Below are 111,715 nucleotides of genomic sequence, written 5' to 3'. Positions count from 1 at the left end.
GCGGTGATGCCGATTTTGGCGAATGTCTGCACGAACGGGGACCCAATGGCACTGAGCTGGTTCCACGGGTAGATGGCGACGATGACGAAGATTGCGCCGACGTAGAAAATCAGGATGCGGCCGACGGTGTCCTTGACCGCTTTCACGATGGTTGGCTGCGGATTTTCCGCCTCGCCCGCGGTGATGCCGAGCAGTTCGACCCCCTGGTAGGAGCCGACGACAATTGAGAGTGCAAAGCAAAAGCCCGAGATGCCGTGGGTGAAGAAGCCGCCGTGGGTCCACAGGTTACTGATGCCGACGGGGTGGCCACCGTTACCGAAACCGAAGATGATGACCCCGAGACCAGCCACAATCATGAGGATGATGGTCACCACTTTAACCAGGGCGAACCAGAATTCCATTTCGCCAAACATGCGCACGGAAATCAGGTTGGCGAGGACCAATGTGGTGATGGCGACTAAGCCGGGCAGCCAGCCAGGCAGGTGTGGCCACCAGAACTGGAAGTACTCACCAATGGCAATCATTTCGGACATCCCCACGACTACGAACTGGAAGATGTTACTCCAGGCGGTCAGGTAGCCGAAGAGGGGGTGCATGTATTCGGTGGCGAACTTGGCGAACGACCCGGTTGCCGGATCGACGTACAGCATTTCCCCTAGCGCCCGCATGATGAGGTACAGAAACAGTCCGGCGATGGTGTACGCCAATAGGACTGAGGGGCCGGTCCACTTAATGGTGGCCGTGGCGCCCATGAACAGGCCAACACCAATCGTGCCGCCTAGAGCAATCATCTGCATGTGTCGTGCGCTAAGTTTTCGCTTCATTCGCCGTCTTTGCCCCGCGGGTGCCCGTGCGGGGTTCCTTTCTGATTCGTAGACATGTGTCACGAATTGCGACACAACAATGGTAGTTATGTTACACTTTTTGTCTCAAAAGCGCAAACAGAAGGCTACGAAAGCTGAACAAACGCCGCATTAGTCTTGGCGCTTGACCTTGGTCAGGTGGGTCTTGGTGTCCGAGGCGGTGACGATGAGGTCGTAGTCCGGGTCATTTTCGATGGCGCCGAAGTTGAAGCAACTGATGCCGTCTTCGTCGATTTCGGCGCTCTTGAGCTGCTCGTGCATGATGAGGCGCAACCGGTCGGCGGTGTGCTGCCGTGCGCGGACGGTTTCCGCCGCCTTGGCCAGGGTGTAGCCGTCGTCTAGCATCTGCTTAATGGCCGTCATCGCGATGATATTCTGAATGGAATACCGCTTGTTGCGGCCGTCAGAATGATGAAAAGAGGTCAGCAGTCCTTTCTTCTCCCAATACCGAATCTGGGTCAAGGTCGCGCCAGACACGCGGCTAGCCTCCCCGATGCCGATTGATAGGTCTAATTTTTTCAGTAAATGTGTCGTATCTAAGCCCACAATTTTCACTCCTGTCCATTGACTTATTTAAAATATAGTTGTAATGTTTAGTCTTGTCAATATCACATTATGTAATAAAGCAACAACGTAATGTGGTTAGAACGGGACATCAGCAAGCAGTGCTGGTGCCATAGTTACTATAGATAAGTTAAGGGGCGATACTTTTGGACGTACGCGATACCAAGGGCCGCAAGATTAATGTGGCGCTGCTGGTGGTCACCCTGATTACAGGGGTGTTCATCACTGTTTTGAACCAAACCATCCTCGCAACGGCGTTCCCGACGCTGATGGATGAATTTAACATCGATACCGGGACCGTGCAGTGGCTGACGACCGGGTTCATGCTGGTTAACGGGATTATGATCCCGGTCTCCGCGTTCCTGGCGGCCAAGGTGCCCACACGCTGGCTCTACATCGGCGCGATGGCCATCTTCGGCGTGGGGACGACGGTGGCGTTTGTCGCGAGCGACTTCGCGCTACTGCTGACTGGGCGGCTGATTCAGGCCGTTGGGGTCGGGGTCACGATGCCGCTGCTGCAAAACATCATGCTCAGTATCTTCCCACCCGAAAAGCGGGGGAGTGCCATGGGCCTGTCCGGACTCGCCATTGGGGTGGCACCGGCGATTGGGCCGACGCTGTCTGGCTGGGTCATCGATAACTTCGGCTGGCGGACGCTGTTCGGAATGCTGCTGCCAATCATCGTGATTGTGCTGATTATGGCGCTGTTTTTCATGCGCGACGTACTGCCTAACAGCAACCCGAAGCTCGATTTTCTGTCTTTAGTTGAATCCTCAATCGGATTTGGCCTGCTGCTGTACGGCTTCTCCGAGGTCTCCAGCAATGGCTGGCTCGACCCAGTTGTTATCGGCACTATCGCCGGCGGGATTGTCTTCATCGGCCTGTTCGTGTTCCGGCAGCTGCACATGGATGATCCGTTCCTGCAGCTGCGGGTGTTCAGCAGCAAGATTTTCACCCTTTCCACCATTCTTGGGTCCATCGCGAACATGGCGATGGTCGGGGTCGAAATGATTCTGCCAATGTACCTGCAGATTATCCACGGCAAGACGGCGCTGCAATCCGGGCTGACCTTACTGCCTGGGGCCCTGATGATGGGGGTAATGAGCCCTATCACCGGGATTGTCTTCGATAAAATCGGGGCAAAGCGTTTGGCCCAGCTCGGTCTGTTCATCTTGACGGTTGGCACACTGCCATACGCATTCGTGACCGAAACCACACCGTCGATTTTCATCACCATTATCTACGCCGTGCGGATGTTCGGGGTCTCCATGGTGATGATGCCGCTGACGACCAACGGGATGAACGCCCTGTCCGGGGACTTGATTCGCCACGGGACCGCCGTGAACAACACGGTGCGGCAGGTGGCAACGTCCATGACCACCGCGATTCTCGTGTCCGTGCTGTCGAACGTGACGAACGCGGCTGCGCCAGCCAAGCACATGCTGACGACCAACCCCTTGGGTTACAAGCACGCATTCTTTAGCGCGACGCTGAGTGGGTACCACGCATCATTCTGGTTTGCCATCGGCTTCTCCGCGCTCGGCTGGTTGCTCACGTTCTTCCTGAACAAGAAGGTAACGGCAACTAAGGACGTTAATCCCAAGCAAGTTGCGGCAAAGGAGGGGACGAACTAATGATTGTTGCATTAATTATTATTAGCACCATCGCGCTGTACCTCGCGTTCATTATGATGCGCACCTCCGTTTTGCGCAGCGTCCTGGTCGTGATTTTCGGCGCCGGACTGATGGGCTCGATGTTCATGGTTTACGCCAACGACCACAGCCATTTCGGGATGGAAAAGGTGACGACGACGCAAACCAGCACGATTTACAGTGCATCACCAAGCAAGGCCCTACCCCTGTTGCTGCGGCAGGACGTCGGGACCGACGGCAAGCACCAGGTGTACATCTACAAGCTGAACCCGAAGCACAAGGCGACCCACACCAAGGCCGACTACGATGTACACAACAAGGTGGTTGCGACTAACGCTAAGTCGGCGACCCTTACCAGCAAGAAGACGGTGTGGCGCTACAAGAACGGCTTCTTCAAGACGCTGTTCATGAACCAGAACAACAACCACCTGGTGAAGCAGGTCAACACCATCGAACTGCCGAAGACGTGGACGGAACTCAGCACCAAGCAGGCCAAAGCGCTGAGCAAGCGCTTGGCGAGCCTGAAGAATCCAAGCGCAAAGCAGAAGGCCCAGATGGCAGCGGCCGTGCAGCAAGCGGTCATTGCGGCCAAGATGAAGAATCCGCACTTGACGGCAGCCCAGCAGAAGCAAGTAATTGCGCAGGCACAGGCTAAGCTGCAGGCCGCAGCGATTCAGGCGGCCATTAAGCAGGTTAAGGCATCAGTTAAGTAACCAAAAAAGTTGCGTCCACTCGTAGTGGGCGCAACTTTTTTATTTACCGTTAATCTAGATACCCGTTTTGCATCATTGCCTTACCGCGGGTGGTGAAAATCGGGGTGATGACGTTTAGAATGTCGCTTAGCTGGACGAAGAACTTCTCGGCTGCCGGCGTTAACCCGGTCTTCAGCGCTTCCAGCCGCAGACTAGCCATGGTGCGGTTCACCACGGCGACGGAGTAATGGTTCTGCTCCAGTTCGGCCTTGGCGAGCAACCCAATTTTCCGCTCGCGGTCGGTTAACCCTTCCGTCAGTACGTAGTCGTAATACAGATTGAGAATCTCTTCGTCTGTCGGTTTTTTGCCGAACATTGTTACTCCTCCTTGTGGCTACTTGGCCCCGAGCAGCTGTTCCTTCACGTGCACCATCTGGGTCAGCAGCGTGCAGTATGGCGTCGCAATTCCGTACTTTTGCCCCTTACGCGCCACTGCCCCGTTGATGAAGCCAATCTCGGTGCGCCGGTGGTGCTGCACCAGGTCTTGGTGCATGGATGGGTAGTGATCCGCGATGTCGGCGGTGAAGGTTGCCGCCACGTGCTGGTAGACTTCCTCGGTATCCAGCTTGATGCCCTCTTTAACCGCCACGGCCGCGAATTCCGCGATGATGGTGTGCAGCAAAGCTGGTGCCTCGGCTGTCTTGCCGAGTTCACCGATGTTGCAGTCAAGCAGGGCACACAGGCAGTTCAGCGTGCCGTTGACGCAGGCCTTGCGCCAGATGGAGTACTTAACGTTTTCGCTGTAGTGCGGGTTCAAGCCGGCACCTTGGAAAATATCGACGACCTGCTGGGCAAAATCCTTGCCGGCAGGTTCGAAGTTCTGCAGTTCGACTTCGCCATCACCGAGGAGTTCAACCTGCCCGGGGCCGGTCATGCCGGCGGTCCACATGGTAATCCCCAAGATGAGGTGGTCCTTGGCAACAAATTCCTCGAGCACGTCTTCATGGCCGATGCCGTTGAGCAGGCACAGCACGTAGGTATCCTTGCCGATGAGGGCACGGACCTGGCTGAAGGTCGCAGTCAGCTGGTTGGACTTCAAGAAGACCACAATCAGGTCTGCCTGTAGCCCGGCCTGTGCGACTTCTGCTGGCGTGTAGATTGGCATTTTGGCTGCAACCTGCTTGCCGTTAAAGTTCGCCTGAATCCCGTTTTGGCGGATTGCGTCGACGTTTGCCTGCCAGCCATCAACCAGCGTCACGTCGTTACCTGCTTGGTGCAACATCAAGGCGAAGCGGCTACCCATGCCGCCAACACCTAATACAGTAATTTTCAAAGTGAACATCTCCTTGCCTTCATCATAGCGCGGGGAGATGGTGGGCAAAAGGTTGTAACTAATTTACACAGTTAACGTGGTGTGCTGATGTGGCGAAAATGGGCTGCAAATAGCGGCACATAGCGTTTTCCGTGGTGCGGCGGGGTCTTACAATGCCGTGAAGTTAATTACAAAAGCACAAATTTTTGGTGATATTTCCCGGGAAATAAATCAGTTTTGCAGCGTGTGCGTGCGCCGCCACATGCCGCGCAGCACCAGAATCAGCCCAACATTCACCGCCAAACCGACAGTCAGGGCGATATAAAACGGTCCTAGTGGCCGCGATAGACCGATTAGTGGGTCGAACACGCCGAGCCCGGGAGCGATGCGTTCAATGTGTAGCGTCATCGTTAGGGCCCCAGTCAGGGCCCCAGTCGTAACGTTGGCGATAATCATCGGTACTGGCGCCGTCAGCAGATACGGAATTGCGGGTTCACTGGCGACGGTCATGCCGACAAGTAGCGTGCTTAGGCGACTGGTCCGTTCAGTGGGGGTGAATAGTTGCGGTTGCAGCCACCCAGCAATGGCGGCACTCATGGGTGCAAGCAGCGGCACGACGCCGGCGATACCGAACCAAGTGTAGACGTGGCTGCTAAGGAGGGTGAAGGCAAATAGCCAAGCCGTTTTATTGAGCGGGCCCCCCAGATCTGCCGCTAACATGCCGCCGACGATTGCACCGCCTAGTGCCGTGTATGCAGGCGGAATGACACGCAGAAGGTGGAGCAGGCCGGACATGACTGCGGCGAGCACGGGGCCGATGATGAAGTAGGTGCTGCTGGTCAGTAGTAGTAACAATATGAACGGCCACAGCAGGGTGTCGACAGTTGCCCGCATTGATTTGGGTAGGGGCACCTGGTTGCGCAGCAGACGCATGGCGTAACCGCCCTCTAGGCCAATGAGGACGGCACCCAAAAAGCCTGCACCGCCCCTGGTTCCCAGCAGTGCCGGGGTATTGGCGAGATAGCTGGCTAGAAACGCGGGGGCGACGGCGGGATTGCCCCCAAGATGTCGGGCAATGGCCCCGCCGAGCACCGGAATCATCAACGTGAAACCCAAACCGCCCACACTGTTCAGCAGCCAAACGATGTTGCCGGGGTGTCCTGCGTGCGCGGCCACTGCGGTCAGCCCAAGGTTAGCGAGGACGTTGCCCAAGGCGAGCAGCAGGCCACCGCCAATAATGAAGGGCAGAGCGGCATTCACCCCGGCCATGATTGCGGTCATGGGCGTTTGTTTAGTTGCAGAAGTACTGGTGATTGATTTTGGTGTTTCTGAAGCCATGTTAGTCCTCGCACTTTAAATTCGCGGGCAAAACCCGTTTGATTTTGAGTTTATAGTGCATGTTTTTGTGCCTTTGCGCAATAGTTGGTCTGGAAGTTTTGCGTACGATGTTAAAAATACATTCAGTGTGGGTAGCAGCAATGATACGGTTATGCGGTGTAATTGATGTTTGATTAGGTTACGCGCAAAATGCGGACTATGGGAGTGATACGCCATTTTTAATTGATTAATTTCTAAGTTCTTTTTTTATAGTTGGGTAATAATGTTTGTGATTAGTGAAAATGCAAATGTGCATAAATTGAGTGTGTCATTGTGATAATTGCCGTTAATAATATTGACTGACTGAAATCATTTAGTGTGCCTTTAATACCACTACTTTGATAAATGTGAATTGGATGTTATATAAAGTGTTATGCTTTAAATTAACAAGAAAGCGCTTTACAATGTGGGTGTTGGAACAAATATATATATTAATTTGTTTTGCAGAGATTTATAAAAATGGAACGGGGGGTTGGTTGTATGGTTAAGTTCATCGTGAACTACTCGGCCATGAATGACCGAGCTTCTGGGAACACCGCTGACTTACATATCCAGCACTGAGCTTTCTATGCAGAGGTTACGGCTATTGACCAAGGCACGTCCCGTGCCAGTAGACCCTTTTTTTAAGGCTATGCTGCCAGAATGTTCTTGGCGGCGTTAATATCACGATCGTGGTGCGTGTGACACTGAGGGCACGTCCATTCACGCACGTTCAACTCGTGTTTGCCGTCATCGTAGCCACATTCAGAACAGCGTTGCGATGTTTTATACGGTGAAACTGCCGTCACCTCTTTACCATACCAAGCTGCTTTGTACTCAAGCATCAGGCGGAGTTCACGCCACGATTGATTGGCAATTGCCCGTGCCAGGTTGTGGTTACGCAGAAGACCCTTGGTTTTCAGGTCTTCAAGCTTAATCACGTCATACAGAGCGATGAGCTCTGTACTGATTTTCTGGAGGTAATCACGACGTTGATTAGCTACCTTCTCGCTATACTTGGCCACCATCATTTTAGCTTTCACATAGTTTTTGAAATCACTCAACTGTCGTGGCGCAGCTACCTTTAGATGTTTATCCCAAGCAATCTCTTTTTCAGCCAAACGGCGGCGCCGGGCCAGACGACGTTCCCAATAATGCTTTTTCTTGGCGAGTGTTTTGTCGAAACGCTTGGTGCGATACTTTTTTCCGTTACTCGTAATTACTAGGTCAACAACGCCAACATCGATGCCAACGGAATTACCTGTTTTCGCCCATTGTGCTAGTTCGACTTCAGCGACAACGAACGCGTAATACTTTCCGGTGTGGCTACGGACCACCGTGGCTGTTTTTATTTTCCCGGTTGGTAATTTGGTGGCACGCAAAGAAACGGCTCCAAGTTTAGGCAAGCGAATGTGGTGCTCATCGAGTATCGTGATGTTCCCATTAACTGCATTAGAACGATACGCGTGGCGCGCGTATCGCCTGGACTTGAACTTCGGATAACCAGCATGTTCTTTGAAAAGTTTCTGGAAAGCCAAATGAAGATTGTGGCTTACCGCAAGCAGGCTGGTCGCATCAGCTTCCTTTAACCATGGGTACTCTGCCTTGAGTGGCTTAAACAAGTAGTTCATCCCGTACTCGTTGACGTACTTACCGCCATTATCGTGTCGCTTAATTTGCATGTTGAGTAGCTCATTCCAAACAAAGCGGCACGAGCCAAAGTTGCGTTCTATCTGGGCCCGTTGATTGGCATTGGGGTAAATGCGCAGCTTATACGTCTTCTTGATCATCAATCTTCACCTCCTTCATTCTCTGCTCATCAATGTACTTAGCTACTGCGGATTCGTTCGTCATGCCTATGCTTTCCACATAGTAGCTTGGTGACCATAGATGTCGCCCGGACTTTTTCCAGTAGCTTCGCTGTGGTTCTGGACACTGAACGAAGAGTTGACGGGCTGAGATACCCTTGAGCCATCGAACGATGTTGGCCACTGACAGCTTAGGCGGTGCACTTACCAGTAAGTGAATATGATCATCTTTACCAATTTCCATGTGGTCGATACTAAATCCATATTGCTCAGCTACTTCGTACAATATTCGCTTGAGCACAACCTCAACGTTTCCTTTCAAAACCCGATTGCGGTATTTAGTTCCCCAAATGATATGGTAATTCAAATTGTATACTGAAGTTCTACCATACGTAAGCCGGTTAATGTCTTTCATACCATCTATTATAGCGTTTTCATTAATTGCTATGTGCAACTTGTTTACGGCATAAAAACAGGGAAATTCATCACGTCCTTAAAAGACCGTGTTTCCTTGCCCTCATTCAAAAAATTTTGGCTATCAATTGTTATCTGGATTGTGGTGATCTATCAAATGTTGTCGATGTACGATTTTAATCTCAAAGACTTGACTGGCGGTTCGATTTTGCTAACTGTCGCTGCCTTGATTGTTGTTGTGGTTGTTAATTTATTCTGGATTAAACTGGACTACAAAATTAACGGTAAACGCTGATTTGCTTACAAGGGATTATTCACATTGCGGGAACAGTGCCGATTGCGCTGTAGTAAATGCTGGAATCGAAAATTGCAGTTTGAAAAAAGTGACACCTGCAATGTTTTGTTGAAATCTGTTCGATTTTGTTGTTTTACCCCTTTTGTGAACGTTTACTTCGCGTTATAATGGAAAAGTAGAAATTGATAAAACGTTTCCGAAAGAAGGGGCACCATGGCTAAGAAGACGGCAGAAAAAATTGACAAGCACGATCCGGCATTGCGCAAGCGCCACTACACCTACCTGTTCTGGGCAACAGTAGTGATTGTGGTGGCTGTGCTCCGTAAAATGTTCGATAGTTACATCTTGACGGTAGCACTGTTCGGCATCAGCGTGTTGGCATTGTTCATGCTGCTACGGATGGATGGTCGGTTCATGCGGATCCACAAGGCATTCCGGACGGCTAGTTCCATTAAGACCGCACAGATTAAGCACGTACAGGAACACAACGAAAGTGTTGTTGCGACTACCGTTGATCCAGAATTCAACAACCGCAACATGAACCGTAAGCACAATAACCGCAGTTCTGTCAGTGATGACTAAGTTTTAACCGTACCCGCAGTGGGGTGCGGTTTTATTTTGCCTAGATACACAAAGAGGCCGGGACCATCGTCAAGTTGATGATGGTCCCGGCCTTTTTGGCTAGTTGACTGAAGGTGAGATAGATTCTGCGCTCTTCACGTCGTCGGTTTCAATTGCTGTGCGTTTAGCGTCTGCGTTGCGGACCGCTTGGTGAATATCTACCTTGTGCCCGGCCTTCATCAGGTCGTGGTACTCGGCCGTTGCTGTGAACAGCAGGTCGGAAGCGGAGTTTACTGCGGTTTCAACGGAATCCTGGATAACCCCGATGATGAACCCGATGGCGACCACCTGCATTGCGATGTCGTTGCTAATTCCGAAGAGGCTTGCAGCCATTGGAATCAGCAGCAGGGAACCCCCAGCGATACCGGCCGAACCGGTAGCGGAGACGGCACTCAGGATGCAGAGCATGAGTGCGAGGGGGAAGGAAACGTGAATGCCCAGCGTGTTGGCGGCAGCCAGAGTCATGATGGAGACGGTGATGGCTGCCCCCCCAGAGTTGGCGGTGCCTCCGAGTGCGATGGAGACGGCGTAAGATTTTTCATTCAGCCCCAAATCCGCACAGGCCTGCAGGTTAACGGGAATGTTAACGGCGGAAGAACGGGTGAAGAAGGCCGGAATGGCGGAAACCTTGAGCGTCCAGAACACGAGTGGGAAGGGGTTCTGGTGCGTCATGAGCCACACCATGAGTGAGTAGATGACCAGGTAGGTGAATGCCATCGTGGCGACGAGCAGCAAGACGAGCTGGCCGTAACGGGCAATCCCGGAGAACCCGGTGGTGGCGATGGAGTTATGCAGCAGACCGACAATCCCGAATGGTGCGAATTCGATGATGAACTGCGCGGTGCGTTCAATCGTGCCGGCGAAGTCTGCAATCACCGTCTTGGTGCCCTGGTTCGCATGCCGGAGACCGAAGCCAATAATCAGGCCCCAGAACAAGATGGTCAGGTAGTTCGCCTGGACGAGCGCTTGCACGGGGTTACCGACCGCACCGGTGAGCAGGTTGCTGATGACACTACCGAGTTCCTTCGGCGCAGCAGCTGCAGATTCGGTGGCTTGCGGGAATAGCAGGTGAATTTTCACCAGGTAGGAAGCCGCCACGGCTGCGAGGGCCGCAGAAAGGGTTGCCACGATGTAGAGCATCACCACGGAGCCGAAGTGGTTCTTGCTGCCGGATTTGTACTGGCTAATGGCGGAAAGAATGAGCATGAACACCAGCAGCGGCGCAATGGCCTTCAGTGCGCCGACGAACAGATCACCCAGAATGTTGATTGCTGACCATGAAGGCACCGTCAGTCCAAGAATGGCACCAATCACAATCCCAATCATGATGCGTACAATCAATGAAATGCTCTTATACTTCTTAAACATAACTTACCTCCGTCCGGGTTCGCTGTTGCTGGTTCAGTGCTGTGAATCCGAACCGACCCGTTTTCCTGTCGTTAATCTATAGACATGTGTTTTTAATATGTGACCAATATACACGGAATATGGGGGTGTGTCTAGGCTTTTTTTAATATTTTCTTCATTTTCGTCGATAAACCGCATACACTTGTCTGCACACGGTGCACGTTAGCGGGTAGCCAGCTAATTTACGCAAAAAAAAGAACCCGCACGAGGCGGATTCTTTAGGTGATACTAGTGACTACTTGGTCTTCAGCATAACGTCTGGGTTAACCTTGAAGCCCTGCTTAGCGTATTCAGTGTTACGCTTGAGCATTTCGTGACGGTACCACAGGAAGATACCAACGTATGCAACCATTGCAAGGAAGAAGAACAGGAGCATCTTCATGTCGCCGCCCTGACCTTTACCAAGCAGGTAAGCGAGGAATTGTTCGATAGGACCTTCCTTGGTGGAGGAAGAAATCATAGCGCCCTTAGCAACACCGTTCAGCATGTTAGGAGCAATCTTAGCAGCGGTCTGGGTAACGAATGGTGCGGAGAGGGAACCTGCCCACAGGAAGAGTGGCAGTTCGATAGCACCAATAACGATCATCCGAATCATACGACCACGGGTAACAACGAGCAGTGCGGGTGCAACACCCATCCCGATGATCCCACCAAGTGGAAGGATGGTGTTACCAGGCAGAACCAGAGCTTCGAGAAGCATGATAGGTGCCATAACGTTGCAGGCTGCCCAGATTTCAGCACGGCCGGCAATGAAAGGCCAGTCAAGACCGATGTTGAAGATACGGCCGTTCAGGTGCTTAGTAGCGAAGTTGGTGATACCTTGTGACAGAGGTTCAACAGAAGCAATGAACCAAGAACCGATCAGAGAGAAGAGCTCCAAGCAGGTTGCGGCTGTGAATGCCAGTGTGAAGATGTTACCGATAGACTGGTGACCAAGGAGACCGATGAAGATCCCAAGGTAAACACCAATGGCGAAACGAGAACCCCAGAAACCAATCTTTTCGTTCAACTTGGCAGCGTCAAAGTCGAACTTGTCGAGCCATGGGAACAGTACGTCAAAGATCTTGTTGAAGACCATGAGGATAGGGTTCATCATGTAGTTCAAGTGAGTAGTGGTCATTGGGTTGTCCCAGTTACCAAGCAAGTCGTTGAAGGTAGGCTTCATCAGGTCAGAGTTGAAGATCTTCATGATCCCGATGAAGATAACGAGCAACGTACCGGTGAGGAGGTTAGCACCGAAGTACATAGCCAGCAAACCGGTGAAGGACATGTGCCAAACGTCGAAGATATCGACGTCCAGTGTGTCAGTTAACTTGAGGGTCAGCATGATGATGTTGACGATAACCAAGATTAACAGGAAGAACAGGGTGTATGGAGAACCCCAAGTGATAGTAGCCAGTGGTGCCCAACCAAGGTCAGTAGTACCAAGGTGGAGCCCAGTAGCCTTAACGAAAGCATTAACAGCTGGTTGGAACGCGTTGGTCAGCAGGTTGATGATACTGGAGATAGCAGTCAGAGCGATCGCCAGTTTGATACCACCTTCCAAGGCGTGGAAGAAGTTAACGCCGACAGCGAAGGCAATCAACGTCAAAACAATCAGCATAATTGGTGCGGCACCTAGGTCAATAATTGGCTTAAAGACCTTGTTGGAGATGTCAATAATAGTGTTTAACATAAGACTTTCTCACCCCTTAACAGAGAGAACAATAGCAACAAAACAACAATGAATGAATGAAATGATGGAACTATGGAACTGTGGAGCTTTTAGTGAAACATGGAACCCTGAATTTATTTCTGGCGGGACGGGCCCGCCACGTCACTTAAGGGTCTGTTTGATTAGCTCAAACCCTTTTCCTTGATGATCTTCTCGACGTTGTCGTAAACAGGCTTTGCCATTGCGGGCATCCGGTAGAGAATTGCACCGGCATCAACGATAGGAATCTTTGGTGTGAAGGACATGTCGGTCTTCGCAATCTGTGCGTAGATGTCGTAGTGGCTGAGCATTTCTTCGTTGACATCCTTAACCATAACGGCGTCGCAAGATACGTTGTAGCCGCGGCTCTTCAATTCCTTTTCCAAAGCGTCCTTGATTTGGTGGCTGGAGTTAACACCGGCACCACATGCTGCAAGAATACGTACTGTCATAATTATTTCCTCCTAAATGTGTGTTTTTAGTTTTAGTCGAACCGCTTACAAGAATCTGTAAGCAAATTCGGTTATTACTCTTGAGTGAAGAATGTGTTCAGGAACGAGTAAATCGCTGCCCGATTCGTCTCGCCGAAGAAGTTCTCGAGGTCTTCAGCTGGCGTTGTGGTTAAGAAGCCCATGATTTCTGCGAGCACGTTGGCCTGACCGTCGGGATCATTGTTCAGAATCATGAACAAGAATGAAACGTCGAACTTGTCGGTTGGGTCAATCATGTTGTGGAATTCTACTGGGTGTACCAACTTAATAGGAACAACCAGGCGGACATTGACGAATTCGCCCTCCGTGTGGGGAATTGCGACATTCGGATAATCCGGGTTCACCACTGACATATCGATGCCAGTTGGGTAGTTCTTCTCGCGTTCCGAAAGGTTGACCAGGAATTCTGGTTTTACGTACTGTTTCTCTACAAGCTTGTCGGCAACCTCTTGGAAAATCGCCGCCTGCGTAGTTTGCTCTGTTACGAACACCGCTGTTGGGTCGAACAGGGTTTTACTTACTGTGTCGGGCATGCGGCATCACCTCCGTTAATTTTTGTTCGTTTGTGTTCACCGGATTACAAGTCTTATTATATACAACCGCTTTCACACGTCAACCCCTATCTGGCAACTTTTTTAAAGCGGTTTCGAAATTTCTTTCAAACGGTTGACAAGGCTTTCAACCAATGGTAATTTAGTGGCGTACCATTTAAGTGAACATTTTAGAACAAAAGCGAACCACCTCGGAGGTGATGCAAATAGTGTTAAAACGACAACGACTCCTGACAATTCGTAATTTAGTTGATCGTAAGGGAATCGTCACCGTCAACGAGATTGGCGCGGAACTGAACGTTTCGACCATGACCGTCCGGCGCGATTTAGCCGAACTTGCCGAGAACCACGCAGTTATCCGGGTTCACGGCGGGGCGCAGAGTCCCAAGCTTGCCCAGAAGCAAGACCAGGAACTCTCCCGATTAGAGAAGCGCGACTTACGGGTTGAGGAAAAGCGGCAAATTGCCAGCCAAGCAGCGCAGTTAATAGAAGCAGGCGACACAATCTTCATTGGTCCCGGCACAACAAACGAGTTCATTGCGGACTACTTAACGTTGCCCGAGCTGCGGGTTGTGACCAACAGCCTGCCCGTCTTTGACAGTTTCAAGAGTAAAGCCGACCGCTATGAGCTGTGCCTCGTTGGCGGAACGTATCGTGAGCGTAGTGGTGCCTTTATAGGAAACCTCGCAAACGAGATGCTTGAACACTTGCGGACCACCAAGGCGTTCGTTTCGGCTAACGGCGTGTGTGATAGCATCGTCAGTAATGCGAACGCGGATGAAGGCCAGATTCAGCGTCTGGCGCTCAACAATTCGCGCAAACGTTACATTCTGGCGGACCACACGAAGCTGGATACCGAAGACTTCTATGGATTCTACAGCTTAGATGATGTCGATGGTTTAATCACCGACAAGGGTATTGATGAAGATCAGCGCAACGACTACCAGAAGTTGACGCGGATCATAACTAATGAGTAACCACTATATATTTAAAGGAGATCACAATCATGGATGTTGTTATTGGCGCAGATAAAAATGGATTTGAACTGAAGGAAAAGGTTAAGGCATACCTGAACGCCGGCGGCTACAACGTCATCGACGTAACCGAGCAGCCTGCAGAAGACTTCGTTGAATCCTCCCTGGCAGTTACCAAGCAGGTGCTTGAAAACGGCGTGAAGAAGGCAATCATGTTTGACGAATACGGTGTTGGTTCCGCAATGGCCAGCAACAAGGTTAAGGGCATGGTTACCGCGGACGTTAACGAAGAACGGACCGCACACATGACCGCAATGCACAACGGCGCTAAGGCCATCTCCCTTGGCTCCGGTATCGTCGGCGAAAAGCTCGCATACTCCATCGTTCAGCAGTACCTGGACACGGACTACGCTGGCGGCCGGCACCAGGTACGCTTGGACATGCTCGAAAAGATGATCTAAACCAGCCTCTGACTGAGTTTAGTAATCAGATACAAAACCTTGAATTAGCACATTATATGGAGGAACTTTAAAATGCCAGAACTTGATAATGATTTTCCACAGCCAGAATTCGTTGACCCAAAGATTGACAAGCACACTGTAATCGCCCTGGGTAACGACCACATCGTTACGGCCACCAAGATGCTCGTGTCCGACCACCTGAAGGACCTGGGTTACCAGGTTATCGATGAAGGGACTCACGACAACACCCGGACGCACTACCCAATCTACGGCAAGCGCGTTGCTGAAGACGTTGCTGACGGCCGTGCAGACCTCGGGATTGTCCTTTGCGGTACCGGGATTGGTGTTTCCACCGCTGCCGACAAGAACGAAGGCATCCGTGCCGCAATGGTTGGGGACGCAACCCAGGCTAAGTACGCACGTGAAGAACTGAACGCTAACGTCCTTGGCTTTGGTGGGATCGTGCTTGGCCGCGACTTCATCTTCGACATCGTTGACTCCTTCCTCGCAGCTTCATACAAGCCAAGCGACGAGAACAAGAAGCTCATCGACAAGATTGACAACATCGCAACACCAAACCCAGACCAGAAAGACAACCCACACTTCTTCGACGAAGAAAACAAGAAGTGGGCTGAAGGCGTCTACCACGACTAATGTGGCCTAAGCGTCAATAGTTAATAGTGGCCCTGAACCCGGCAGCGGGTCCGGGGCCATTGTTATGTACACAGGGCGCCAGATGCGCCCGGTAATTCAGAACGGAGGAATCATTCCATGACCATTTTAGCTGTAACCATGAACCCATCCATCGACGTGCAATACCCCTTGGATCACCTCAAGCTTGACGATGTGAACCGTGTGACCACGGTGCGCAAGACCGCCGGCGGGAAGGGCCTGAACGTGGCCCGCGTGCTGCACTGCCTGGACCACCCACTCATTGCCACCGGGGTGCTCGGCGGCTTCTTCGGCCAGTACCTGAGTAGCCAGCTGGAACAAGACGGCATTCGCGGCGACTTCGCCCAGATTGACGGCGAAACCCGCTCGTGCATCGCGATTTTGCACGATGACGGCGACCAGACGGAAGTACTCGAAAAGGGACCAACCTTGAGTGCTGATGATGCGGCCAACTTCCTGCAGCACTACGAAGCGTTGCTCAAGCAGGTTGACCTCGTGACGATTTCCGGGAGCCTGCCTGGCGGTCTGCCCGTTGATTTTTACGCCCAGATGGTTGCCCTTGGCCACAAGGCGGGCGTGAAGGTGTTCCTCGACGCGTCCGGCGCCGCACTGGAAGCAGCACTTAAGGCGGACGAAAAGCCCGACCTGATTAAGCCCAACGATTCCGAACTGGGTGCTTTGATTGGTGAAGAAGTCGACCGCAAGAACCTGCCCCAACTGGCTAAGCAGCTGGCCCACCCAATCTTTGACGGGGTCAGCTGGGTCGTGGTTTCACTCGGTGCTGCTGGCGCCTTCGCTAAGCACAACGCGGACTACTACCAGGCAGCCATCCCGAAGATCAATGTGGTTAACCCCGTTGGTTCCGGGGACTCCACGCTGGCCGGTTTGGCCTACGCGACGGACAAGGGTGAATCCGTTGAAGACACCCTGCGCAGCGCGATGACGACCGGGATGCTCAACACGATGGAAGCTAAGACCGGATTCGTGGACAAGAGCAAGTTCGACGAATACTTCACCAAGGTCACGGTTACCAAGCAGTAATTGGGGATTATAAAAGCAGCACTTGTGCAGTGCTGCTTTTATTGTGCCCTAAATTGATATTATTCCCGCGTCAAAAAGTCTGAGTGCAGTCCGTGCTTCCCCGTTGCTTTCCCAATCGCGAGCCGCAGCGCCGTGGCGCCCACGTCCTTGTAGTGGTGGTCGATGGTGGGGATGCCGAGTAGTTCGCCCGACAACTGGCGGTCTTGGCCCATAAGTCCGGGTGTAAGGAGGTGGTGGTCCTTGTAGTACTGGGCCACGCCGGTTGCGATGTCGTCGCCGTTGGCAAAGATGAAGTCAGGGTGCAGGCCGTTCGTGACGTAGTATTCTGCGGCCGCGTAACCATCGGCATAGGTCATCGAGCCTAGGCGCGTGAGGCTGCCCAGCGGGTCTGCACCGAAAACCTGCTTGTACGCCGTGACGGTTTCGGCCGCCGTGGCACTCAATGCGGGATCACGTGGGAGCAAGAGCGCCACCTTCTTGAAGTTGTGGCGGTGAATCCAGGTAAAGGCCTGGATGTACGACGGGCCGCGCTGACTGAAGGCGGCATCGATGTCCACGTCGCCGGGATCGTGGCAGACGACCACCGGCCCGTATTTGCGGTACGGCAGCATTTCTTCAATGGGGATGTTGTGGGTGGTGAAAATCAAACCGTCAAAGGCTTTGCGCCGCAGCTGTTCCAGGTAGGCGCGCTCCTGGTCGTCATCGTATTTACTCTGCAGCAGCACCACGTTGTAGCCAGCGGCGAAGGCTGCGGCCATGATGCCCGCGTTGATGTCGGTGTAGTAGGGGTGCGGGAGGTTGAGCAGGACGACGCCGATGTTCATGGTCTTGCCCCGGCTGAGGTCGCGGGCGACGGCGTTCGGCACGTAATCCAGTTCGTCAATCACGGACTGGATGTGGGCGCGCACGCTTGGTGACACGTATTTTTTATGGTTCAGTACGCGCGAAACCGTCGCCACGGAATGGCCACTGATGCGGGCAATATCGCGGATAGTCGTCATCTGATTTTCCCCCTAAACAATATGTACTCAAATTTAGTATACGCCAGCACACCAAAAAACGGTCGTCACGGTCCGACCGTTTTTTGGTGTAATTCGGTTTTGATTGGCTTCAACATTAATCTATGCGGCGATTTCATTCTTGACGGTCTTGATCAGCTTGTCGAGTGCGCCAGTGTCAGACTTGAGGACGGCGAGTTCCTTACCGGCCAGCTGCTGGTGAATCAGGTCCGCAACTTTGGCCACTTGGGATTCGTCTGTGCCATCTGGGGTCAGAATCACGAACGCGAAGTCGATGTCGGAACCATTCCAGTTGATGTTCTTAGCGAAAGTAACGGCCACAATGTGGATGTGGTGGGCTTCAGTGATGGTGGCCGTGGTGGTGAGAACCCGGCCGTCGACGGTTGCGGCGCCCTGAGCGACACTCGCGAGCAGACCACTCTTAACCAGCTGTTCGTCCTGGTTGCTCTTCTTGGCGGCGATGCGGGCGAGTTCCTTGATGGCATCGAGTTCGTTGTAGTTGTTAAGTTCAACGTTGGTGGTGGCGTACTTCTTGAATAGACTGAGCATAGTTTTTCCTCCTGGCGCCGGTGTTTGCCAAGCCGGCGCAATCAATCGTTTACCGTCTAATTAGCTGGTGAGCAAAGCCTGATGAACAATTGGACATTGGTGGATCAGGTAACAGTGTTTCATCTTTGCGTACCAGTGTAGATTGTTGCCACCCCGCGGTTAGTAGCTGTTTCAACCTTACAAATGCATCTTAAAGTATCGAACGCGTTTCATAGCAAGCGTTTTCGACAACTTTTTTTAAATATTTTTTGATAAATGGGGCTCAGGGTCACTGAAGCCCGGTAAATCGGCGTTTTTGGCAGAATTACTAAATTTAAGTAAGCGAAATTGATGGTATCTCCGGGGGTGTCCTGCTATACTAAGGTCAACAAAGCAAAGTACGGCCATTAGGGACGTACTTAGTAGGAGGTTGCTATGCGGCGGGAACGCAAGAAGAAGAACGGGAAGGTTTGGCTGTGGCGCGTATTGCTCGTGCTCTTGCTGATTGTCAGCATCGGCCTGATTTTCAACGAACAAATTAAATTATTCGTCGTGGATCACATTTCGCAAAACTCGCTGAACACCGCGCAGCAATTGACCGCGGACGACGTGGCGAAGAATAAGAAGAGCACTAAGGCTAACTATACCTTCAAGACGGTTGAGTCGCTCGACCTGTCCGTGGTGTCCAAGGCGGCCTTAAACCGCAACCTCAAGCCAATCGGCCTCATGGCGGTACCGTCCGTGAACATTCACTTGCCGATTCTAAACGGTATTGCCAACACGAACCTGGCTGTCGGGGCCGGCACGATGAAGGCGGACCAGGAGATGGGCAAGCGCAACTACGCGCTGGCGGGGCACCACATCCCGAAGACCAAGGTGCTGTTCACGCCGCTGGAGAACGTCAAGGTGGGCGCGAAGGTTTACCTGACCGATATGAAGCAGATTTACACCTACACCATTTCGCTGGACAAGGTGGTCGACAAGAGTCAGGTGCAGTACATCAACGATATTCCGGGTAAGAACATCGTCACGCTCATCACGTGTGCGTCCCAGCAGGAAGGCCAGCCAGAACGGCGCGTGATTCAGGCTGATTTGACCAAGACCGCAAAGGCAAACACCAAGCAGCTCACGAAGATTTTCGGGGCGAAGATTACGAAGAAAGTTAAAAACTAAGCAAAATAAATACGACGCACTTCCCCAACCGGAAGTGCGTCGTATTTATTTTTTTCATACTACGGCGGTGACCGCAATACCGAGGTGGCCTGCCATAACATTCACTCCTCCAGTAAATGCGCCTTAGTACGCAAAAACGGCGGCACCATTGATTGGTGTCGCCGTTTACGCTAGCGCCCTTGATAAGGTTGGACGCTGATATTTCGGGGACTATTTATTAATCAAATTATGCTTCTTTAGGCTTATCCTTGAGTCCCAGCGTGATAATCAGTGCTGCAACAATCAGGATAATTGTGAAGTAAATTCCATAGTGGACACCATTCGTGAAGGCGGCCGCCTGGTTGTGTGTGGCTGCAGCTGCGGTCCCGAGCCCGAGCAGGCTGGTCGCAACCGCCGTGGCGATGGCGCCGACGATTTGCTGCATGGTGTTCATGATGGTACTGCCGTCCGCAGATTCACGGCCAGACAGCGCGCTCAAGGCGTGGGTCTGGGCGGGGGACATGGCCAGTGGGGCCCCAATCATCAAGATGATGTGGGCCGCGATAACGTAGGCCACGCTACTGGTGCTGCTGGACAGAGCGAGCATGATGGCCCCGATGAGGGCGATGATGAACCCGGTCATTGCAGGACCCTTGGCGCCAAGACGGTCGAACAAGCGGCCAGCGATGGCGGAAACGATGGCGTTAATCGCACCACCGGGCAGCATGATGATCCCGGTCAAAGCGACGGGCAGCAGCAGTCCCTTTTGCAGGTACATTGGCAGCAGGTACATCGCGGACAGGATAATCCCGAAGTCGAGCATCACGAGCAGTGCCCCGGTGCGGAACGCGGGGATGGCGAAGATGCGCAAGTTCAAGACGGGGTTTTCCAGGTGCAGTTGCCGGTGCACGTACAAGGCGAGCACAATCACGGCAACGACCAGCAAACCAATGACAGCTGGTGACGTCCAGCCAAAGTCAGAAGCCAAGCTGACCCCGGAAACAAGACTGGCAAACCCGATAACGGATCCGGCAACGGACAGGAAGTCAACGCGTGGCCTGGTGATGTTGCCGACGTTTTCCAAACTGGTGATGGCAAAAACCAGGGCAATCAGCAGCACGGGAATGAAGAGCCAGAACAACCAGTGCCAGTTGAGCTTGGCCAGAATGAGTCCGGTGATGGTTGGGCCAACAGCTGGTGCGAACATAATGACGAGGGCACACATCCCCATGGCGGCCCCGAGCTTACTTGGCTTGAAGACCTGCATGGCGACGGTGAACATCAGGGGCAGAATAATCCCGGTCGCAATCCCTTGCACCATCCGGCCAAACAGCAGGACGGGGAAAGTTCCGGCAGTTGCGGCAATCGCAGCGCCGAGGATGAAGGCAATCAGGCCCGTGATGATGAGTTGCCGGGTAGTGAACCAGCGTGTGAGCAGACTGGAGAACGGCAAGACAATCCCAATGACGAGCATGTAGCCGGTCACGAGCCAGGAAAGCGTGCTGGTGGGCACGTTCAGGCTGGTTGCGAGGCTAGGCAGGGCGATATTCAGCGCAGTTTCACTGAACATCCCCATAAATGCACCGATGAGCATGCTGACCATGGCCAGGCCGGGGTGTTTAACCTCAACCCGGGCGCGGTCAGCGGGCATGGCGGTGGTGATACTTGAATCCATGATTAAATTAATCCTCCCAATATACGGCCGAGCGCATTACGAGCACCTAGATGGAGTTTCCCCACCCAAACGTCCGAACGAGAGCTGCACGGGATGTGCAGTCGCTGCCGCGGACCGTCACACACGGTAAAACGCGGTGACTGGGCCAATTGGTTATACTAGCAGACTTTTTCAGTTTTCGTAAGGAAAAATTTGCAAGTTTCTGAAAAACGGGCGAATAGCAGAAAAAAACCTGGCCTCCGCCGATGATCGACGGAGGCCAGGAATCAAAGTTAATCCAGTTCAGCTGCGGCGCTATTCCGCTGCACCATGCCCAGAACCCCGCGGGCGATGGGCCCGACGATGAGCAGCTGCAGTGGCAGAGCCATCAACACGTTGAATGCCCACGTGTGCAGGTAGGTGAGGACGATGTTGCCACCGAAGTTATGGGTGACAATCATGCCGAACGCAGACATCAGGGTGACCATGCCGGCAACCATCAGAACGGAGATGCAGATGCCGATGATTGCAGGCTTTGCTTCCATCTCGGGCTTGAAGATGTGGTTGAAGAAGATCTTCTTGGCGGTAGGGCCGACAATCAGCATGTCGAGGGCGATGGCCACGATGAGCGCCAGTGGGTAACCCATCAGGACTTCGAGGATGTAGCCGGACGTGAAGCCGTCAGTCAGGGCGACGTTGTAGCCGGCCATGACCAGGACCATCAGCCCCGCCATGATGAGGGTGAAAATAACTTCTTCTTTGAAATTCTTTGGCAAAATAAACTCCTTATAATGTGGACTTGAGTTTTTGACGGTTACATTGACACGCAATCGCGCAAATGCCCGTGAAATCCACAACAGTTATTCACGTTACCAGATTTTTTCATTCTTCGTAAGCAAAAGTTTCAGAAAATTATTTTTACTGAGCGTCCATCGCCGTTTGTTTCACGTGAAACCGCGTCCGGCTGAGTATTACATGCTGAAGGAATTGGCGCCGGGGGCCCTTACTGGTGTGCACGGGGTGGTTCAGTATCAGCCAGCGTTTGGGATTTAGATGAATGGCAAAGCAAGGCCCGCACGAATTGTGCGGGCCTTGCTTGCGCTATTTAGCTTTTTTACGGTTGGTAACCCGCAGCCAGATGCCCACGACGATGATGAGCAACGCAACGACACCGATGGTAAACAGTGGCTTTTTCGTCAGTAACTGCCACAACCAATTGATTAACTCTGTTCACATGACGTGAACCGCTAAATAAGTGGCTGGTAAATCAGTTCGACGACTTGTTTCTTGGCGGCGAAGTTAATCCCCGCGATGTCTTGTTCCAGAATCTTCTGGTATTCGTCCAACACCTCGTCCCGGAGCGGGGTGAACATCCGCAGCTGGTCGATGACGCCCTCCGCACTGCTGGCCGCGGCCAGGTTGCCGAAGATGGCGATTTTGCCGAGCACGTCGTCCAGTAGTTCACTCAAAATCGCGTCGGGCTTGCCCTCGGCGTCCGTAATGATGACGTTGGTGTGGTTCAGGGGTGCGTGATCAACCTGCAGGAATTGCAGCGCGGTAAAGACATTCATGGTTTGGCCTCCGCTAACTGGCTGCGCGGCAGTCGGTTAAGAATTTGTTATGTTGCCTCTATCTTAGCAGATAACGCGGCCGGCGGTAGTTTTTTCTTCTGCGATATGATATACTTTAGTAAGTGAATGAGTGAATTAACAGAGAGAACCAGTTTAGGTACGCGCGGGGATTACGGCCGATTACCGTTTCGCTGCGCAAGGAGGAACATATGACTGAATTACGGATAACTCCAGATGCAGCGGCAAAGATTCAGGCTGCCGGTAGTGATTACGCAATGGTACTTGACTATGACGACGGTGTTGGGCCATTCAGTGCAGTCGGTGTATGTAGCCTGAACCTGAGTTTCAACCTGATTCTCACCCCGAAGGAAAACGTCACCGCTGACTTCAACACGGTGATTGACAGTACGCTCGGCCCCGTTTACGTGAAGGACTACTCCGCGGAATACTTCGAGGGCAACCCCGTGCTGAAGCTCGGTTTCGGGAGTGTGCTGGCACTGGCTAACGACTCCGGCCTGATTGACGGCGCGGTTGAGATGCGTGTGGTCAATGAAGTTGCGGCCAAGGCCACGGTTGATGGACCAGCTAGCTGCTAAGTAGCAACAAAATAGTAATGCCCCCCAGTCTGCGTGATTGGGGGGCATTTTTTAGTATCCGGCCTGCAAATTAACCTGGTTGCGGGCCAACGTGCCGTCCTGGCTGAATTGCGCCAGGTTGGCGGCAAAAATCGTGAACACTTCTTGCCGCAAGTGTGGCACGTTCCCCGAAATGTGCGGGGTGACCAGTACGCGGGGGTCCGTGTATAGCGGCGAGTTCGCGGGCAGCGGCTCTTCCTCAAAGACGTCCAGCGCCGCGCCGCGGACCTGACCGGCATCCAGTGCTGCCAGCAGGGCCGTTGTATCCAGCGATGGCCCTCGACCAACATTCACAACGAGGGGCTGTTTGTGCATCTGGGCAAAGCGGTCGGCGTTTAAGAAGTGGTGTGTTGCCGGGGTGAGGGGCATGACGTTCACGACAAAGTCCGCCTGGGCGAGGTAGCCTGCCGTCTGGGCGTCGGTGCCGACCGCGTCGAAGTGCGCTGCAGGGCGGCCGTGGGCGGAAATGCCCAGCGTGTGCACCCCGAATGCGTGCAGCAACCGCGCGATTTCTTGCCCAATGTGGCCGGTGCCGAGGATAACGGCGGTCTTGTTGTCGGCGAGGGTGAACATGCCCGCCATGACGTTGCTGCGGGGCCAAAAGTTCGCTGGTTTGCGGTCCCGCACGTTCATGAAGCCGCGGCCAAAGGCGAGCAGGCTGGCAAGGACGGATTCGGCAATTGGTTCGGCGTGGATCCCGGACGTGTTGCTGACGACGATGTCCGCAGCGGCCAAGTCGGTTAGCGGCAGGTAGTCCACACCCGCTGAGGCGGTCTGAATCCAGCGCACGTGGTTGTGCCCAGCGATGAGGGCCTGGGCGTTTTGGTCCCAGCCAAGAATAGCGTCAACGGTTTTGGCGGCGGCGTCAAGGTTGAAGTCAGCGGGCAAGATAAGCTTGTGCCCCGCCTTTTTGAGTGCGGCGAGATGTTCTGGTTTGAGCTTGAATGCAGCGTAAATAATCATGGCGATGCTCTCTTTCTGCACGGTATAGTTGCGTTAATTCTAGTTTTCCAGAGAGCACTTTTCAAGCAGCACCACGCAAAAACAGCACTGGCCACATTGACCAGTGCTGCATGTGTAAACTATGCGCGGTTCAGGTAGCGCTTCAGGAAGTCTTGAGTGACCGCCTGTTGCGGGTCGCCGAAGATTTGTTCCGGTGTGCCCTGTTCGGCCACGACCCCTTCGTTCATGAAGAGGACGGTGTCGGACACGTCGCGGGCGAACTGCATTTCGTGGGTCACCACAATCATGGTCAGCCCGGTCTTGGCCAAATCGGTCATGGCGTTCAGCACGTCATCGACCATTTCGGGATCCAAGGCGCTGGTTGGTTCGTCAAAGAGCAGGACTTCGGGATCCATCGCGACGGAACGGGCAATGGCGACCCGCTGCTTCTGACCCCCAGACAGTTGGGCGGGCTTAGCGTTCACGAATGGGTCCATGCCCAGCTGCTTGAGCACGGCGATGGCTTTGGCCTTAGCCTCAGCTTTGTCGCGCTTGAGGACGGTCACCTGGGGTACCACCACGTTTTCGAGGACGGTCAAGTTGTTGAAGAGGTTGAAACTCTGGAACACCATGCCGACCTTGGCGCGGTACTGGGTGAGGTTGAAGCCGTCTGCCAACACGTTTTCCCCATGGAACAGGATGGTGCCGGACGTTGGTGGTTCGAGCAGGTTGAGCCCCCGCAGCAGGGTGGACTTCCCGGAACCGGAGCGACCGATGATGGAGAGCACTTCGCCCTTGGTGACGGTCAAGTTAATGTCGCGCAAAACCTCGTGCTGCCCGAATTTTTTCTGGAGGTTTTGTACTTCTAAAATTGTGTCAGTCATTGCGTATCCTCCATTAATTATTCTTTGGCGTTTCGACTTGCATCTGGTTGTTCATCACGTTGTAGTTCTTGGGCCCGTCGAGGTGCTTTTCAATCAGCCGGAACAGACGGGAAATAGTGAACGTCAGAATCAGGTAAATCAGGCAGACAACCAGGTAGGTGTGGAAGAACTGGAAGTTTTGCCCAGCAATGGTTTCGGACGTGAAGAACAGTTCGGACACGCTGATAATCGACAGTACGGATGTGTCCTTGATGTTCACGATGAACTCGTTGGTGACGGCCGGCAGACTGTTACGGACAGCTTGGGGCAAAATGACCTTGATCATCGTCTGCCAGTGCGTCATCCCGAGGGCATTAGCAGCTTCGAACTGACCAGCGTCGACGGAGATAATCCCCCCACGGATGATTTCGGAGATGTAGGCCCCGGTGTTAATTGAAACAATAATGAGAGCGGCGACGGTGCGATCCATGTTGATGCCGAATGCTTGGGCGGCGCCGTAGTAGAAGACGGCGGCTTGCACAATCATTGGCGTGCCCCGGAAGACTTCGATGTAGACGGAGAGAAGCCACTTGCATAGCCCCAGCAGACCGCGCCGGCCAGCCTTCTTGGGCGCGGGGATGGTGCGGATGATCCCGACGAGCATCCCAATGATGAACCCAACGATGGTCCCAATCAGGGAGATCAGGAGGGTCATCCCGGTCCCGCTCAGCAGCATTGGTCCGTAATCCTTCAAGATATTAATGAACCAGTTACCCTTAGCGGCGGTACTTGGCTGGTTGGCAACGGCGTCGTCCATGCGGGCGTCGCGCTGTTTGCTGCTCATGCCGGCAAGAATGCTGTTAATCTTGTTGGTTTCTGCATAACCCTTGCGCACCCCAATGGCGAGGTCAGTGTCAGACGCACTGGTCTTGAAGCCCTGCCCCTTCTTGAAGTGGATCATCTTGAGGTCGGGATTAGCAGCTTCGGCGGTGATGCCTTCAGGAATTTCGGATACGTATCCGTCAATCGTATTGGATTCGAGGGCAACACGCATTGCGGGGAAGTCGTCCATCGCGGGCTGGCGGAGGACACCCTTAATCTGCTTGATGGCGTCGTAGTGGTAAGTGGAAAGCTGGGCGGTCAGCTTGGCCCCCTTGAAGTCCTTGAGGCTATTGGCGTTAGCGTACTTACTGTTGCGGTTCACAACGACAGTGAGCTTGGACTTGTAGTAGACGTTGGTGAAATCAATACTCTTGCGGCGGTCAGGGGTTGGTGACATCCCGGCAATAATGGCGTCAATCTTACCGGACGTGAGGGAAGGCAGTAGTCCGTCCCACTTGGTCTTGACCACCACCAGCTTCTTACCGAGCTTCTTAGCAATAATCTTCGCGGTTTGGACGTCGTAACCATTGGCCCAGAGCTTAGTCCCCTGGATGCGCACGGCGCCGTGCGCGTTAGTTTGCTGGGTCCAGTTGAATGGCGCGTAACCACACTCCATCCCGACCTTGAACGTGCCGTCATCAGTAGCCGCGCTGACGGGATTGTTGCCGGCGCTTAGTCCGAGCAGCAATCCGGCCGCAATCAGTAGACTGGTGATGGCCAAATAAAACTTCTTCATCGTATTTCCTCCTATATATGCGCATGCGTCTTTGCATGTGTAGTTGATATTGGAGAAATAGAGCAGCAGGTAAAAAAGGCCCCGGACGTTAATCCGAGGCCCCAATTAATCAATTCTACGTACGTAAAACCAACCATATAGCGCTCCTCAGTAGCCTGGTAGCTACCGAGACAGTCCAGAAGGTTTCCCCATCTGGCCCAACGTGCAACATGTACGGCATGTTACCGTTTCGGCGGGTTTGCTTAAAGGCTGAGTCAAAGTGTCCGCCACTCGTCAGCTGTTGTCGCACCCGCGACCTCTATTTCTTGTATTCATCTATGGTTACAGATAATACCCCAAAAGGTGGGGTGGTGCAAGTGAATGTGCAAATACGCAACAATCGGTGCCGATAATTATTGTTGAATATTACTCAGGCAAAGTGCAAGCATGCCTTGGGGCCAAGGACGGAATCGGGTAAAGACCCAACGCAAAATAACAACGGGCAAAAAACTGCGACTTTTGTTATTTTGTATACCGGACAGGCCTTATTCTGGCTGGTATACCGGCAATGAAAACCAAATGCTATAAATTCATTGATGTATTGAAAATGAATAATTCAATCTTTACACATTGGTCTAGCCTAAAATCATCGTCGGTGTGTTCATAACGAACAACCACAACATATTGTATATACGAATATTTTCGGCGTAAATAACCGTGGCTAAGCGCATTAGACTGCGCACATGGTTGATTTTTAGCCGTGCCTAAAACTAATTTAAGGGTACGCCTAAACTTTTTGGGAACGAACAACTTAAAACAGCCCAATAAATGCAAATGTGAAAAAAAGTTGAAATTTTTTTAAGACTGGTTAGCCCCGTTAGTTCAAACCTTTCATGAAAACCCAAAAAAATGTCGCAAGAAAGGGCTTGCAAAAATATGGCTGGCTAGGCATACTTATCCATGTTAAGAAAACCCCTTCCATTTCCTCCGCCGAACGAACGCATTGCGTTGAACCGGTTCAAACGGAAGTAGCGGGGGAATTTCTAAAATAATTTAGGAGGCGACATAATGGTCGGAATCATTCTTGCCAGTCACGGCGAATTTGCTGCAGGCATCAAGCAGTCCGGTCAGATGATCTTCGGTGAGCAGGACAAGGTTGAAGCAGTAACCTTCATGCCAAACGAAGGTCCAGATGACCTGAAGGCACACTTGGAAGCAGCAATTGCCAAGTTTGATCCTGATGATGAAGTTCTCTTCCTGGTTGACCTTTGGGGAGGCTCCCCATTCAACCAGTCGAACAACATCTTCGAGGAACACAAGGACAAGTGGGCCATTGTTACTGGTCTGAACTTGCCAATGCTCATTGAAGCATACGGCGCACGGCTTTCTACTGAATCTGCTCACGAACTGGCTGCTCACATTGTTGAAGCTGGACGTGACGGCGTTAAGATTAAGCCTGAATCTCTGGAACCCGCTCCAAAGGCTGCTGCAGCTCCTGCAGAAGCATCAAGTACGGGTACCAAGCCTGGGAAACTCGAATACGTCCTTGCACGTATCGACTCCCGTCTGCTGCACGGTCAGGTTGCTACTGCCTGGAGTAAGAGCGTTAACCCTACGCGTATCATCGTTGTTTCTGACAACGTTGCGAAGGACAACATGCGTTCTACCCTCATCAAGGAAGCTGCTCCTGCCGGTGTCAAGGCTCACGTTATCCCTATCGATCAGATGATTAAGATCGCTAAGGACGACAAACACTTCGGTGGCGAACGCGCACTGCTATTATTCGAAACACCACAAGATGCCAAGCGCGCTATCGATGGTGGGGTTCCTATCAAGACCCTGAACGTTGGTTCAATGGCTCACTCTGCTGGTAAAGCTCAGCCTAACAAGGTTTTGGCTTTTGACCAGAACGACATTGACACTTACCGTGCTCTTGAAAAAGAGGGCGTTGAGATGGACGTTCGTAAGGTTCCTGCTGACTCCAAGGACAACCTGGACAACATCATGGCCAAGGCTGAAGCAGAACTTAAGAACAAGTAACTTGTAATTTTTCTCTCGGAATGGAGGATACGTAATGTCTTTAAACGCTATTCAAATCATTCTGGTCATTGTAGTTGCATTCCTCGCTGGTATTGAAGGGATTCTGGACGAATTCGAATTCCACCAGCCACTGGTTGCATGTACATTGATTGGTTTGGTCACCGGCCAGCTTGGCCCTTGCATCATTCTCGGTGGTAGCTTGCAGATGATTGCTCTTGGTTGGGCAAACATCGGTGCCGCTGTTGCTCCTGACGCCGCTCTTGCATCTGTTGCTTCTGCAATTATTCTTGTCCTGGGTGGTCAGGGTAAGGACGGTATCAACGCCGCTATCGCACTGGCAGTTCCACTGGCTATCGCTGGTTTGCTGCTGACGACCATTGTTCGTACTCTTGCTACCGCTATCGTTCACATCATGGACGGTGCTGCTGCAAAGGGTAACTTCCGTGCAATTGATTTCTGGCAGATTGTTGCTATCTGCATGCAGGGTGTACGTATTGCTATCCCTGCAGGCCTGATCCTTGCAATCGGTGCTGACCCAGTGAAGGCTCTGCTTGAACAGATGCCTGCATGGCTCACCGATGGTCTTGGTATCGGTGGTGGTATGGTTGTGGCCGTTGGTTACGCCATGGTTATCAACATGATGGCAACTCGTGAAATGTGGCCATTCTTCGCTCTTGGTTTCGTGCTCGCTACTATCAGTCAGCTGACCCTGATTGCCCTTGGGACAATTGGTATCGCTCTGGCTCTTATCTACCTGACACTTTCCAAGTCCGGTGCATCCACAGGTGCTGTTGCTAACGCGGGCGACCCCGTCGGCGACATCATTGATCAATATTAGGAAGGAGGGTGAAAACTATGGCTGAAAATATTCGTTTGACAAAGAGTGACCGTATTCACGTATGGTGGCGTTCACAATTCCTGCAGGGTTCTTGGAACTACGAACGTATGCAGAACGGTGGCTGGTGCTACTCCCTGATTCCAGCAATCAAGAAGCTTTACACCAACAAGGATGACCAGATTGCTGCTTTGAAGCGGCACATGGAATTCTACAACACTCACCCTTACGTTTCCTCACCAGTTACTGGTGTTGTGCTCGCTCTTGAAGAAGAACGTGCAAATGGTGCCCCAATCGACGACGTTGCGATTCAGGGTGTTAAGGTTGGTATGATGGGCCCTCTGGCCGGTGTTGGTGACCCTGTCTTCTGGTTCACTGTACGTCCTATCCTTGGTGCTCTTGGTGCTTCCCTGGCTTTGACCGGTAGCATCCTTGGCCCAATCATCTTCTTCGTAGCATGGAACATCATCCGTATGGCCTTCATGTGGTACACACAGGAATTCGGCTACAAGGCTGGTTCCAAGATTACCGAAGACCTCTCCGGTGGTTTGCTCCAGAGCGTAACAAAGGGTGCTTCCATTCTTGGTATGTTCATCCTTGGTTCCCTGGTTAACCGTTGGGTATCTGTTAAGTTCACGCCAGTCGTATCATCCATCAAGCAGTCTGCTGGTGCTTACATCGACTGGGACAAGCTGCCAAAGGGTGCTGCCGGCATCAAGGAAGCTCTGTCCGAACAGGCTTCTGGTATGTCCCTTGACCAGACCAAGGTTACTACTCTTCAGCAGAACTTGGACTCTCTGATTCCTGGTCTTGCTGCTCTGCTTCTTACCTTGTTCTGCATGTGGCTCCTTAAGAAGAAGGTTTCCCCAATCGTTGTTATCCTGGGCCTCTTCGTAGTCGGTGTTGTATTCCACGTTATTCACCTTATGTAATTCGTGGTTTAACATTAGATTAAACATGACGAATGAAAGTCCAGACACCAGTTGTCTGGGCTTTTGTTTTCGACACGCGTATACTCAGAGCATTAAGATTTGCAGGAGGTTGCAGTAATGGTTGAATCACTCAACACGAAGGTAGATTTCACGGAGAAAGCCACGTCATTCATGGGCCTGGGTTCGTACGGTCACATTATGATTGGTGATCACGCATTCGAGTTCTATGACGATCGTGACGTTAACCGGAACATTCAAATTCCATGGGAAGCTGTCGATTACGTCATTGCTTCTAAGTTGTTCAAGGGGCGGAAGATTCCGCGTTTTGCGATTCGGACGACGAAGGGCGTGGATTACTCGTTTGCGACCAAGGAGCCACACCGGGCGCTGCGGGCAATCCGTGAGTACATCCCAGCCGACCATATCCTCTGGTCGTTGAGTTTCTTCCAGGTGCTCTCCCGTGGGGTGCAGAGCTTGTGGCGTAAGATTACGCACAAGAAGTAGCGTGCAAAAGCGTGTAGCAGTCGGCATTGCCGGCGCTGCACGCTTTTTATTTGCCCACGTTAACGGTCGTGTTATACTGATGCCAATTGGAGGGGTAAGGATGGCAAAAACTAAGGGGAAAAAGAGTGCGCCGTTGCCTACACAAGCGCAACTGTTGCAGCTGCTGGGTGCGGTGCTCAATGACCAGAAAGTCGTTTTGGAACCGGCATTTCGCACGGAGCTCATGGACGTGGCCCGGCAGTTGTGGAACAAGCAGGATGTTGATGTGGCCGCAGTGTGTGCCCACCTGGACGAGCTGTTGCGGTTTCAGATATTGGCTGGCGGAATTGGGTTGCCCGCGTACCTCAAGCCGCTGTATTTAGCGGTGCACCGTGCGCCAACGATGCGGGACAATATCAATCGGGGCGCGGGGACGGCGGCGTTCATGCTGCCGATTTGGTTTGGCCGGTAGCTCATATACAATATCTTGGTTAGTAACGAGCATATCTAGTATGTTGACGGTCAGCTGATGAGCGTTATAATACGAGTAAGAAGTCAATCCCCTCGTTTCCGCATCTGCGGCAGGTACGTCCTGAAGAACGAGGGTTTTTTTAACTCTAAGTGATGTGGGTGGTAATTATGGTTCCAAAGCAACTAACGCCTGAGCAACAACGAGCTCGTTTTGCGGAACGAGGAATTACGTTTCCGCGCGACACTAAAGTTAGAGACGCGAATAAAATTCAAGAAATTGGATACTACAAGCTTAAAGAGTTTGCGTATCCTTTTTTTGATTCTGAATCGGAAACTTATAAAAATCTCTCGTTCAAAGCACTATTAAATCGCTACTACCAGGACAAAAACTTCCGTATTTTTATGCTTCATGCGATTGAAGATGTTGAAGTGCGATTGAACAATGCTGTTGCTTCACAGCTGGGTCAAAAATACGGTGCATTTGGCTATCTAGAGTTTAACAACTGGGTTAATCGGGAGATTCCGAAGTTTCAGGTTGAAAAGAATCAGTATTTTTTCAAAAGTAATTTGTTGAAGAAGATAAAACGGAGTAATCTGCCAGATTTGCGCCAACGACAAAACTTGAATAATGATGGATTTCCAACTGTATGGACAATGGTCGATTCTCTGACATTCGGCGATACGGTGCACCTTGTGGAAGCAATGGCACCTGCGAATTTAAAACGGCTAGCAAATAGTTTTGCTTGCAGTCCTACTGAATTGGTTTCTTGGATTAAATGTATGAATTTCATTCGTAATGTTTGTGTCCACAATAGTGACTTAATTGACATTCGGCTGATAACCAAGCCATTACCACCATCCGAGTATCGCACGTGCATTTTACCAGTTCAGGGTGGCTATGCTAATGGTGTGGCAATTGCAGTTTTGATTTTAAAACACCTTATGAATCACGTTAACTCAAGGTATAAGTTTGGTAATATTGAGGATTCACTCAAGAAAATTATTGGCGATGACGATGGAATTGCGCACATGCTAGGTTTTGCGAATAAAGCAGCGATTAGTGTTCTAATCAAAAGAGAATATTACGACACGGAAGAAGTTTGTGACTAAATCATCCGTCACAATGCCCCAGTTTAAGCCAATGTAAACCATTTCTTTGCTAGTCGTCGCGTTAACAAGTATAATAGTCCATGGAACCCCACGACATGGAGGGAAAAGTATGGCTAAGAAGATACTCGTTGTTGACGATGAGAAACCTATTTCAGATATCGTCAAATTTAACCTCGATAAAGAAGGCTACACCGTTGTCACCGCATTTGATGGTGAAGAAGCGCTGAGCCAGTATAACGAAGAGCACCCCGATTTGGTGTTGCTCGATTTGATGTTGCCAAAAATTGACGGGCTTGAAGTTGCGCGGCGGATTCGTAAGGAAAACGACACGCCGATCATCATGCTGACGGCCAAAGATAGCGAAATTGACAAGGTGCTGGGCCTGGAGCTGGGCGCTGACGACTACGTAACCAAGCCGTTCTCAAACCGCGAATTGGTTGCCCGCGTGAAGGCCAACCTGCGTCGGAGTGACACCGAGAAGGTCGCCGAAGCAACGACGCCGAGTCAGGACCTCACGATTGGCGATCTGGTTATTCACCCAGATGCCTACACCGTCACCAAGCGCGGTGTGAACATTGAACTGACCCACCGTGAGTTCGAACTGCTCCACTACCTTGCGCGCCACCTGACCCAAGTAATGACCCGTGAACACCTATTGCAGACGGTTTGGGGTTATGACTACTTCGGTGATGTGCGGACCGTCGACGTCACGGTGCGCCGGCTGCGTGAGAAGATTGAAGACAGCCCATCGACACCAGAATGGCTGATTACCCGCCGTGGTGTGGGCTATTACCTGCGCAACCCCGAAACAGATCAGAAGTAAACAGTGGCCCGGACAACAATTCCCCAGGTTCGGGGGAGTGTTAGCCGGGTTTTTGTTAATGTTATCGGCGTTTGCGATGCGCGACGCCACGTAATTTGTGCGGTCAAAATGCTCAACGGATGAGGTACACGATTGAATAAGAAAATTCGGTTCTTCCAATCTATCAACTTCAAAATTGCGATTGTTTTCGTCCTGTTAGTTCTCATTACCGTGGAACTGATTGGGGCTTATTTCGTCAAGCAATTGGAACAACAGAACATCGATAGCTTTAAGAGCCGTATCACCATTGAAAACTACATTCAGGACCAGTTAGCCGTCGATTTGGCGAAGAAGGACACGAGCAGCGCTAATAGCGATATTCGTAACCTGCTGAGTGAATCCAGCATCGCCAACTCGGCCGACATCCAGGTGGTTGACGTGAAGGGCGCCGTGCGCGGGGACAGTAACGTCAACGCCCAGGACGCCGTGGGTCAGAAGAGTACCGTGAGTCAGGTCAAGAACACCCTGTACACGGGGCAGACGTACGAAGGCTTCACGTACGATGGCACCTCGGGCAGCTCGAATTACACCAAGGTGATTCCGCTCAAGAGCACGAACTCGACCGGGGACGACAGCAACGTCATCGGGGCCATCTACATCAAGGCCAGCATGGATTCCGTGTACGATAACCTGAACAGCATCATCCGGATTTTCCTGATTGCCTCGGTGCTCGCGGGCTTTTTGAGCATGATTATTTCCATCGTTATTTCCCGGGCAATAACGCAGCCCATCGACGCCATGAAGCAACAGGCGATTCGGATGGCGCGCGGCGATTACTCCGGGCAGGTTAAGATCTACGGGCAGGACGAACTGGGCCAACTGGCTGTGGCCGTGAACAACCTCTCCGTTCGCGTGGAAGAGGCGCAAGAAGCCAGTGAAGCCGAACGCCGGCGACTGGATTCCGTGATGGCGCACATGACCGACGGGGTGATTGCCACCGACCGGCGCGGGAACGTCATCATCATCAACGAAACGGCGATGGACTTCCTCAACATTCGCGACGAGGATGCCATTGGGATGTCCATCCTGAAGCTGCTCAAGATTAGTAACGACTACAACCTGCGCGACCTGCTGGAGAACCAGAAGGAACTGCTGCTGACCTTCGAAACCGAAGAGCACCACGAAATGATTCTGCGCGCGGACTTCTCCTTGATTCAGCGGGAAACCGGCTTTATCAGTGGGATTGTCGCCGTGCTGCATGACGTTACCGAACAGCAGCGGAGTGAACGGGAACAGCGCCAATTTGTTTCTAACGTTTCCCACGAACTGCGGACGCCACTGACGTCGGTGCGCTCCTACATTGAAGCACTGAATGACGGCGCGTGGAAAGATCCGGAATTGGCACCGCGGTTCCTCAACGTGACGGCGGAAGAAACCGACCGCATGATTCGGATGATTAACGACCTGCTGGCACTGTCGCGCCTGGACTCGGGGACCACGAAGATTGACATGGAAACCGTCAATATGAATGAGTTCTTCAGCTACATTCTGGACCGCTTCGACATGATGCTGAAGACCGATAACGAGCATACGGGGGAAACCAAGCACCTGCGCGAAGAGGAGAAGAAGCACTACACCATTCGCCGGGAAATCACGCGGCGGGATCTCTGGGTCGAGATTGACCAGGATAAGTTCCTCCAGGTGGTCGACAACATCATGAACAACGCCATCAAGTACTCGCCAGATGGTGGGGTCATCACGGCTCGCCTGCTGGAAACGCACAATCACGTCATTCTGTCGATTACGGACCAGGGGCTCGGGATTCCGGCCAAGGATATTAGCCACGTGTTCGACCGGTTCTACCGGGTAGACAAGGCTCGTAGCCGCAAGCAAGGTGGGACCGGTCTGGGACTGGCGATTTCTAAGGAAGTTGTCGAAGCTCTGGGCGGCCGCATCTGGGTCGACTCGCAGGAAGGCAAGGGGAGTACGTTCTACATTTCCCTGCCATATGAACAGATGGATTCGGAGGATGAATGGGATGAAGGCTAAAGACGTCATGCTCCGAATTGCGCTGATTGCCCTGGTGGCCATCAGCCTGATCTTCACCTGGATTATCTGGTTTAATCCCGCCCACTTGGAGCACCGGGCGACCAGTAACGTGAGTGTGAAGACCGCAACCCAAAGCACCACGAAGAAGAGCAAGGACACGGTGTACTTGCCCGTGGCCATTTACCAACAAAAAGACGGCAGTAAACACCGCCTGATTAACGACACCCACAGCATGTCGGGCCTCATGCGCAAGGCGATGAAGGCGGCCCGCGTGAACAAGGCGAAGACCGTCAAGACGCTGGATGCGGATCAGTACGCGGCGCTGCTTAAGCAGGACAACACCGTCCAGATGGTGTATTCCGATAAGATGAGCTGGCACCTGTTTAACAAGACGTTCTTCACCAAGGGCGCCAAGCATCTCGGCGGCGAGTTCGAATTCACCCGCATCGTGGTCAACATGCGCCACGAAACCGTGACGCTGGTCAACGACAGCACGCGGGCGACGCGCAGACTGACGTTTACGACCGGGCCTGATTACGGCAAGATTGCCAAGGCGGTGAAGTCCGCCAACCACAAGTACTTGGTTGAAGAAACGCGGATGCACGGGCGTGAAGTTGCGCTGTATCCGGACGGCCTGGAAGTACAGCCGTTTGCCTACCTCGTTGACTCCCAGGGGGCTAACCATTTCGTCGCCCTGCTGATGGGCAACAAATCGACCAGCACGGTGGATTCGAAGCAAAATGGTGACCAGACGATTTACACCGTTAACAACAATAATCAGCGGCTGACCGCGGACAAGAACGACGGCCAGATGCGTTTTGATAACTTCACCACGGACGGTCCGAAGAAGACACGTCAGGGCGTGCTGACCGATGCGTACAACCAAATGATGACACTGCAGCCGGCGGGGATGGAAGGCGTGCGGTTCACGCACTACGACACCGATGAGATGACCGTGACGTTCCGGACGTACGTCGCGGGTCTGGCGCTGTTCAACCAGACGATGAGCGGCACGGTGGCGGTCACGCGGACCAACAGCAGCCTGAGCATTGAGTTCTCAGGGGCTAATCTGTCGGTACCTGTACCAACGCGCGAAACGCCGGTGAAGTTGCCGTCGACTTCGACCGTGCTCGCCAACGTGCGGGCCAAGGGCTTCACGAACAGTCAGATTGAGGACGTCCAGGCGGGTTACCGGTGGGAGAAAGACGATGACAGCACCCTGGTAATCGACCTGGTCCCAACGTATTACGTCTGCATCGCGGGCAGTTATTACGATTACAGCGACATCATGTCGGGCGATGTGACCACGACGACGGTGGCCGCGAAGACCAGCACCGGGGTCAATTCCGGCAAGGTCAACAGTAGCGGCGCGTTAACGACCCCGTAGCCACACTGACGTTAGACTGCAGCTCTAAAAGTGTACTTTTAGACTACACGTAGGAGGAAAAGGATGGATTTTCGCCGAATTGAATGGATCTTCGTGGTGGTGTTCGTCGCCCTGGATATTTTCCTCGGCTGGAGCATGGCCCAGAATCAGCGCGTCTATCTCAGCACCGGGACGACTGGCGGCACGCACCAAGTCATGCGGGATATTAGTGACGACGATATTGCGCTCCCGCAGCTGTCCACCAAAACGAGCACCGGGGCGTACCTCGCTAGCCGCGGCAATAACGCGCTGGAGAAGAATTACCAGCGGGTGGCCAAGTCTGGCGACCAGTCCATTAACGTGAACAAGGGCGACTACGCAACCTTGGATGCCACGCTGAACAGCACGTACGCGCTCCGTAAGCACGATGTCGCTGCCCAACTGAGTGATTGGGTGCACAACCCGAAGAACGTGCTGTACGGCCGCAAATACGTCTATCAGGCTGACCTCAGTAGCAATTCCAGCTATGTTTTTGCGGAAAAAGTGAACGGCAACCTGATTTTGGATGATCGCGGCCAGCTGATTCTGACGGTGCACGACGGCCAGCTGACTGGCTATACGCAAACCTACGTCGACAAACTGCTGACGATGCGCAACGACGAGGAGCTCATTAGTGAGCACGACGCCGTCACTACGCTGTACCAGAGCAATGAAATCGTCGCCAACTCGCGCGTGATTTGGATCCACAAGGGTTACACGTACCTGCTGGATGCTAAGGGCAGCACGGTTTACATCCCGGCATGGTTCGTGGGGATTGAGAGTAAGAACTCCAAGAACGTGTCGATTAAGAAGTTGAACGCTATCACTAAGGCGGTCATCAAGTCGCACTAATTTTGCGCGGCACAGGAGATTTTTTAGGAAGCAAGAAGGCAAACTATGGAAGATTTTGGTATGCGGGTTAGTGTTCTTGCTAGCTCCAGTACGGGGAACGCGACGTACATTGAGACGCCCAAACACAAGGTGCTCGTGGACGCGGGTTTTTCGGGTAAAAAAATGGCGGCGCTGCTCGGCAGCATTGGCCGCTCACTCGATGATATCGACAGCCTCTTCATCACGCACGAGCACAGTGACCACGTGGCGGGGATGGGCGTGCTGGCGCGGCGGTACCACAACCTGAACATCTACGCGAACGAGGGCACCTTCGCCCACTTGCCCAGCAGTGTGGGTAAGTTGCCTTATGACCAGCTGCGCATCTTTAAGCGCGGCACCACGCTGACGCTCGATGACCTCGACGTGGAGAGCTTTGCGGTCTCCCATGACGCCGCTGAGCCGCAGTTCTACCAGTTTCACCATGATGATCGGGCGTTCACCATCTTGACCGATACCGGCTATGTGTCCGACCGGCTCGCTGGCACCATTCGCGACTCGGACGCGTACATCATGGAGGCCAATCACGACCTGGAAATGCTGCGGGAGGGCCCATACCCATGGAGTCTGAAGCAGCGCATCCTGTCTGATTACGGGCACCTGTCCAACGCGGACGGCGCCGAGGCCTTGCTCGATGTGATTGGGCCGCGGACTAAGCGGGTGTACCTCGGCCACCGGTCGGCCCACAATAACACCAAGCCGCTGGCACACACCACCGTGGCGGACATGCTCATGCGTGAGGGTCTGGGGGTCGGTCACGACTTTGACGTTCTGGATACCGAGCGCGAACACGCCCAGCCGTTATTCACCGTCTAAAAAACGGCCGTTCGGATAACAAAAAAACGCGGAATTGCCGCTGCTTGTGCATAATGTTCAGCTAAACAATGGGGACAAGACAGTCTGCGGGCGAATTACGTCCAAGTGGGCACAGTCTTGTCCTTATTTAATGCAATGTTTTAGTTGGTCTGCTATAATGGTATTGAATAATTTATAAAAGGCCACGAATTAAATAACGATGTGTAAGGAGCGATTTTCATGGCAGGGTTGCTAAAATATTCTGATTTCGAAAACTGGCGCGAAGTTGATAACGTCGTGCAGGCGGCACAGAAAGATGTAATTAAGGACGTCCGGCGGCTCAGCCACGTGACGTACTGGGGCAACCGGGACAAGCTGAATGTCTTCAAGGAAGCCCACCCGAAGTTCTTCGAAACGAATTTCCGCACCCTCAGCTATGAAGATGCGTGCCGGTTCTACGAGGAACACAACGAAAGTGCCGTCAGTGAGTACCTCGATCTGGACCTCATGCTGCGGGTGACCAAGCTCATGTACCGGCGTGGTCAGTTCGAACAGCTGCTTGATCGGGTCTTCTACGCGGTCAGTTTCCTGCAGTCGTGGGGTTACGAGATTACGAGTGTGTACCTCTCCGCGATTTCTGAAGCTGTCTTCCTCGGCATTGACGGGACGCAGTACGACCGTTTTGCTAAGCAGTTCGCAGATGAAGGTGAGTTCGACAATGTTGAGGGGCTGACCTTCGACGCAGACAACCCCTTCACCGTCCGCATTAGCACCAGCCGGGACATCGGCATGCCAATCACCAGCCCGCTGTACTCCAAGGCCTTCAACGTCGACCTGGACGTAACGCGCTGGATTCCGGTACCCCAGGAACTGCTGCTTTTCCACGACCGCGACGGCAAGGAGATTCGCTCAGCTAGCCCAACCGCAGCCAAGACGGCACGGCAGGCCCGTGACGCGAAGAACACGATGCTGCGCTGGAAGCTTGGACTTACACAATAAAATAAGCACGAAGATGGCGGGTTAGGCGCATGCGGCTAACCCGCCTTTTTTGCGCCCGGAGGTGGTACCAGGCGCCAGGTTCAATATGTTATGCTTGAAATAGAGGGTGGGAATATTTCCCGGGAAATAGTTCACCAATCGTGACCAAATCCTTACAGTTCTCATCACAATTTGGTCACATTCCCCCGGTAAGGTTAAATTATCGAGGGTGGCAAGCAACCACCCATCAAATCTGCGGCGATGGATCCGCGAAAAGGGGTTGAACGGTATGGATAACGAAGCACACAACTTTACTGAAGAGCCAACGGGCGGCAATCAGCAGCCACCGCGTAAGCAGGGCGGTTTCGGCAAAATGTTAACTGTTGCTGTAGTTGCGGCAGTTGTCGGCGGTGGTGTCGGTGGCGGCGCGGCGTACTATGCTATTTCCCGGAACAATACGTCTAACGGGCTGACCACGACGAACACGAACACGAGCGGCACGACGAAAACCTCGAACGTCTCCGTGACGCAAAGCGATGCGTCGCAAACCGCGTTCAAGAAGGTAAAAAACGCGGTTGTCTCCGTGATTAATTATCAGAATCAGAGCAGCAACAGCGATGATGCCTGGGGTGACTTGTTCGGAACCGACAGTGGTAATGGCAGTAGCTCCAGCAACAGTTCGAGCTCACTGACTGAGTACTCAGAAGGTTCTGGGGTGATTTACAAGAAGGCTGACGGCTACGCATACGTGGTCACGAATAACCACGTAATCTCGGGCGCCGACAAGCTGGAAATCATCCTGAGTGACGGGATCAAGCTCACGGCCACCAAGGTGGGGGCGGATTCCGTGACCGACCTGGCCGTGCTCAAGATTAAGTCCGACAAAGTGACGGCAACCGCCAGCTTTGGGGACTCATCGAAGATTTCTGCCGGCCAAACCGTGCTGGCGATTGGATCGCCACTCGGGACGGACTACGCAACCAGTGTGACCCAGGGGATTATTTCTGCTAAGTCCCGGACCGTGGACACCACGGACGAAACTACGGGCCAGACAACCGGGCAGGCGACCGTTATCCAGACGGACGCCGCCATCAACAACGGGAACTCTGGGGGGCCACTGATTAACCTAGCCGGCCAAATCATCGGGATTAACTCGATGAAACTGTCCGGCTCCTCATCTAGCAGCAGTGATTCGGCCACGATTGAAGGGATGGGCTTCGCAATTCCAAGTAACGAAGTCGTATCCATCATCAACCAGCTGGTTACGAACGGGAAGGTTGTCCGGCCAGCACTTGGGATCTCCGCACTCGATTTGGATCAGGTATCCTCTGACCAGCAGGCCGACACGCTGAAGCTGCCAAGTTCCGTAACTAGCGGGGTGGTTATCGCCAGCTTCACGAACAAGAGTATCGCGCGGGCTGCCGGGCTGAAGAAGTACGATGTCATCACGGCCATCGATGGGACGGCGATTGGCAACATGGCGGATCTGCACACTGAGCTGTACAAGCACAGTGTTGGCGACACCGTGAAGGTCACCTACTACCGCGGCAGCAGTAAGAAGACCGTCAGCATCAAGCTGAGCCAGACGACTTCCCAGCTGCAGACGTCAGATTCCAGTGATAGTTCAAACTAACTAGGCGCAAATTGAAAGGACGCGTAAGTGCACATGCACTTACGCGTCCTTTTTGTTTCTGACAAGCAGGTGCGTAGGCGGCTAAAAACGCACAATTGGCGGGATAATGGCTAAAATCGGAACCATTAACGGTCCAATTTCGGATAAATCCGAATAATAGCCAACAAAAATTGCTAATTACAGTATAAAGTTCGGCTTTTACTTTTAGGGGTGGGGATTACTGCTGAGGACAATTCACAGTGCTGCCTGTGGATAAGTCTGTGGATTGTGTTTATAAGTGGGTTTTGAGGACTTTTCCACCGCTGGGGATGAACTGTGGACAAAAACTTTTTTTGCGCGCGCATGCCGCAACAAAACGCGGTGCTGTCGGCTTTTGCGCCCGCTTGCATTGTGCTTACGAATGATTTTTATCTGTGGACAAACGGTACTTTTAAGATTTGGGGTTGATTTTTTTGCACGCAAAATAGTGTTACGAACGTACGCTTTACCCCAACATTTAGGGACGCTGGCGCCGGACGTGTGTATAACTTGTGTTGATAACAGGTGCACCGCGGTGTATGGGGGTGGAAAAGTGGTGGGGGGTGAAAATTTTGGCGGCACGTGGGGCTTAGGCGGCAGCAAAATAAACTGCGGATGTGCAACCGCTGGGTAAACCGCCGACTTATTTTGGCAATTGGTATACATGATTACTCAGCAAAATGGGTAAATTATTGATGCATAAAGTGGAGCTAAACCGGCTTAATGCAACCTTAACGGGCAAAAAGTGCATATATGCATGTGTGAATGGTATACTTAAGGTGTCGATAGGAACGCTTTGAACGAAAGGATGAGTGTGATGACGAACGATTTGATGCAAAGAGACGCGAACTGGCTCGACGACCCGTTCTTTAACCAGATTGGCCGCCGCTTCTTCGGTGACATGATGCCCCGGCACACGCTGAAGACTGACATCAAGGAGCACGACAAGAAGTACGTGGTGAAGGTTGACGTACCGGGCCTCAAGAAGGACGACATCACGATGAACTACCGTGATGACATCCTGACCGTCGGCGTTAAGCGCGACACCTTCAACGACCACACCGACGACAAGGGCAACCTGCTGATGAGTGAGCGCCAGTACGGCGAAACCAGCCGCAGCTTCCGCCTGCCCGACGTTGACCGCGAGCACATTGCCGCGAAGATGACGGACGGGGTCCTCACCGTGACCCTGCCGAAGCTGGAAGCTAGCGACCGCGACGACACCATTGCCATTGACTAGTGTGCTTGCCAATTGACACTTAATTTTGAATGAACTAATCCCGTAAGCGCGCTGCTTACGGGATTTTTTGTGCAAAAAAAGACTGCGGATCACGGATCCACAGTCTTTGCTTACTTAATCGATGAGGTTGCTGGGCATGTCGGCTGCTACCTGCAACAGTTCGGGTTTACCAGTGTAGTAACCCTGAATCACGTCGCATGGGTAGTACTGCTTGATGGTGTCGTAATCGGACTCGTTCTCAAGGCCCTCAATGGCGAGCATCTTGCCGCGGTCGGCGGCCATCTTGTACCAGAAGTTAATGGTGGCGGTGATTTCACTAATGCGGTTGAAGGGGCGGAAGTTCTGCAGCGCGAATTTGTATTCGTCGATGTATTCATCCAGGGCAACCACCATGTCGGGCGTGTTGTCGCCGGTACCGACGTCATCGATGCAGACGAGCAAGTTAGCCGCGTGGAACTTAGCCGCTGCAGCCCGCAGCTGGGCGGTCGACACGTTCGGTGAGGTCCGTTCGGTGAGCTCGGTGAAAATCTTAATCGCGGTTGTTGCTTGAACGCGCTTGACCATTTCGATGAAGCGGTCGTCGATGAATTGGCTCTGTTCCAGGTTGAACGAAATGAGTTCAATACCTGCGGGCAGGGCCGCAATGGTTTGCATGAGCAGCTGCTCCAACTGATCTGGAGTGCAGGCAGTAAAATCAGCAGGCAAGACCCAGCGGTTATCTTGCAGTTCACGGATGAACAGCTCGTAACCCACCCTGGTCATGCCATCATTCATAATTTTAAACTTTGGTTGTCCATAAAATCTAAGCATAACGGCCGCCTCCATTCGGCGAGGTTCCCCTCTAAGCCTCACCGTTTCAGGTTCTTTCCTGATTTTTCGTTATTGTAACTCCAATCTGTATTCTACTACGCAAGACGTCGCTTGCATAGTGGAATCGTCATCATTCCATAAGAAAAATATCGAACGTTCTAAAATTTGTTATTTTTACGTGCAAACATCCGGGTTGCATAAACGGCAGCAGTCCATCCAGAGTATAGCTGGTCACGCTGACCCGCTGTTATCTGCGGGTCGAAGTGACCATTGGTTTGGGTGAGATTTTGTAGTTCGTCGAAGTTCTGCCAGTAGCCGACCGCCACCCCGGCGAGGAAGGCAACCCCGCGCGCCGTGGTTTCCAGCACCGCCGCCCGTTCAACGGGAACGCCGAGGATATCCGCCTGGAATTGCAGCAGGTAATCGTTGCGCGCGGCCCCACCGTCGACACGCAACGTTGGGATTGGCGTTTCTGTGTCCGCGACCATGGTGTCCACCACGTCGCGGGTCTGGTACGCCAGCGACTGCAGCGTTGCCTTGATTAGGTCGTTGTCGGTTGTCCCGCGGGTGATGCCGAAGATGGATCCGCGTGCATCGGGATCCCAGTAAGGCGCCCCGAGACCGGTGAAGGCGGGCACGACGTAAACCTCGTTGTCGTTCTGGCTGGCGTTCGCTGCAGCTTCTGAGTCCGCGGCGTTTTTGACCAGGTGCATCGAGTCGCGCAGCCACTGAATGGCGGAACCGGAGACGAACACGGACCCTTCGAGCGCATAGGTGATTTCGTCGCCGATACCGTACGCGATTGTCGTCAGCAGGTTGTTCTTGGAATCGACGGGGGTGGTCCCGGTGTTCATCACGATGAAACTCCCGGTGCCGTACGTGTTTTTCACGTCGCCAGGGTGCAAAGCCAGCTGGCCAATGAGCGCGGCTTGCTGGTCCCCCGCGATACCGGCGATTGGTGCTTGGGCGCCGTAAAAGTGGTAGCTGGCGGTGCGTCCGTAGACCTTGTCGTTTGGCCGAACTGCGGGCAACATGAGGCGCGGAATGTTCAGGACGCGCAGAATTTCGTCGTCCCAATCCAGGGTGTGAATGTTAAACAGCGCGGTGCGACTGGCGTTCGTGTAGTCGGTGACGTGAATCGCACCCCCGGACAGTTTCCAGGTGAGCCAAGTGTCGATGGTGCCAAAGAGCAGTTCGCCGCGTTCGGCCCGTTCCTGGGCGCCAGGTACGCGGTCGAGAATCCAGCGCACCTTGGTGGCGGAGAAGTACGGGTCAATCAGCAGGCCGGTGTGCGTGCGGAAAAGGTCGCCGTAGCCATCTTTTTGCAGCTGCTCGGCCAAGCTCGTCGTCTGCCGCGACTGCCAAACGATGGCGTGGTAGATCGGCAAGCCGGTTTGCTTGTCCCAGATGATGGTCGTTTCGCGCTGGTTGGTGATGCCGATGCCCGCGATGTCGACGGGGCGGATGTCCTGGTGGTTAATGAAGACTTCGGCGATGGTGGCCTGCACGGCGGACCAAATTTCGTTGGCGTCGTGTTCCACCCAACCGGATTCGGGGAAGTACTGGGTGAATTCCTTCTGCGCGCTCGCAACCGTGTTGCCGTCGTGATCGAAGACAATTGCGCGGGTGCTAGTGGTCCCTTCGTCGATTGCCATGATGTATTTCGTCATTGTGTGTATTCCTTTCACCGCGAATTTAGTTTATCCGTAAAACGTTTTCATAAGCATATTTTACCGCAAAAAATTCGGCACTACTACCGCACAAAAAGTTTAGGTCCTGATTTAATCAATACGTAATATCGGTGCACCCGAACGTTCGGAAACCGGTGATTAAACACGAACTATATTTGGATTAAAGTTAATTAATGTTCTTAAAACGGTTGAAACTGGTTTGCGTTCTATGATAGGCTGAGGCCAACAAAATGAAAGCGAAGTGATTGGTTTGTTGGTTGCAGTTGTGATGGGTAGCACCTCTGACTGGCCGGTGATGAAATTGGCCGCAAACGTGTTGACAGAACTTGATATTCCGCATAAGAACACGGTTATCTCGGCACACCGCATGCCGGATGAGTTGGCGCAGTTCGGCAAAACGGCACGCAGTCAGGGCTATTCGGTGATCATCGCGGGGGCTGGTGGTGCGGCCCATTTGCCGGGTATGCTGGCGGCAAACACGACGGTCCCAGTGATTGGCGTTCCGGTTAAAACCCGAACATTGTCCGGAATCGATTCTTTGCTATCAATCGTCCAAATGCCGGCTGGTGTTCCGGTGGGGACCACGGCTATTGGTGATGCGGGCGCGACGAACGCGGCGCTGTACGCGGCGGAAATGCTGGCCATTACGGACGCGACCGTTGCCGCCAAGCTGGATACTTACCGCGCGGCCCAAACGCAGAAGGCGCGGGAAAGCGGGGCCAGCCTCCATGAGTAAACCGATTTTGCCACCCGCCACGATTGGCATCATCGGTGGCGGCCAACTAGGGCGGATGCTCGCACTGGCAGCCCGCGCGATGGGGTATCGCATCGGGGTGCTCGAGCCGACGCCAGATTCGCCAACCGGACAGGTAGCCGATTTTCAAATCACGGCGGAGTACAACGACCGGGCGGCACTGAGCGAACTTGCCCAGCGCAGCGACGTACTCACGTATGAATTCGAGAACGTGGACCTCGACGCCCTAGCAGCAGTCGCAGACATCGTGGCCGTGCCGCAGGGAACCGTATTGCTTCACATCACGGACGACCGCGTGCGGGAAAAAACGTTCTTGAAACAACACGGGCTGCCCGTGACGCCCTTTGCGCCAGTTAGTGATGGTGCCGACCTGGCGGGTGCAGTTGGTGCCATCGGTTACCCGAGCATTTTGAAGACGACCAGTGGCGGCTACGATGGGCATGGCCAGGTGGACCTGAATTCGTCCGCGGATTTAGCCGCCGCGGCGCACTTGTTGCAGCAGGCGCCGTGCATTTTGGAGGCACGGCAGCAATTTGACCGGGAACTATCCGTCATGGTTACGCGTGATGGGCGCGACCAAGTGCGGATTTTCCCGATTGTGCAAAATCAGCACGCCCACCACATTCTGCACACAACGATTGCCCCAGCCCCCGACTTGACGCCGGCGCTGCAGAAAACGGTGCAGCACGTAGCAACGGTGATCGCCCGCGAACTGAATTTACGCGGGGTACTGGGCATCGAACTATTTGCCCGTGGCGATCAAATCATGGTGAACGAATTGGCACCGCGGCCGCACAACTCCGGACATTACTCCATCGAGGCGTGCAACGTGTCCCAATTTGCCGCCCACATCCTGAGTATTTGCGGTTTGCCGATTCCGCCCATCACCCAATATGCACCGGCCGTGATGCGCAACCTGCTCGGTTCGGACCTGCCCGCGGCCTTGCAGCAATGGTCCCAGCACCCTGAGTGGCACCTGCACGATTACGGGAAGGCGGCGGTCCGGCCGGGACGGAAGATGGGGCACATCACCGTGGTGGGCACCGATGTCGAGAAACTTTTAACCAGCATTCAATTGGAGGCAAACATTGACGACTAAAAAAGCAGTACTGCTGACGGGCAAAGCGAAGCGGGTTTCAACCACAGATGATCCTGAACTGCTGTGGGTTGAGTATTTGGACCAGGCGACCGCACTTAACGGGAAACGCAAGGAAGCCATCGCAGGGAAGGGCAAACTCAACCTGCAGATTTCGGCGCTACTGTTCGCGGAACTCAAAGCAGCGGGAATCCCCACCCATTTCGTCAGTGCCCCTGACGATGACAGTATGATTGTGAAGCGGGCGCAGATGTTGCCGCTGGAGGTGGTGCTGCGTAATTACGCGTCCGGACACTTCGAGACTAAGTTTCACGTGGAACACATGCGGCCGTTTACCCCGGCGATTCACGAATACTACTTCAAATCGGACGCGCTGGATGACCCGTTCATTAACAATGACCAGATTTTGGCCCTGGGCATTACGGATGCCGACACACTGGCGACGGTGCGGCATCTAACTGACCGGGTCAACGAGTTGCTCACGGCGCGCTTTGCCGGCATCGGCATTACCCTGGTGGATTTCAAATTGGAATTCGGCACGCTGGCGGATGGCAGTTTGGTACTGGCCGACGAGTTGTCCCCCGACAATTTCCGCTTGGTGGATAAGGACACCGGTGCATCGCTGGATAAGGATGTGTTCCGCAAGCACGAAGGCGACTTGCAGCCGGTCTACGCAGAGGTGCTGCGGCGGTTGCAGGCAAGTAAGTAACCAAATATTGGCAGGCAAAGGTAACGGAAAGGAAGAAGCACATGTTTAAAGCAGCAATTTACGTCAACTACAAGCCGTCAGTTCTGGATCCCAAGGCGGAAGCAATCAAGACCGCGCTCACCCGCATGGATTACCACAACGTCACGGACGTCGTGTTTGGTAAGTACTTCGAAATCGTTCTGGACGCTGCCGATGCCGAAACCGCGCGGACGCAGGTGGACCACATTTGCGATGAGTTGCTGGCCAACGTCAACATGGAAACTTACCGCTTCGACCTCACGGAAGTCAGTGGGGTGCACGCATGAAGGCGGCCGTAATCAGCTTCCCCGGTTCGAATTGCGACCAAGATTTAGTCTGGGCCTTCCAGGAAATCGCGGGCATTGAAACCGAACTGGTGCGGGCAGACGCCACCAGTCTTGCTGGCTTTGACATCGTCGGCGTGCCAGGCGGATTCTCGTACGGAGATTACTTGCGCAGCGGTGCCATTGCCCGCTTCAGCCCCATCATGACGGCGCTGCAAGATTTTGCCGCAGCGGGCGGGTTGGTCATCGGCATTTGTAACGGCTTTCAAATATTGTGTGAAGCGCACTTGTTGCCGGGGACTTTGCAATGGAACCAGTCCCTCAGCTTCATCTGTGCACCCGAAGAGTTGACCGTGGTGAACACACAGACGCCCTTTAGCAACGCGTACCACCAGGACCAGACCATCACGTTGCCGATTGCCCACGGGGAAGGAAACTACTACGCGGACCCCGCGACGCTGGCAACACTGGAAGCAAACGGACAGGTGGTGTTCCGGTACCGCGACAACCCGAACGGCAGCCTGAACGATATTGCCGGCGTGACGAACGCAGCGGGCAACGTGCTCGGGATGATGCCGCACCCGGAACGTGCGTTGGAGGCGCTACTCGGGGGTACTGATGGACTCGGCGTTTTTGCATCACTTAAGCAGGAGGTAGCACATGCAGCGCGTTGAACTAGCACCAGAAGCAATTCGGGACGAGAAACCATACCTCGGCTGGGGGCTGACCGAAGCTGAATATGACCGCTTCACCAGCAAGTTGGGGCGGCTGCCGAACTATACCGAGATTGGGCTGGCCAGCGGCATGTGGAGTGAACACTGTGCGTACAAGTACAGTAAGCCCGTTTTGAAATCATTCTGGACGAAGAATGACCGGGTACTGATGGGCCCCGGTGAAGGCGCTGGGGTCATCGATATCGGCGCGGGTAAGGCGGTCGTGTTCAAGGCGGAAAGTCACAACCACCCGAGTGCGGTTGAACCTTACGAGGGTGCGGCAACGGGGGTTGGCGGCATTATCCGCGACATTTTCTCCATCGGTGCCGAACCGATTGCACTGCTGGATTCGCTGAGCTTCGGCGAACTGGATGATCCGCACGTGCGGCACTTGGTCGATCAGGTAGTAGCGGGGATTGGTGGCTACGGGAATTCGATTGGGATTCCGACGATTGGCGGCGAAACCAATTTTGATGCCACCTACGCACGCAACCCACTGGTGAACGCAATGTGCGTCGGGATCATGGACAAGGAACAGATTCAGCGGGGCCGCGCAGCCGGGGTCGGCAACGCGATTATCTACGTCGGTGCGAAGACCGGCCGGGACGGGATTAACGGGGCCAGCTTTGCGTCCAGTGAGTTCGCCGACGACAAGCAGGCGGACCGGGCGGCGGTGCAAGTTGGCGATCCATTTATGGAAAAGTTGCTGACGGATGCGTGCCTCGAAGTGACGCGTCAGCACCGCGATGCACTCGTGGGCATGCAGGACATGGGCGCGGCCGGACTGATTAGCTCCAGCGTCGAAATGGCCGACAAGGCGGGGGCGGGAATGACCCTGAACCTCGACCTGATTCCCCAACGTGAGCCGGGGATGATTCCGTTTGAAATCATGTTGTCCGAATCGCAAGAACGAATGCTCCTGTGTGTGCGCGCTGGTAGTGAACAGGAAATCATCGACGTCTTCACCAAGTACGGCCTCGATGCGGTTGTTTGCGGCCACGTGACGGCAGAGCTGCGCTACAAGTTAACACACCACGGCCACCTGGTTTGTGACGTGCCCGTGAGTCTGCTAGCTTCTGACGCGCCGGTTTACCACCAGCAAGGGGTGCGGCCAGCTCGCCTGGACGCGCCGCAGCCCGCTTTCGTGCCCGAGATTACGGATGCACGGGCAACCTGGCTCACGCTTTTGGGCCAGTCCACGATTGCCGATAAGTCCAGCCTGTACCGTCGTTACGACGCACAGGTGAAGACGAATACCGTCGTGCTGCCGGGCAGTGACGCCGGGGTGGTGCGGATTCGCGGAACCCGCAAAGCGCTGGCCGTGACCACCGACAGCAACGGCCGCTACCTCTACCTGCATCCGGAACGCGGCGGGGCAATGGTTGTGGCTGAGGCGGCCCGCAACCTCGTGGCAAGCGGCGCGGAGCCGATTGGGATTACCGACTGTCTGAACTACGGTGACCCTACCAAGCCAGAACACTTTTACGAGCTTGCCGAATCCGCGAAGGGCATCACGGCGGCGTGCAAAGCCCTGAACACGCCGGTAATCTCCGGGAACGTCTCGCTGTACAACGAAACTAACGGCGAGGCGATTTACCCAACGCCGATGATTGGCATGGTGGGCCTCATTAACGACCTGCAGCACGTGACCACCAGTGCGTTCAAGCGCGCGGGCGAGGCAATTTTCCTCGTTGGCCAAACTGGCGACGACTACAACGGCACCGAACTACAGAAGTTGCTGACGGGCGCAATCAGCGGCGAACTGTTCCCGTTTGATTTGGCGGCCGAAAAGGCGAACCAGGATCTGGTATTGCACGCAATTCAGGCCGGACTCGTGACCGCGGCCCACGATTTGAGCATCGGTGGGTTCGCGGTGGCGTTAACCGAAATGGCGCTCCAGGGCAACCTGGGCGTCGACGTGCAGTGGCCGAATAGTGCCGCCCAGTTGTTCGCGGAAACTCAAGGCCGGTTCCTGTTGACGGTCCCCGCCGACAAGGTTGCCGCATTCACGAACATGGCGCAAAACCGTGCAACCCAGATCGGGGTGGTCACGAACACTGGCAGCATTAATGTGGCGCTGACCCATGGCACCGTCCAGTTTGATCTGGATACCGCGCGGCAAGTGTATGAGGAGGCGATTCCATGCCGCATGAAATAAAGGGGTTGAACGAGGAATGTGGCGTCTTCGGCATCTGGGGCAATGCCAGTGCCGCAGAGCTCACGCACCTGGGCTTGCACACCCTGCAGCACCGCGGCCAGGAAGGGGCCGGGATTGTGGGGCTGACCGAGCACGGACTGGTGCGCCACCACGGACTGGGTTTGTTAAGTGAAGTGTTTACCAAACCAGTGCAACTTGCAGCTTTGCATGGGGATGCGGCGTTAGGCCACGTCCGGTACTCCACTGCGGGTGGTCGGGTGCTGGAAAACATTCAGCCGTTGTTGTTTCGGTTCAGCGATGAAGCAATTGCGCTGGCCCACAACGGCAACCTGACTAACGCGATTAGTTTGCGGCGGCAACTGGAAGACGACGGGGCGATTTTTCAATCCACTTCCGATACCGAAGTGCTCATGCACCTCATTCGCCGCAGCAAGCAGCCGACCTTTACGTTGCAGCTGCGGGCGGCGCTGAACATGGTGCACGGCGGGTTCGCGTTCATGCTGCTGACCGAGCACGCACTGTATGCGGCGACTGACCCCCACGGATTTCGGCCCCTCGTGATTGGCACATTGCCGGACGGCGGGACGGTCATCTGCAGTGAAACGGCGGCACTGACGGCGGTTGGCGCGACCTTTGTCCGCGACGTGCAGCCGGGTGAAATGCTGACGGTGGATGCAACTGGACTGCATACTGAGCAGTACACGACGCAGACCCAGCTGGCGGTGTGCTCCATGGAGTTTATCTACTTTGCCCGGCCCGATTCGAACATTTTTGGCGTGAACGTCCACCAGGCCCGCGTGCGTCTAGGGGAGCAGCTCGCGCGGGAACAACCCGTTGCCGCCGACATTGTTTGCGGGGTGCCGAACTCCTCGCTGTCCGCGGCCATTGGGTACGCCCGGGAGAGTGGCATACCGTATGAAATGGGGCTGGTGAAGAGCCAGTACGTTGCCCGGACGTTCATTCAGCCGACCCAAGAATTGCGCGAACGGAGCGTGCGCATGAAACTCTCCGCCATTTCCGACGTGGTGGCGGGGAAGCGCGTGGTGTTAGTTGACGATTCGATTGTGCGTGGCACCACATCGCTGCAGATTGTGAAATTGCTGCGGAATGCGGGGGCGAAGGAAGTCCACCTGCGCATCAGTAGTCCGCCATTACGCTTTCCGTGCTTCTACGGCATCGATATTCAGTCCATGAATGAATTAATGGCCGCTAACCATACCGTTGCGGAAATGCGGCGATTGCTCGATGTGGATTCGCTGGCGTTCTTATCAACGCAGGGCCTGGAAGACAGCGTGGGCCTGGCGACGGACGCACCTCACGGCGGATTGTGCACGGCGTACTTTACCGGCGACTACCCGACTGACTTAGATGATTATGCGGCGGGTTTTGCCAGTGAGCTGGCGCAGCGCCAGATTGATATTAACGAGGTGAGTGCCCCATGACGATTGATTACAAACAGGCTGGTGTCGACGTGACGGCCGGTAATGCGGCGGCCAAAGCGTACGCACCGCTGGCCAAGGCGACCCAGGACGCCAACGTGCTGGCGGGGCTCGGCGGGTTTGCCGCGGCGTACCGGATGCCGGCCACCGCGAATCCTGTGCTACTGGCAGCCACGGATGGCGTGGGTACGAAGCTGTTACTGGCCAAAGAGCTCGGTGTGCACGACACGATTGGCATCGATCTGGTGGCGATGGTGGCGAACGACTTGCTTGCGGACGGGGCGACCCCGATGTTTTTCCTGGATTACATGGCGACCGACAAGCTGGACGTTGATCTGGCCAGCGCGGTGGTTGCGGGGATTGCCCGCGGCTGTCAGTTGGCCCATCTAGCGCTGATTGGTGGCGAAACGGCGGAAATGCCGGGGATGTATCCGGCCGGGCATTACGATTTGGCCGGCTTTGCGGTTGGTTATGCCGATGCAGAGCGGGTGCTGCCCCGCAGCGTTGCGGCGGGTGATGTGCTGCTGGGGTTGCCGAGTTCCGGCGTCCACAGCAATGGCTTCTCGCTGGTACGGAAGCTGCTTGCGGAGACTGACCTTGGGCAAACGCCACTTGCGGATGGTCGCGACGTGGCCGCAGCCTTACTGACGCCAACACGGATTTATGCGGATGAAATGGGCGCGTTGCTGCAGGCAAACTTGCTGCACGGCGCGGCGCACATCACGGGTGGCGGGTTCACGGATAACGTGCCGCGCATGTTGCCGGACGATTTGGCTGCCCGCATTGATGCGCGCAGCTGGCAGTGGCCGGAATTATTCCGGCGCCTGCAAGCAGCCGGCGATATTTCGCTGCCTGACATGCGCCAGACATTCAATCTGGGTATGGGGATGGTACTGTCTGTGGCGGCCGGCGACGTTGACCGAGTGCGCGCACTAGTTCCTGATGCGGTGCAGATTGGCGTTGTGGCTCTGCGCGAACAGGGCGCCGCGGTGGTCTGGGAGGACGAATGATGAAAACAATCGCAGTTTTTGCATCGGGGACCGGGAGCAATTTTGCGGCCCTGACGGAGTTCTTCGGCGATGAACGGCGCGGTGTGCGCATTGCCATGCTGGTGTGTGACCACAAAGACGCGCCGGTGGTGGCCAAGGCGCACGCGGCTAACGTGCCCGTCTTCACCCTGAACTATCGGGATTACGCAAACAAGGCTGCGGCGGAGGCGGCGATTGTTGCCGCGCTCCCGCCGGTTGATCTGGTTGTGCTGGCCGGATTTATGCGCATCCTGGGGCCAACCATGCTCGCGGCCTTTCCCCAGCGGATTGTGAACCTGCACCCCGCACTGCTGCCGAGCTTTCCTGGCCGCACCGGCATTGAGGACGCCCTAGCGTATGGTGTGCGGGTGACCGGCGTGACGGTGCACTACGTTGATGCGGGCGTGGATTCGGGCACCATCATCGCCCAGGAACCAGTGCGGGTGCTGCCGACGGATTCGTTTGCAACCCTGGCCCCGCGGATTCACCAAGTGGAGCACATATTGCTGCCAACAACGGTAGCGGCATTATTAGCAGATTAGATATTGGTAGACGCTGAACACACAAACGGAGGCTTTTGCACGATGAACAAACGGGCATTAATTAGTGTATATGACAAAACTGGTGTGGCTGACTTCGCCCGCGGTTTAGTTGCGCGCGGTTTTGAGGTGATTTCAACTGGCGGCACGCAGCGAGCATTGGCGGCAGCCGGCGTGCCGGTGACGGGAGTTGAAACGGTCACTGGGTTCCCTGAAATGCTGGACGGCCGAGTCAAAACCCTGCACCCACGGATTCATGCGGGCATTCTGGCACGGCGCGATGATCCAGCCCACATGGCCGCACTTACGGACCACGACATTACGCCCGTTGACGTGGTGGCGGTGAACCTCTACCCATTTGCGGCGACTATTCATACCCCCGGTGTCACCGATAGTGAGGCCATTGAGCAGATTGATATTGGGGGCCCGTCAGCGTTGCGCGCCGCGGCCAAGAATAGCGCCAGTGTGTGGGCGGTCGTCGACGCGGCTGACTACGACGCGGTGCTTGCCGGAATTGACGCGGACGATGCCCAACTGCGCCGGCAGCTGGCAGCAAAAGTGTTCCGCACCACCGCCGCCTACGATGCCCAAATCGCGGCGTACCTCACTACGGACGAATTCCCTGCAACCTTCACGCCTACCTACGCGAAGAAGCAAGACCTGCGTTACGGGGAAAATAGTCACCAGGCCGCAGCATTCTACACGGAACCGTATCCCGCAGCTGGCTCCATTGCGGCGGCGCAGCAACTGCACGGGAAGGAGCTATCCTTTAACAACATCAAGGATGCCGACGCGGCGCTGCTGACGCTTGCGGACTTTGACGGGCCCACCGTGGTGGCGATGAAGCACATGAACCCGTGTGGCATTGGTCAAGCTGCGACCATCGAAGGCGCATGGGACAAGGCGTTTGCGGCCGACCCCGTCTCGATTTTTGGTGGAATCATCGCCCTGAACCGCGAAGTCGACGCGGCCACGGCTACCAAGATGCACAAGCTGTTCCTGGAAATCATCATCGCCCCCAGCTTTAGTCCTGAAGCCCTGACGATTCTGACGACCAAGAAGAAAAATCTCCGGCTCATGACCGTCGACATGGCGGCAAACACTGACGCGAAGGAGTACGAAACCATCGCGGTTCATGGCGGTCTGCTCATCCAGGAACGCGACAAGACGGTGGAGGAAGGCACGGACCTGACCGTGGTCACTGTGGCTAAGCCGACGCCAGCACAAATTGACGCGTTGGTGTTCGCCCAGAAGGTGGTTAAACACGTCAAGAGTAACGCCATCGTGGTGGCCAAGGCGGGCCAGACGCTTGGCATTGGTGCCGGGCAGATGAATCGTGTCGGTTCGGTTGAGATTGCGTTGGCCCAGGCCCAGCAGAACGCGAACTTCGCGGGTGCGGTCCTGGCCAGCGATGCGTTCTTCCCCATGGGTGATTCGGTGGACTACGCGGCCAAGCACGGGATTCGCGCCATCATTCAGCCTGGGGGCAGTATTCGCGATCAGGAATCGATTGATAAGGCCAACGAGTACGGAATTACGATGGTAACAACCGGCGTGCGGCATTTCCGTCACTAACCGGTAATTTTTTCCCGGGAAATAACGGGTAGGAGGAAGCGGGTTTATGGCTAAGGTACTAATTGTCGGTAGTGGGGCACGGGAGAGTGCGCTGGGCGTGAAGTTTCTCGCTTCTCCGCAGGTCGAACGGGTCTTCGTGGCGCCGGGGAATCCGGGGATGCGGCTTTTGGGCCTTGAACCGGTGGCAATTGACGTGTTGGCATTTGCTGCGCTGGCCGATTTTGCGGAGGCCAACGTTGATTTGACCTTCGTGGGGCCAGAAGTGCCGCTGGTGGCAGGCATCACGGATTATTTCCGCAGCCGTGGCCTGACCATCTTCGGCGTCACCAAACGCGTGGCGCAACTGGAGGGCTCCAAGGAGTACGCGAAGGAATTCATGTTGCGGCACAACTTGCCGACCGCGAAGGCGCGCATGGCGGAAAACCTGGGGGCGGCGCAGGTATTGCTCAAGGCGCTGGGCACGCCGATTGTCATTAAGGTGGACGGACTTGCTGGGGGCAAGGGCGTGACGGTCGCGCTGACCCAGGATCAGGCCGAAACGGCACTGGCCAACATTTACCTAGCGACTCCAGACGCCAAGGTGCTGCTGGAAGAGTGCCTTACGGGGCAAGAGGCGTCCGTGATGGCGCTCTATAGCCAGAAACAGTGCGTTATCCTGCCATTGTCCCAGGACCACAAGCGACGGTTTAACGGCGATGCGGGCCCGAATACGGGCGGTATGGGGGCAATCAGCCCTGCTGGTCAGTTCAATCAGCACCAGGTCGCGGCGGCCAGAGAACTCATGGAACGCACGGTTGCGGGCCTGAACCTGGATGGCGACCCCGGCAACGGCGTGATATACATGGGTCTCATGTTCACCCCCAATGGGCCGCAGATTCTGGAGTACAACATGCGCTTTGGTGATCCGGAAACACAGGTGTTGCTGCCCCAGGTGCAAAATGATTTTTACGCGCTCATTATGGACCTGGTCACGGGGCACCAGCCGGAACTGCAGCTAGACGGGCGGACGTACGTTGACGTGGTGCTGACCCATCCGGCGTACCCAGCAAGTGCCCACCCCAGCTTGCCGGTGGTGCGGCCTTCTGCAACGCAACTGGCCCGTGGCGCTTGGCTGCCCGCGGCTGTTGCCGTCGATGCTGACGGTGAATTGCACAGTACTGGTGGGCGCGTTGTGAGCGTCGTGGCGTCGGGCGTGGATGCGTATGCGGCGCGGTGTCTGGCCTACCGGGAAGTCGCAGAATTACGCGGCGAGCTGGCTTACCGCGAGGACATTGGTGTGCGTGCACTTTAAAGTTTAACCGACAAGAAATCCCCCAGCAGGCACGGGTTCGACGTGCACGCTGGGGGATTGTTTTGGTTGATTTAGTTAACTGAAGTAGAGTACGGCCAGGTAGCAGACGCCCCCGATGACCGCGAGTCCAATGAAGTTCATGACCGCGAACGGCACAAAGAACTTCTTGCGGACGTCCTTGCTGGCGTGCAGTGAGAACTGCTTGAAAGCGAGGAGGTTGCACAGGCTGGCAATCATGGTCCCCAGACCACCGATGTTCGTCCCGTAGAACAGGGCGGCAACGTGGTTGGTGAAGTTGGCGACCAGCACCGTCGCGGGTACGTTAGACATAACCTGCGAGGTGGCAATACTGGTGAAGTAAACGGACGTTGGGCTCTTCTCGAGGGCACTCAGGACGGCAACCACGGCGGGCACCTGCTGAATGTCACTAACGATGATGAAGAAGGCCGTGAAGGTGAAGATAATCCCGTAGTCGACGTGGGCCAGAATCTTGATGTCCAAGACGGCGGCGTAAAGCACGGTAATCACAGCGGCAACCCAAGGTGGAATCACACCGAACACGGAGATGAAGACCAGCAGTGCCACGAGGCAGGTGATGGTGGTCAGCCGGGTGTTAACGCGCAAATCCTGCACCGGAACAACGGGCACTTCTTTAGGCTTGATGAACAGCATCATTGCCGCGAGGAAGATGACCGCGATGACGAACAAGGGAATGATCCACATCCCGAAGTCCAGGAGTGAAATCTTGAACTTCGACATCAAGAAGATGTTGTGGGGGTTCCCGAATGGCGTCATGAAACTCCCGAGGTTGGCGGCCATCGCAATCGCGGTGGCGGGCACAATCTGGGGCAGGTCCAATTTTTTTGCGACCCGCAAGTACAGTGGCATGAAGGTCAAAACGGACATGTCGTTCGTGAGGAACATCGCCGCCACGAATGACAGCATCACGAAAAACCAGGTTAATTGACGTGCAGTGTGCGCTCCGGCGGTTAAACGGTACGCAAGATAGTCGAGCACGTGAAGATATTCAAATATTTGGATTATGGTCATCATTCCAAGCAGAGACCATAAAGTTGTGAAGTTAATGTCTGCAAGCCGCGGGCGAGCCAGGAAGAGGCTTAATATTGCAACAATCGCTGCAATTTGGAACACGCGGTCTTTGACTATGGTTTTGACTACAGTCATAGATGAGTCCTTTCGAAGGCTTAACGAATACAATTTTGCACTTAATTTCTACGGTAAACAACTTGTTTTTGGAAAAAATCTTTTTCACTCTAAAAAAAGGGGTTAAAGCCAGTTGTCATGCAAATGGAACCACGAATGAAATCGGAGTCTAAATTAGATAAAGTTCGTTAGATTCGGAAGGATAAACGAAATATAATAACAAAGTTGCAAATGCTGCGGAGCAATGGTGGCTTTAAATTAAGGCCGAATTACACACTCTAATTTTTGTGACAAAATTCTACGACCGTTGTCAGACTAAAATATAGCGGCAATTGGCATTAAAGTATTGACACAAATTTGCCAAACTTTTATGATAAAGGTACTCATGAACTGCTAATTGTTTTTCAAGGGAAGGGGCGAGCAATTATTATTATCGGATATAGTTGGAGCAAATCCAGTCAAAAGTATAAAGATGCCGATTTGGCGACCCTCGAGAAGGCGGGTGTGCGCAAGGTTTTCACCGACGCAACTGATCTGCCGACTGTGCAGCGGCCTGGTTTTAGTGACATGCTGGCCTACATACATACCGGGGACGAAATTGTCATCACTAGTTTGACCAACTTGGGGACAGACAATAGTGAGCTCAGTGCGGCCCTGGACGCAATTTGTGCCCGCAACACGAGTTTGAACATATTGAACTTTCCTAGTTTTGCCGCAGTGCACGATGCAAGTGAGCGCTGGCAGTTAACCTGCGCAATCCGCGACTTGGCGGACTTCGCCAAGCACCGCAACGGCGCGGGGACGGGGCTCATTACGGTGGTGGAACCCACCCACGGCGATCGAGGCCGCAAGCGCGAGTACGCACCAGATTCACCGAACCCAGCCAAACGTGCGATTTACCGCGAAGTCTTGGAGATGCTGACGGCACGGTTGCCGGTAACCCAGATTGCGAAGACTGTGGGGATTAACCGCAAACAGATTTACCGCATCAAGGAATACGCCCAAGAAAGTGGCGACCTCGTCTCAAGTGTGCGGTAACTAAAAAAGAGTGCTGACGTCAAGGTCGGCACTCTTTTTTGATGCGTTAAATGATGGCGGCTTCTCATTTTCGGTGTTAACGCCAATTAATTACAAAGGTGCAGACGAAAAGCCGAACGAAGGGCTAATCTGGCCCTTCTTGAAAATAATTTAATCTTGGCACAAAAGTCACCTGAACAGAGGTTTGGCGTTCAGGTAGTGTTCATTAAAAAGAATGGTTGTGCACCCCAAAAACAGGGCAAAATCGCGAGATTTGCCGCTGAAGTACGGGCTACCCCAACATGTTGGGGTAAATCGGTGCGTTTAAACCTGAATTTGGCGGATACGTGAACAGTTTGGGCGCTAAATGACGCGCGTGGACGGCTGGATTACTGGGAACGCCAACCCACAAACGCCGGTATCACGGGGTTTGTCCGGATATTTTTCTGATTAATTTTACGAAAGCGCTATCTACAATAATCGTAGTTGCCGAAAGAAACTAGTCTCCACTTAGAAGAGGTAGACGACCGCCAATAACCCCGCGCCCCCGATGATGAACAGGGCAATGAAGTTGATCGTGGTGAAGTGGAGCAGGAACCGGCTGTGGGATTGCTGACTGTAGATGGTGTACTGCTTGAACGCCACCAGGTTACACATGCTGGCAACCAGGGTACCCAGGCCCCCAATGTTGGAGCCGAAGAACAGAGCATCGAGGTGGTGGGTGAAGTTGGCAATCAGAACGGTTGAAGGAACGTTGGAGATGAACTGTGACGTCAGGATACTCGTCAAGTATACGGACACGGGACCGCCGACGACACTGGAAACCAGCTTGGCGACCGCGGGAATTTGGTTAATGTTACTGATGATGACGAAGAATCCGGCGAAGGTCAGGACAATGGCGTAGTCAACCTGGCCCATAATCTTGTAGTTGATGAGAATTGCCACCGCAATGGCAACAACGGCGGCTACCCAAGCGGGGATAATGTCGAAGATGGAACTGAACACTAGCAGCGCGACGATGCAGGTGAGGGTGATGAGCCGGGGATTGGTGCGGATGTCTTTGACCGGCACGTTAGGAATTTCGATTTTCGGGACGAACATGATGAGAATGGCGAGGAACACAATCGCTACGGAAATCATCGGCACCACCCATTCACCGAATTGGGCGATAGGAATGTGAAACTTGGCCATCAAGAAGATGTTGTGCGTGTTCCCGAACGGTGTCATCGCACTCCCCTGGTTAGCCGCGATGGTGATGGCGGTCACGGGCAGTATCTCCGGCAGCTTCCGGTGCCGCGCAATCCGCAGGTACAAGGGGATAAAGGTGAGGACTGCCATGTCGTTGGTGAGGAACATGGCGGAAATGAAGGAGAGGGCTACGAACAATGCGGTTAGCTGCCGCGCAGTGTGTGCCCGCGCCGTAATCTTGTAGGCGATGAAGTCGAGCACGTGCAGATAGTCGAAAATCTGAATCGTGGTCATCATCGCAAGCAGTGACCAGAGTGTCGTGAAGTTGATGTCGGCCACGCGTGGTCGTGCGAGGAACGAAGTGATAATGGCGATAGCTAATGTGATTTGAAAGACGCGATCTTTAATGATTGTTTTGAAGACTGTCACTTATTCGTCCCACCTTTTTGCATGATACGTTAAGTGTGCAACAGAAAATTGATGTAAACAACGAAACTTTGAAAAAACAATTTTGCACTCTAAAAAAGGGGTATTATGATGGCTGCTTTCAAAAATATTTAGCGAATGATTTTCTTATTATGACATGAGTAAGTGGGTAAAACACGAAATTGCTGAATGCTGATGGTGGTTAAACTGGCCGATACGAGGCCGATAATGTGCCTTTTCAGAACAATCAAACTTATTTTTCGAAATCCGAAATCCTTTAATTTTCACGGGGGTATATTTGAAAACACGTCCAGCGGCAAGCTGAGTGTGATTCAAAAAAGACAGCTAAATTTTGACCGGTTTCATAAAATAAATATCATGTTATGAATAGCGATGATTAATGCTGACGGGTCAATGTTTGAACCGATTTTGTGCTTAATCAATTTATTGATGTTTTCCTGTACTATTTGTGGTGCTTCTGCTTACATTTTTATGTATTGACTTAATGTACGACGGCTAATGCCGGTGCGACGGCCTTTCACCACTTTGTTTTAGCAGCGAAAAATTTACAAACGTTTCCAAATTTCGATAAGGTTGCTTTAGGAAACTATAGTGCAAGATTAGCCCCAATTCAAATCCACGCTGACCATTGCTATAATTAACCCGAGGTGAAACACGTGAACATTAAGATAATTGGCGTCGGTAAGTTGAAGGAAAAGTACTTCAAGGCCGGCATTGCAGAATATAAGAAGCGCCTCGGCGCATTCGCGAAGGTCGAGATTGTTGAAGTTGCTGACGAGAAGGCACCCGAAAGCCTGTCCGAATCCGAAATGGCAGAGGTCAAGGCCAAGGAGGGTGAACGGATTCTCGGCAAGATCAAGGATAAGGAACACGTCATCGCCCTCGCCATCGAAGGCAAGCAGCGCGCCAGTGAGGTCTTCGCCAAAGAAATCGCGGACCTCGGGACGTACGGCCACCCCGACATTACCTTCGTGATTGGGGGCTCCCTGGGGCTGTCTCCGGAAGTGATGCACCGGGCGAACGACACGCTCAGTTTCGGGAAGTTGACGTTGCCCCACCAGCTGATGCGGTTGGTGCTGATTGAGCAGATTTACCGGGCGTTTATGATTAACGCGGGGCGGCCGTATCACAAGTGATGCGTTGAATTAACCGCCATTGGGTAATACAGCTAACCTTGCGCATACCAGGCCGTACCACTGAAAAGCGTGATAATCTGATAGTTAAACGAACAAAACCGGCAAACTTCGTGTGTTTAAGAAGTTTGCCGGTTTTGTTTTGCATAAAGCGGACTCAGTATTGCGGTTGTTCTTGCACCTTTTAATGTTATTTGAGCAGGTTTGCTTTTTGCAGATATTTCTTTGTTACCCGCTCATCATTTGCCCGAAAGCCTTTTTCTAAGATTACATCAGTTCCGGCAGCCATTTTCGTCAAAAATGGTGTGCTTTCGCTTATGGAACTACTCATTGAAGTGGTAAAGGGGATGACGGTCTGTCCCTTCAAATCTTCTTGCTCAAAGAATGTGTTGATGAACATTGGTGGTTGATGATACCAAGTTGGGAAACCAAGCAGGATAGTTTGATACTTTTTCAACGAGGGTAGATTAGTGATAGCCGGGTGAACATCTTGATCAATTTGTTCCTTTGAAACCTGAGTCAGTGTTTGGTAATCATCGGGGTAACTGGGCGCTAGTTTGAACTCTAGTAGATCACCGCCAACCAGCTGATGAATTTGGTTGGCTGCCGTAGCCGTTGTGCCTGAATTTGAGTAGTAAACTGTCAGTGTGTGCGTTGCAGTTTTGGAACTTGATAGTTGATTGCTGGTTTTTGTTTGATTGGATTTCATTACTTCTCCTTTTCCACATGCGAGCAAAACGAATATACCCATTAGAAATAGGACATTTAATGAATGGCTAGACTTCAATTTGTCCGTCCTTCAAATCGGGATAAACCTATCATAAACGTTGGTCTGAACTTCAAGGCAACTAAATAAATTAAAAAATTTGGTTGCCTTCGTCTTAACACCAAGGTTTAGACTGATGTCATGTTAATTGATTAGACAATCAGAAGCGAGGTAAACACATGCAAACTGTAACACTTAATAATGGAATTGAAATGCCGCAAATCGGGTTCGGCGTATTCCAAATTGCTGATCCAGCAATCGCAGAGCAGGCCGTAGTTGATGCAATCCAATCTGGATACCGTTTGATTGATACGGCGGCTTCCTATGGGAATGAAGAAGCGGTGGGTCGCGGGATTGCTCGTAGCGGGGTTGCCCGGGAAGATTTGTTCATTACGACCAAGTTGTGGGTCACGGATACAGGTTATGAAGCGACCAAAAAGGCTGTTGAGACGTCATTGCGGAAGCTTGGTTTAGATTACCTAGATTTATACCTAATTCACCAGCCATATGGTGATGTGTTTGGTTCTTGGCGGGCAATGATAGAACTCAACAAAGCTGGTAAATTACGTGCCATCGGAGTTTCAAATTTTGAATCGGACCGCTTGATTGACCTTTCACTATTCAGCGGGGTGACGCCAGCAGTTAACCAAATTGAGACAAATCCCTGGATGCAACAAAAGGATGCTGTTGCTTACATGCAGTCAAAAGGTGTTCAACCAGAAGCATGGGCCCCGTTTGCGGAGGGCAAACACGCAATCTTTAGTAATGCTGAAATTGCGGCCATTGGTGCCCACTACGGCAAGTCAAACGGCCAAGTAATCTTACGCTGGCTTTTGCAGCGCGGAATCGTCGTGATTCCAAAGTCCGTGCATAAAGAACGCATGGCTGAGAACATTGATGTTTTTGACTTTGAATTGACTACGGATGAAATGGTGACAATTTTCACGTTAGATAAAAAGAAAAGTCAGTTTTTTGATCATCGTGACCCGGCTGCTGTTGAACGTATTGCCGGGCTCTCACGGAACACCAAATAAGAGGACTAAGCGAATGAATATCGATGCAGTGGCAAAGAAATTTAACCTGACTAAAGATACGTTGCGGTATTGGGAGCGGGTGGGTTTGCTTCCCGAAATTAAGCGCAATGCAAGTGGTTATCGTGATTACACACCGCACGATTTAAACTGGGTCTTTTACATTCAGGTTTTGCGTAAAGCCGGAATGACAGTTGAAGAATTGATTGAGTTTGTTAAGCTGTATCGCCAAGGCGACGCAACAGTTCAGGCCAGAAAACAACTGCTGATAGATCAACAGGCAGATCTGAAAGAGCAAGTGGCTGAAATTCAAAAGACGCTTAACTACCTGAGTTACAAGATTGATCATTTTGAAGACCACACATTGAATTACGAAAAGGAAAAGCTTGCATATGAACATGGTGGCGAGGTAGACGGTTAGATTGGAGCACAAGATGAAGCTATTAATATTAGCAGCGAACGGCCAGATTGCCCGGATTGTTGAACAGCGGGTGTTGACGGAAGATGCGTTCAAGGATGTTCAGTTAACGTTAGGCTTGCGTAATTCGCAGCGGCTGGCCCAATTAGCTGACAATCCGCGGGTACGCTTAGTTGACGTTGACTTAACTAGTGCTAAGGATGTGGCTGACGCCATGGTTGGCCAAGATATCGTTTTTGTGGCGGTGGTGGATCATGGCAGTGATAATGCGATGACCAAAAATGTTGTGAGCGCTGCTAGAACCAATGGTACGCGGGTTATCGCCACCAATATTTTGGGAATTTACAATGAGGTGCCCGGTGAATTTGGCCGTTGGAACTTGGAAATGGTCAAGAGTGGGCTGCAGGCAGCCGTTGCTGCGGATGAACTGCTCGCTAACTCAGGACTTGATTTTACGACCCTGCGTTTGCCGTGGCTAAATGATCGTGACGATGTGAAATATACCATTACCAGCCGCGATGAACCGTTTGTCGGTGTGTCAGGCTCACGGCAGAGTGTGGCTGATGTAGTGTTACGCATCGTTGCTGACCCAACGTTTGCTATTAATGACAGTATCGGTTTGGCCGACCCTGACACTGAGGACTTGGCACGGCCAGTTTATTGATGTAATCTGCGGGTGCTTTTTTACCTGCGCCAGAAGTAACAAAAGACCCAACAGCCGAGAAATGACGTTGGGTCTTTAATTATAATGAAATGTCTAAAATAGAGTCGAAAACATCTTGCGATAGCTTGATGTTGCTCTTTTCTGCCTGACGTTTATTCATACTTTGACGGCGTAACAACGCCTGCTTTTTAGAGATACTCCTTTTCTCTCCGTTCACTGCTGCGTTTTTGCGCAATGGCGGGATATCGACACGAGCAATCGATTTGCCTTCAACAATGGCTTGTGCTGGCATTGGGTATAGGTGTCGTGGAATCGTGTGCTTTAATTTTTTTACTAATTGTTGCGTCATTGCCGGGGCATCCTCGCGGTGGACGATAAACGACAGTGCGTCTACTACTGAATAGTTGATGGCCACTTCAACTTTAACCACATCGGCAGGCTCGTAGTCGGCAAATTCTGTCTCTAGGGTTGCATAGCCGTGCGAGATGGATTTCAAAGCATTGAAAAAATCATACGCGATTTCGGCAGTGGGAATCCGATAGTGCAATACAATTAATTCTGCTTGATTGCCCATATCGGTTAACTGTCCTTTATGCGCGTCGGCGAGTTTCATCACGTCGCCCAAGACCGCATTATCGGTTGTGATTCTGATGTTAGAGAATGGCTCCTCAACATAATCAATCTTGGCAAATCCTGGGAATGCGATGGGGTTATTGACGATTTGCACTTCATTAGTGTCTTTTAGGTGCACTCTGTACGTGACGTTAGGTGCCGTGGTTAATACGTTTAGACCGTATTCATCTTTAAGCCGTTCACGAATGATTTGTAAATGAAAGATGCCCAAAAATGAGCAACGAAATCCCTGCCCCAGTGCCTCTGATGTTTCGCGGACGTATTGGAAAGATGAATCATTCAGACTTAACTTTTCAATTGCTAGTTCTAAATCGCGATAGGCGTCATCTTTAGGATAAAAGCCAGCGTATACCATGGGCTGAGCGGGTTTATAGCCAGGAAATGCTTCTGCTGTCGGCTGATTTGCATCAGTCAGAGTATCACCAACCCGCAATGATGTTGGATCTTTGAGACCGGTGATGATGTAGCCAACATCGCCGACTGTGAGTTCGTCGGTTGCAGTTCGTGACGGTGTGAAGACCCCAATCTCTTTGTTTTGAATGGCGGTATTAGCTGCCATCAATTTAACTTGCTGTCCCAGTTTGAGATTACCATTGACAATTCGGATATAGGCAATGACGCCTTTGAAACTGTCATAGAATGAATCAAAAACTAAGGCTTTCAGAGGGGCTTGCGTCTGGCCGCTTGGAGCAGGGAATACCTGATGAATTGCCTCCAGCACTTCATGGACGCCTTTCCCGGTTTTGGCTGAGATGCGGTAGATTTTGGCTTCATACAATTTTGGACTAAGTGCGCGGATCTCCCGTTCAGTTTTATCAACCTCGGCAGCGGCATTATCGATTTTGTTAATTACGGGTAAGATAGTGAGATGGTTTTCTTGTGCTAAACGGAGATTGGCAACTGTTTGGGCCTGCACGCCCTGCGTCGCATCAACTAAGAGAATTGCGCCATCACTGGCAGCAAGGCTTTTCGATACTTCATACGTAAAATCGACGTGGCCGGGTGTGTCAATTAAATTGTATTCATATTCGACGCCATTATCTGCTTGATAGAAGTTGCGCACCGTTCGTGATTTGACGGTTATTCCGTGTGCCTGTTCCACCTGCATATCATCGAGTAGTTGTGCCTTACTTTCACGGGCGCTTATTGTCTGTGTTTGTTCCATGATTCGATCAGCAAGTGTGGATTTGCCATGATCGATATGAGCGATGATGGCAAAGTTGCGAATTAGATTTTGTTTCATACGTATTACCTCGTGAATGTTTCTGGATACTTACCGGTTAAATAGTTGCGAAATACGCTAACGGCATCCTCAACTAGATTGATTTGGAAGTTTTCGAAGTTAATTTTGGCTATTGGGTGACGATTGAATGAATTCAAGCTGGACATATTCATTAACCCGCTAATAATGGCACTTTGAACGAGCATTAATTGGCTTACGTCCTTGATTGTTAATGACGGAATACGTGTAGCAACAATCTCGCCGAGCTCTTGGTTTTTAGCGTACAATTTTTCACGGTAGGAAACGGTTTGCGCCATGTTTGCTCCCTGTTCAAGCACTGGTCCGCGTAACGCATTTAAGCGCACCAGCGTCGGCTTAGTCTCAATTAACACCTTGGTTTGGTTTAGAAGCAGATCCATAAAATCATTTTTGGTCAGCGTTTCCTTAGCCCTAATTAATTTGATGACTTCATCGAAGTATTGCTGATAACCGGTTAGTAACAGGGTCATAAAGAGACTTTCTTTGCAATCGAAATAGTTGAAGAGCGTACCCTTTGATACATCGGCAGTTTTCGCAATTTCAGACATTGTAATTTTGGCAAAGGGGCGAGTTTCAAAAAGGCGCCAAGCTGCTTCGGCGATTTTGTTGGCGCGGGTTGCTTTTTGTTTTTCAGTTAATATATTCATGATTCCTCCAAAAATGACTCACGGTCAGTATTCTGACAAATAAAAAATGACCCGCGGTCACTTATTAATTTAGGCCTACAGAAATAGAATGTCAACCTATACGGCCGTCGTGGACATTTTGGTTGGATTGCACATCACACTTTATACGAGGTATGTTTTTAAAGCATCTGGGTTCAACACGCGAATGCCATTTCCAGAAATTGAAATTAATTCTGCATCTTTGAGTTTTTTGATATTCCTTGACATGTTAGTTGGATTAACGGCAATCAGCGTCGCAATGTTCTTTTGCCGGATTGGAATTAAATTATCAACGGGGTGATGTTCGTTCAGATAGTAAACAAGAAAGGAGATTAGACGCTGAATTCCTGATTCGGTGAGTAACTGGCTAATATCATTCAGATAGTAGTTGATGTGGTTCAGGTAACTCTGATTTAGTTGCTTACCAAATGCAGGCTGCATCTGAGCACGGTTGAATAAAGCCGTGTTGTCGTAACACCACAATGTAGTGGGTTGGATGGTGCGACACAGTAACTCGTCTTTTGATTGCATTGGTTCTGAGAATAGCGGTGGAAAGATTGTTTCTGGCCCATAGGCAACCAGAGCGTGCTCCCGTCCGTCTTCGAGTAGAAGTAATTCAATGACGCGCCCCGCCACGACAAAGTAACTTTTATTCGTTAATGGAACTTCTGTATTTGGCGGGAACGTCCTCTGAACATGGGGCAGTCCTTGCAAATCTTTCTTGAATTGCTGATAGTCGTTTTGAATTAAATATTCCATTATTGAAAATAAAGCCTCCAAAAGTTGTCTTGAGATAATTCTTTATGTATACCCTCAGGTTAAACTATGTTCTGTAAATTGAATAGGAGGAATTAATATGACTGAAAAATTCACCCAAAACATCCCTGCCGACGCAAGCAGCCTTCCATATTATAAATACTATTTGCAAGATATGGCCAAAGTCGACCCCACGGCGCAAAAGAAAATGGCGGAATTTCCCATTGATCCGCAAGATGCGACGCCCGTGCAGGACCGGAATGACCTATTAAAGCCAGGATACCTCAAGACGGAAATCGGCTATTGCCAGATGCCTGACGGGACGGCATTCATGGCCAATTACCTCAAGATGCCTGGCGTGACGGCAGAAATGTTCCACTGGTGGTTCGCTTGGCACGGTCTGAACCCGATGCGCTACGTTATTTGGAACAAGGATGACCATTATGACGTTGTGGTCAAGAACGGAACGGAAGCACAACTAAAGGACAGCTCGCTATCAATGGCGGAACGTATCTACGGTGTGACCCACACTGTCACCGAGGACACCGGCTTTGGTCCGGGCACCATTGATATCAGTTTCGAAAATCCAGTCGATTTGGGCTATGATCCGCAGTTGCTGGCTGCGAGCGATACGGATATTGTTGCCGCCGCTAACGGGGAGACGGCCTTGATGTTGCACACTGTGCGGCCAATCGAAGGCGGCATTGAGTTGCGTAGCCGCTTCTGGTTTGGCTGGAACGTTGATCTTAACACGCACGAACCAGTTCGCGTAATCCCCGATGACGTTAAAATTGATGGCGAAATCGCCAAGCGCTTGGGCATTCACAGTATCAAGGAAATGACCAATTTGGCCAAAATTCTGCCAAGCCTTTACCGCGAAAACAAGGACAAGTTCTAAATTGTAGGTTAGTTGATGACAAATAAACATTCAACGGTGACTACGGCCGCCTTTATCGCGATTGTCCCGCCATTGTGGGCGGTGCTTAGTCCACAATTTGGCGTGGAAACCGGGGCAGTTGCTTTGGTTTGCGCGGGTCTCTTCACAGCTGAAGGTAATGATCCGCGGCGTGCCCGCCGAATTATTCTGGGCCTATTACTTGGGATTCCGTGGGGCATTTTGGCGCTCCGCTTCACTGCATTACCGGGCAATCAGGCGGTTAACCAGTTCGTTGCATTAGCCGTTTTGGGTGCCGGAACCGTGCTAGTCTGTGGACTGACCGGTGTTGGCCGCTACGTTGATGCCACAGCCTGGTTATCTGGTTGGGCCATTGCGATTTTGATTTTGGGTCACGTACCACTAACACAGTGGCACTGGTTGCCGGCGCAGCTAGCGGTGTCGATGTTTGCCGGCGTTTATCTAATCGGTGTTGGCAGCGTGGTGGTTAACCGGTGGCTAAAGGCGCGGATGCATTGATGTGGTAATCCTGGTATATCGGGCAAAGAAGGACCCAACGGCAGAAAGTTGTCGTTGGGTCCTTTTATTCTTACTCTTCACTGCCAAAATTCTGCAAGGCCGTCGTGTCAGAGTGCGTTCGCTCCATGTAGACGTGGGCTTTCATGACCTCGCGTTTGCTCAAGCGGTAATCAGTCTTGGCTGTGAGCGCCTTGCACATGGGGGACTTGAACGCCATCCAATAGTTGAAAGCAATCCATAGTACCGCCAGTAACAAGTCACGCCAATTGAACTGAGCAGTTGGCAGTGTGCAGAGTAGGTACCAAATCGAAATGGGCATCAGACCAAACAGTGCCGAAACTAGGCCCGGATTGTACCAACTGCGCAAGCCAATGTTGAAAATCACGACATGCATCAGCACCTCCGCAAAGGCGAAGATGACCGCTGCCAAGACGAGCCAGTGATATTGGGGTAAGAATAATGGTAGGGTGTAGACAGCCAGGGCGAACCATTCGTTCCCCCACCAAGCGCTTAACATGTTCAGCGGCCACTTGCCGACGTCTGGATTGACTCGGCCTTGCTCTACTTTGAGCCCACCCCAGACGAAGCCGCCCGGGAACCCGAATTCTTCAAAGAAGTGTACGTGCAGGACACACAGGCTTAGCAGTAAGATGCGCTGCTCAAATGACCACTCACCGAGGGCCAGCACCATGGCCACGCCCGCGGCAATATAAACGGCTAGTTCGTACCAGTGTGCAATAATTCTGTTCATCATCTCAGTCCTACCTTTTCATACGTGCCCAGTGTGTCACTTGCGCAAAGCGCCGGACTTGCCAACTGTCAATCGAATATGGAGTGTTACGATTCTTCAGCCCCTGCACGGGTAAGATAATTGTCAAAACGATGCATGCTAGTAACATGAAAATTGCCGCCAACCAGCCAGCTGGACCTAAAAGGTGTTGGGCCAGAACATACGCGATGTAATGCCAACCAAGGGGCAGAAACAGAAGCAAGGTTGTCGCCATACCAGGGTTGTACCAAGTTTTGAGCTTGAGGTTCATCTCCAAGCAGTGGCCGAGAATCTGAAAGAGACTAAAGAGCATCACGCCCATGCCCAGCCAGGTCACCTGCGGGAGGGCAATGGCCACAACATAAATTACCCAAGCACTGACATTCACAATCATGATTGACAGTTCGTTACCGGGGAAACGATCCGGCTGTTTTACTTCATTATAAACGACGCGATTAATCACCATCGGCGCGCCGCCTGGAAATTGATACTCTTCCAATTGGTGGGTGAATAGCGCCATTAGGTTCAAAATCGTCATCAAGCGCAGCGCGCCCAACTGGGGCCGAAAGAGTAAAAGCCAGCCACATAACAACAGCAGAGCAATACCACCAAGCTGATACCAATGTTTCCTCATTAATTGCATTTGTTTTCCTCCCTGTCTCACTTGTGACATTTAACAATCCGTATTATACTGTGGCGGACAACGGATGCCAGTGATGTGGCACAGTGGAGGATTAATTGTGACAGATAAACCAATCGTCAGAGTCCAGCAAGTCGACCAGACACACGAGTGGTTCCAAGAAGCATTGGCGCAGCTGTTGCAGCAGACGCCGTATCAACAGATTACCGTTAGTGCATTAGCAAACCGTGCGGGACTATCGCGGCGTACTTTTTATCGGCACTACGTCAGCATTGACCAGCTGTTGGAAGAACTGCTAGGTGCTGAAGTCGCGCAGTTGTTCAAAGCCATTCAAAAAGCGCACCCCAAACATTTTCAAGAGGTGGTCTATGCCTATTTTGACTATTGGCAGGCACGCTTAAGCTTCTTGCAGAGTTTAGCGGTCAATCGCTTATTGCCTAGGTTACTGACAGTGCTGACGCAAGCGACTAATGATAGTTTACTTGCGCGAATGTTCCCCCAGACTGAGCCATACATCTATGCATTCGCCGCTGGCGGGATCTGGAATCTGATGGTCGCGTGGCTGCAAGCGGGGGCGGTCGATGCGCCTGCTGTCATGGCGCAAAAAGCCCGGCTGGTAGCCAAACATTTGGTGGCGATCATGTAGCGAATTAGCAACGAAGATTAAACAACTGGATTTTATCCAAGCAAGCAAAAAGTGGCCGAAACATAATTCGGCCACTTTTTGAGTTCGTTTTTAACGTTCATCTTGTTGTAGCGTCTGGTCGTACTGCCGCGCGGCCGGAATCAACCAGTTCAGCAACCAACACAGCAATGCCCCGGCACCGGCAATCACGAACAACGTGGCGACGCCAATGAGTAAATACGCCATTAATATCGGCTTCACGCGGTCACGCCATGTTCCGAGTATGCTGATCAGCACACTGCCAGCCAGCATTCCGGTGATTAAGCGGTTATGCTCGGGACGGTTATACAAGACGTTTTCGTGCGCAAAGTCTGCATCTGGGGTGCCGTCATAAAAATTGTGCCGGCCAACTACAATATTAGCGGTTAAAGGCTGTTTTTCGATTCACATCTAAGCCACTTCCTTGCGTAAGACGAAACGCCGCATTGCGTAAGTAACGACGAAGCTGAGGACGATTCCGCCCACTAATGTTGGGAGAACATCGACTCCTAGCAGGTGGGGGCCATAATTAACCAGATAAGTCCCAGAGTAGCTGCCCAATGCACCAATGACGAGGTCTAAGCCCAAGATGATTAGGCTTTTGCCGTGCAGTAGGTAATCAAGCCCATAAACTAAGGCCCCCATAAGCAAACCGACGATAACTGAAGTGATAATTGATAACATTTTTGATTTCTCCTTAATTTGAGTGACGAGCAGGCATTTTGACGGTGTGGCATAGGTGGTTACGCCCATACCAGTAAGCGCCGATGCCGCCGATGGTTAAAATCATTAAGACCAGCTTCAACGAATTCATTGCTGCCTCCTTAGTGCATCAGCTCGAAGGCTTGTTTGCAATCTTCGGCGGCAGCGTCGTAGGTTTGGGTTAACGCTGGCGCAAGTTTTTGGATGCGGCGGTTTTTGGCCAGATTGAAGCTAAAGTAGGCCAGCCCCCAGCCGATAAAACCCGGCACGGCCAAGATAATCGACAGTAGCAGCAACCCGCCGATGTAAGCAAACACGGAGCCAGCCATAAAGACGGTGCCGAGTAATCCAATGCCCAATGCAATCATTGTTGGCACTTACGTCTTGCTACTTTCCATGGCGGCCGCGGCGGCCATTTCTTGTTCGAATTGTTTTTGCAGGCGATTGAGTGCCGCTTTTTCTGGGATGCTGCGATCACGCTTGAGTTTCAAGGTCACAGTATTTTTGCCGATGTCTGGCGTCCGGTCGGTGATTGTCCAGCCGAAGTTGGCATAGCCGTCGAGGTAGGCATTTTGCATGGCTTTGGGGATGCGCTGTTCGAGGTATTCGTACGCGATAAAATCGTTGTCTGTCATATTTAATAATCTCCCTTGATTGATTTAACAAGATCAGTATATAAAGCGGGTGTTGGCGAATTGTTCACGAGATGTTGCTGAGATGTTAAACCCAATTTTTAGGCAAAAAAATACTGGCAATTTGCCAGTAAGTTTTAGCGCGGAAGGCGGATGGTGAAGGTGCTCCCCTGATTGACGGCACTTGTGACGGTAATTTGACCGTGGACGAGCTTTAAAATTTGAGCGACCATTGCCAAGCCCAAACCATTGCCCATGGCTTTGTGGGACGAATCGCCTTGGAAGAACTTTTGGAACATGTGCGCTTGAGTTTGTTGATCCATGCCCGCGCCGGAATCGGTGATACTGACGGTGACGTGGTTCACTTGTTCGCTGACGCTGAGTTTGATTTGACCGTAATCCGGGGTGAACTTAATGGCATTAGCCAACAGGTTGTTCCACACAACTTTGAGCAGCTCGGGATCCCCAATCATGGCTAACCGCTCGGGCATCTCTACGTCTAGGTTCAACGCGTGGGCTTCCAGCATGGGATCACTGGCAAAAATTACCTGCGTCAGCTGTTCGACTAAATCAAACGCGACCCGTTTTGGTTCACTGACCTGTGTTTCCAGTTTGTTCAGCCGCAAAATATTGGCGACCAGTTCCGCGAGGTCGGTGGCGGCGGTATTAATGGTTTGGAGATATTCGGCGTGAGTCGCGTCGTCCAAATCGCCTTGCTGGAGCACCTCAGTATAACTTTTGATCACGGCAAGTGGCCGTTTGAACTCGTGCGAGACATTGGCGACGAAATCACTACGTAAGGTTTCAATTGAGTTAAGTTCTGCGACCATCGTGTTGAAATTGGCAAACATTGCGTCGAGATAGTCGTATTTCTCGGGACGGTGAACTGGTTGTAGATAGACCGAATAGTCACCACCGGCTACTTTTTCGGCGGCGGCGCTCAGTTCGCGTAACGGTTTATCAAACTGGCGGTATTTTTGCCACGCCGTCAATGTTGCCAAAAGCAGCGCAACGATTAGGCAATAGAGCAAATACCAACCAGCATAAGGGGAGAAGACATCACGCCAATCGCCGCTGTAAGCAATCCCGGGCACTGCGGCGAGCACGCCGAAGCCAAGGAACAGGCCAGTCATTGCCAGCCAGGAAAAGCGACTCGTCTGGGTAATGAAGTTCGTCTTGTGCTTAGCCATTAATCAAAACTCCTTTGTAGCCCAAGCCATGAACTGTTTTGATTGCAAAGCCATCCGCCTTGGCAAATTTATCACGCAATTTAGTGATGTAAACATCAACCGACCGTAAACTGGTGTCGCTATCCAAATCCCAAAATTCATTGATTAACTCCGCCCGCGAGAAGGCGTGGTTTGGATAGGTGAGAAATTTCGTCAGCAAATCAAATTCACGCACCGTTAAGGCGACTTCTTCACCATTTAGGGTGGCGACGCGACTGTCAGCATCAAGTGTCACATTACCCGCGGCTAACTGATTGGTTTTGCCGATGTTGGCGCGGCGCAACAAGGCCCGGACGCGTAACTTCACTTCATCGAGTTGCACCGGCTTAATCATATAGTCGTCGATACCGACATTGAAGCCTTTTTCCTTAGAGGCAATGTCGTCGCGCGCGGTGATAAATAAAATCGGGATTGCAGGATCGGTCCGGCGCACGTTTGCGGCGAAAGTGTAACCGTCGATGTCAGGCATCATGATATCGGACAGAATCAGATCAAAATTCTGGTCATACATGAAATTGTAAGCAGCACTGGCACTCGTTGCCCCTTGGGTTTGGTAGCCCGCTTGACTAAGGGTGCGCGTGAGAATCGCGTTGAATTGTTCATCATCTTCAACAACCAAGATTTTTTGCATCATTTCTCTTTCTCCTGTAATGCCAAGTCTCGATGCGCAGCAAAAATTGTAATCCACAGGCCGACTAAGACCACGACGGCGCTGATGGCCATGCCAAACACCCCGGTGGCCGAGCTTGCTTGCGGACTGTGTTGATAGGTCAATAACGCGTATTGGGTCAAAACAATTGCGGTCATACCGTCAGCGACACTGTATGCCTTTAACAAGGTAATGAGCGGGCTCAGCAAATTCCTTGAACGGACCAACCCGACGATGGCTGAAATCAGTTTGGTGAAGCCAATCATCGCCACGATTAACGCGGCATTGAGGTTGAATTGCTGATTATAACCGTGTGCATACATGACGTAACAGAAACTACCAAAGGTGATGCCAATCAAACAATAGCCAATCCCGCCTAGTGTCAGGAACGTCTGCTCAGCGTGAATCTTTGAATTGGTTGAGGCGTCATTGACGCGAATACGTTGATAGCGCCAGAGCGTGATGATTTTAAACACAATCAAGACAATGTAGTAAATCCCGAAAATCAGTAGCCAACTTGAAAAGAACATTAACCCCATGACCAGTTTGGTGAGCGCCATGATCAAGCCAAGCGGGATACTGAGTGCGGCGTACATGGCGATGCGGTCGCGCCGGTGGTTGAGCTGAAACGGTAGGTGTAGGCGTTTGATGATTGCATTTAGCATGCGGCCCCTCCAGTGGATGAAGATTTTGAGTTCAGTATAGCTTAATTGAAGCGGATATAGTGTAGTTAATCTGCGTTGGCAAAATGTTGCTGAGATGTTGCCAAAATGTTAAATGGCGGGTCTTGGCTTCAGCGCTGCAGCAATAAACGCAATCACCACAAGAATCGCAGCAACTACACTTAAGGCGATGAATGCTGCATTGATTCCGGCATAGGTGGTCGCACCGTGGCCGAATTGGCTCATTAGGCTAGTTGCCCCAACCATACTGATGGCACCCGCAATCGTGCGTAGCGTGGTGATAATCGCCGAACCGTCTGCTGATAAGCGTTCAGACAGAGCTGCCAGCCCCCATGATACTAGGGGCATCATTAAAGTTGCGACTGCAAGCATGCGTGCCATGTACATAAACACGATGTACCAAACCGCGGTCGTTGCCGATACCGCGGCCAAGCCGGCGCAGCTTAAAGTCAAGGCAACACTGCCGATGATTAGTAATGGCTTCATACCGATACGATCATACAGCTTGCCGGCAATCGGCGACCATAGCAACATGACCAGCGATCCGGGCAGGGTAATCAGACCACTCGCGGTTGCGGTCATTCCTCGTAAACTTTGTAAGTAGATTGGCAGCAGCAACGAACCAGCCATCATCACGGCATATAGTAGCATGCTGGCAAGCAAAGCGAGGACAAATGGCCGATTTGATAACGGACGTAAACTCAAAAACGGGCTCTGGGCCTTGAGCTGTCGGTGCACAAACAGGATCAGACTGATTGCTGCGACAATGAGCAAACCGGTCGCAAACCTTGGGGCGGTCGTGAGTTGATCTAGGCCCAAGGTGAGACCGCCGAAGCCAATTGCGGATAGGCCAAACGAATACCAGTCCAAGCGGGTTGCTTCAGTGGCGGAAATATTCTTGGCGAGAAGCACAGCTAAAACCAGTGTGAATAAGGTCAGTACGGCTCCACCGAAGAAAATCGCGCGGTAACCGAACATATCGGATACGTAGCCGGCCAGCGTTGGGGCGATGATGGGCACGCCGCCAACCGTTAAACCGTAGATACCCATGTAGGTTCCGGTTTGGGTGTGCGGGAATAATTGTAGAATCGCGACTTGCGTGATGGAAACAAAAATCCCTGAGGCTAACGCTTGGAGCACGCGGCCAACAAGCATTATCGTTAAGCTATTCGCCAGACCAGAGATTACCAACCCGATAGTGAATAATCCGAGGCCGCTGATAATAACTTGGCGGGTCGAAAAACGGCGTAGCAAAAATGGGGTGACCGGAATCATGATGCCCATTGCTAGGGTGAAGGCACTAGTGAGCCACTGGCCGGCAACCGCGTTGACTTGTAAACTCGTCATGATTGCGGGTAAAACGGTGGTCATGGCTGTTTGCATCAGCGAACTGGCAACGCAGCTTAGTAATAAAATGATAAATAGGTGATTTGCTTGGGTTTTAGAAAGTTTAGACATGTTAGCTCCTAATTCATTAATTAAACATTTGTTGAGATTATGATAAACTAGAGTCAAATCCAGTACCACCATCATTATTTGAACAAACGTCTTATTAATCGGAGTAATCATGGCTAACACGAAAAATAATCAGCGTTATCAAGATACAGACACGAAAATTAAACAGGCATATTTGGACTTGATCACGAAAGAACCAAATCGCCGCGTCAAGGTAATTGATTTGTGTCAAACGGCGGCAATCAACCGAGCGACGTTTTATGCCCATTATTATGATGTCGATGCGGTTGCTGAAAACATTCAGCAAACCATGATGGGAGAATTAGTCGATGCTTTGCAAGCTGCGGACTTACAGCAAGTGTTTACTGAAGTGCTGAAGCTAATCAAGGCACAGCGCACGTTCTTCTATCATGTTTTTGTGACGGAGCGCTCCGCCAAGAGTATCGACGTGCTTCAGGAACTAGCGCCGCGGATTGATGCCGCGCGCACCATGAGTGGTTCGCGACTGTTCAACTATCAACTTGCTTTCTTTAATGGGGGCATGGCGTCTTTGTTCCAAGCGTGGCTCCAAGAGAATTGCCAGACGCCAATTCCGGTGCTGGTGGAATTGTTGATGAGTAAGGTGAACGGTTTTGATGCATGATATATAAAGCTCGTTGTCTTGAATACAGTAATTCGAGGCCGCTAATTTGTGGTGCTTTTACCCAGAATGACCACGACTGAAAAACCGTCGAATCGAGTTGCGTGGATTTAATCAGCATTGCAATAGTAAACGAAGCCTGACCGCTGGGGGTCAGGCTTCGTTTACGTGTTTGTGTTTCCGCTGAAATGTATTATTCGCCGTATAGACGCCGCAGATAATAATCATGGCCCCCAGCATTTGGGGGAGACTGAATGCCTCATTTAGCCACAAAACGCCGGCAACGATTGAGACGACAGTGGAGACGCCGATGAAGGAGGCGGTCTTGTTGACCCCAATTTGCGCAATCGCGTAGTTCGATAGGAACAGGGCGAAAACAGAACTACCGATGCCTTGGTAGAGGACGGCAACCGTGAAGCTTAGGTTTTTAACGGGCAGTCTGATTAGATTTGACATTGTCCCGTGAAGGCCAGCTTCAATTAGCGCCATGATGACAAAGGCAATCGCCCCGGCCGCTAACATGATATAGGTGATTTCAATGCCAGTGTAGGCTGCAGCTTTTTCAACGTAGACGCTGTACAGAGCGTAGGTGACGACGGCTAACAGCAAAAACAGGTACCCAATCATGGAGAGGCTCGCGCTCGCGCCGGCGGCCAGCACGGTTACTAGCACGCCAACGAGGGTAATTAGAATGCCCAGTACTTGCATGCGCGTTGGATATTTGTGCAAAATCAAGGCGGAGGCAATTAGGGCCGCAACCGGAATGCAGGCCAGGAAGACGCCACTTTCTGACGCCGTGGTGTTGCTGATGCCAAAGGTTTCGCCGATAAAGTAGAGGACTGGATCGAAAATGGCGACGAGTAGCAGTGGCTTTAATTTTTTCCCTTTGAAATTGACGTGGACGATGCCGAGTGCAATCAGAACGGTCAAGGCAAGAAAGGCAATCAAGAAGCGCCACCCCAGTAATGCTAACGGACTGGCAGCGTCGGTTGCTTGTTTGGTAAAAATGTAGCTCAATCCGTACAGTGCTTCACAGCCTAACGCGGCCAGGCTCCCTAAAATTACGCTAGTTGTTTTTCGTGTGTTCATTCAATTATACCGCCGTTTAATCATCATTTATGTTTATTTATGCAAGCACAAAGTTCATTATATCCTAAATGATGCCGGTTATGGGTGGTGGCAGTGAATTCAGTGGCGTAAATTTTTAGTTATATGCTGAATGCTTTCGGACGTTCATCGACGACCCGTAGCATAACTGAAAGCCGGATTGCGTTGACATTGTACATCAAGTGTACTATTTTAAAATGGTACATCAGATATACTAAACGAGGCGATGAATTTGAATGAAATGGCGAGTGCTTCAGAACAGATATCGTTGTTCTGCCGCCTGAATGTGAATGCAAGGGTTGATTTACCCATCCGCTCCAGTGAAATGGGTATGTTGATCTACCTGTGTCAAGATGATATCCAAGCCACACCCATGGCGGTTGCCGCATACTTCCAAGTCACTAAAGCGATGGCGACGAACATGGCAACTGCGCTCGTCCGGCAAGGTTACCTGCAGAAAATACCATCAACAACTGATCACCGGCAAAAATATTTGGTGCCGACGGTGAAGGCCCGCACGTTGGTTGATTCGACGTACCAAAAATATTTTCAATCGGTGCAATTAATTAAAGATAAACTCGGACCGGAACAATTTGCCCAGCTAATTCACAACTTAACGCTCGCTAATCAAGTGCTATTGGAGGCCAGACGTGATGAGTAAAATCCTAATTACTGGTGCTTCGGGTAATGTTGGCAGTTACGTGGCCCAGTACGCGCTGCAACAGGGCGCACAAGTTAAACTGGCGGGACGCAATGTCGACCGTTTGCACGCCCAGTTTGGCCAAGACGCAGACTGCGTGAATTTTGATTTCACGGACGCCAGCACATTTGCCGCGGCACTGGCGGATGTTGACCGGGTGTTTTTAATGCGACCGCCGTATCTCGGTAAACCTCAAGACCTTAAACCATTTATTGAAGCAATGGCGGCAACAGGTTCGATGAAACTCGTCAGTTTTTTGTCGCTCATTGGTGTCGAGCACAATCCGGTGCCACCACATCACAAGATTGAAAAGTATATCGAACAGGCCGGTTTGCCGTATTGTCATATTCGCCCGAGCTTTTTCATGCAAAATCTCAGTGGTGTGCACGCATTTGAAATCAAGTATTTCAATCGGATTGTAGTTCCGGTCAAAGAAGCACGCACCAGTTTCATTGACGCTGAGGATATTGGTGAACTCACCGCTAACGTGCTGGTGCATCCGGAAAGACACACCAACCAGGCATATGCAATCACTGGCAGCGAGGCACTTAATTACGAGCAGGTTGCCCGGATTCTCAGTGACGTCCTTGGTCGCCAGATTACTTACGCGAATCCGGCGCCGCGCCTTTCCAAACAGTATTGGATTAATGTGCGCGGATTAGACCCTGAGTATTCTAAGGTCATGGGAATGTTGTACATGATGACGCGGATGGGTACAGCCAAAGGAACCACAGATGTGTTCGCACGGGTGATGGGCAAGGCGACGCAGACTTTCCGGCAGTTTGCCGAGAAGAACCGTGATGCCTGGCTGTAGATAACGTAACTGGACGCAGAAAAGCCTGACTTTAGTTGGTCAGGCTTTTTTGCATAAATGGATTATTAGTTGCGTAATGGTGGATGGCTTTGGGCTATACTGAGAACGAAGCTGCACAATAGAGCACGAGCATGATAATGGAGGAACTGGTGATGACTGATTTACGTAAATTCAAGACCAAGCGCGATATCCAGGCCGGCCTCATCGCCAAGCTGCAGACCAAACGTTTTACCGAGGTCACAGTGAATGACATCTGCACCGCGGCGTTAGTTGGGCGCAGCACGTTTTATCACCACTACGTCGACAAGTATGCGTTGCTCACGGAAATGGTGAGCGAACGCGCGGCTGAGTTCGACCGCCTACTTGATGAGCGGGTGGCGGTGGTAACTGATGATGAACCGCTGCTGGCGCTGTATGAGCAGCTTGAAGGGGATGCTGCGACCATCACGTGCTTGCTGCAGGTGCATGAACACGACGGCGACCTTAGTGCACGTTATCTGTATAGCTTGGCGCGGCACGCAGAAACGTTGCTGCCACGGGTAACTCTGCCAGTTCCACAAGATTTTGTGCTCGAGCTCTACTCGACCACGGCGCTCACGGCCATCAGTTGGTCACTGCGCCACGGTGAACCAGAGGCGATTTCGCACTTCATGAATCAGGTGGTCAAAACGATGCTTAGTACGGAAGCGTGATGACGTGCGGATCTGTGTGAGTATCATGGTTGGCTAGGGCCTCGATGCAATTGGGGTTGTGGGCCATGTCCCGGACCCAACCTAGACTGGTGATGGCGGCTTTGCGACTCGTGCAAATGCCGGGGGTCAGCATGTCTTCCCAAGAGCGATTGGCGTAACCGACATCCGCGGCCAGCAGCACGTATTTGCCGTCGCTGCCCCGAACCAAGGTGGCGGACATTCCGGTCGCGTGGCCAGCCGTGTGTACCTGAAGTACGCTGCCGTCGCCGAAGACATCGAATGTTTCGCCGGTGGGACCGACGCCTGTGTTTTCGTACTGGTAGGTTTGCACGTTGACGCCGCGCCATTCACTGGGCAGATATACGAGCGGGAGGTGGTTAGCCACGCGCCACTCTGGTGCGGACACCAAGATCTTTTTGGCGGCGGCCACATGTTTGAGCCCGCTGACGTGATCACAGTGCAGGTGGCTTAACAGCACATAATCCAGGTCTGCAGGCGTGTAGCCGAGTGCCTTCAACTGTTCATCAATGGCCCAACCGGCAGGCAGGTAGCCGGTGTTAATCTGCACTTGCATGCCCAGTTCCTTCCAGTTACTGGTGCGCACTTGCTTGTTCCAGCCAGTGTCGATGAGCACTAGGCCCTTGGGGTGTTCAATTAGGTAACTTGAAACTGGCAAAGTTACTTGGTTTTTCTCTGACCGGAACAGTCCGGTGAATGCTAACGGGTTGCGGTATAGGCCGTGGAACGGTAATGCCTTGTCGACCTTGACTAAGCCTGTGTGCAGTACGTGAATTTTAATTTCTTCTGTCATAATGTGCCTCCGATTAGTTGATGGACTTAGCATATTGCAGCGGCACGCCGGTTGGTAGAATTGATTTGGGGCGAAGTGTGCCAAAGGAGACAGATGGACGGGGTAGTGTCTCGTAAACGACACTATTGTTAATTCAAACCAATTGATTAGCGAGTCGATGGGTGTCAGTAAGGCGATTCGACAAGCTTGATACTTAGTTGTTATTGAATTTTTAATATCGATGTTTCTCCGTATGGCTTATATTTATGGTGGTCGCCAAGAGCCTGCTTGTTTTATTCTGCGAGTGTGTGTAGAATATAAGTATCGAAGTCGATCATTTATAGCACCGAAAAAGCTACCCCGGCTGCCAACTATGGGTAGCTTTTTTTGTGCAAAAAAACACCCCGAGGCTGCCACAGTCATGGGGTGTTTCGCGAATTTGACGATAATCGTTACTTACGGTCGTGTGGGTCGTCAAGTACGTACTTCAGCAAAGCGAGAAGCACGCCCACGACGATCGGGGCGACAACGAATTTTTCGAAGTCGGTCAATGTTAGCACCTCCCTTCAGGGTAACCCGAGGGAACGTAACGACTTCTAGAGTATATCTTGACATGGTTAATTTTGGTTATTAAATTGTGGTTACAGACACGCAACGGCATGGTTAATTGCAAAACAAAGGTTGCATGATTAAGGTTGCTGCTGTATAACGTGTATGTACACGAAAGGAGATGTGGCACATGGCCCATCATTTTCAAGAGTCCTGCGCGTACTTCACCGCGGCGAAGTACATGCGCGCAGTCGAACGCCACGCTGACGCGGCGTTTGCCCCAACCGGGATGAAGCCGGCATACAGTTACATCATGCTCACACTGGAGGACGCACATCCCCAAAGCGTGACCGACTTGGCCGATGTTCTTGGTTACGAACGTTCAAGTATGTCGCGAATGGTTAAGACTTTGGCCGGCAAAGGGCTGGTTGAATTAACGTCGCAGGGACGGACCACACAGGTTGATTTTGGGGCCCAGGCCGCTGACTTGTTGCCGATTGCTGATGAGTGTCTGGCACAGTGGGGACGAACAACCGATGCACTTCTTGGACAGGAGAAAAAAGTAATGGTTGACGCATTAGTCGCAAACACACGAAAGCTGGAAGATTGATGGCAACATATCATAAAATTTTGGTCGATGGGTTGCACATTTTTTATCGCGAAGCAGGTGATGAGAATTCTCCAGTGATGCTCTTGCTTCATGGTTTTCCAAGTGCCAGCCACATGTTTCGCGACTTGATTCCGCTTTTGGAAGATAAATACCACATTATCGCACCCGATTTTGTCGGCTTTGGGCAGTCTGACGCGCCAGCAGGTTTTGACTACACATTTGCGCAACTGACAGCAGTTACAGCGGACCTGTTGACTGAACTTAAAATCACCAGCTACTACATGTATGTGTTCGATTACGGTGCGCCAATCGGTTTCCGCCTAGCCATGGCCGATCCGCACGCTATTTTGGGCATCGTTAGTCAAAATGGGAACGTGTATGCGCAGGGGTTAGGGCCGAAGTGGGCAGAGCGCGCCAAATACTGGGCACACCCGACACCAGAATTACGCAGCAAGTATGAGTCTGCGTTTGCACCTGAAACAATTCGCGGACAGTATTTGGACGGAACGAGGCCGGGTAGTGTTTCGCCGGATGGGTACACTTTGGATATTGCGTACACGCATACTGAGGGGTACGCCAAGCGCCAATCAGATTTGATTTTTGATTATCAAACTAATGTGGCGTTGTACCCGCAGTTTCAAAAATATTTACGGCAGTATCAGCCCAAACTGCTCGCTGTTTGGGGTAAAAATGATTCGTCCTTTATTCCAGCTGGGGCGTTAGCATTTAAAAATGACCTGCCCAGTGCACATGTCGAACTTCTGGATACGGGGCACTTTGCGCTGGAAACACACGCCAAAGAAATTGCCGCGTTAATTCGCGAAGAGTTTTGAGAACAATCGCTTGTTACGCACAACGAAGCGTTTGAATGTATTCAACGCAAAAAAGTGCCGCCAGCAATGTCATTTCGGCACTGCTGGCGGCATTTTTCATTGTTAAACTATTCTGGATCCGTTGCGACCAGCGCCCCGGCAAGATTGTTCATGTCGGGTTTGTCGGCGGTCACAATCAGCTGCTCATTGACGAACGCATTCTGCCCCAGCGCGCTCATCTCGCGGCCGTAACCGGACTTCTTGATGCCGCCGAACGGCAACTCGGGCAGCGTCACCATGAAGTTGTTAACGAAGACCATTCCGGTTTCAATCTGCGCGGCGACTTGCTTGCCGCGGTTGGCATCACCGGCGAAGACAATGCCGCCAAGCCCAAGGTCGGAATCATTGGCCAGGTCGATGGCTTCCTGGTCGCTGTTCACCTTGTAAACCTGGGCAACAGGGCCGAACATCTCCTGCGAGTAGGCGGGGTTATCTGGTTTGATGTCGGTCAGAATTGTTGGCTGGAAAAATTGGCCAGGCAGATTAATTGGCTCGTTGCCGTAAACCAGCGTGGCGCCGTGGGCAATGGCGTCATCGACCTGCTTTTGCAGCTTGTCCTTGGCCCGCTTGGAGTTCATCGGTGCGAGTGTCGTGTCCTTGGCCATTGGGTCACCCGGCTTAACCTTGCTGAAGTTCTCCTTCAACTTGGCAACGAACTGGTCGTAAAGGTTGGCCGCCACGATGAACCGCTTGGATGACGTGCAGACCTGACCGGCGTTGTACAGGCGGGTGCGCCAAGCAATGTCCGTGACGGTGTCGATGTCGGCATCATCCAGGACGATGAAGGCGTCGGTGCCGCCGAGTTCCATCGTGTTCTTCTTCAGGTTGGCGCCGGCTTCCCGCGCAACGCTAACCCCACCGCGTTCGGAACCGGTGAGCGCCACGGCCTGCACGCGCTTGTCGGCAATGATGTCAGACACTTGGTCATAGCTCAAATAGAGGTTGGCGAGACTGGCATCTGGTGCGGTCGATTCGTGCACGATTTGCTCGAAAGCGTGGGCGGAACCAGGCGTGATGGATGCGTGTTTTAGAATCATCGGGTTGCCGACCATGAAGTTGGGAGCAAAGACCCGCATGATTTGGTAGTAAGGGAAGTTCCAAGGTTCAACCATCATCAAGATACCGAGCGGGTGCTTGCGGATTTCCGCTGTGCCGTTCGCCCGCGAATCGAGCTGGACTGGCCGCAAGAGGTCGGCGCCGTGGTCGGCAAAGTAGTCGGCGATGAGCGCGCACAGTTCCACTTCGCCGAGTGCTTCCCGGTACAGCTTGCCCATGTCGGTGACCATGGTGGTGGCCAGGTCCTTGGCGTGGAGGCGCATTAAACGCGCAATGTCGCGCAGCTGGTCAGCCCGGGTTGCGGGCGCTTCGTGTTCCCACTCCTTGAATAATTTTTGGCCGTGAACTAGTGCCGTTTCAATGTCCGCGGACGTTGCGTTGGGGTATTCTTTTACCACTTCATTGGTGTATGGATTCACAGTTCTGTAAGCCATGATTAATTCCTCCTAACCTTAATTCGGTCACTTACTATAATTCTGTATACATGTTCAGTTTAAGCCTGAGGTGGTTGCGATTGGGCGAAAAAGCGAAAAAAGTTGCGCGACAATCTGTCGGTTTTGCCGGTTGTTGTGGCATTAATTGCTGACCCTGGATTTTCTATGCAGCACTTTGCTTGTTTTGTCTAGGTGGCGGCGATTCGGTATAATGAAATCGGTACCACAAAGGAGGAATTGCTAATGCCAATTAATTTGAAAGATGTTCAAGATGTCTACAAGGATGCTGGGGATAACATCATCTTTGCGACCATGGACCTGCTCAGGCAAGACCATTCTGCGGATTTAGCGATGATTCAGGACCTCGCCGAACACTTGCCGGCGTTCGAGTCGTCGCTAAACGTGCGCTACCCGGACGCCGGGTTGGCCGTGGCTTTTGGGTTGTCACGGCGGGCGTGGGATTACCTGTTCCCAGATGCACCACGGCCGGCAGAGCTCGAGGAGTTCCAGCCGGTGGTGGGGCCAAAATACACGGCGCCGGCGACCCCGGCGGACCTGTTCTTCCACATTCGCGCGAAGAACTCGGCGGTGCCGTTTGAACTGATGAGTCAGGTGATGGACCGAATCAAGACGCAGGTGAAGGTTATCGACGAGACGCATGGGTTCCGCTACTTTGAAGGGCGGGCCATCATCGGGTTTGTCGACGGCACCGAGAATCCGAGCGCTTTGGATACGCCGGACTACGCGGTGATTGGTGACGAGGATCCACGTTTCATTAACGGGTCCTACGCGTTCGCCCAGATGTACCACCACGATATGGACGCGTGGAACCGGCTGAAGACGGAACAACAGGAAGCCGCGATTGGCCGCAAGAAGTTCAATGACGTTGAACTCGAAGATGAGGATAAAGCAGAGAACGCGCACAACGTGGTTTCGCAGGACAATGAAGGCGGCGTTGAGCACAAGATTGTGCGCATGAATGTGCCGTTCAGTAATCCCACTGAAGGGCTCAACGGGACGTATTTCATCGGCTACGCGCGCCACTGGACCGTCACCAAGCGGATGCTCGAGGGGATGTTCTCTAAGTCCGACCGCCTGCTCGACTTCTCTACGCCAGTCAGTGGGGAGTTGTTCTTCATTCCGTCACTGAGCGTGCTGGGGAAGATTGCGGACGGGGAAGAATTCTAAATTGCACCAAGTAAAAGAGACATGCGGCTGCATGTCTCTTTTTGCTGGAGTTATTAATTACGCATCAAGAACAGGTCGGTTAATTCGGCAACTATCTGCTCCCTTGTCAACATTCGCACGTTTCGTTGGTATGTATACGAAGCGTTTTTCAGCGCTGCTAGCAACATATCGGCGCGGAACTCACATGTCTCTATGCTTAATGTGGGAATTGCGGCATGCAAAATTTGGCTGAAGACCGTCATGATTGACTGGTAGATATCGCTTGTGTAGAAATTTTTGCCGTTAGTTGCCTCGATACCGGCATCAACGTTCTGTAGCAGATCGATGTTGGTTTCACGAAACTGTAGATACCATGTTAGGACGGTTTGAAATTGGATGATTGGGGTTTCATCGGTGTCTGCAAAATAGCTGTGACTCTTGTCCGCAAATACGGCCAGATTATCATACACTAATGCCATACAAAGGGCTGACTTGCTGGCATAATGTCGGTATAGCGTGCCGGCACCAATTCCCAGAGTTTTCGCAATTCGGTTCATACTGACATCAGCAACACCGTATTTGGTAAATAGTTGTTGGGCACAACGGATGATTTCTTGTTGATTTGCTAGAGCATCGCTACGCATATTGATTCCTCCACGTTGACAAACGGACATCTCTCCGCTTATTATACATCTGTATTCATCTGGAGGCGATGTTTTGGTCAATATTTTGTTAGGTTTGTTAATTGGCATCTTTGTGAGTCTTGTCGGTGGTGGTGGGGCATCGTTGTATCTGGGCGTACTTAGCAGTCAGTTGCCCACTGGAACTGCAGTTTCGACATCGTTGATTGTGGCATTACCCGCGCTGTTCTTTGGCACGCTGGTGCAGATGCGACTGCACAACGTTCACTTCAAAATGGGGAATCAGCTCATCATCGCGGCAATTCCAAGCATTCTGATCGGCACGGTTTTAAGCAGGTTCATTCCATCCAAGCTGTACACAATTGTTATTGGGCTGCTATTAACCGTCATGGGCATTATTGTGTTGCGCAAGAATTTACGACATGCTAATTCGACAGGTCAAGCCCCCAAGGAGCGACCACTTGTGGCGTATGCGCTTGGTGCGCTGAGCGGACTCATGGTCGGAATGGGCGGGCTCAGTGGCGGGGCTACCACGGTTGCTGGGTTGTCGATGATGGGGCTGACGACATTCGAAGCTGCCGGGACGACGACCTACGTGCTCTGCGCCATGTCCTTGGTTGGTTTTCTGAGTCACCTATTAACCAGCACGATTGCGTGGTCCGCTGGGATTACGTTAATGATTGGTGCCATTATCGGCTCGATTTTGACCCCCATAGTATTATCGAGATTGGACTTGCGTAAGCTGGATCACCCGCTGGGCATTTTCTTAGGAGTTGTGATTGTGTATTTCGGGGTTAAAATGCTAGTGACGGCGTGATTTTGCACCCACTGGGAGGAAATCTGAAAATGATTAAATATCGGACTAACGCACACCTTGATATTGATACGTTTAAGGACCTGATTAAGCGGACAACGCTGAACCGGGACCTTGGCGATGATGCGAAGGTGCAGCGGATGCTGGATAATGCGGATTTCCTGTACACAGCGTGGGATGGCGACCGCGTTGTGGGCTTCATTCGCGGGCTGACCGATTACGGGGATGTCGTTTACGTCGCTGATTTGGGAATCGACCAGGAATATTGGCGGCAAGGAATTGGTAAGAGCCTGCTGAACCTAATTGATCAGGAGCTGGGGACGAAGATGCATGTCGTGTTGCTGGCTTCTGAATTGGCCGCTGATTATTATGCCAAAGTTGGGTTTGCTAAGCATCCGCGGGGGTATATTAAAAGCCCGAAGTAATGGAAAATGATACGGAGCGGTGTGCATGGGTCTTATCGGCCTGTGCACATCGTTTTTTTAGCATAACCCGCACAGTTTTTAGTCCGCTTTGCCCCTAGGTATATAATTAATCCAGATATTTAACGTGAAAGAGGTCAACCAATGCAAGCATCACAGTCCGACAAGAATCCCTGGCGTCGCAATCTATACATACTCTGGGGTTGCACGTTCATCTCCGGCACGGCGTCGTCCGAAATCATGCCGTTCATGTCGCTGTACGTGACGGAACTCGGGAACTTCACCAAGGCTCAGGTGTCTTTCTACGCTGGACTAATTTTTGCCGCGACCTTCCTCGTCACGGCCTTAGTGTCCCCGCTGTGGGGTGCGTTGGCGGATAAAAAAGGGCGCAAGGTGATGCTGATTCGCGCGGCCTTCGGAATGGGACTGGCAATGCTGCTGATGGGATTCGCTCAGACCGTGTGGCAGATGATTGCGTTGCGGGCGTTGCAGGGCCTGTTCGCCGGGTTCGTCTCGAACTCGCAAGCGTTGATTGCCTCGCAGGCGCCACGCAAGGATAGCGGGCGAGCACTCGGCACACTAGTCACGGGCCAGACGTCGGGGACGCTCATGGGCCCGATTCTCGGTGGGGTACTGGCGCAGGTCTTCTCAATTCGCGTGACGTTCTTCATCACGGCCGGATTGCTGTTCCTTGCGGGCACCATTTCACTCATTTGGGTCAAAGAGCATTTCGTTCCGCAGCCACCATTGCCGAAGACGGGACGGCGCGGGCTGGCGGGACTGCTCACCAACTTTCAGAATCCGAAGCTGATCGTCGTGCTCCTCACTTCAACGATGATTGTGCAGCTGGGGAACACCTCGATTGCGCCAATTATCAGCTTCTATATTAAAGAGCTCATGCACGGTCAGGGACCGGTGGCGATGGTCGCGGGTATCATTGCGGCACTGCCGGGGATGTCCAACATCATCGCGGCTCCCCGTCTTGGGGCGTACGGCGACCGGCACGGTTCGGGCAGGATCCTGCTGGCGGGATATCTGTTTGCCATTCTGGTCTACTTGCCGCAGGGATTCGTCGGTAGCGTCATTTTACTTGGTGTGTTGCGGTTCTTCGTCGGCATTTCAGACGGGGCCTTGTTCCCAACCATCCAGACGCTGCTGAACAAGAACTCACCGAAACAGATGACAAGCCTGATTTTCTCGTGGAATCAATCGTTTCAGGCACTTGGCAACATGTTTGGTGCCCTGCTCGGTGGGGCCATCTCGGGCTTATTCGATTACAACGTTGTGTTCATCGGGACGGCGGCGCTCATGCTGATCAATCTGATGATGCTGTGGTTCACGGAGCCGAGTTTGCGACGCTCACAGCAGCTATAGCTTTTTGGCGCGAAATGTCATGGGTTATGCTGCCGCTTGTCGAGATTGCCTATTTGCTTGGATATAGCGAACCCAGTGCCTTTTCCAGGGCATTCCGGCAGTGGACGGGGGAGAGTTTTTCGAGTTATAGCGGAGCACAAGTTAACTGAATATGGCCGCTGATCGTCAACCTTGTTGCGGAATGCTTCGTGGTTGGCGATTTTTGTTGTTCATTTTTTTGCAGTTGGTTGTTGACACATTAATAGTTAAGCCCTAAACTGTAAACAACTTAACTAAGGGGTAAATTCAAATGAACGAACATACGATTATTGTCACTGGTGGGAACTCTGGTCTTGGTTACGAAACGGCCAAGAACATTGCGCACGCGCGGCAGAACGACACGATTATTATCGCCAGCCGGAATCAGAAGAAAGCCGCAGCGGCACGGCAGAAGATGGAAGCTGCGACTGGCAACCACAATATTGTCATTCGGCCGCTGGATCTTGGGTCGTTGCAATCGGTTCGTGATTTCGCCCGCGACTTCAAGAATGAGAACTTCCCGCCGCTTTATGGACTAGTCTGCAATGCTGGGCTGAATCCAACCAACTTGAGTTATACTAAGGAAGGCTTCGAGACGACATTCGGGGTGAATTATCTAGGACATTTCTTGCTCGTTAACTTGTTGCTGTCGTCAGTTGAAGAACATGGGCGGATTGTGTTTGTCTCCAGCGACACACACAATCCACCGAAGTTATTTCCATTCCCGGCGCCAAGCTTCACGGATATTGAACCACTCGCGCACCCGACTGCTGATAGCAACGCCCTGTTACGCTATCCAACTTCGAAGCTGCTGGACTTGATGGCGGCATATATCTTCGCGGAGAAGATTGCGACGCAGACGGATAAGCACATTACGGTGAATGCATTCAATCCGGGGCTCATGACCGGCACCAATTTGAATGGTGATTCTGGGGCTAATCGCGTAATGAAGTTCACGATGAACGCCTTCTCTTACCTGATTGGTCGTCACGGAAGCGCAGAGACTTCCGGTCAGGCGCTGGCGGCGATGGTGACCGACAGTCGTTATAATGACGTTAATGGTAAGTATATCGACCGCGGAAAGGATACCAAGTCCTCGCCGGCATCGTATGATCTAACAGCTCAGGCGAAGCTGTGGCAGCAGAGTTTGGCACTAGCACAAGTTCAGAATGATGAAACGATTCTCAAGTAGGAGCTACCAATGGCAGAAGACCTTAAAACAATGTATTTGAAGACAATCTTTCAGTTCAAAAACCTGATTAATACTGAATTCGGTCGCGGAAAGCAGCGGGTGCTGAGCCTGACCGATCTATTGATTATGCAAGGCATCGCCGACCGGCAGAGTTCAGCGGCCATTGCGGCAGATTTGCGACTGACGAAAGCGGCGGTATCACAATGCACGTCCGCGCTGGCCAAGAAGGGTTACATTACCCGGACAATTGATCCTGATAATCGGCGCAATTTAACACTGACGTTGACGGATGTGGGGCAGGAACAATTGGCGACAACGAATGCAGAGTTCGATACTGCGTTCACTGATTTCGTCAAGGATATGGGTGAATCGGACCTGCAGCAGATGCTAGCGTTAATGAAGAGAATGAGTACGATAATTGGCTAAAAAACAGACCCATCTCAGTATCAGCACTGAGGCGGGCCTGTTTTTGCTTGTTATTACAGATTCTCGCTAAAGAAACTACTTAGCTTGCCAAACGGAATCAGCTCCGTGCGGTCGTACAAATCGACGTGGCCAGCACCCGCAACTTTGTACAATTCCTTTGGTTCAGCCGCCTTGGCGTAAGCTTCCTCGCTGAAGTTCAGAGACATTGCGTGGTCGCCGGCAATAAAGAGTAGTGGCCGTGGCGCGATGGTTTCAATGTCACTGAGCGAGTAGAAGTTCAGCAGCTTCGCGAAGGTGGTTAGGGTCGGGTGTGTCGTGGTGTCAGCGGCGCCACGCTGGGTGCGGTAGAAGTCGTAGAACTCAGTGGCAAAGGCATCGGAATGCGCGTCGATGGTTTCGGGTGTCCCCGAAGTGTAGGCAATCGCGCCACCAGCGGCTTCAACGTTGCGCTGCGTGGATGCCTGATCGACCATCGCGTGTGTCCCCAGCATGTCACGCATGCCGCGAGCCACGGCACCCATGTCGGTCAGACTGACGGTGGCGATGGCCTTCAGCCGCGTGTCGATTTTAGCCTCGTTGATGGCGAAACTGCCGGATGCGCAGATGCCGAGCACGCCGATACGTTCGGCGTCAACGAATGCCAATTGACCGAGGTAATCGGCGCCGGCGGAAAAACTTTCGGAGTACAGGTCTGGTGCCATAGCGTTCCGTAGTCGGCCGTCGCTAGCGCCCCAGAAGACCTGGTCGAAGGCGAGGGTGACAAAGCCCGCTTCGGCAAGTTTGGTGGCGTACAGGTTAGCTGACTGTTCCTTGACCGCACCATTGGGAGCCCCGACAATTAGTGCGGCGTGTGTAATGTTCTTGTCGAGATTCTTGGGCGTGAACAGATTCCCGGCCAGTTGCATGCCGTACACGTTCGGGAAAGATACGGCCTGTTTAACAACCACCGTGCTGGTGTACCAGTTGTCGGCGCCGTGGCTCGTATCGCCGGTCGTCAGTTCTGGGTTGCGGTTCGCAACGTTCGCGCGTCCGGCGAGATATTCGGGGTTGTTCAAAGGTTTGGTCATAGCAATTCTCCATTCTACTGTTTGTGTGTATTTATTGAAGAAAGATACTAAAATTCACGTGTGATTGAGTTACATCCAGCGTGGCTTATCCCCGTCAGTGTTGGGTTTGTTCAGACCAACGCTGGTGTGCGCGTACTGGGCTGGATTCTGAATGAGGTGCACGATGAAGTCCGCGACACTCTGACGCGAAACCTCGGTGCCTTTGAATGGCTCGGTGGCGCTGGTGAGTTCGTAATCAACTTCCGGTGCGTCGGTGAGCCAAGCCGGACGAATCTGGGTGGCATTGATACCGGCCTGCGCTTTAATCAGGCGGTCGGATTCGCGGAAACCGGGCAGGAATGCGGCGATAGCCTGTTCATTCCACTGGCCGAACTTGCCAGGGACTTCGTGCAGGGCACCGAGAGCGGAATAGAAAATCAGCCGGGTGACGTCGGCAGCGCTCATCGCGGTCAGCACCGCTTTGGTTGATTGCGCGAGGTCGACACCACCGAGGTTCGAATAGACAATGTCCACGTCAGCCATTGCGGCAGTTAAAGCGGCAACGTCTTGGGCATCGCCATCAATGAGCGTGACGCGGGAATTGCCAGCATAACGGTTCAGGCGCGCCGCATTGCGAAGATACAGAGCAAGGGTCACGTCGGTTTCTGCCAGCAGACGGTCAATCACAATCTGCGCCGTGGCGCCGTGAGCACCAAGAATCAAAATTTTCGTCATAATATTTCTCCCCGTTTACCATGGCTGGTCGGTTGGTCCGACCGTGAATTCGTTAACGTTCGTGTCGGCAGGCATGTCGATGGCGAAGGAAACAACCTTGGCGATGCGGTCCGCACTGATTTCGTAGGTGTCATAGGTGTGCTGCATGTCGGCGGCCGCACCCTTGTCGGTGATGGTGTTCAGGAGTTCAGTTTTGATGGCAGCGGGGTAAATCGTGGCGGTGCGGATGTGGCTGCCCTCTTGAGCGGCTTCCATGCGCAGTACTTCCATCAGGTCGCGGACAGCCCACTTGGTGGCACCGTAAACCGCGCCGCCAGGGTAGGCCTTGAGCCCAGCAACGGAACTGGTGGCAATAAAATGTCCTGATTTCTGGCCCTTGAACGTTGGCAGAGCCGCAGCAATCCCGTTCAGCACGCCCTTGATGTTGACGTCAATCATCCGGTTCCATTCGTCAACGTGCAGTTCAGACATGGGGGCAACGGGCATGAGACCGGCATTCAGGAACATCACGTCGATGCCACCGAACGTGTCCTTGGCGAGTTGCACGAGGTTCTCGTTGTCTTCGGGCCGGACGACATCGGTGACTCGATAAATGGCCTGACCACCAGCAGCGATGATTTCATCGGTCAACGCCTTGAGCTTGTCTTCGCGGCGCGCACCGAGCACGACTTTCGCACCCTGGCTGGCGAGCAGCTTGGCGGTTGCGGCGCCAATTCCGCTTGAGGCACCAGTAATAACAACAACTTTATCTTTAATCATGAGTAGATCTCCTTATTAGTTAGTATGAATATTGCGAATGAACTTGGTGGGTACGCCACCGACCATGGTGTTGTCGGGGACGTCCTTGGTGACGACCGCGCCCGCAGCGACGATGGCATTCTCCCCAATCGTGACACCGGGGACGACGGTAACGTTGGCACCGAGCCAAGCGCCGCGCTTGATGTGCACGGATTTGAGCACGAGATCGCGGCGGTGTGCGGGAACTTCATTGTGGTTGACTGAAATCAGGGTGACCCGGGGACCAAGGAGCACGTTATCTTCAAGGGTGATACCCCCGAGATCAACGAAGAAGCAATCGCGGTTGATGAAGACGTTCTTGCCTAGCTGAGTGTGGCGCCCAAAGTCGGTTTGAAATGGCGGGTTCAGGCTCGTGCCTTCAGGGAGTGGATATCCCAGAATGGCTGCAAGCTGAATGCGCCGCTCGTCATCGGTCTGTGCTTGATTCAGCTGCACCAAGTGATTGGTGGTAGTTGACACGATTGCGTCTACCGCCTTGGCCGTTTCACCAGACCAACTGATTGGTCCAGCGTTAATGAGTTTGTCCAAATTCATGACGTGTCCTCCTTGTGATGATTTCATGATAGGGCCGACATAAATATATGTCTAATGCCTAGTTTTGATGTTAAACTATGCTTGTAATGAATAGGAGGAGCGCAGATGGAACTACGCGTTTTACGTTATTTTCTGATGGTGGTCAATGAGCGAAACATTTCGCGGGCAGCGGAGAAACTGCACGTGTCGCAGCCAACGATTTCCCGTCAGCTCAAAGACTTAGAGGACGAGCTCGGCGTGACGTTATTCGTTCGGGGCAGTCGCAGCATTGATCTGACCGAAGCCGGTGAATACTTTGCCACGCAGGCTCGGCAGATTGTGGTGCTGGCGGATAAAGCGGTCGCTAACGTTAACCAGACGCAGGAACTGACGGGCAGCATCATGATTGGTAGCGCCGAGGCCCCGATGATGACGACCGTCGCGCAAGCAATTGCCCGGCTGGCAGTGTCCGCGCCGCAAGTTCACGTCGGGATTTACAGTACCGACGCCAACGAAGTTCACTCACGTTTGAATGCTGGGGTTTTTGACTTCGGCGTGGTGATGGAGCCTATTGCCAAAGACGACATGGACTTCATCAACCTCCCCGGCACAACGGCGTGGGGGTTGCTGGTGCGTCAGGATTCACCGCTGGCGCAAAAGCACGCGATTAGCGCTGATGATTTGGTTGATCAGCGGATTGTGATGCCCCAGCAGCATGGCAGTATTGACTATCTGGCCAACTGGCTGGGTGCCAGCGACCGCGAGCTGAACGTGGTGGCTACGTACAATCTGCTCTACAACGCGTCGATTATGGTGGACGCGGGGGTCGGTGCGACGCTATGTCTTGATGGCATCATCAATACGGCGAGTTCCGACCTGCGTTTTATTCCGCTGGCACCACGGCTGGAGGCCAAATCCAGTTTAATTTGGCCCAAACACACGCCGTTATCCCCCGCTGCGACGGCGTTCTTGCGTGCGTTGCGGTCACTACTGCCCAGTAATCACTGAACAAAGCTGATGTTATGCAGGCGGTATGCTTCTTTGCACGTGGCTACGTCCAGAATTAATGGCTTACCAGTATCGAGCGTTGCAATCCGGTCCATGTCTGACTGGGTAAGAGCAAAGTCATCGATAGCGAAGTTCTGCCGAATACGGGCGAGGTGGACTGACTTCGGAATGGCCACGATGTCTGATTGCTGAAGCCAGCGCAAGGTGACCTGTGCCGCCGTCTTGCCGTACTGGGCACCGATATCCGTGAGTGTCGGATCACTGAACAGGTTGTGCTGCCCCTCGGCAAAAGGGGCCCAGGCCATTGGTGTGATGCGGTATTTTGCCATCAGTTCACGTAATTCGTGGCGCTGACTGAAAGGATGCAGCTCAATCTGGTTGATGGCGGGCACGATGTCGAAGGACTCAATCAGGTCCACCAGCCGATCGGGCAGGAAGTTGCAGACGCCAATTGCCCGGATTTTGCCCGCCTTGTACAGGTCCTGCATTGCGCGCCAGCTGCCGTAATAATCACCGTATGGCATGTGAATCAGGTACAGGTCGAGGTAATCGGTCTGCAGATTATCCAGCGTCTTCTGGAATGACGCCATCGTGCGCTCGTAGCCGGAGTCTTGAATCCAGACTTTGCTGGAGATAAAAATATCGTGGCGATCCACGCCCGACTTGGCGATGGCCCGGCCAACTGCCGCTTCGTTGCCGTAACAAGCTGCCGTATCGATTAAACGGTAACCGGTCTGCAGCGCGTCGAGCACGCCTTGTTCGCATTGCGCCTGGTCATCGATTTGAAACACGCCATAACCTAGACGAGGCATGGTGATACCGTTATTGAGTTGGATTTGTTTCATGTGGAACCTCCGTAAACTTATTCGTGATTAGCTTACGGGTGGAATTGATTGATGTCTAATGCTTATGTTGGGTGAAAATGTATACGTACTGGTTATACCGGCATTGTTCATATTTTGCGCGGACTTCACGGATAAGAGCCAGTTCTATGGGTTCATGGAGAACTATCCGCAGCATTAATGGCTAACGATGAAAGGGGATTGCGAATGACTATGCCAGATGTTGATAGTAAAACGACAAAGTTAATCCAGAATCTGGCGGCTGTGGCCAAAACAGTCTTCGGGGCAAATTTGATTGGTGTCTATATTCACGGATCACTGGCATTGGGTTCATATAATCGGCGCGTCAGTGACTTAGATTATCTGATTGTGGTCGAAGGTCACCCTAGCCAAGCAACCAAGCTCGAGTTGATGCATGCAACCTTTGCGCAACTGATGCGAGATGCACCGCAAAAAGGATTAGAATTCCACGTGATTACGCAAGATGAACTGGAACACGGTCAGCACCCGTTCCGATTTGAGCTACATTATTCACCCATGCACCACGATGCCTATCTGACCGACCCAGAAGGCTATGTTGCCACGATGAACGGTACAGACCCCGATCTTGCTGTGCACTTGGCCGTGGTGTGGCAAAACGGAATTGTGGCATGTGGTCGGCCAATCAAAGAGGTGTTCTTTCCCGTCGGTGCCACGGATTACTTTGACAGCGCGTGGCGCGACGTCCGTGATGCTGTCAGCGAGATTGGCGACAATCCGGTGTACACGGTGCTGAACCTGTGTCGGATGCGGGCGTTTCAGTATGACGGCGTTATTCGGTCCAAAGCCGGTGGCGGACGCTGGGGATTGCAACATCTTGAACCAAGGGATAACGCCCTCATTGAGTGGGCGTTGACAGAGTATGCGGGTAGCGATGCGCCGGCACCCGCGTCCGCGGAACTGATTCGTTTTGCGCAGTCAATGCTCGCGCAAATCAGTGCAGCTTCAAGGAAATTGTAAAAAATGGCATTCAAATATTTCCTGGGAAATACTGCTGTGGCAGATTTCTTAACCAAAAACCCCAGCCACTAAAGCAGTGACTGGGGTTCGTTTATTTGCGCACAATCAACTTGATTGCCTGATCGATTTTCTCTTCTCGTTGCGCTTCATCCTCGGTCAGGAGGCAGTCCTTCAGGTTCTCGGCGACAATCACGCCGATGAGTTTGTCGAGGCTGGAACGGGCGGCGGTGAGCTGGGTCACGACGTCACGACATTCGGCGCCGTCGGCCATCATGCGCAGGACGCCCTGGAGCTGGCCGTCCGCGCGCTTCAGGCGGTTGGCCATGGATTTGTCATATTGCAGGGTCATACGGTTACCTCCGTTGTAATCAGTTCAGGAATCACGGGCGCCGCTAAGCCGATTGCGCCGTCGAGATTCTGGACGTTGAAGCCATGGCCGCGCAATAGACGTTCAGCGTTATAGCTGCGCAGGCCGGACTGGCAGCTGACGATGTAGTCGGCACGTTTGTCCAGCTCGCTGATGCGGCTGCGCAACTGGTCCAGAGGGATGTTGATGGCACCCTTGAAGTGGCCCGTTGCGAACTCATCCGGTTCCCGCACGTCCAGCAGCTTTTTGCCGGCCGCTAGTTCACCAGCCAGTTCGTGCCACTGAATAGTGTGCGTCAAGCCCTGCACGACGTTGGCCGCCGCATACCCCAGCATGTTCACGGGATCCTTGGCCACGCCGAATGGGGGTGCATAACTGAGCTCGAGTTCTTCGAGGTCAAAGACGGTCATCTGCGCTTTAATGGCGGTGGCCAAAACGTCGATGCGCTTGTCCACACCGCGGGGACCAACGGCCTGGGCACCGAGCACTTTGCCAGTGGTGGCGTCGAAAACGAGCTTCAGGCTCATGCCGACCGCGTCGGGGTAGTAGGCAGCGTGGTCTTTGCCGTTCAGATGTACCATTCTGTAGTTCAGGGCAGCTGCCTGTGCTTGCCGTTCGTTAAGCCCAGTAGTTGCGGCGACTTGGTCGAAAACGCGGACGATGGCGGTGCCGATGCCGCCCTTGTTGATTGTCTGAACGCCGGAGAGCACGTCGGCAACATGGCGTCCCTGCCGGTTGGCGGGGCTGGCCAGCGAAATTAATGCGGGTTGGCCAGTGAGCTGGTTGGTGACGGCAATCGCGTCACCGACGGCATAGATATCGGCAACTGAAGTTTGGTACTGATCGTTAACGGCGATACCCCCGGTGGTTTCCTCAAGCGCAACGCCAGCGGTCTGCGCTAAGGTAGTTTCTGGACGCACACCAACGCTTAACAAGATGAGGTCGGCGGCTAACGGTTGCCCATCACTTAATGTTACTGCGTGGTCGCCAATTGCGGTGACCGCGGCGCCGAGGTGAAGCTGGACGCCGTGGTTTTGCAGGGCAGTGTGCAGTGCCGGGGCCATTTCCACGTCGAGCGCGGGGAGAACATGGCTAGTCGCGTCAACGAGACTGACGTGTAAGCCTTGGCGTACCAGGCTTTCGGTCATTTCCAGGCCAATGGCACCAGCACCCACGACAACCGCAGTGCGTGGTTTGTGTGCCTGAATGAAACTGTCGATTTGGTCCATGTCTGCAATGTTGCGTAGGGTGAAGACGTTGTGAGCATCAGCCAGCCCAGAAATCGGTGGCACAACCGGTTTGGCGCCAGGTGCGAGAATTAATTTATCATACGATTCGGTGTAGGCGGCACCTGTTGTCGGTTCTACGCGCACCGTTTTTGCGGTCGCGTCAATTGCGGTGACGGCCGCATTCTCGCGGACGTCGAGGTTAAAGCGCGCCTTGAGCTTAGCCGGTGTCTGCACCAGTAAGGCGTCACGGTCGGTGATTTCGCCGCCCAGGTAGTAGGGCAGGCCACAGTTCGCAAACGACACGTGGGCTCCGCGCTCGAACACGATAATCTCGGCATCCTCTTGCAGTCGCCGCAAGCGGGTGGCTGCGGACATGCCGGCGGCGACCCCGCCGATGATCAAGTATTTCGCCATTATCTCAATCCTCCGTTTTAGCGCACCAGTTCTTCTGGCCAGGAAGTAACCCCGCCCAAAACGTTGGTGACATTGCGGCCAATGCTGTTCAGGAATTCGGTGGCCAGCGCGGAACGGGACCCCGTGCGGCAGATGATGAATGCGCCAGCTGGGACTTCACCCTCACGCTTGGTTAGCTGACTAAGCGGCACGTTGACTGATTTATCAACGTGACCAGCCGCGAATTCGTCTGGTTCACGAACGTCGATGATGTTGGTGAAGGCGTTGCGCTGAGCGATTAGCGTTTTAGGTTCGATTGATGGCATGGTGTGTGCTCCTTTACTTGATGATAAAATATAATACCCCTGCAGGTATATTGTAGCATATACCTGCAGGGGTATTAAGTCAATCTGGCGCTCGTGCTAGGTGGTTGCACAAACGGGGAATATTTGTTAGTGCATCTGGGGCACAATCCCCAGATCAATCATGGACTGAGCCGTGGCAATAATGGCTTCCTTAGCCGAGCGCGGGTGCCAGTCCAGCATGGCAACAGCCTTGGCGTTGCTAGTTTCGGCATACTTGTCGGCGACCTGTGCAACCATCCGCAACATGGGGTTGGCCTTGGCTGCAAGCTTAAGCAGCGGGGTCGGAACGGTTTTTGTTGGTAGGTTGGCGGCGTAAGCGGGAAATGCAGTACGGAGAATGTTGGCAACATCCAGCATTGAGTAAGTTTCACCAGTGGTAGCAAGGAAACGCTGGCCTGCAGCGGCGGGCTTGGTCATGGCTAAGATGTGCAGGGCAGCAACGTCGCGGACATCAACGTAACCCGAATCGACGCGCGGGACGGCCTTGGTTTTGCCATTCAGCAAATCCTGAATCTGGATGTTGGAGTGGGAGAAGTCGGCAGAGAGCACCGGTCCCATCACCGCAACCGGGTTGACGGCTGCGAGCTCCATACCGGTCGTGTCATTTGCGATGAAGTCCCACGCCGCACGTTCGGCCATGGTTTTGGATTTCTGGTAGGGGTGAATGTTGGGCTGACTGAGGTCAGACCAGACCTCCTCGGTAAATGGTGTGGTCTGATTAGGATGACCGGCAAAAATGGCGCCGTATGCAGACGTGAGCACGACCCGTTTAACGTGGTTACGGCTGGCAGCGCGCAGAACGTACAGAACCCCGTTGATCGCCGGGCGAATCATTTCGTCCTCATTCTTGAAATTTAATGTGGGGGTTGGGGAAGCAACGTGGATGGCGTAGTCGGCGGCGGCCATAACGGAATTCCACGGCTCTTCATGAGTGAGATCGGCAGCGACGACCTCCAGTTGGCTGAGGTCGGATAGACCGCCATTGTGGAGCATTTTGTTAATCAGTGCCCGTTTGTCCAAGTTGCGGACGGTGGTGCGCACCGCATAGCCTTGCTGCAATAGTTGCAAGATGATGTGGCTGGCGATGAAGCCACTGCCGCCGGTTACGACGACTAATTGTTTATTGGTCATAGTTGAATATCCTCCTGATGTTGGTAGCACCGATACATTTGTAACGGCAGTGACATTAATGTACACTGATACCAACGCGACAACAAGCGGAAAACGGGCATCTGTGACGGAAGGGGCAAATTGTAATGGCAGCAACTAAGCACGCACAAAAGATTCGGGAGGATTCAACCGCCTATTTAACGACGGCCTTGTTGCAGCTGCTGGAGAAGAAGCCTCTGGCCGAAATCAAGGTGACGGAACTGGTGACCCGCGCCGGAGTTAGCCGCATGGCGTTTTACCGCAACTTTGATACGCTGGCGGATGTGCTCCGGGCATACTTTGCCCCCCGGATGACGCGGTTGTTTGATGATGTCATCACGCAGGTACCGTCACCGGCCAAGCTAGGCGACATGCAGCAGTTTTTTGCGGAGATGGGGCACGCGTTGCACCTTGCAGAAAAGCGTAACTATGAGTACATCGTGCAGCAGTTGTTCGCTGACAACATGGTGCGGTACTACCAATTAACGCTACCGACTGGTGCGGACGATGCAGGAATGCAGCGATATTGGATTCGTTTCATGAGTGCTGGTGTTTACGCGATTTGGCGGGAGTGGCTACTCAGTGGGGCAAACGAAACTCTGGACGAAATGCACGAGTTAATTGGCAAGCTGCAGCGGGCGACATTAGCCGTGATTGAGCAGGACGCTGACAGGTGAATGGTATTGGTTGGTGATATTTCCCGGGAAATATTCGGCCGGGATACTTGACCAACTGATTGATTACTAGATGTCCGCAACGGCTGTTTATATGCCAAGACTAGCCCCAGACAACTTTAATTGTGGATTTCCGCACTTTGCCATATATCTTTGAATTTGTTATTTGAACTCGATATAATTAAGCTATCAGCAGATTATCTCGTTATCATTCACAACTAAATTCAGGGAGGATTATTAATATGGTGAAGAAATTAACTGCAGAATTCATGGGCACGTTCCTGCTCGTGTTCTTAGGGACCGGGGCGGTGGTGTTGGCCAAGGGCGATGCGCTCACGATTGCGCTGGGCTTCGGGCTCGCCATCACCATCTCGGCGTACGCATTCGGCGGCATCTCCGGCGGGCACTTCAACCCCGCAGTGACGACCGCAATGCTGATCAACAAGCGGATTGCGGGGAGCGACGCACTGGGCTACATCATCGCCCAGTTTGCCGGGGCGACCGTTGCGTCGGCCATTGCCAAGTGGTTCATTGGTGCGGCGGGGATGAGTACCGCTAACCTGGCGCAGACCGACTTTCCCAAGTTGTCAGCTGGCAGTGCCTTCGCGGTTGAAGCCGTGGTGACATTCCTGTTCCTGATGGTGATTCTGAGCGTGACAAGTAGTAAGTACGGCAACAGCCAGTTCGCCGGCCTCGCCATCGGGGTTAGTCTGGCGCTGCTCATCATGTTCGCGCTGAACCTGACCGGTGGTTCCTTGAACCCCGCCCGTTCATTCGGACCCGCAATTTTCGCTGGCGGCTCCGCACTGAGCCACCTGTGGGTTTACATCTTAGCGCCAGAAGTTGGCGCCATCGTTGCGGCATTCGCGGCGAAGTACCTGCTGGGCTCTGAAGAATAGCGTTGAAAAAAGCTCTGATTGCGCAATTTGCGTAACCGGAGCTTTTTTTGACACATGCACAAATTAGTTAATCATGTAGGTATTTACCTGCATTTTCTGCTAAATACGCGCTGATTTCAAGCGCGGCCCAGCCCTGTGACTTCTAGATATCGGAATAGTATAATCAGCGTAACCAAACAAGTGATGGTTGCACAAAAATGATTGGAGAATACATAATGGGTGGTAAAATTCACGAACTAGATGCAGAGCACCACGGTGCCATGCTCCATGTGGACGAGCAGAGCAATCCGGCTGTGCGGACACTGTTGCAGGAGCTTGCCGCTGACCGTGACCGGCGCGGCTGGGACCATAAGCTGAAGAATCTGGCGATGGCGCTAAACGTGGAGGCCAGCGAGGTTCTAGACATTTTCACGTGGAAAGACCTGGACGAAGAGCTGACGGACACCGAGCGGGCACACACGGCTGAGGAACTTGCTGACGTACTGATCTACGTCTTCGATATGTGTAACCGGCTTGATCTTGACCCGCTGAAGTTGGTGGCGGCCAAGCAGCAGATTAACGCGGACCGGCACTGGGGCCAGAAGTCTTAGACAGAATCAAATAGAATGACGTAAAAGCTAGCGGGGCGACCAGCTGGCTTTTTTTGTCGCGCAAATTTTTTGAATTGGGGCGGGGCTTTTGGGGTTAAACCGCGAAATATATATATTAGGAGATACTTTAAAGCCATGATAATTAACATCTGCGCGTTTGATACGAATATATCTGAAAGGGGAATTACGCAATGACGAAGAGATTTAACTTTAATTCACTCGCTGATTTGGATGATTTAATTGCAGAAAACAATCGTGAACTTCTTGCAAATGGCGGACCAAAACGCGATACGCCGGAAGAAAAGGCAGAACTGGTTCAGGTGGTAGCACAGATTAAACGTCAGAATAAAGAAAATGCTGGTAAATCCGCTATTCAGGATGCAGACGCTAATCAGTCTAACCGGACTAAAAATAATCAAAAAGCAACACAGGTGCAAGCTGAGTAGTCTGGGAAGTGGTATCCCAATCCAGGAATATTACGAGTCAGACTTTCTGCAATGAGGTTGGAAGCCAATTAAACAACATACAAAAGGCGGCCGCGATGCCGCCTTTTGCGTGCATGCAGTTAGATTTGCGTGTTAAACTTTAGTCATCAAATCGCCCGGGAGGTACCTAATGGACTTACTTTTCACACTCGATGCCGGTTATCTAGAACCACTTAAAGTGACACTGACTTCGATTCACTACAACAGTCCCGCACCAGAGATCAATGTGTGGCTCCTGCACGAAAGTATTCCGGAGGCGCAGCTGGCAGAGGTGGCGCGGCTCACGGATACATTCGGCTGGCAGTTCCACCCCATTGCGGTGGATGGCAGCTTGTGGCAGGGGGCGCCAACGGAGAAGCGATACCCCAAGGAGATGTATTTCCGCTTGCTCGCCGGTGATATTTTGCCGGCTGACTTGCACCGGGTGCTCTACCTGGATCCGGACATTCTGGTCATCAACTCGCTAATGCCACTGTGGGAGCTGGACATGCAGGGCAACCTGCTGGCGGCGGCGACGCATACGGGGATTGTGGATGTCACCACGGCATTCAACAACCTGCGTCTGAACACCGACCACGCGTACTTCAACTCGGGGATTATGCTGATGGACCTGGATCAGGCGCGCCAGCAGATTCGCTGGGCGGACATCAAGCGGGTGATTGCGGAGATTGGCGATTACCTGATGCTGCCAGATCAGGACATTCTGAACCACCTGTATGGCGAGCACATTCTGGAGGTGCCCGACGCGATTTGGAATTACGACGCCCGCAATTACGCGACGTATTTCATGCGCAGTCGCGGTGTGCAGGACATCCACTGGGTGATGGCCAACACGGCAATTCTGCACTTTAACGGCAAACCCAAGCCGTGGACGGAAAAGCACGACAACCGGTTTACCGCGCTGTATCTGAGTTACCAAAATTTGCTGCAAAAACTCGGGTAATATTCCTGCGTATCCGCAATTTTGACAATATTTCCCGGGAAATACTGTGCACTGCTGATTGTGTCCCCATCTATGAAAGCGTACTATTTAGGTAACAGACACGGAACATGTTCCCAGTTCCTTGTCGACATTGATTGGAGGGCTGAGCCATGGCAATTGAACTAGAGGAAATCGTGGATGCACTGTCCATGCTTGACGATGAAACGACGTACTACTACGACAAACAGGAAGAACGTGTTGAGGTCGTCTTTGACTTCGATGATGGCTCATATGCTGCTAATGAAGATGAGATTGACTGGGATGATGACCGGTATATCCCGCTGCCGAGCAGCCGGGAAGTTGATGATTATGAAATCATGGCGGCCTTCGCACACCAACTGGCCGAGCCGCAGCAACAAACCGTGGCTACCAGTCTGCAGGGCCGAGGTGCCTTCCGACGTTTTCGGACGACACTGGATGACTTGGGGCTGACGCAGCAGTGGTACGACTTCCGCGCCGCGGCGTACCGGCGGATGGCCATCGAGTGGTGTAAGACGCATGATGTGGCGTTCGTGGACAATGTCGCTTAAATAGTTATCACAACCACCGCATAGTTGCGGTGGCTTTTTTTCGCATTGGGCTTAAGGCGGACAAATAATTCGACCTCCAGCCCAATATCGCCATGACGGGTGCTTCAGGTAAGCTAAATACAGGTTGCAACGACATGGAGGAGAAAAAATGAAGTTCTTGCGTAACGTACTACTTTGGGCTGCGGGCATTGTGATTGTATTAGCTGTCGCGGGGCTTGGCTCCGCGCAGTTCACCCGCAACCAGACGGGTGAAATTCCGGCAGCGCTCGACAATATTAATCCGCTGGTTAAAACGGAAACGGTCTATATGTCAACGAACGTGGAGCCGTTCAAACACTTTAAAGGCGGCGGTGGTGAGGACGAATACACGTACGTCGTGACCACGGTGAACGCGGATGGCAAGACACGCAAGCTCGAATTCAACGCGCAGTGGCGGCTGAAAGCGAACAAGTACTTGGCCATCACGACGAAGGGCCAGAACGTGGAGCGCTGGACGGCGGCAGCTGCCAGTGCGGTGCCGACCAAAGTTAAGGCGATGCTGGACTAACGCGATTAAGGCGGCAGGTGGTGAATCATTTTTGGTTCACCACCTGCTGCTTTTTAGTGCTATAATAACCAATAAATTTCGGTGACACCGTGTCACTGAACGGAAAGGAGCACCATTATGGTTCTACCAACGTTTGCGCACATTTCGCCCGAAAAAAAGGAACGTGTGCGGCAGGCCTTGTTGCATGAGTTTGGCACGCACCCGCTGGCGGAGGCGCAAGTCGCGCGTATTGTCCGCGAGACGGGCATTGCGCGGGGTGCGTTCTACAAATATTTCGTTGATCTTCAGGACGCGTATCAGTATATCTTCGCCCAGGCGATGCGGGAGATCCACAGCGGATTACCGCAGATGCCCACGTTGACGAACACGGAAGCCTATATCGACTCGATTCGCCATTTCATCACCGCCATTGATGCAGGCGGGTACCGCGCGCTCATTACGATGCATTACCGCTACAACGAGGCGGCGTTCGGGGTGCAACCGTCCAGAATGCCGGCGGAAAACGACGGGCCGGTGCACTGGGCCATCACCGTGTTGTACCACCAAACCGTGCGCGACATCATTTTAGCGCCCGAAACTATGGACGCCAGAATTGCGCAGTTGCGCGCGGTTCTAAGTAGGAAGGAAGCTTAGCATGTTTTTAGCACTACGCGAAATTAAGAAGGAAAAAATTCGGTCGGGGCTAATTGTGCTGATGATTGTGTTGATTAGCTACCTGATTTTTATCCTGACCAGTCTGGCCTTGGGGTTAGCAAGTGAAAATACGGATGCGATTAATTCGTGGCACGTGGACCGTTTTGCCCTGAATTCAAATGCAAACGTCGATATGCGGCAGTCGTTCCTGACCAAAAAGCAGGCGGGGACCTTGACCGCAAACGAGGCGTACATCGGGGAGAATACGGTGGTCGCCAAGGCCAAGGGATATAAGCAGGTTTCAGCCGTCTTTATCGGTCTGCAGGCAAACCAGTTCGTGGCCAAGAACATCGTGTTGACCAGTGGCCACAAGGTGCACCACGCAAATGAAGTTGTCGCGGACACAGCGCTGCAGTTAGAGGGTTACAAGCTCGGCAGCAAGGTGCGCCTCAATGACAGTAAGCGGCGCTACACGATTGTGGGCTTCACGAAGAACGCCAAGCTTAACATTGCCCCTGTTATTTATGGCCAGTTAGGGACGTGGCGGACTCTTCGCGGCTTCAGTGAAGATTTAATTGCCAGTGCTGTGGTTTCACGGACGCAGAACTACAAGGCAGACTCGAGTACGATGAAGACCTATACGAAAGCCACTATCATTAATAAGCTGCCGGGGTACTCCGCCCAGAACGCAACGTTCATGTTGATGATTGGCTTCCTGATGGTTATTTCGCTGATTATCATCGCGGTGTTCCTCTACATCCTGACGATGCAAAAACTGCCTAACTACGCGGTACTGCGGGCACAGGGGATTCCCAGCAAGGTGCTCGTTGGGGCCACAATCAGTCAATCGCTGCTACTTGTAGTTAGCGGCCTTGTCATTGGCTCACTGCTGACGGTTGCGACCGCGTTGGCGATGCCGGCAGTGGTGCCAATGAGCTTCAACATTCCCGCATTGAGTGCCGTTGGGGCGGGTCTGATCGTGATGGCGATGCTTGGTGCGTTGATTCCAGTTGGCAGCGTTCTGCGGGTTGATCCTGTCAGCGTGATTGGGGGCTAATGATGAGTGTGCTTGAATTACACAATGTGAACCAAATTTTCGGTACCGGAACCGCGCGGGTGCACGTATTGCATGATATTAACTTTGCGGCGGAACCCGGGCAGTTGAGCCTGATTATGGGACCGTCGGGTTCGGGGAAAAGTACGTTTCTGACCATTGCGGGTGGCCTGCTTACGCCCACGAGTGGGGATGTGCTGGTGAACGGGCAGAACGTGGCGGGACGAACCAAGAAACAGCGGGATGCCCTGCGGCTGCGGGACATTGGTTTTATCTTGCAGGCGTACCATTTGCTGCCGTATCTGACTGTTGCAGACCAGTTCAAGCTGGTGGCGAAGGTTAAGAAGTCAGGTAACTTAAGCCAGGATGAACTGGCGGAAGTGCTAGATACGCTGGGCATCACGGAGCTGCTGCGCAAGTATCCCGGCGAATTGTCTGGTGGGCAGCAGCAGCGTGTTGCCATCGCCCGCGCTTTGTACCCGAATCCGGCGATTATTCTGGCGGACGAACCGACGTCAGCGCTAGATAGCAGTCGGGTGCAGGTAGTCGGTCAGCTACTGCGTGACCTGGCCGTTAAGCGCAACAAGGCCGTTGTTGTCGTCACCCACGATGTGCGGCTGCAGTCGTTTGCGGATCAGCTGTACACGATTACGGACGGCGTACTGCAGAAAGAACAATAAGTTGCAACACCGTGATGTCACAAACATCACGGTGTTTTTGCTTTATTACCCTCCCTCGCCGTGGGGATGATGTAAACTAAAGACGGTACGGTTGGGGTAACCGTACCGCTAGTATTTAGGGTTAATTTGGAGGGGTTAATATGTATTTGAAGCGCAGTTTGCTGCACGGAATTGTCACCGTGCCACTGCTTGTTGGGACTGTCGGCGCGTTTGCGGAGTTTTATCCGTGGTTACTTGTGCCCGCGGCTGTTGTGGCAGTGCTATTTTGGTTGTGGCGGTATCACCGGGTTGAATTGCCGGCAAGTGCGGCGCGGTTGCTCGCCCCGCATCTATGGATATTGCTGGTTGAACTGGTACCGTGGTGCATTTTTTTCATGGTGGCCAAGTATGGCTATACGCCGGACATTATGCGTTATTCGGCACTGACAACCCCATTTTACGGGCTGGCGGAACTGCTCGCCATCGCCCAGCTGACGTCGTTCATGCCGGCACTCATGTTCGTGAATTTTGGCGCGGCCATCATTGCCGTTGCGATTTTGGCGGTGCGGCGGCAAATGACGGTGCACTGGTCGCGTGCGGCCACGGCATCCGTCCTGGCGCTAGGGCTGACCATCGGCCTGTACGGTTTTGGCCAGTACCAACACCACCTGAATTACGTTGACGGGGCCGATATTGATAGCGACGTGAACGCAGATGATTTTCTGCCGTTTGCTAAGCACAGTCGCTTGGTGCGGGTGGCCAAGCCGACGACAAGGCTAACGGGTAAATTACCCCGGCTCGATGGGGCCACCGCGGCATTTCCGGTGTATGCGGGAGCGGCGCAGGCACTGTATCCGCGCATGTCGCGTACTAAGATTGATAACTTGGTGCAGCTCAACCAAACTGACGAAGCATATGCCAACTTGGTGCACAATTATTGCGACGTCGCCTTTGCGTTCAAGCCATCAACCGCTGAACGCAAGATGGCCAAAAAGGCGGGGATCACGTTCCACTACACGCCGATTGCCCGGGAAGCATTCATCTTCTTCGTGGCCAAGAACAATCCAGTTTCAGGGTTGACCACTAACCAAATTCAGGATATTTATCAACATAAAATAACAAATTGGCATAATGCTGGTGGCCATTTTGCCCGCATTCGCGCGTTCCAACGTCCAGCTAATTCCGGTAGTCAAACGGTCATGCAGACGCTGGTGATGCGGGGCAAAAAGCTGGCGCACCCGCTGAAGGCTGAAGAAATTGACGGCATGGGTGGTATTTTGTCAGCCGTCGCCGACTATGAGAATGGGCCGCAAGATCTCGGCTACAGTTTCCGTTTCTACACCCAGGGGATGCAACAAACCAAGAACCTGCGCATCCTTAAGATTGATGGCGTGGCGCCAACCACGGCGAACATCGAAAGCGGCCGCTATCCGTACACGTTGAATCTGTATGCTGTCACGCGGGGACACGAGCGGCGGCAAGTTAAGCAGCTTCTGGCTTGGTTGCAGAGCAAGCAGGGCCAAGAAATGGTGCGGAAGACGGGCTATCTGCCGGTCACACACTAGCTAAGCAAACGCGCCATTACACTAAGACAGTGCAATGGCGCGTTTTTACATGTGTGTGCCTCCCTGAATCCGTTGTATGATTAATGACGAGAACTAATAATATATCTTTAGAATAACAGTTAACGACACTTAATCGCTTTACGATTACGTATCAAAGGCGAAAGGACAAGCAAATGAAGCGATGGCAAAAATGGGCATTAGGTATCTGCACTTTATTAGTGTTTCTGCTAGCAGCTAGCCACATCGTCCTCAAGCAGATGGCAAACGCGCCGACCGCGCCGGCTGCAGCGGCCCAGCAAACAGCAACTACCAGCCGCGGCAGCCTGTACTTTGGCAATCAGCACGCGCGAACGACGGTGGTGATGTATCCGGGAGCCTTCGTTGATCCCGGTGCGTACAGCATTTGGGCCAAACAAGTCGCGGCGGCCGGGTACCGGGTCGCAATCGTCAGCTTCCCGTATGACCTGGCCGTATTCGGCATGAACAAAGCCGACACCGTGCTCACCAGTAACCAGCATTACGTGATTGGTGGCCATTCGCTCGGCGGGGTCATGGCGAGCCGATATGCGGCTAAGCACAAACACAACTTGGAGGGTGTGTTCTTCCTCGCTAGTTATCCGGATGCCAAGGGTAAAATAACGAACACGCCGGTTCTGTCACTCACGGGTAGTCGTGATGGGGTGCTTAACTGGTCCGCGTACAAGCAGGCCAAGGCCGATCTGCCTAAGACGACCACGTACCGGCAACTGCAGGGTGGCAATCACGCTGGTTTCGGTGCGTACGGCAAGCAAAAAGGCGACAAGAACGCCACGGTCAGCGACGCAACGCAGCAAAAATGGGTTGCCCGTCAGTTAATTCGGTGGCTAGGTAACTTATAGTGGCCGGTCTTGCGCGTAAATTACCATGGTGGTCGGTTCGCCGGCTAAGTTATCTTCGGTGATGGTTTCCCGGTGGGTAAAACCACTGCTAGTCAGCAGGTTAAGCGACGGGGTATTGCTGGCGGCGGTGTAGCAATCTAGCCGCGTTAGTTGCAGCCGGCTAAAGGCGAACGCAGTGACCTGCGCCAGTGCGGCGTGCATGTAGCCGTGGTGCTGAAACTTTGGTAGCAGCCCGTACGCCAATTCGGCCGTGGTGCGGTCCGCGCTAAAGCCCCAGATGGCGATGGTGCCCACGGGCGTCTCGGTCCCCGCGGGGACAATGAACCAGGAGTAGTTGGCGCTGCCGTTGCCCGCGATGATCATGTGCAGATGCTTTTGGGCCTGCGCGGTTGTCTGGTCGGGAATGCGTCCTTCAGCCGCGGCAATTGCCGGATTAGAACGGTAGTTGAAGTAGAAAGGCAAATCGGCAGCGGTGGGTGTTTTCAAGGTGACAGCGGGATAAGCGTTGGGCATGGGCATTAGCCTCCATTTCTTACCGTCATTTTCGCCCTTAACTAGGGCATGGTCAACTGGTTTGTTTCACGTGAAAACATTGCCAGGTTGCTGACCTTCAGGGACACATGCCATTAACTTGTCCAAGACACACCCGGAATGTAGTGGTAAACTATACTTATTAAATAACTGGCAGGAGGAAATAACATGCAGATAGACCAATCCGCTTTGCAGCACCGCTCAATTCGGCGCTTTAAGGACGTTCAGTTCACTGAAGCTGAACTTGAGGCGTTGGAGAATGTGGCGCAGGCCAGTGCTACGAGTAAGTTCATGCAGCAGTTCTCACTCATTCGCGTGACCAATCAGGCGCTCAAGGACGCAATCGCGGACGTGACGACGTATCGCTACGCAGCCGGCCCCGGGCAACTGTACATTTTTGTCCTCGATCAGGCGCGCAACGTCGCGCTGGTTCGTGAGTCCGGCGAGTCGCTGCACCAGCTGACGAACTGGGATGCGGTTCTCGGCGGCGCGTTTGACGTCACGATTGCCGCGCAGAATATGCTGGGAGCCGCAGAACGTAGTGGCCTTGGTGGGGTCTACCTCGGCAGCATTTTGAACGACCCACAGCGAATGATTGACTTGCTGCACTTGCCCAAGTACACCTTCCCGCTGCTGGGCATGATGATTGGCGTGCCTGATGAGCAGCCAGAGCTCAAGCCGCGGCTGCCGCACGCGCTGGTGGTGGGCGAGAATGGCTATCCGCAGTTCGCGCAAAGCGCACTCAATCAATATGATGAAACGGTGCGGCACTATTACGCGACCCGCAGCTGGAGTCAGCGCGACGTGAATTATACCGAGTCGATGGTGGCGCACCTCAAAGGCACGTTGCACCACCGGGACGAAATCGGCGCGATTCTTAAGGCGCAGGGTTTCGAATTGCCACAGGATATTTAGGAGGATACAGTTATGAAAATTCTTGTAATTGGCGCTAGTGGTCGGGTTGGCCAGGATTTGGTCCAGGACCTGCAGGCGCAGGGGGATTACGTGGTGGCAGCTTCCCGCCACCCGCAGAATCTTGGTGATGAGTCTTTAATCATCGACTTGCACGCAGAGGTTCCGGCATTGACCACGAAGCTGCGGGGATTTGACGCCGTGTACTTTACCGCGGGTTCCCGGGGCAAGGACACGATTGGCACTGATCTTGACGGTGCGATTAAGACAATGCAGGCGGCTGAAGCAGCGGGCGTGCACCGCTACATTATGCTCAGTGCGGCCTTTGCACTTGACCGGAGCAAGTGGAACGCGCCGGGCATTCAGAGCATCAAGGATTACTACATCGCTAAGCACTACGCAGACGTGTACTTGACGCAAAA

At 52.7% G+C, this 111,715-nt stretch carries 122 protein-coding genes (2 of these 122 only partly in view); 71 read left to right on the top strand and 51 right to left on the bottom strand.

Features of this window, described 5'->3' with window-relative positions; all coding sequences use genetic code 11:
* Both FC18_RS10615 and FC18_RS10610 read right to left on the bottom strand, forming a co-directional pair.
* Positions 1-824, bottom strand: the 5' portion of a protein-coding gene (locus FC18_RS10615; RefSeq protein WP_056976265.1) for an amino acid permease. It extends 526 nt beyond the left edge of the window; the window shows 824 of its 1,350 coding nt (coding positions 1-824); its start codon is at positions 822-824; its stop codon lies off the left edge, out of view.
* Positions 825-974: 150 nt separating this feature from the next.
* Positions 975-1,409, bottom strand: a complete 435-nt coding sequence (locus FC18_RS10610) for a MerR family transcriptional regulator (protein WP_225353630.1) — start codon at positions 1,407-1,409, stop codon at positions 975-977.
* A gap of 164 nt (positions 1,410-1,573) precedes the next feature.
* Between FC18_RS10610 and FC18_RS10605 the strand changes: the two genes are divergently transcribed.
* A complete protein-coding gene (locus FC18_RS10605) occupies positions 1,574-3,061 on the top strand; it encodes an MDR family MFS transporter (protein ID WP_056976263.1) in 1,488 nt (495 codons plus the stop codon).
* Positions 3,061-3,792, top strand: coding sequence for a DUF4811 domain-containing protein (locus FC18_RS10600; RefSeq protein ID WP_054676778.1), 732 nt, complete (start codon positions 3,061-3,063; stop codon positions 3,790-3,792). The genes FC18_RS10605 and FC18_RS10600 overlap by 1 nt, the downstream gene beginning before the upstream one ends.
* A 49-nt stretch (positions 3,793-3,841) precedes the next feature.
* Here the strand turns inward: FC18_RS10600 and FC18_RS10595 are convergent, their stop codons facing one another.
* The 5 genes from FC18_RS10595 to tnpA form a co-directional block, all read right to left on the bottom strand.
* A complete protein-coding gene (locus FC18_RS10595) occupies positions 3,842-4,147 on the bottom strand; it encodes a hypothetical protein (protein WP_054676781.1) in 306 nt (101 codons plus the stop codon).
* An 18-nt stretch (positions 4,148-4,165) separates the two neighbouring features.
* A complete protein-coding gene (locus tag FC18_RS10590) occupies positions 4,166-5,104 on the bottom strand; it encodes a 2-dehydropantoate 2-reductase (protein ID WP_156300788.1) in 939 nt (312 codons plus the stop codon).
* A gap of 210 nt (positions 5,105-5,314) precedes the next feature.
* Positions 5,315-6,421 (bottom strand): fructose-specific PTS transporter subunit EIIC, encoded by a 1,107-nt coding sequence (locus FC18_RS10585; RefSeq protein WP_054676787.1) that lies wholly within the window; start codon positions 6,419-6,421, stop codon positions 5,315-5,317.
* 668 nt (positions 6,422-7,089) lie between these two features.
* Positions 7,090-8,229 (bottom strand): RNA-guided endonuclease TnpB family protein, encoded by a 1,140-nt coding sequence (locus tag FC18_RS10580; protein ID WP_054676790.1) that lies wholly within the window; start codon positions 8,227-8,229, stop codon positions 7,090-7,092.
* Complete coding sequence (gene tnpA, locus FC18_RS10575; protein WP_054677133.1) at positions 8,210-8,662, bottom strand: IS200/IS605 family transposase; 453 nt, start codon at positions 8,660-8,662, stop codon at positions 8,210-8,212. The genes FC18_RS10580 and tnpA overlap by 20 nt, the downstream gene beginning before the upstream one ends.
* Positions 8,663-9,169: 507 nt before the next feature.
* Between tnpA and FC18_RS10570 the strand changes: the two genes are divergently transcribed.
* Positions 9,170-9,538: a hypothetical protein gene (locus FC18_RS10570; protein ID WP_054676792.1), complete on the top strand. Its 369-nt coding sequence runs from the start codon at positions 9,170-9,172 to the stop codon at positions 9,536-9,538.
* Between the two features lie 99 nt (positions 9,539-9,637).
* Here the strand turns inward: FC18_RS10570 and sstT are convergent, their stop codons facing one another.
* The 4 genes from sstT to FC18_RS10550 all read right to left on the bottom strand — a co-directional run bounded on the left by sstT (position 9,638) and on the right by FC18_RS10550 (position 13,701).
* Positions 9,638-10,945 carry a serine/threonine transporter SstT gene (gene sstT, locus FC18_RS10565; RefSeq protein WP_056976262.1) on the bottom strand — a complete coding sequence of 436 codons (1,308 nt, stop codon included), beginning with the start codon at positions 10,943-10,945 and terminating at the stop codon, positions 9,638-9,640.
* Between the two features lie 274 nt (positions 10,946-11,219).
* Entirely contained in the window at positions 11,220-12,659 is a 1,440-nt protein-coding gene (locus FC18_RS10560) for a PTS transporter subunit IIC (protein WP_054676795.1), read from the bottom strand.
* A 161-nt stretch (positions 12,660-12,820) separates the two neighbouring features.
* Positions 12,821-13,129, bottom strand: coding sequence for a PTS sugar transporter subunit IIB (locus FC18_RS10555; RefSeq protein WP_054676798.1), 309 nt, complete (start codon positions 13,127-13,129; stop codon positions 12,821-12,823).
* A 74-nt stretch (positions 13,130-13,203) separates the two neighbouring features.
* Entirely contained in the window at positions 13,204-13,701 is a 498-nt protein-coding gene (locus tag FC18_RS10550) for a PTS sugar transporter subunit IIA (RefSeq protein ID WP_054676801.1), read from the bottom strand.
* A 227-nt stretch (positions 13,702-13,928) separates the two neighbouring features.
* Between FC18_RS10550 and FC18_RS10545 the strand changes: the two genes are divergently transcribed.
* The 4 genes from FC18_RS10545 to FC18_RS10530 all read left to right on the top strand — a co-directional run bounded on the left by FC18_RS10545 (position 13,929) and on the right by FC18_RS10530 (position 16,867).
* Positions 13,929-14,696, top strand: coding sequence for a DeoR/GlpR family DNA-binding transcription regulator (locus tag FC18_RS10545; protein WP_054676803.1), 768 nt, complete (start codon positions 13,929-13,931; stop codon positions 14,694-14,696).
* A gap of 29 nt (positions 14,697-14,725) precedes the next feature.
* Complete coding sequence (gene lacA, locus FC18_RS10540; protein ID WP_054676805.1) at positions 14,726-15,154, top strand: galactose-6-phosphate isomerase subunit LacA; 429 nt, start codon at positions 14,726-14,728, stop codon at positions 15,152-15,154.
* A gap of 72 nt (positions 15,155-15,226) precedes the next feature.
* On the top strand, positions 15,227-15,808 hold the full coding sequence (gene lacB, locus FC18_RS10535) for a galactose-6-phosphate isomerase subunit LacB (protein ID WP_082403838.1): 582 nt from the start codon (positions 15,227-15,229) through the stop codon (positions 15,806-15,808).
* A gap of 117 nt (positions 15,809-15,925) precedes the next feature.
* Positions 15,926-16,867, top strand: a complete 942-nt coding sequence (locus tag FC18_RS10530; RefSeq protein WP_054676808.1) for a hexose kinase — start codon at positions 15,926-15,928, stop codon at positions 16,865-16,867.
* A gap of 59 nt (positions 16,868-16,926) precedes the next feature.
* Here FC18_RS10530 and FC18_RS10525 read toward each other — a convergent pair whose 3' ends face one another.
* Both FC18_RS10525 and FC18_RS10520 read right to left on the bottom strand, forming a co-directional pair.
* The gene (locus tag FC18_RS10525; RefSeq protein ID WP_054676811.1) at positions 16,927-17,868 is read right to left on the bottom strand and encodes a LacI family DNA-binding transcriptional regulator; all 942 of its coding nucleotides are present in this window, start codon (positions 17,866-17,868) and stop codon (positions 16,927-16,929) included.
* A 120-nt stretch (positions 17,869-17,988) separates the two neighbouring features.
* Positions 17,989-18,435, bottom strand: coding sequence for a PTS transporter subunit EIIA (locus FC18_RS10520; RefSeq protein WP_054676825.1), 447 nt, complete (start codon positions 18,433-18,435; stop codon positions 17,989-17,991).
* Between the two features lie 414 nt (positions 18,436-18,849).
* Here FC18_RS10520 and FC18_RS10515 point away from each other — a divergent pair, with 414 nt between their 5' ends.
* The gene (locus tag FC18_RS10515; RefSeq protein ID WP_056976260.1) at positions 18,850-19,587 is read left to right on the top strand and encodes a class A sortase; all 738 of its coding nucleotides are present in this window, start codon (positions 18,850-18,852) and stop codon (positions 19,585-19,587) included.
* A gap of 226 nt (positions 19,588-19,813) precedes the next feature.
* Here the strand turns inward: FC18_RS10515 and FC18_RS10510 are convergent, their stop codons facing one another.
* Both FC18_RS10510 and FC18_RS10505 read right to left on the bottom strand, forming a co-directional pair.
* Positions 19,814-21,241 (bottom strand): DHA2 family efflux MFS transporter permease subunit, encoded by a 1,428-nt coding sequence (locus tag FC18_RS10510; protein ID WP_056976258.1) that lies wholly within the window; start codon positions 21,239-21,241, stop codon positions 19,814-19,816.
* A 272-nt stretch (positions 21,242-21,513) separates the two neighbouring features.
* Positions 21,514-21,996: a DUF2798 domain-containing protein gene (locus FC18_RS10505; RefSeq protein ID WP_054676831.1), complete on the bottom strand. Its 483-nt coding sequence runs from the start codon at positions 21,994-21,996 to the stop codon at positions 21,514-21,516.
* 277 nt (positions 21,997-22,273) lie between these two features.
* On the opposite strand from FC18_RS10505, the gene FC18_RS12160 reads away from it, so the two are divergent.
* Positions 22,274-22,423, top strand: a complete 150-nt coding sequence (locus FC18_RS12160; protein ID WP_156300790.1) for a hypothetical protein — start codon at positions 22,274-22,276, stop codon at positions 22,421-22,423.
* 44 nt (positions 22,424-22,467) lie between these two features.
* Here FC18_RS12160 and FC18_RS10500 read toward each other — a convergent pair whose 3' ends face one another.
* Positions 22,468-22,791, bottom strand: coding sequence for a hypothetical protein (locus tag FC18_RS10500; protein ID WP_054676833.1), 324 nt, complete (start codon positions 22,789-22,791; stop codon positions 22,468-22,470).
* Positions 22,792-23,000: 209 nt separating this feature from the next.
* Between FC18_RS10500 and FC18_RS10495 the strand changes: the two genes are divergently transcribed.
* The gene (locus FC18_RS10495) at positions 23,001-23,387 is read left to right on the top strand and encodes an iron-sulfur cluster biosynthesis family protein (RefSeq protein WP_054676836.1); all 387 of its coding nucleotides are present in this window, start codon (positions 23,001-23,003) and stop codon (positions 23,385-23,387) included.
* 51 nt (positions 23,388-23,438) lie between these two features.
* Here FC18_RS10495 and FC18_RS10490 read toward each other — a convergent pair whose 3' ends face one another.
* The 3 genes from FC18_RS10490 to FC18_RS10480 all read right to left on the bottom strand — a co-directional run bounded on the left by FC18_RS10490 (position 23,439) and on the right by FC18_RS10480 (position 26,849).
* Positions 23,439-24,389 carry an NAD(P)-dependent oxidoreductase gene (locus tag FC18_RS10490; RefSeq protein ID WP_056976256.1) on the bottom strand — a complete coding sequence of 317 codons (951 nt, stop codon included), beginning with the start codon at positions 24,387-24,389 and terminating at the stop codon, positions 23,439-23,441.
* 119 nt (positions 24,390-24,508) lie between these two features.
* On the bottom strand, positions 24,509-25,252 hold the full coding sequence (locus FC18_RS10485) for an amino acid ABC transporter ATP-binding protein (RefSeq protein WP_054676839.1): 744 nt from the start codon (positions 25,250-25,252) through the stop codon (positions 24,509-24,511).
* A gap of 13 nt (positions 25,253-25,265) precedes the next feature.
* On the bottom strand, positions 25,266-26,849 hold the full coding sequence (locus FC18_RS10480) for an ABC transporter permease subunit (RefSeq protein ID WP_056976254.1): 1,584 nt from the start codon (positions 26,847-26,849) through the stop codon (positions 25,266-25,268).
* A 1,047-nt stretch (positions 26,850-27,896) separates the two neighbouring features.
* Between FC18_RS10480 and FC18_RS10475 the strand changes: the two genes are divergently transcribed.
* The 14 genes from FC18_RS10475 (at position 27,897) to FC18_RS10410 (ending at position 42,507) form a co-directional block, all read left to right on the top strand.
* The gene (locus FC18_RS10475) at positions 27,897-28,868 is read left to right on the top strand and encodes a mannose/fructose/sorbose PTS transporter subunit IIA (RefSeq protein ID WP_054676843.1); all 972 of its coding nucleotides are present in this window, start codon (positions 27,897-27,899) and stop codon (positions 28,866-28,868) included.
* 34 nt (positions 28,869-28,902) lie between these two features.
* The gene (locus FC18_RS10470; RefSeq protein ID WP_054676847.1) at positions 28,903-29,706 is read left to right on the top strand and encodes a PTS mannose/fructose/sorbose transporter subunit IIC; all 804 of its coding nucleotides are present in this window, start codon (positions 28,903-28,905) and stop codon (positions 29,704-29,706) included.
* Between the two features lie 17 nt (positions 29,707-29,723).
* A complete protein-coding gene (locus FC18_RS10465; protein WP_054676851.1) occupies positions 29,724-30,635 on the top strand; it encodes a PTS system mannose/fructose/sorbose family transporter subunit IID in 912 nt (303 codons plus the stop codon).
* 117 nt (positions 30,636-30,752) lie between these two features.
* Positions 30,753-31,139: a DUF956 family protein gene (locus FC18_RS10460; protein WP_054676853.1), complete on the top strand. Its 387-nt coding sequence runs from the start codon at positions 30,753-30,755 to the stop codon at positions 31,137-31,139.
* Between the two features lie 100 nt (positions 31,140-31,239).
* The gene (locus FC18_RS10455; protein WP_054676855.1) at positions 31,240-31,590 is read left to right on the top strand and encodes a bacteriocin immunity protein; all 351 of its coding nucleotides are present in this window, start codon (positions 31,240-31,242) and stop codon (positions 31,588-31,590) included.
* A 167-nt stretch (positions 31,591-31,757) separates the two neighbouring features.
* The gene (locus FC18_RS10450; RefSeq protein ID WP_054676858.1) at positions 31,758-32,699 is read left to right on the top strand and encodes an Abi family protein; all 942 of its coding nucleotides are present in this window, start codon (positions 31,758-31,760) and stop codon (positions 32,697-32,699) included.
* A gap of 109 nt (positions 32,700-32,808) precedes the next feature.
* Entirely contained in the window at positions 32,809-33,522 is a 714-nt protein-coding gene (gene yycF / locus FC18_RS10445; RefSeq protein WP_054676861.1) for a response regulator YycF, read from the top strand.
* Positions 33,523-33,654: 132 nt separating this feature from the next.
* Positions 33,655-35,550 carry a cell wall metabolism sensor histidine kinase WalK gene (walK, locus tag FC18_RS10440; RefSeq protein ID WP_056976253.1) on the top strand — a complete coding sequence of 632 codons (1,896 nt, stop codon included), beginning with the start codon at positions 33,655-33,657 and terminating at the stop codon, positions 35,548-35,550.
* Positions 35,540-36,937 (top strand): YycH family regulatory protein, encoded by a 1,398-nt coding sequence (locus FC18_RS10435; RefSeq protein ID WP_054676865.1) that lies wholly within the window; start codon positions 35,540-35,542, stop codon positions 36,935-36,937. Before walK ends, FC18_RS10435 begins: the two co-directional genes overlap by 11 nt.
* A 63-nt stretch (positions 36,938-37,000) precedes the next feature.
* Positions 37,001-37,807, top strand: a complete 807-nt coding sequence (locus FC18_RS10430) for a two-component system regulatory protein YycI (protein ID WP_054676868.1) — start codon at positions 37,001-37,003, stop codon at positions 37,805-37,807.
* Between the two features lie 45 nt (positions 37,808-37,852).
* Entirely contained in the window at positions 37,853-38,659 is an 807-nt protein-coding gene (locus tag FC18_RS10425; protein ID WP_054676871.1) for an MBL fold metallo-hydrolase, read from the top strand.
* 219 nt (positions 38,660-38,878) lie between these two features.
* Positions 38,879-39,637, top strand: a complete 759-nt coding sequence (locus tag FC18_RS10420) for a hypothetical protein (protein WP_054676874.1) — start codon at positions 38,879-38,881, stop codon at positions 39,635-39,637.
* Positions 39,638-39,905: 268 nt separating this feature from the next.
* Entirely contained in the window at positions 39,906-41,249 is a 1,344-nt protein-coding gene (locus FC18_RS10415) for a S1C family serine protease (protein WP_056976251.1), read from the top strand.
* Positions 41,250-42,084: 835 nt separating this feature from the next.
* Entirely contained in the window at positions 42,085-42,507 is a 423-nt protein-coding gene (locus FC18_RS10410) for an Hsp20/alpha crystallin family protein (protein WP_054676880.1), read from the top strand.
* A 114-nt stretch (positions 42,508-42,621) separates the two neighbouring features.
* On the opposite strand, the gene FC18_RS10405 is transcribed toward FC18_RS10410, so the two are convergent.
* Positions 42,622-43,317, bottom strand: a complete 696-nt coding sequence (locus FC18_RS10405; protein WP_054676883.1) for an EAL domain-containing protein — start codon at positions 43,315-43,317, stop codon at positions 42,622-42,624.
* A 158-nt stretch (positions 43,318-43,475) separates the two neighbouring features.
* Positions 43,476-44,987 (bottom strand): glycerol kinase GlpK, encoded by a 1,512-nt coding sequence (gene glpK / locus FC18_RS10400; RefSeq protein ID WP_056976249.1) that lies wholly within the window; start codon positions 44,985-44,987, stop codon positions 43,476-43,478.
* A 289-nt stretch (positions 44,988-45,276) separates the two neighbouring features.
* On the opposite strand from glpK, the gene purE reads away from it, so the two are divergent.
* From purE to purD, 11 genes are read left to right on the top strand one after another with little or no spacing between them, the layout of a single operon-like run.
* Positions 45,277-45,744 (top strand): 5-(carboxyamino)imidazole ribonucleotide mutase, encoded by a 468-nt coding sequence (purE, locus tag FC18_RS10395; protein ID WP_054677137.1) that lies wholly within the window; start codon positions 45,277-45,279, stop codon positions 45,742-45,744.
* The gene (gene purK / locus FC18_RS10390; RefSeq protein WP_054676886.1) at positions 45,737-46,861 is read left to right on the top strand and encodes a 5-(carboxyamino)imidazole ribonucleotide synthase; all 1,125 of its coding nucleotides are present in this window, start codon (positions 45,737-45,739) and stop codon (positions 46,859-46,861) included. The genes purE and purK overlap by 8 nt, the downstream gene beginning before the upstream one ends.
* Positions 46,851-47,567: a phosphoribosylaminoimidazolesuccinocarboxamide synthase gene (locus FC18_RS10385; RefSeq protein WP_056976247.1), complete on the top strand. Its 717-nt coding sequence runs from the start codon at positions 46,851-46,853 to the stop codon at positions 47,565-47,567. Before purK ends, FC18_RS10385 begins: the two co-directional genes overlap by 11 nt.
* 41 nt (positions 47,568-47,608) lie before the next feature.
* Positions 47,609-47,872 (top strand): phosphoribosylformylglycinamidine synthase subunit PurS, encoded by a 264-nt coding sequence (gene purS, locus FC18_RS10380; RefSeq protein WP_054676889.1) that lies wholly within the window; start codon positions 47,609-47,611, stop codon positions 47,870-47,872.
* Positions 47,869-48,543, top strand: coding sequence for a phosphoribosylformylglycinamidine synthase subunit PurQ (purQ, locus tag FC18_RS10375; RefSeq protein ID WP_054676893.1), 675 nt, complete (start codon positions 47,869-47,871; stop codon positions 48,541-48,543). The genes purS and purQ overlap by 4 nt, the downstream gene beginning before the upstream one ends.
* The gene (gene purL, locus FC18_RS10370) at positions 48,530-50,740 is read left to right on the top strand and encodes a phosphoribosylformylglycinamidine synthase subunit PurL (protein ID WP_056976245.1); all 2,211 of its coding nucleotides are present in this window, start codon (positions 48,530-48,532) and stop codon (positions 50,738-50,740) included. The genes purQ and purL overlap by 14 nt, the downstream gene beginning before the upstream one ends.
* Complete coding sequence (gene purF, locus FC18_RS10365; RefSeq protein WP_054676896.1) at positions 50,725-52,182, top strand: amidophosphoribosyltransferase; 1,458 nt, start codon at positions 50,725-50,727, stop codon at positions 52,180-52,182. Before purL ends, purF begins: the two co-directional genes overlap by 16 nt.
* Positions 52,179-53,189: a phosphoribosylformylglycinamidine cyclo-ligase gene (gene purM, locus FC18_RS10360; RefSeq protein ID WP_054676899.1), complete on the top strand. Its 1,011-nt coding sequence runs from the start codon at positions 52,179-52,181 to the stop codon at positions 53,187-53,189. Before purF ends, purM begins: the two co-directional genes overlap by 4 nt.
* Positions 53,189-53,749 (top strand): phosphoribosylglycinamide formyltransferase, encoded by a 561-nt coding sequence (gene purN, locus FC18_RS10355; RefSeq protein ID WP_082403844.1) that lies wholly within the window; start codon positions 53,189-53,191, stop codon positions 53,747-53,749. Before purM ends, purN begins: the two co-directional genes overlap by 1 nt.
* A gap of 42 nt (positions 53,750-53,791) precedes the next feature.
* Positions 53,792-55,321, top strand: coding sequence for a bifunctional phosphoribosylaminoimidazolecarboxamide formyltransferase/IMP cyclohydrolase (gene purH, locus FC18_RS10350; protein ID WP_056976243.1), 1,530 nt, complete (start codon positions 53,792-53,794; stop codon positions 55,319-55,321).
* A gap of 46 nt (positions 55,322-55,367) precedes the next feature.
* Positions 55,368-56,612 (top strand): phosphoribosylamine--glycine ligase, encoded by a 1,245-nt coding sequence (gene purD / locus FC18_RS10345; protein ID WP_056976241.1) that lies wholly within the window; start codon positions 55,368-55,370, stop codon positions 56,610-56,612.
* Between the two features lie 75 nt (positions 56,613-56,687).
* Here purD and FC18_RS10340 read toward each other — a convergent pair whose 3' ends face one another.
* Positions 56,688-57,797, bottom strand: a complete 1,110-nt coding sequence (locus tag FC18_RS10340) for an SLC13 family permease (RefSeq protein ID WP_054676901.1) — start codon at positions 57,795-57,797, stop codon at positions 56,688-56,690.
* A gap of 336 nt (positions 57,798-58,133) precedes the next feature.
* Between FC18_RS10340 and FC18_RS10335 the strand changes: the two genes are divergently transcribed.
* Positions 58,134-58,814, top strand: a complete 681-nt coding sequence (locus tag FC18_RS10335) for a helix-turn-helix domain-containing protein (RefSeq protein WP_082403846.1) — start codon at positions 58,134-58,136, stop codon at positions 58,812-58,814.
* A gap of 489 nt (positions 58,815-59,303) precedes the next feature.
* On the opposite strand, the gene FC18_RS10330 is transcribed toward FC18_RS10335, so the two are convergent.
* Positions 59,304-60,410, bottom strand: coding sequence for an SLC13 family permease (locus FC18_RS10330; protein ID WP_054676906.1), 1,107 nt, complete (start codon positions 60,408-60,410; stop codon positions 59,304-59,306).
* A gap of 674 nt (positions 60,411-61,084) precedes the next feature.
* On the opposite strand from FC18_RS10330, the gene rlmH reads away from it, so the two are divergent.
* Positions 61,085-61,564 (top strand): 23S rRNA (pseudouridine(1915)-N(3))-methyltransferase RlmH, encoded by a 480-nt coding sequence (gene rlmH, locus FC18_RS10325; protein ID WP_054676909.1) that lies wholly within the window; start codon positions 61,085-61,087, stop codon positions 61,562-61,564.
* 187 nt (positions 61,565-61,751) lie between these two features.
* Here rlmH and FC18_RS10320 read toward each other — a convergent pair whose 3' ends face one another.
* Positions 61,752-62,270, bottom strand: coding sequence for a flavodoxin (locus FC18_RS10320; protein WP_056976240.1), 519 nt, complete (start codon positions 62,268-62,270; stop codon positions 61,752-61,754).
* 236 nt (positions 62,271-62,506) lie between these two features.
* Between FC18_RS10320 and FC18_RS10315 the strand changes: the two genes are divergently transcribed.
* From FC18_RS10315 to FC18_RS10305, 3 genes are read left to right on the top strand one after another with little or no spacing between them, the layout of a single operon-like run.
* Positions 62,507-63,361 carry an aldo/keto reductase gene (locus FC18_RS10315; protein WP_054676915.1) on the top strand — a complete coding sequence of 285 codons (855 nt, stop codon included), beginning with the start codon at positions 62,507-62,509 and terminating at the stop codon, positions 63,359-63,361.
* 13 nt (positions 63,362-63,374) lie between these two features.
* Positions 63,375-63,779 carry a MerR family transcriptional regulator gene (locus FC18_RS10310; protein ID WP_054676918.1) on the top strand — a complete coding sequence of 135 codons (405 nt, stop codon included), beginning with the start codon at positions 63,375-63,377 and terminating at the stop codon, positions 63,777-63,779.
* Between the two features lie 13 nt (positions 63,780-63,792).
* Positions 63,793-64,440, top strand: a complete 648-nt coding sequence (locus FC18_RS10305) for an NAD(P)H-binding protein (RefSeq protein ID WP_054676921.1) — start codon at positions 63,793-63,795, stop codon at positions 64,438-64,440.
* 79 nt (positions 64,441-64,519) lie between these two features.
* Here the strand turns inward: FC18_RS10305 and lepA are convergent, their stop codons facing one another.
* From lepA to FC18_RS10290, 3 genes are all read right to left on the bottom strand, one after another.
* Positions 64,520-66,316, bottom strand: coding sequence for a translation elongation factor 4 (gene lepA / locus FC18_RS10300; RefSeq protein WP_056976238.1), 1,797 nt, complete (start codon positions 66,314-66,316; stop codon positions 64,520-64,522).
* 5 nt (positions 66,317-66,321) lie between these two features.
* Positions 66,322-66,981, bottom strand: coding sequence for a TetR/AcrR family transcriptional regulator (locus FC18_RS10295; protein ID WP_054676924.1), 660 nt, complete (start codon positions 66,979-66,981; stop codon positions 66,322-66,324).
* 141 nt (positions 66,982-67,122) lie between these two features.
* Positions 67,123-67,758 (bottom strand): Crp/Fnr family transcriptional regulator, encoded by a 636-nt coding sequence (locus FC18_RS10290; protein WP_054676927.1) that lies wholly within the window; start codon positions 67,756-67,758, stop codon positions 67,123-67,125.
* Positions 67,759-67,855: 97 nt separating this feature from the next.
* Here FC18_RS10290 and FC18_RS10285 point away from each other — a divergent pair, with 97 nt between their 5' ends.
* Both FC18_RS10285 and FC18_RS10280 read left to right on the top strand, forming a co-directional pair.
* Complete coding sequence (locus tag FC18_RS10285) at positions 67,856-68,653, top strand: DAPG hydrolase family protein (protein WP_056976236.1); 798 nt, start codon at positions 67,856-67,858, stop codon at positions 68,651-68,653.
* 15 nt (positions 68,654-68,668) lie between these two features.
* Complete coding sequence (locus tag FC18_RS10280) at positions 68,669-69,169, top strand: DUF1097 domain-containing protein (RefSeq protein WP_054676932.1); 501 nt, start codon at positions 68,669-68,671, stop codon at positions 69,167-69,169.
* Positions 69,170-69,239: 70 nt separating this feature from the next.
* Here FC18_RS10280 and FC18_RS10275 read toward each other — a convergent pair whose 3' ends face one another.
* Complete coding sequence (locus FC18_RS10275; RefSeq protein ID WP_235804225.1) at positions 69,240-69,923, bottom strand: HXXEE domain-containing protein; 684 nt, start codon at positions 69,921-69,923, stop codon at positions 69,240-69,242.
* Positions 69,924-69,930: 7 nt separating this feature from the next.
* The gene (locus tag FC18_RS10270) at positions 69,931-70,581 is read right to left on the bottom strand and encodes an HXXEE domain-containing protein (RefSeq protein WP_056976234.1); all 651 of its coding nucleotides are present in this window, start codon (positions 70,579-70,581) and stop codon (positions 69,931-69,933) included.
* A 97-nt stretch (positions 70,582-70,678) separates the two neighbouring features.
* Here FC18_RS10270 and FC18_RS10265 point away from each other — a divergent pair, with 97 nt between their 5' ends.
* Positions 70,679-71,224 carry a TetR/AcrR family transcriptional regulator gene (locus FC18_RS10265; RefSeq protein WP_054676938.1) on the top strand — a complete coding sequence of 182 codons (546 nt, stop codon included), beginning with the start codon at positions 70,679-70,681 and terminating at the stop codon, positions 71,222-71,224.
* A 90-nt stretch (positions 71,225-71,314) separates the two neighbouring features.
* Here the strand turns inward: FC18_RS10265 and FC18_RS12415 are convergent, their stop codons facing one another.
* From FC18_RS12415 to FC18_RS10235, 8 genes are all read right to left on the bottom strand, one after another.
* Positions 71,315-71,449 (bottom strand): hypothetical protein, encoded by a 135-nt coding sequence (locus FC18_RS12415; protein WP_263849228.1) that lies wholly within the window; start codon positions 71,447-71,449, stop codon positions 71,315-71,317.
* A gap of 204 nt (positions 71,450-71,653) precedes the next feature.
* A complete protein-coding gene (locus FC18_RS10260; RefSeq protein WP_056976232.1) occupies positions 71,654-71,926 on the bottom strand; it encodes a hypothetical protein in 273 nt (90 codons plus the stop codon).
* Positions 71,927-72,066: 140 nt separating this feature from the next.
* The gene (locus tag FC18_RS12350; protein WP_235804224.1) at positions 72,067-72,312 is read right to left on the bottom strand and encodes a hypothetical protein; all 246 of its coding nucleotides are present in this window, start codon (positions 72,310-72,312) and stop codon (positions 72,067-72,069) included.
* Positions 72,313-72,321: 9 nt separating this feature from the next.
* On the bottom strand, positions 72,322-72,579 hold the full coding sequence (locus FC18_RS12345) for a hypothetical protein (protein WP_225353635.1): 258 nt from the start codon (positions 72,577-72,579) through the stop codon (positions 72,322-72,324).
* A 134-nt stretch (positions 72,580-72,713) separates the two neighbouring features.
* Positions 72,714-73,766, bottom strand: a complete 1,053-nt coding sequence (locus FC18_RS10250; protein WP_054676943.1) for a HAMP domain-containing sensor histidine kinase — start codon at positions 73,764-73,766, stop codon at positions 72,714-72,716.
* Complete coding sequence (locus FC18_RS10245; RefSeq protein ID WP_225353636.1) at positions 73,759-74,439, bottom strand: response regulator transcription factor; 681 nt, start codon at positions 74,437-74,439, stop codon at positions 73,759-73,761. The genes FC18_RS10250 and FC18_RS10245 overlap by 8 nt, the downstream gene beginning before the upstream one ends.
* Positions 74,436-75,119, bottom strand: a complete 684-nt coding sequence (locus FC18_RS10240) for a hypothetical protein (protein WP_054676946.1) — start codon at positions 75,117-75,119, stop codon at positions 74,436-74,438. The genes FC18_RS10245 and FC18_RS10240 overlap by 4 nt, the downstream gene beginning before the upstream one ends.
* A gap of 108 nt (positions 75,120-75,227) precedes the next feature.
* Positions 75,228-76,595 (bottom strand): DHA2 family efflux MFS transporter permease subunit, encoded by a 1,368-nt coding sequence (locus tag FC18_RS10235; RefSeq protein ID WP_162207885.1) that lies wholly within the window; start codon positions 76,593-76,595, stop codon positions 75,228-75,230.
* A 109-nt stretch (positions 76,596-76,704) separates the two neighbouring features.
* On the opposite strand from FC18_RS10235, the gene FC18_RS10230 reads away from it, so the two are divergent.
* Entirely contained in the window at positions 76,705-77,235 is a 531-nt protein-coding gene (locus FC18_RS10230; protein ID WP_054676952.1) for a hypothetical protein, read from the top strand.
* A gap of 150 nt (positions 77,236-77,385) precedes the next feature.
* Here FC18_RS10230 and FC18_RS10225 read toward each other — a convergent pair whose 3' ends face one another.
* Entirely contained in the window at positions 77,386-78,321 is a 936-nt protein-coding gene (locus FC18_RS10225) for a DMT family transporter (protein WP_056976230.1), read from the bottom strand.
* 250 nt (positions 78,322-78,571) lie between these two features.
* On the opposite strand from FC18_RS10225, the gene FC18_RS10220 reads away from it, so the two are divergent.
* From FC18_RS10220 to FC18_RS10210, 3 genes are all read left to right on the top strand, one after another.
* Positions 78,572-79,000 carry a MarR family winged helix-turn-helix transcriptional regulator gene (locus FC18_RS10220; protein WP_056976228.1) on the top strand — a complete coding sequence of 143 codons (429 nt, stop codon included), beginning with the start codon at positions 78,572-78,574 and terminating at the stop codon, positions 78,998-79,000.
* A complete protein-coding gene (locus tag FC18_RS10215) occupies positions 78,993-79,853 on the top strand; it encodes an NmrA family NAD(P)-binding protein (RefSeq protein WP_054676957.1) in 861 nt (286 codons plus the stop codon). Before FC18_RS10220 ends, FC18_RS10215 begins: the two co-directional genes overlap by 8 nt.
* Positions 79,854-80,005: 152 nt before the next feature.
* Entirely contained in the window at positions 80,006-80,545 is a 540-nt protein-coding gene (locus FC18_RS10210) for a TetR/AcrR family transcriptional regulator (protein ID WP_054676959.1), read from the top strand.
* Here FC18_RS10210 and FC18_RS10205 read toward each other — a convergent pair.
* The gene (locus tag FC18_RS10205) at positions 80,529-81,356 is read right to left on the bottom strand and encodes an N-acyl homoserine lactonase family protein (protein ID WP_056976226.1); all 828 of its coding nucleotides are present in this window, start codon (positions 81,354-81,356) and stop codon (positions 80,529-80,531) included. The two genes, FC18_RS10210 and FC18_RS10205, sit on opposite strands and share 17 nt — an antisense overlap.
* A gap of 718 nt (positions 81,357-82,074) precedes the next feature.
* Between FC18_RS10205 and FC18_RS10200 the strand changes: the two genes are divergently transcribed.
* Both FC18_RS10200 and FC18_RS10195 read left to right on the top strand, forming a co-directional pair.
* Positions 82,075-82,494, top strand: a complete 420-nt coding sequence (locus FC18_RS10200) for a MarR family winged helix-turn-helix transcriptional regulator (protein WP_054676962.1) — start codon at positions 82,075-82,077, stop codon at positions 82,492-82,494.
* The gene (locus tag FC18_RS10195; RefSeq protein WP_056976224.1) at positions 82,494-83,327 is read left to right on the top strand and encodes an alpha/beta fold hydrolase; all 834 of its coding nucleotides are present in this window, start codon (positions 82,494-82,496) and stop codon (positions 83,325-83,327) included. The genes FC18_RS10200 and FC18_RS10195 overlap by 1 nt, the downstream gene beginning before the upstream one ends.
* A gap of 107 nt (positions 83,328-83,434) precedes the next feature.
* Here the strand turns inward: FC18_RS10195 and FC18_RS10190 are convergent, their stop codons facing one another.
* Positions 83,435-84,856, bottom strand: a complete 1,422-nt coding sequence (locus tag FC18_RS10190) for an NAD-dependent succinate-semialdehyde dehydrogenase (RefSeq protein WP_054676965.1) — start codon at positions 84,854-84,856, stop codon at positions 83,435-83,437.
* Between the two features lie 243 nt (positions 84,857-85,099).
* Here FC18_RS10190 and FC18_RS10185 point away from each other — a divergent pair, with 243 nt between their 5' ends.
* The gene (locus FC18_RS10185; RefSeq protein ID WP_056976221.1) at positions 85,100-86,044 is read left to right on the top strand and encodes a Dyp-type peroxidase; all 945 of its coding nucleotides are present in this window, start codon (positions 85,100-85,102) and stop codon (positions 86,042-86,044) included.
* Positions 86,045-86,097: 53 nt separating this feature from the next.
* On the opposite strand, the gene FC18_RS10180 is transcribed toward FC18_RS10185, so the two are convergent.
* On the bottom strand, positions 86,098-86,667 hold the full coding sequence (locus tag FC18_RS10180) for a TetR/AcrR family transcriptional regulator (protein WP_054676968.1): 570 nt from the start codon (positions 86,665-86,667) through the stop codon (positions 86,098-86,100).
* A 73-nt stretch (positions 86,668-86,740) separates the two neighbouring features.
* On the opposite strand from FC18_RS10180, the gene FC18_RS10175 reads away from it, so the two are divergent.
* From FC18_RS10175 to FC18_RS10155, 5 genes are all read left to right on the top strand, one after another.
* Positions 86,741-87,481: a sulfite exporter TauE/SafE family protein gene (locus FC18_RS10175; protein WP_082403857.1), complete on the top strand. Its 741-nt coding sequence runs from the start codon at positions 86,741-86,743 to the stop codon at positions 87,479-87,481.
* A gap of 29 nt (positions 87,482-87,510) precedes the next feature.
* Positions 87,511-87,903: a GNAT family N-acetyltransferase gene (locus tag FC18_RS10170; RefSeq protein ID WP_056976219.1), complete on the top strand. Its 393-nt coding sequence runs from the start codon at positions 87,511-87,513 to the stop codon at positions 87,901-87,903.
* A gap of 141 nt (positions 87,904-88,044) precedes the next feature.
* Entirely contained in the window at positions 88,045-89,274 is a 1,230-nt protein-coding gene (locus FC18_RS10165; protein WP_054676973.1) for an MFS transporter, read from the top strand.
* Positions 89,275-89,563: 289 nt separating this feature from the next.
* Positions 89,564-90,484, top strand: a complete 921-nt coding sequence (locus FC18_RS10160; protein WP_054676975.1) for an SDR family NAD(P)-dependent oxidoreductase — start codon at positions 89,564-89,566, stop codon at positions 90,482-90,484.
* 9 nt (positions 90,485-90,493) lie between these two features.
* Positions 90,494-90,910, top strand: coding sequence for a MarR family winged helix-turn-helix transcriptional regulator (locus FC18_RS10155; protein WP_054676978.1), 417 nt, complete (start codon positions 90,494-90,496; stop codon positions 90,908-90,910).
* Positions 90,911-90,963: 53 nt separating this feature from the next.
* Here FC18_RS10155 and FC18_RS10150 read toward each other — a convergent pair whose 3' ends face one another.
* From FC18_RS10150 to FC18_RS10135, 4 genes are all read right to left on the bottom strand, one after another.
* Positions 90,964-91,977: an alpha/beta hydrolase gene (locus tag FC18_RS10150; protein ID WP_202813299.1), complete on the bottom strand. Its 1,014-nt coding sequence runs from the start codon at positions 91,975-91,977 to the stop codon at positions 90,964-90,966.
* A gap of 69 nt (positions 91,978-92,046) precedes the next feature.
* Positions 92,047-92,691: an NAD(P)H-binding protein gene (locus FC18_RS10145; RefSeq protein ID WP_054676981.1), complete on the bottom strand. Its 645-nt coding sequence runs from the start codon at positions 92,689-92,691 to the stop codon at positions 92,047-92,049.
* Between the two features lie 15 nt (positions 92,692-92,706).
* Positions 92,707-93,450, bottom strand: coding sequence for an SDR family oxidoreductase (locus tag FC18_RS10140; protein ID WP_054676984.1), 744 nt, complete (start codon positions 93,448-93,450; stop codon positions 92,707-92,709).
* A gap of 15 nt (positions 93,451-93,465) precedes the next feature.
* Positions 93,466-94,023, bottom strand: coding sequence for a DapH/DapD/GlmU-related protein (locus FC18_RS10135; RefSeq protein WP_054676991.1), 558 nt, complete (start codon positions 94,021-94,023; stop codon positions 93,466-93,468).
* A 105-nt stretch (positions 94,024-94,128) separates the two neighbouring features.
* Between FC18_RS10135 and FC18_RS10130 the strand changes: the two genes are divergently transcribed.
* Positions 94,129-95,010 carry a LysR family transcriptional regulator gene (locus FC18_RS10130; protein WP_054676992.1) on the top strand — a complete coding sequence of 294 codons (882 nt, stop codon included), beginning with the start codon at positions 94,129-94,131 and terminating at the stop codon, positions 95,008-95,010.
* Here FC18_RS10130 and FC18_RS10125 read toward each other — a convergent pair.
* Positions 95,004-95,855: an aldo/keto reductase gene (locus FC18_RS10125; protein ID WP_054676995.1), complete on the bottom strand. Its 852-nt coding sequence runs from the start codon at positions 95,853-95,855 to the stop codon at positions 95,004-95,006. The two genes, FC18_RS10130 and FC18_RS10125, sit on opposite strands and share 7 nt — an antisense overlap.
* Positions 95,856-96,059: 204 nt before the next feature.
* Here FC18_RS10125 and FC18_RS10120 point away from each other — a divergent pair, with 204 nt between their 5' ends.
* Entirely contained in the window at positions 96,060-96,851 is a 792-nt protein-coding gene (locus tag FC18_RS10120) for an aminoglycoside adenylyltransferase domain-containing protein (RefSeq protein WP_056976217.1), read from the top strand.
* 91 nt (positions 96,852-96,942) lie between these two features.
* On the opposite strand, the gene FC18_RS10115 is transcribed toward FC18_RS10120, so the two are convergent.
* The 4 genes from FC18_RS10115 to FC18_RS10100 form a co-directional block, all read right to left on the bottom strand.
* Positions 96,943-97,200 (bottom strand): metal-sensitive transcriptional regulator, encoded by a 258-nt coding sequence (locus tag FC18_RS10115; RefSeq protein WP_054677003.1) that lies wholly within the window; start codon positions 97,198-97,200, stop codon positions 96,943-96,945.
* A complete protein-coding gene (locus FC18_RS10110; RefSeq protein WP_056976215.1) occupies positions 97,197-98,861 on the bottom strand; it encodes an FAD-dependent oxidoreductase in 1,665 nt (554 codons plus the stop codon). The genes FC18_RS10115 and FC18_RS10110 overlap by 4 nt, the downstream gene beginning before the upstream one ends.
* A 17-nt stretch (positions 98,862-98,878) precedes the next feature.
* Entirely contained in the window at positions 98,879-99,166 is a 288-nt protein-coding gene (locus tag FC18_RS10105) for a rhodanese-like domain-containing protein (RefSeq protein WP_054677006.1), read from the bottom strand.
* A 126-nt stretch (positions 99,167-99,292) separates the two neighbouring features.
* Positions 99,293-100,336 (bottom strand): SDR family oxidoreductase, encoded by a 1,044-nt coding sequence (locus FC18_RS10100; RefSeq protein WP_054677009.1) that lies wholly within the window; start codon positions 100,334-100,336, stop codon positions 99,293-99,295.
* Between the two features lie 125 nt (positions 100,337-100,461).
* On the opposite strand from FC18_RS10100, the gene FC18_RS10095 reads away from it, so the two are divergent.
* The 12 genes from FC18_RS10095 to FC18_RS10040 all read left to right on the top strand — a co-directional run bounded on the left by FC18_RS10095 (position 100,462) and on the right by FC18_RS10040 (position 109,850).
* The gene (locus FC18_RS10095; protein WP_054677011.1) at positions 100,462-101,031 is read left to right on the top strand and encodes a TetR/AcrR family transcriptional regulator; all 570 of its coding nucleotides are present in this window, start codon (positions 100,462-100,464) and stop codon (positions 101,029-101,031) included.
* Positions 101,032-101,273: 242 nt separating this feature from the next.
* A complete protein-coding gene (locus tag FC18_RS10090; protein WP_054677146.1) occupies positions 101,274-101,927 on the top strand; it encodes an MIP/aquaporin family protein in 654 nt (217 codons plus the stop codon).
* A gap of 215 nt (positions 101,928-102,142) precedes the next feature.
* Positions 102,143-102,517 (top strand): nucleotide pyrophosphohydrolase, encoded by a 375-nt coding sequence (locus FC18_RS10085; RefSeq protein ID WP_225353638.1) that lies wholly within the window; start codon positions 102,143-102,145, stop codon positions 102,515-102,517.
* A gap of 191 nt (positions 102,518-102,708) precedes the next feature.
* Positions 102,709-102,963 carry a hypothetical protein gene (locus FC18_RS10080; protein WP_054677014.1) on the top strand — a complete coding sequence of 85 codons (255 nt, stop codon included), beginning with the start codon at positions 102,709-102,711 and terminating at the stop codon, positions 102,961-102,963.
* Positions 102,964-103,132: 169 nt separating this feature from the next.
* Complete coding sequence (locus FC18_RS10075) at positions 103,133-103,945, top strand: glycosyltransferase family 8 protein (protein WP_054677017.1); 813 nt, start codon at positions 103,133-103,135, stop codon at positions 103,943-103,945.
* A gap of 149 nt (positions 103,946-104,094) precedes the next feature.
* Positions 104,095-104,514 (top strand): UPF0158 family protein, encoded by a 420-nt coding sequence (locus FC18_RS10070; protein WP_054677020.1) that lies wholly within the window; start codon positions 104,095-104,097, stop codon positions 104,512-104,514.
* A 148-nt stretch (positions 104,515-104,662) separates the two neighbouring features.
* Positions 104,663-105,061, top strand: a complete 399-nt coding sequence (locus FC18_RS10065) for a YxeA family protein (RefSeq protein ID WP_054677023.1) — start codon at positions 104,663-104,665, stop codon at positions 105,059-105,061.
* A 117-nt stretch (positions 105,062-105,178) separates the two neighbouring features.
* The gene (locus FC18_RS10060) at positions 105,179-105,694 is read left to right on the top strand and encodes a TetR/AcrR family transcriptional regulator (protein WP_054677026.1); all 516 of its coding nucleotides are present in this window, start codon (positions 105,179-105,181) and stop codon (positions 105,692-105,694) included.
* A 1-nt stretch (position 105,695) separates the two neighbouring features.
* Positions 105,696-106,751, top strand: coding sequence for an ABC transporter permease (locus tag FC18_RS10055; protein WP_056976212.1), 1,056 nt, complete (start codon positions 105,696-105,698; stop codon positions 106,749-106,751).
* 2 nt (positions 106,752-106,753) lie between these two features.
* On the top strand, positions 106,754-107,428 hold the full coding sequence (locus FC18_RS10050; protein ID WP_054677028.1) for an ABC transporter ATP-binding protein: 675 nt from the start codon (positions 106,754-106,756) through the stop codon (positions 107,426-107,428).
* A 140-nt stretch (positions 107,429-107,568) separates the two neighbouring features.
* The gene (locus FC18_RS10045; RefSeq protein WP_054677031.1) at positions 107,569-108,972 is read left to right on the top strand and encodes a PstS family phosphate ABC transporter substrate-binding protein; all 1,404 of its coding nucleotides are present in this window, start codon (positions 107,569-107,571) and stop codon (positions 108,970-108,972) included.
* A gap of 173 nt (positions 108,973-109,145) precedes the next feature.
* Positions 109,146-109,850 (top strand): alpha/beta hydrolase, encoded by a 705-nt coding sequence (locus FC18_RS10040; RefSeq protein WP_054677033.1) that lies wholly within the window; start codon positions 109,146-109,148, stop codon positions 109,848-109,850.
* Here the strand turns inward: FC18_RS10040 and FC18_RS10035 are convergent.
* Positions 109,845-110,363 (bottom strand): GNAT family N-acetyltransferase, encoded by a 519-nt coding sequence (locus FC18_RS10035; protein ID WP_056976210.1) that lies wholly within the window; start codon positions 110,361-110,363, stop codon positions 109,845-109,847. The genes FC18_RS10040 and FC18_RS10035 overlap by 6 nt on opposite strands.
* 186 nt (positions 110,364-110,549) lie before the next feature.
* On the opposite strand from FC18_RS10035, the gene FC18_RS10030 reads away from it, so the two are divergent.
* Both FC18_RS10030 and FC18_RS10025 read left to right on the top strand, forming a co-directional pair.
* On the top strand, positions 110,550-111,296 hold the full coding sequence (locus FC18_RS10030; protein WP_054677037.1) for a nitroreductase family protein: 747 nt from the start codon (positions 110,550-110,552) through the stop codon (positions 111,294-111,296).
* A 12-nt stretch (positions 111,297-111,308) separates the two neighbouring features.
* Positions 111,309-111,715, top strand: partial view of an NAD(P)H-binding protein gene (locus tag FC18_RS10025; RefSeq protein WP_054677040.1) — the 5' portion only. The gene runs 214 nt beyond the window's last position; only the first 407 of its 621 coding nucleotides appear in the window; its start codon is at positions 111,309-111,311; its stop codon lies beyond the right edge, outside the window.

It is taken from the genome of Lacticaseibacillus sharpeae JCM 1186 = DSM 20505, from assembly GCF_001436225.1.
GTDB classification, from domain to species: domain Bacteria; phylum Bacillota; class Bacilli; order Lactobacillales; family Lactobacillaceae; genus Lacticaseibacillus; species Lacticaseibacillus sharpeae.
Note: the sequence above shows the minus strand (reverse complement) of the source record. Positions and strands in the feature narration are given on the sequence as shown.

What these genes read in the sequence shown, in the direction of transcription:
- FC18_RS10600 (WP_054676778.1), top strand. Translation starts at nt 3,061, where the DNA reads ATGATTGTTGCATTAATTATTATTAGCACCATCGCGCTGTACCTCGCG.
- FC18_RS10595 (WP_054676781.1), bottom strand. Translation starts at nt 4,147, where the DNA reads ATGTTCGGCAAAAAACCGACAGACGAAGAGATTCTCAATCTGTATTAC.
- FC18_RS10585 (WP_054676787.1), bottom strand. Translation starts at nt 6,421, where the DNA reads ATGGCTTCAGAAACACCAAAATCAATCACCAGTACTTCTGCAACTAAA.
- FC18_RS10580 (WP_054676790.1), bottom strand. Translation starts at nt 8,229, where the DNA reads ATGATCAAGAAGACGTATAAGCTGCGCATTTACCCCAATGCCAATCAA.
- tnpA (WP_054677133.1), bottom strand. Translation starts at nt 8,662, where the DNA reads ATGAAAGACATTAACCGGCTTACGTATGGTAGAACTTCAGTATACAAT.
- FC18_RS10570 (WP_054676792.1), top strand. Translation starts at nt 9,170, where the DNA reads ATGGCTAAGAAGACGGCAGAAAAAATTGACAAGCACGATCCGGCATTG.
- sstT (WP_056976262.1), bottom strand. Translation starts at nt 10,945, where the DNA reads ATGTTTAAGAAGTATAAGAGCATTTCATTGATTGTACGCATCATGATT.
- FC18_RS10560 (WP_054676795.1), bottom strand. Translation starts at nt 12,659, where the DNA reads ATGTTAAACACTATTATTGACATCTCCAACAAGGTCTTTAAGCCAATT.
- FC18_RS10555 (WP_054676798.1), bottom strand. Translation starts at nt 13,129, where the DNA reads ATGACAGTACGTATTCTTGCAGCATGTGGTGCCGGTGTTAACTCCAGC.
- FC18_RS10550 (WP_054676801.1), bottom strand. Translation starts at nt 13,701, where the DNA reads ATGCCCGACACAGTAAGTAAAACCCTGTTCGACCCAACAGCGGTGTTC.
- lacA (WP_054676805.1), top strand. Translation starts at nt 14,726, where the DNA reads ATGGATGTTGTTATTGGCGCAGATAAAAATGGATTTGAACTGAAGGAA.
- lacB (WP_082403838.1), top strand. Translation starts at nt 15,227, where the DNA reads ATGCCAGAACTTGATAATGATTTTCCACAGCCAGAATTCGTTGACCCA.
- FC18_RS10530 (WP_054676808.1), top strand. Translation starts at nt 15,926, where the DNA reads ATGACCATTTTAGCTGTAACCATGAACCCATCCATCGACGTGCAATAC.
- FC18_RS10525 (WP_054676811.1), bottom strand. Translation starts at nt 17,868, where the DNA reads ATGACGACTATCCGCGATATTGCCCGCATCAGTGGCCATTCCGTGGCG.
- FC18_RS10520 (WP_054676825.1), bottom strand. Translation starts at nt 18,435, where the DNA reads ATGCTCAGTCTATTCAAGAAGTACGCCACCACCAACGTTGAACTTAAC.
- FC18_RS10515 (WP_056976260.1), top strand. Translation starts at nt 18,850, where the DNA reads ATGCGGCGGGAACGCAAGAAGAAGAACGGGAAGGTTTGGCTGTGGCGC.
- FC18_RS10510 (WP_056976258.1), bottom strand. Translation starts at nt 21,241, where the DNA reads ATGGATTCAAGTATCACCACCGCCATGCCCGCTGACCGCGCCCGGGTT.
- FC18_RS12160 (WP_156300790.1), top strand. Translation starts at nt 22,274, where the DNA reads ATGAATGGCAAAGCAAGGCCCGCACGAATTGTGCGGGCCTTGCTTGCG.
- FC18_RS10500 (WP_054676833.1), bottom strand. Translation starts at nt 22,791, where the DNA reads ATGAATGTCTTTACCGCGCTGCAATTCCTGCAGGTTGATCACGCACCC.
- FC18_RS10495 (WP_054676836.1), top strand. Translation starts at nt 23,001, where the DNA reads ATGACTGAATTACGGATAACTCCAGATGCAGCGGCAAAGATTCAGGCT.
- FC18_RS10490 (WP_056976256.1), bottom strand. Translation starts at nt 24,389, where the DNA reads ATGATTATTTACGCTGCATTCAAGCTCAAACCAGAACATCTCGCCGCA.
- FC18_RS10485 (WP_054676839.1), bottom strand. Translation starts at nt 25,252, where the DNA reads ATGACTGACACAATTTTAGAAGTACAAAACCTCCAGAAAAAATTCGGG.
- FC18_RS10480 (WP_056976254.1), bottom strand. Translation starts at nt 26,849, where the DNA reads ATGAAGAAGTTTTATTTGGCCATCACCAGTCTACTGATTGCGGCCGGA.
- FC18_RS10475 (WP_054676843.1), top strand. Translation starts at nt 27,897, where the DNA reads ATGGTCGGAATCATTCTTGCCAGTCACGGCGAATTTGCTGCAGGCATC.
- FC18_RS10470 (WP_054676847.1), top strand. Translation starts at nt 28,903, where the DNA reads ATGTCTTTAAACGCTATTCAAATCATTCTGGTCATTGTAGTTGCATTC.
- FC18_RS10465 (WP_054676851.1), top strand. Translation starts at nt 29,724, where the DNA reads ATGGCTGAAAATATTCGTTTGACAAAGAGTGACCGTATTCACGTATGG.
- FC18_RS10460 (WP_054676853.1), top strand. Translation starts at nt 30,753, where the DNA reads ATGGTTGAATCACTCAACACGAAGGTAGATTTCACGGAGAAAGCCACG.
- FC18_RS10455 (WP_054676855.1), top strand. Translation starts at nt 31,240, where the DNA reads ATGGCAAAAACTAAGGGGAAAAAGAGTGCGCCGTTGCCTACACAAGCG.
- FC18_RS10450 (WP_054676858.1), top strand. Translation starts at nt 31,758, where the DNA reads ATGGTTCCAAAGCAACTAACGCCTGAGCAACAACGAGCTCGTTTTGCG.
- yycF (WP_054676861.1), top strand. Translation starts at nt 32,809, where the DNA reads ATGGCTAAGAAGATACTCGTTGTTGACGATGAGAAACCTATTTCAGAT.
- FC18_RS10435 (WP_054676865.1), top strand. Translation starts at nt 35,540, where the DNA reads ATGAAGGCTAAAGACGTCATGCTCCGAATTGCGCTGATTGCCCTGGTG.
- FC18_RS10430 (WP_054676868.1), top strand. Translation starts at nt 37,001, where the DNA reads ATGGATTTTCGCCGAATTGAATGGATCTTCGTGGTGGTGTTCGTCGCC.
- FC18_RS10425 (WP_054676871.1), top strand. Translation starts at nt 37,853, where the DNA reads ATGGAAGATTTTGGTATGCGGGTTAGTGTTCTTGCTAGCTCCAGTACG.
- FC18_RS10420 (WP_054676874.1), top strand. Translation starts at nt 38,879, where the DNA reads ATGGCAGGGTTGCTAAAATATTCTGATTTCGAAAACTGGCGCGAAGTT.
- FC18_RS10415 (WP_056976251.1), top strand. Translation starts at nt 39,906, where the DNA reads ATGGATAACGAAGCACACAACTTTACTGAAGAGCCAACGGGCGGCAAT.
- FC18_RS10410 (WP_054676880.1), top strand. Translation starts at nt 42,085, where the DNA reads ATGACGAACGATTTGATGCAAAGAGACGCGAACTGGCTCGACGACCCG.
- FC18_RS10405 (WP_054676883.1), bottom strand. Translation starts at nt 43,317, where the DNA reads ATGCTTAGATTTTATGGACAACCAAAGTTTAAAATTATGAATGATGGC.
- glpK (WP_056976249.1), bottom strand. Translation starts at nt 44,987, where the DNA reads ATGACGAAATACATCATGGCAATCGACGAAGGGACCACTAGCACCCGC.
- purE (WP_054677137.1), top strand. Translation starts at nt 45,277, where the DNA reads ATGGGTAGCACCTCTGACTGGCCGGTGATGAAATTGGCCGCAAACGTG.
- purK (WP_054676886.1), top strand. Translation starts at nt 45,737, where the DNA reads ATGAGTAAACCGATTTTGCCACCCGCCACGATTGGCATCATCGGTGGC.
- purS (WP_054676889.1), top strand. Translation starts at nt 47,609, where the DNA reads ATGTTTAAAGCAGCAATTTACGTCAACTACAAGCCGTCAGTTCTGGAT.
- purQ (WP_054676893.1), top strand. Translation starts at nt 47,869, where the DNA reads ATGAAGGCGGCCGTAATCAGCTTCCCCGGTTCGAATTGCGACCAAGAT.
- purL (WP_056976245.1), top strand. Translation starts at nt 48,530, where the DNA reads ATGCAGCGCGTTGAACTAGCACCAGAAGCAATTCGGGACGAGAAACCA.
- purF (WP_054676896.1), top strand. Translation starts at nt 50,725, where the DNA reads ATGCCGCATGAAATAAAGGGGTTGAACGAGGAATGTGGCGTCTTCGGC.
- purM (WP_054676899.1), top strand. Translation starts at nt 52,179, where the DNA reads ATGACGATTGATTACAAACAGGCTGGTGTCGACGTGACGGCCGGTAAT.
- purN (WP_082403844.1), top strand. Translation starts at nt 53,189, where the DNA reads ATGAAAACAATCGCAGTTTTTGCATCGGGGACCGGGAGCAATTTTGCG.
- purH (WP_056976243.1), top strand. Translation starts at nt 53,792, where the DNA reads ATGAACAAACGGGCATTAATTAGTGTATATGACAAAACTGGTGTGGCT.
- purD (WP_056976241.1), top strand. Translation starts at nt 55,368, where the DNA reads ATGGCTAAGGTACTAATTGTCGGTAGTGGGGCACGGGAGAGTGCGCTG.
- FC18_RS10340 (WP_054676901.1), bottom strand. Translation starts at nt 57,797, where the DNA reads ATGACTGTAGTCAAAACCATAGTCAAAGACCGCGTGTTCCAAATTGCA.
- FC18_RS10320 (WP_056976240.1), bottom strand. Translation starts at nt 62,270, where the DNA reads ATGAAATCCAATCAAACAAAAACCAGCAATCAACTATCAAGTTCCAAA.
- FC18_RS10315 (WP_054676915.1), top strand. Translation starts at nt 62,507, where the DNA reads ATGCAAACTGTAACACTTAATAATGGAATTGAAATGCCGCAAATCGGG.
- FC18_RS10310 (WP_054676918.1), top strand. Translation starts at nt 63,375, where the DNA reads ATGAATATCGATGCAGTGGCAAAGAAATTTAACCTGACTAAAGATACG.
- FC18_RS10305 (WP_054676921.1), top strand. Translation starts at nt 63,793, where the DNA reads ATGAAGCTATTAATATTAGCAGCGAACGGCCAGATTGCCCGGATTGTT.
- lepA (WP_056976238.1), bottom strand. Translation starts at nt 66,316, where the DNA reads ATGAAACAAAATCTAATTCGCAACTTTGCCATCATCGCTCATATCGAT.
- FC18_RS10295 (WP_054676924.1), bottom strand. Translation starts at nt 66,981, where the DNA reads ATGAATATATTAACTGAAAAACAAAAAGCAACCCGCGCCAACAAAATC.
- FC18_RS10290 (WP_054676927.1), bottom strand. Translation starts at nt 67,758, where the DNA reads ATGGAATATTTAATTCAAAACGACTATCAGCAATTCAAGAAAGATTTG.
- FC18_RS10285 (WP_056976236.1), top strand. Translation starts at nt 67,856, where the DNA reads ATGACTGAAAAATTCACCCAAAACATCCCTGCCGACGCAAGCAGCCTT.
- FC18_RS10280 (WP_054676932.1), top strand. Translation starts at nt 68,669, where the DNA reads ATGACAAATAAACATTCAACGGTGACTACGGCCGCCTTTATCGCGATT.
- FC18_RS10275 (WP_235804225.1), bottom strand. Translation starts at nt 69,923, where the DNA reads ATGATGAACAGAATTATTGCACACTGGTACGAACTAGCCGTTTATATT.
- FC18_RS10270 (WP_056976234.1), bottom strand. Translation starts at nt 70,581, where the DNA reads ATGCAATTAATGAGGAAACATTGGTATCAGCTTGGTGGTATTGCTCTG.
- FC18_RS12415 (WP_263849228.1), bottom strand. Translation starts at nt 71,449, where the DNA reads ATGGCGTATTTACTCATTGGCGTCGCCACGTTGTTCGTGATTGCCGGT.
- FC18_RS10260 (WP_056976232.1), bottom strand. Translation starts at nt 71,926, where the DNA reads ATGTTATCAATTATCACTTCAGTTATCGTCGGTTTGCTTATGGGGGCC.
- FC18_RS12350 (WP_235804224.1), bottom strand. Translation starts at nt 72,312, where the DNA reads ATGATTGCATTGGGCATTGGATTACTCGGCACCGTCTTTATGGCTGGC.
- FC18_RS12345 (WP_225353635.1), bottom strand. Translation starts at nt 72,579, where the DNA reads ATGACAGACAACGATTTTATCGCGTACGAATACCTCGAACAGCGCATC.
- FC18_RS10250 (WP_054676943.1), bottom strand. Translation starts at nt 73,766, where the DNA reads ATGGCTAAGCACAAGACGAACTTCATTACCCAGACGAGTCGCTTTTCC.
- FC18_RS10245 (WP_225353636.1), bottom strand. Translation starts at nt 74,439, where the DNA reads ATGATGCAAAAAATCTTGGTTGTTGAAGATGATGAACAATTCAACGCG.
- FC18_RS10240 (WP_054676946.1), bottom strand. Translation starts at nt 75,119, where the DNA reads ATGCTAAATGCAATCATCAAACGCCTACACCTACCGTTTCAGCTCAAC.
- FC18_RS10235 (WP_162207885.1), bottom strand. Translation starts at nt 76,595, where the DNA reads ATGTCTAAACTTTCTAAAACCCAAGCAAATCACCTATTTATCATTTTA.
- FC18_RS10230 (WP_054676952.1), top strand. Translation starts at nt 76,705, where the DNA reads ATGGCTAACACGAAAAATAATCAGCGTTATCAAGATACAGACACGAAA.
- FC18_RS10225 (WP_056976230.1), bottom strand. Translation starts at nt 78,321, where the DNA reads ATGAACACACGAAAAACAACTAGCGTAATTTTAGGGAGCCTGGCCGCG.
- FC18_RS10215 (WP_054676957.1), top strand. Translation starts at nt 78,993, where the DNA reads ATGAGTAAAATCCTAATTACTGGTGCTTCGGGTAATGTTGGCAGTTAC.
- FC18_RS10210 (WP_054676959.1), top strand. Translation starts at nt 80,006, where the DNA reads ATGACTGATTTACGTAAATTCAAGACCAAGCGCGATATCCAGGCCGGC.
- FC18_RS10205 (WP_056976226.1), bottom strand. Translation starts at nt 81,356, where the DNA reads ATGACAGAAGAAATTAAAATTCACGTACTGCACACAGGCTTAGTCAAG.
- FC18_RS10200 (WP_054676962.1), top strand. Translation starts at nt 82,075, where the DNA reads ATGGCCCATCATTTTCAAGAGTCCTGCGCGTACTTCACCGCGGCGAAG.
- FC18_RS10195 (WP_056976224.1), top strand. Translation starts at nt 82,494, where the DNA reads ATGGCAACATATCATAAAATTTTGGTCGATGGGTTGCACATTTTTTAT.
- FC18_RS10190 (WP_054676965.1), bottom strand. Translation starts at nt 84,856, where the DNA reads ATGGCTTACAGAACTGTGAATCCATACACCAATGAAGTGGTAAAAGAA.
- FC18_RS10185 (WP_056976221.1), top strand. Translation starts at nt 85,100, where the DNA reads ATGCCAATTAATTTGAAAGATGTTCAAGATGTCTACAAGGATGCTGGG.
- FC18_RS10180 (WP_054676968.1), bottom strand. Translation starts at nt 86,667, where the DNA reads ATGCGTAGCGATGCTCTAGCAAATCAACAAGAAATCATCCGTTGTGCC.
- FC18_RS10170 (WP_056976219.1), top strand. Translation starts at nt 87,511, where the DNA reads ATGATTAAATATCGGACTAACGCACACCTTGATATTGATACGTTTAAG.
- FC18_RS10165 (WP_054676973.1), top strand. Translation starts at nt 88,045, where the DNA reads ATGCAAGCATCACAGTCCGACAAGAATCCCTGGCGTCGCAATCTATAC.
- FC18_RS10160 (WP_054676975.1), top strand. Translation starts at nt 89,564, where the DNA reads ATGAACGAACATACGATTATTGTCACTGGTGGGAACTCTGGTCTTGGT.
- FC18_RS10155 (WP_054676978.1), top strand. Translation starts at nt 90,494, where the DNA reads ATGGCAGAAGACCTTAAAACAATGTATTTGAAGACAATCTTTCAGTTC.
- FC18_RS10150 (WP_202813299.1), bottom strand. Translation starts at nt 91,977, where the DNA reads ATGACCAAACCTTTGAACAACCCCGAATATCTCGCCGGACGCGCGAAC.
- FC18_RS10145 (WP_054676981.1), bottom strand. Translation starts at nt 92,691, where the DNA reads ATGACGAAAATTTTGATTCTTGGTGCTCACGGCGCCACGGCGCAGATT.
- FC18_RS10140 (WP_054676984.1), bottom strand. Translation starts at nt 93,450, where the DNA reads ATGATTAAAGATAAAGTTGTTGTTATTACTGGTGCCTCAAGCGGAATT.
- FC18_RS10135 (WP_054676991.1), bottom strand. Translation starts at nt 94,023, where the DNA reads ATGAATTTGGACAAACTCATTAACGCTGGACCAATCAGTTGGTCTGGT.
- FC18_RS10130 (WP_054676992.1), top strand. Translation starts at nt 94,129, where the DNA reads ATGGAACTACGCGTTTTACGTTATTTTCTGATGGTGGTCAATGAGCGA.
- FC18_RS10125 (WP_054676995.1), bottom strand. Translation starts at nt 95,855, where the DNA reads ATGAAACAAATCCAACTCAATAACGGTATCACCATGCCTCGTCTAGGT.
- FC18_RS10120 (WP_056976217.1), top strand. Translation starts at nt 96,060, where the DNA reads ATGACTATGCCAGATGTTGATAGTAAAACGACAAAGTTAATCCAGAAT.
- FC18_RS10115 (WP_054677003.1), bottom strand. Translation starts at nt 97,200, where the DNA reads ATGACCCTGCAATATGACAAATCCATGGCCAACCGCCTGAAGCGCGCG.
- FC18_RS10110 (WP_056976215.1), bottom strand. Translation starts at nt 98,861, where the DNA reads ATGGCGAAATACTTGATCATCGGCGGGGTCGCCGCCGGCATGTCCGCA.
- FC18_RS10105 (WP_054677006.1), bottom strand. Translation starts at nt 99,166, where the DNA reads ATGCCATCAATCGAACCTAAAACGCTAATCGCTCAGCGCAACGCCTTC.
- FC18_RS10100 (WP_054677009.1), bottom strand. Translation starts at nt 100,336, where the DNA reads ATGACCAATAAACAATTAGTCGTCGTAACCGGCGGCAGTGGCTTCATC.
- FC18_RS10095 (WP_054677011.1), top strand. Translation starts at nt 100,462, where the DNA reads ATGGCAGCAACTAAGCACGCACAAAAGATTCGGGAGGATTCAACCGCC.
- FC18_RS10085 (WP_225353638.1), top strand. Translation starts at nt 102,143, where the DNA reads ATGGGTGGTAAAATTCACGAACTAGATGCAGAGCACCACGGTGCCATG.
- FC18_RS10080 (WP_054677014.1), top strand. Translation starts at nt 102,709, where the DNA reads ATGACGAAGAGATTTAACTTTAATTCACTCGCTGATTTGGATGATTTA.
- FC18_RS10075 (WP_054677017.1), top strand. Translation starts at nt 103,133, where the DNA reads ATGGACTTACTTTTCACACTCGATGCCGGTTATCTAGAACCACTTAAA.
- FC18_RS10070 (WP_054677020.1), top strand. Translation starts at nt 104,095, where the DNA reads ATGGCAATTGAACTAGAGGAAATCGTGGATGCACTGTCCATGCTTGAC.
- FC18_RS10065 (WP_054677023.1), top strand. Translation starts at nt 104,663, where the DNA reads ATGAAGTTCTTGCGTAACGTACTACTTTGGGCTGCGGGCATTGTGATT.
- FC18_RS10060 (WP_054677026.1), top strand. Translation starts at nt 105,179, where the DNA reads ATGGTTCTACCAACGTTTGCGCACATTTCGCCCGAAAAAAAGGAACGT.
- FC18_RS10055 (WP_056976212.1), top strand. Translation starts at nt 105,696, where the DNA reads ATGTTTTTAGCACTACGCGAAATTAAGAAGGAAAAAATTCGGTCGGGG.
- FC18_RS10050 (WP_054677028.1), top strand. Translation starts at nt 106,754, where the DNA reads ATGAGTGTGCTTGAATTACACAATGTGAACCAAATTTTCGGTACCGGA.
- FC18_RS10045 (WP_054677031.1), top strand. Translation starts at nt 107,569, where the DNA reads ATGTATTTGAAGCGCAGTTTGCTGCACGGAATTGTCACCGTGCCACTG.
- FC18_RS10040 (WP_054677033.1), top strand. Translation starts at nt 109,146, where the DNA reads ATGAAGCGATGGCAAAAATGGGCATTAGGTATCTGCACTTTATTAGTG.
- FC18_RS10035 (WP_056976210.1), bottom strand. Translation starts at nt 110,363, where the DNA reads ATGCCCAACGCTTATCCCGCTGTCACCTTGAAAACACCCACCGCTGCC.
- FC18_RS10030 (WP_054677037.1), top strand. Translation starts at nt 110,550, where the DNA reads ATGCAGATAGACCAATCCGCTTTGCAGCACCGCTCAATTCGGCGCTTT.